Source organism: Paraburkholderia sp. D1E, from assembly GCF_052682275.1.
In genome coordinates, this window is record NZ_JBQYMB010000001.1 from 3,440,625 (window position 1) to 3,555,613 (window position 114,989).

Consider the following 114,989-nt stretch of genomic DNA (forward strand, 5'->3'; position numbering starts at 1 on the left):
CAATCTCGGCTCGGATGTCGAAGAAGCGGCGCGCGTCGCGGGCGCACGGCCGTTCCGTGTCGCGCTCGACGTCAGCCTGCCGATGACGCTGCCCGCCCTGCTGTTCGCCGGCGTGCTGGTGTTCTTCCTCGGCTTCGAAGTGTTCGGCCTGCCGCTCGTACTCGGTGACCCCGAAGGACACCTCGTGCTGGCGACGTATCTGTACAAGCTCACCAACAAGCTCGGCGTGCCCTCGTATCACCTGATGGCCGCGGTGGCCGTGTGCATCGTCGCGATCACGTTCCCGCTCGTGCTGCTGCAACGACGCTTGCTGAAGAGCGCGAACCGCTTCGTCACAGTCAAGGGTAAAGCGGGACGTCAGACCGTGCTGCCGCTCGGCGCATGGCGTTGGGTTGCGCTGGCGATCGTCGCGCTGTGGCTGCTACTCACCGTGTTCGTGCCGCTCTCCGGGATCACGCTGCGCGCGTTCGTCACCAACTGGGGCGAAGGCGTGAATCTGGCTGAAGTACTGACGCTCGCCAATTTCACCGAATTGTTCGAACAGGACAACCTGGTCCGCGCGATTCTCAATACGCTCGGCATCGGCGTGATCGGTGGCGCGCTTGCAGTGGGTTTCTATTCGCTGGTGGCATTCGCAGGCCATCGCCGCAACGACTGGGCCACACGCCTGCTCGACTACCTCGTGCTGCTGCCGCGCGCGGTGCCTGGCCTGCTCGCTGGTCTGGCGTTCCTGTGGATCTTCCTCTTCGTACCCGGCCTGAAGGAACTGAAGAACTCCATGTGGAGCATCTGGATTGCGTACACCGTCGTGTGGCTCGCGTACGGCATGCGCCTGATTCAAAGCGCACTGCTGCAAGTCGGCCCGGAACTCGAAGAAGCGGGACGCAGCGTCGGCGGCACGCGGGCGCGCGTCAGTCTCGACGTCACGCTGCCGCTCGTGCGCTTCGGCCTGCTCGCGGCATGGCTGCTGATCTTCATGATCTTCGAGCGCGAATACTCGACCGCTGTCTATCTGCTCTCGCCCGGCACGGAAGTGATCGGCGCGCTCCTGGTGTCGCTATGGGCGACCGGCGCGGTCGATCAGGTCGCGGCGCTTTCTGTCATCAACATCGCGATGGTCGGCGTCGGACTCGGCGTCGCCCTGCGTTTCGGAGTGAAATTGCATGGATAAGCTCTCGGTCGACAACCTGTTTCTCAGCTATGGCGACAACCCGATCCTGAAGGGCGTGTCGTTCGAACTGAATCCCGGTGAGGTGGTATGCCTGCTGGGCGCGTCGGGCAGCGGCAAAACCACCCTGCTGCGCGCAGTCGCGGGACTCGAACAGCCCTCTTCTGGCCGTATCGAACTGGACGGCAAGGTGTTCTTCGACGGCGCGTCTGAAGTCGATCTACCGGTAGAACAACGCTCGCTGGGTCTCGTGTTTCAGTCGTATGCGCTGTGGCCGCACCGCACTGTGGCGGAAAACGTCGGCTACGGATTGAAGTTGCGGCGCGTGTCCGGCGCCGAGCAAAAAAAACGTGTGCAGTCTGCACTCGACCAACTCGGCCTCGGTCATCTCGCCGCGCGCTATCCGTATCAGCTTTCCGGCGGTCAGCAACAACGTGTGGCGATTGCGCGGGCGCTGGTCTACAACCCGCCCGTCATTTTGCTCGACGAACCGCTGTCGAATCTCGATGCCAAGCTGCGTGAGGAAGCACGCGCCTGGTTGCGCGAACTGATTGTCTCGTTGGGCCTGTCTGCCTTGTGCGTCACACACGACCAGACCGAAGCGATGGCGATGTCCGACCGCATCCTGCTGTTGCGCAACGGCCGTATCGAACAGGAAGGCACGCCCGCCGAACTGTATGGCGCACCTCGCTCGCTCTATACCGCCGAATTCATGGGCAGCAATAACCGGATCGACGCGCGTGTAGCCGCGGTCGACGGCGAACGCGTGACGCTGACCGGCGATGGCTGGCAATTGCAAGCCCAGGCGCGCGAAACACTCACCACCGGCCAGAACGCGCAGGCCGTGATTCGCCTCGAGCGCGTGCAGGTCGCCGACGGTCCGGGCGCGAACCGCCTCGAGGCCGATCTCATCACGTCGATGTATCTCGGCGATCGCTGGGAATACCTGTTCCATTGCGGCGATCTGCGCCTGCGCGCCTTCGGCCATGTGCCGCGCGCGGCCGGCCGTCACTGGATCGAATTCCCCGCCAACGACTGCTGGGCGTTCGCACAGGCGAGCTAAAGCGAGTTGCATCGGGCCGATGGACCCCGCAGCACCCTATCCCCAACCGAAGTGAAAAAACCAAGCACAGGAGACTGTTGATGAAGTGGAGTATGACGAAGGCGACCCTCGGCGTAACGTGCGCCAGCCTCGCCGGATTTGCAGCAACGGCGCAGGCGCAATCGAGCGTGACCTTGTACGGAATCGTCGACGCGGGCGTCGAATACGTAAATCACGCGAGCAAGGACGGCGGCGCCACGCGTCTGGTCTCGGGTGGCAAGAACACCTCGCGCTGGGGCCTGCGTGGCGTCGAGGACCTCGGCGGTGGACTGAAGGCGGTCTTCCAGTTGGAGAGCGGCATCAACATTGCGAACGGTCAGTTCGATGACGGCCCCGGCGCCATCTTCGACCGCCGCGCCACGATCGGCCTGAAAAACCGTTTCGGACAGATCACGCTCGGCCGCAATTTCACGACCACCTACGACTACATGCTGCAGTTCGACCCGATGGGTTATGCACCGAACTACTCGTGGGCGACCTCATCCACCGCGACGGGCGGTCGTAAGGACGGTCTGTTCTCGCGCTCGGCCAACGCCGTGCGCTACGACGGCACGTTCTCCGGCTTCAAGTTCGGTGCGATGTACGGCTTCGGTAACGTGCCGGGCAGCATGAAGTCAAGTTCGAAATACGACTTCGGCCTGGGCTACGAGAACGGTCCGTTCGCCGTCGTCGCCACGTTCGACCGGCAGAACGGCGCCAATGACAGCGTGACGCCCGCGGATACCACCAACTACATTCAAGGCATTCACGCCGGCTTGAGCTACGACTTCGGCGCAGTGAAGGCGATGGCCGGGTACCGCAACTATCGGCGCACCTTCCACACCGCCGCACCGACGTTGCGTAGCGATATGTACTGGGTCGGCGGCCAATACGACGTGACGCCGTTCTTCTCGCTGTTTGCCGCGGTCTACCATCAGGACATCAAGGACGCGAGCGACGCCGATCCGACACTGTTCTCGCTGCGCGCGCAGTACGCATTGTCGAAGCGGACGGTGTTGTATATGGCAGGTGGTTACGCGATGGCCAGGCATGACAATGCGGTCAGCCTGTCGCGCGATCTGACCGGTGCGGCGGATACGCAAACGGGTGTCACGGCGGGGATTCAGCACCGGTTCTGAAGCGTCTGGAGCGGACAACGCATCTGAAGCGCCAAAGCGTCCAAAGTCCAAAGCAGAGCGATGCGCGACGCAGGTCAATCCTTCGTCGCGCATCGCTCGTTTGCTTTTGGATAGCGCCAGACAATCCGGTAGCCTAGAATGGATCAGACAAGCCGATAGTGAGGAATGTGATGTCACAAACAAGCCGTGATACCAGTAAGACGTTTCGCCAACGCCTGCTATGGTTCATTGGTTTGTGGCTCCTCGGTGTCACCGGAACGGCACTCCTCGTGCTCCCGTTTCATCTTCTAATTTCCGCAGCAATGCATCACTAGCGTCAAAACCTTCCCCGACGCTACGCGTGCGGACTCAATGTATCGCAGTCAGCGTTGCTCAAGCGTTTTGGGTAACTGTCCAAGTTGCCGGAACACCGATAGCCAATCCTCAAGATGCCAGGTTTTCGCAATCAGACTTCCGCTCATCTGGTGGAAAGAGTGAATCGCGAAACTAATGTGTTTGGAACTTGCATCAATGCCAAGCAGTTTCCCCGTTTGAGTGCCGCTGATCTCCGCGCGAACGCCTACTCGGTCTCCATGAATCAGCAAGTCGAGAATGGTGACTTTCATATCGGGAAGTGCGGCAGCGATGTCGGCGAACACCTGAATCATCTGGTCAGGTCCCGGAGCCGTCCCGGCGGGCTCTGGAATATATTCCCAATCAGGGGTGACGACCTTTCGTAACAACGTGACGCTTCTCTGCTCGATGGCGCGATAGAACTCTTCAATCGCTTGACGAGTTATATCTTCGCTGGGCGTTGCGGTCATGTTCGGTTACTCCTGAAGAATGCTCACAGCAAAGCCTGGACCAAACCATCCTGCACGCGTGCCGGCATCAACGTTGCTAGCCAGCATCCGAAGGGGTACGCGTCTGGTTTGTTCTGAAGTCTACATCGATGAGCATCTGCGCGCTTCGCGCTCGTAATCAGGCAAGGGGTCTGCGAAAAACGTGCCCGCCATAACCAAGCACGATATTGTCGACTTCAAACGGTGACGCCTCCTTCGCCTCGAGAATGAATGCAACGCTGCCGGAAGCCAGCTTGCTGGATATCGATGCGGTCAATTCGTTGTCAAGCGTGTCCTTGAGCGCATGCCCAGCCAATCCACCGCTTGCCCCTATCGTGAAGCCGGCTATCGCACCCGCTGGTCCGCCAAGCATCCCGATCAAACCGCCCGTCAGCGCGCCGATCACTGTCCCCCAGAACGGCCGCGTTTGCTTGTCGAGCAAGATCAGTTTGCCCGTTGCGTCCTTTTGAACCAGCACGCCGCTTTCGATTTTGAACCCCAGGTCTTTTTCCTCGAAATTCCTGAAATCCACACCGGCTCTCCCGGCGACGTCAACACTGTCGAAAACCGCGACAATCAACTGTTGTGCCATTTGATCGCTCCTCGTATCGCTAACGTTATCTATCAAAGATAGTGATTTTCGCAGCGTGCGCCATTTGTTTATTTCCGATTCATGGCATCGGTCGAAGTGGGCATCGATCTCCGCGCGCGCCCCGGCTAGAATTGCCGGCGTGCAATTGTTCAGCATCGTCACAATCAGCCGTATGCGAGGCGGCACCGGACGCTGTGTCTGAATCAGTACATGCAGATCGAAAGGCCGCACCTCGAATTCCGGCAGTATGCGAACCAGGCGGCCGTCTGCCAAAGCATCGGCGCACGCCGGCTCTTCGAGCACCCCGATGCCGGCACCCGAGAGAATCATTTCATACATGGGCCGCCAATGACTGGTCTTGATTGCGGTGCGGATCGGCACGCTTTCCACAGCGGTCACGCCGTGTCTGAGCGGCAGCTGGTCCGTGACGAACGTGCTCTGGACCCGAATGAATGGATGTTCGATCAGCTCTGACGGCTCGGCAATCGGACCGTGCTGGCTCAGATAGCCAGGCGCCGCAACGAGAACACGCCCAACCCGACCCAGTTGACGGGCAATGAAAGCCCCCTCCCCAAGCTGCCCAAGACGGAACGAAATGTCCACTCCCTCCGTCGCGAGGTCGACGATCCTGTCGTTCAGAACCAGTTCCAGATCCACCTGTGGATACGCTGCGTGTACCAGCGTCAACGCCTCCGGCACGACCGTCTCGCCAAAGCAGTGTGGTGCCGCGATGCGAATCGTTCCCCGCGCAACCTGCTCGTCCTTGGACACCTCGGCGACCGCCTGCTCCACAGCGTGCAGAATCCTCTTGCTACACGCGTAGAAGGTGACGCCTTCGGGTGTGCGATTGAAAGCACGTGCGCTACGGAGCAGGAGCCGGCAGCCGAGGTATTTCTCAAGTCGCTCGATACGCTCGCTTGCGGCCGGCTGCCCGATATTGAGGTCCCTTGCCGCGCCGGAAATGCTCCCACGCTCGACCACCCTGACATAGACGCGCATGGCTTCTAGCAGATTCACGGCATCCAATCTCCATTCGCAATGCAAATTAATTTGCAACGACTTTCTTACGGCGATAGCGAGGCCTGAAGGGAAAGGATCTTTTGGTCTACCGGCTAAGATGAGCCACTGGGAATGAGGAAAATCCGATCAGCGCCATCCGGCTAAACGGATGGTAACGACGTGATAGCAGAATAGGAAGCCTCCAGCGCCGATACGAAGTATCGAAAGCAAGGCAGGGATGTGCGACAAAACAGTGTCGAACTTTATCGCCGCACAGTCCCGCCGGAGCTTGCTTGACACGGAGTCGGCCGGCAAGCACGCGAAACTCAACCTGGCCGCCAATCCGGACTCGAATGCCCTATGCGAATTGACCTGGCGTCTCTGGGCAGTTTCCATAAATTGCCCGGGCGGTATAACATCTCCTGACATAGCGAACGCCAACAATGTCATGCGTATCTGCGCTTCCCCTAATGGCAGGCAACACGCTACGGGCGCCTGCCGCGTCCGCAGCAGCAAACGTGCTTCATGTCATTCGGGCGAAATATTTGCGCGTGCCTCTGGCAGATGATCACGAAGGCGGTCAGACATTCGTTCCCTTCCCGGAATCAGTAACGGTTTATCAATAATCAATCCGATGCCTAAAGAGACTCCAGACGCACCAGAATCGCAAGCCATCTGTAATGACATCACGCCCAGCGCGATCTTCATCGTCGCGACGGTCGCGCCCGGCAGCGACCCAGCCGAAAAAGTGCGTGCGTGGTGTGGCGATATTGCCGCCCTGGTGCGCTCGGTCGGCAGGCGCTCCCCTTCACGCCATCTGTCGTGCGTTGTCGGCTTCGGCTCCGAGGTGTGGGACACGTTGTTCGGCGCCCCGCGCCCGGCGGCCCTGCATCCGTTTCGCGAATTCGGTACGGGCGAGCGCCGTGCCGTAAGCACCCCCGGGGACATCCTGCTGCATATCCGCGCGGATCATATGGACCTTTGTTTCGAGCTCGCCACGCAACTGGTGGGGCGGCTCGGTGATGCGGTCACCGTGGTCGACGAAGTGCACGGCTTTCGCAACTTCGATCTGCGCAGCATGGTGGGCTTCGTCGACGGTACCGAGAATCCGTCGGGTCGCAAGGCCGTCGAGTCGACCCTCATCGGTGATGAGGATCCGGCGTTCGAGGCCGGCACCTATGTCATCGTGCAGAAGTATCTGCACGACATGACAGGCTGGAACGCACTATCCGTAGAGACCCAGGAGCGCATTATCGGCCGCACGAAACTGGCCGACATCGAGCTCGACGAGGCAGTCAAACCGTCGTGTTCGCACAGCGCGCTCACAACGATCACCGAGAACGGCGAGGAAGTAAAAATCCTCCGTGACAACATGCCATTCGGCCGCCCGGGTATGGGCGAGTTCGGCACCTACTTCATCGGTTATGCCCGTTCGCCCCAGCCGATCGAACTGATGATGGAGAACATGTTCGTCGGCCTGCCGCCGGGCAACTACGACCGGCTGCTCGACTACAGCCGCGCGGTCACAGGCAGCCTCTTCTTCGTCCCGTCGGCCACCTTGCTCGAAGCGCTTGCGGACAGCGATCCGCAAGCTGCTGCTGCCACTGAGCAACAGCCCGAACCGTCTTCGTCTGCCGAGCCGCGTCACGACGGCTCGCTAAATATTGGCTCTCTCAAGGGAATTTCTCAACATGAATAACTTGCATCGCGAGCTTGCCCCAATCTCCCGCGCCGCCTGGTCGCAGATTGAAGACGAAGTGGCTCGCACTTTCAAGCGCAGCGTCGCCGGCCGCCGTGTGGTTGACGTCAAGGGTCCTGGCGGGACAGAACTGTCCGGCGTCGGTACGGGGCACCAGATCGCGATCGCCGCGCCGCAGCAGGGCGTTGTGGCGAAACTGTCCGAGGTAAGGCGCCTCGTCCAGTTGACCGTGCCGTTCGAGCTGCAGCGCGACGCGATCGACAGCGTCGTGCGCGGCGCGAAAGATGCGGACTGGCAGCCCGCAAAAGAAGCGGCAAAGCAGCTCGCCTATGCCGAAGATCGTGCGATCTTCGATGGATATAAGGCAGCGGACATAGGTGGGATTCGCGAAGGCTCGTCGAATCCGCCGCTCGCGCTGCCGGCCGACGTCAGCGATTATCCGAACACGATTAGTAACGCGCTCGAACAACTGCGGCTTGCCGGCGTCGACGGGCCCTACTCCGTGCTACTCGGCGCCGACGCATACACGGCGCTCGGCGAGGCACGCGATCAGGGTTATCCGGTTATCGAGCACATCAAGCGGATCGTGAACGGCGACATCATCTGGGCACCCGCGCTCGCGGGCGGCAGCGTGGTGTCCACGCGGGGCGGCGACTTCGAGTTACACCTTGGCGAAGAGCTGTCGATCGGTTATGTGAGTCATACGGACACGGTAGTGCGTCTTTATCTACGCGAGACACTGACATTCCTGATGCTGACGAGTGAGGCATCGGTGTCGTTGAAGCAAGCAGAATAAGCGCCTGAATGGATATCCCGGTATCGGCCATCGCTGCGGGCTCAAGCCCGCAGCGATGGTTTTAGCAGTGCGGACACATTCCCGTCGGGAAGTACTTCAAAGCGACCGGCCACTTCACCGCAGTCGACTTGCACTCTTTCCAGAATTTCCGACGTGCACTTTCTTAGCATCGTCACAATCATCCGTACGCGTGGCGGCATCGGACGTTGCGCCTGGATCAGCAGATTGACATCGAAAGGCAGCACCGAGAATTCCGGCAGTATGCGAACCAGGCGGCCGTCTGCCAACGCATCGATGCAAGCCGGCTCTTCGAGCACCCCGATGCCGGCACCCGAGAGGATCATTTCATACATGGGCCGCCAATGACTGGTCTTGATTGCGGTACGGATCGGCGCGCTTTCCACGACGGTCGCACCGTGTCTGAGCGGCAACTGGTCCGTGCCGAACATGCCCTGGACCCGAATGAACGGGTGTTTGACCAGCTCAGACGGCTCGGTAATCGGACCGTGCTGGCTCAGATAGCCAGGCGCTGCAACGAGAACACGCCCAACCTGACCCAGTTGACGGGCAATGAAGGCCCCCTCCCCAAGCTGCCCAAGACGAAATGAAATGTCTACGCCCTCCGTCACAAGGTCGACGATCCTGTCGTTCAGGACCAGTTCCAGATCCAGTTGTGGATAGGTTGCACGCACCAGCGTCAACGCCTCCGGCACGATCGTCTCGCCAAAGCAATGGGGTGCCGCGATGCGAATCGTTCCCTTGAGATCCTGCCCGTCGTTCGACACTTCAGCGACCGCCTGTTCCACGGCGTGCAGAATCTTCTTGCTACGCTCGTAGAAGGTCACGCCTTCTGGCGTGCAATTGAAAGCGCGTGCGCTACGGAGCAGGAGCCGGCAGCCGAGGTATTTCTCAAGTCGCTCGATGCGCTCGCTTGCGGCCGGCTGCCCGATATTGAGGTCTCTTGCCGCGCCGGAAATACTCTCTCGTTCAACCACCCTGACGTAAATCCGCATGGCTTCTAGCAGATTCATAGTACCCACCCTCCCTTTGTACCGATTTCGCATGATTCGAACCCATCCTTACGCATCGAAACGCCCCGGCGTAGGGGCCTGGCAATGCGCATTCAATAGAAAACAGAGTAAGGCCGGGCCATCAGTCGCAGAGTGCACAAATCGGCCCGGCTCGGGTCAGTACAGTTCTGCTACGATCTCCGCACCAGGCGGCGGCATGACGGCGCGAGCGCGTGTAAGCCGGGGAGAGGCCAGTACAGCTTGCCGCAGCGAAACGCTAAGGGAATCGTCCGATGAATCTCTATGAGAAGCTTGCAGACGATATCGAGAAGCTGATCCGGCAAGGCGTGTACGGTCATGGCGAACGCCTTCCGTCGGTACGGCAGACCAGCCAGCAGCATCGGCTCAGCGTGACGACGGTCATCCGCGCCTATTTGCTGCTCGAAAGCCGTGGCTTGCTAACGGCCCGGCCTCAGTCGGGCTATTTCGTCAACTTCCGGGGAGACGGGGGTGAACGGAAAACGCTCGAGCTCCGGCCATCAAAACCGATCCCGATTTCGTCGCCGGTTGATGTCAGCCGATTGGTGCTTTCCACCTTGCGCTCGATCGGTGTCGACGACGCCGTACCGCTCGGTTCGCCCTATCCCGACCCCGGTCTGTTTCCGTTCGAAAAGCTCAACCGCTACGCGTATGACGCAGGACGAGGCAAGACGCGTTGGGGCGTGACAGACGCGCTCCCCCCAGGCAATGCGGCACTCGTGCGCCAGATTGCGCGTCGCTATCTTGAGAACGGCATGGCCGTCGATCCGAACGAGATCATCATCACGGTCGGCGCCACTGAAGCGATCAATCTGTGCCTTCAGGCAGTCGCGAAACCCGGCGACGTGATCGCTGTCGAGTCACCGACGTTCTACGCGATGCTCCATGCGATCGAACGGATGGGCATGAAAGCGATTGAGGTGTCGACTCATCCGGAGCACGGCATCGATATCGAGGCGCTTGCCGCGATTGTGGAGTCGCAGACCATCACGGCCTGTATGGTCATGCCGAATTTCCAGAATCCGCTAGGATTTCTGATGCCCGACGAACGCAAGCGCGAACTCGTGCAACGCCTGACGAAGTGGGACATCCCGGTCATCGAGAACGGTGTCTACAACGAGCTTCACTATGACAGCACGCACCCGAGCACATTGAAGTCCTTCGACACGAAGGGGCTCGTGCTTCACTGTGGTTCGTTCTCAAAGACCCTCACGGCCGCCTACCGGATTGGTTGGGCGCTGCCGGGCCGATATCGCGATCAGGTCGAGAAGCTCAAGTTCCTGAACACACTAACCTCTCCATCGATTCCGCAAATGGCGATTGCTGAATTCCTTGAGCGCGATGGTTACGAGCACCACCTGCGAAGGGTTCGGAGAACATATGCGCAGCAGGCCAATCTGATGAAGGCGACCGTCTCGCGTTTCTTTCCTGAAGGTACGCGCATGTCCAACCCGGCGGGCGGATACGTGCTGTGGATCGAACTGCCGGCCAAGGTCGACGCGATGCGACTTTATAACCTTGCTCTCGACCAGGGCATCACCATCGGACCGGGTTATATGTTCTCGGTCTCGGAGACGACCTATCGGAACTTCATCCGCCTCAATTACAGCAGTCCCTGGTCGAGCGAGATCGAACAGGCGGTGATTACCGTCGGCAAGCTCGTCGCGATGTGCGCCAGGTAGCGGCGCGCTGATACGCTGGCCAGGGCCTTAGCGCGCGTGGGGCACGGGTGAACTCCGCGCGGCTCGATCGGGATCTTCAGGGCAGCCTCAGCCCCCCGTAACGGGCGGAAAGAACGCGATTTCGCTGTCCTCGCGCACGACAAACGTGTCGGCGACCATCTCGTGGTTAACGGCTGTGCGGAGCGGCCTGCCTGCGCGCAGTGCCTCGGCCATCCGCTCGCCTCTCGATGCGAGCCTGACCCGCAGACAGTCGACCGGGAGTTCGGGCGCGTCAATGTCCACGATCTCCTGCGAGATGCCGAGTTGTTCACGAACGCTAGCGAAATATCGGATGGTGAGTTTCATTCGTCTGTCCCTTTTCCGGCGCGATGTGAGCGAATGGCGCATCAACCCCACCGCAGCATCGACTGCTCGTCGCGCGTCCTGGCTTCGACCCATCTAACCGCCCCGTCGCGCCGGATTTCTTTTTTCCAGAGCGGCGCATGGGCCTTCAGGAAGTCCATCAGGAATTCGCACGCGTCGAATGCCGCCCCACGATGCGGCGCGGCGACCACGACAAGCACCACCGCATCGCCAAGCGCGACACGGCCGGTCCGATGCACGATCTTCACCGCTTCCAGGCGCCATCGTGCGATTGCCTCTTCGACGATGCTGCCGAACGACTGTTCGGTCATCCCCGGGTAGTGTTCAAGCTCGAGCGCGACCACGTCGTCGAAATCGCCGCAATGACGCACCACGCCGAGGAAGTTCACGATGGCGCCCACGTTGGGATTGCGCGAGACCAGCATGATCTCCGCCTGGATATCGATTGGCTGGAGCTGCACACGCACGTCGAAGCCCGACGCAATGGCGGCCTCCAGAAACGCTGGATTGCTTGCACGCTCGTCGATATGCGGTGCGGCAGGCTGTGCGCGATCACTGGACGACGGCGTTGTCATAGCGGCTCTCCGGTCTGTGTCTGCTTCGCAAGGACTGGCCAGGCGTCAACCGCCGACCAGCGACATGCGGACTGTGGGATAGGCTTTCCCCGATCCTGACCTGCCCGGCATCGAGCGAAGCTCGGAGTAGCGGTCGTCGCGCTGGAGCCATCGGCTGCGGACGGCGCCGGCCAGTTGCTCGACTGAAGCGGTATCAGAGAGCCAGGGCCTGAGATCCGTGCCATGTGTGGCGAAAAGGCAGGAATAAAGTTGGCCGTCGGCTGATACGCGGGCCCGCGAGCACGACCCGCAGAACGGTTGCGATACGCTCGCGATGAAACCGACTTCGCCTGCCCCGTCGGCATGGCGATAATTGACGGCGGTGCCCGTCTGGTCGTGCACGACGACGGGTACCAGGGGAAACGCCGATTCGACGATGTCGCGCGTCTCGCGAGCCGTGATCACCTTCGTATCCGACCATCCGCCCGCGCCACCAACGTCCATATATTCAATGAAACGCACGGCGACGCCGGTGCCCTTGAACAGCCGCACGAGCGGCAGGATCTGGCTGTCGTTGACGCCTCGCTCGATCACCGCGTTGACCTTGATCGGCGCGAGTCCCACCGCGCGTGCCGCCTCGATCCCATCCAGGATCCGCGACACGGGCATGTCAACGTCACTCATCCGGCGGAATACCCCGTCGTCCACGGCGTCGAGGCTCACTGTCACGCGGCCTAGGCCGGCGTCGCGCAGGGAACGCGCCTTCGCGGCAAGCAAGGAGCCGTTTGTCGTCAACGCAAGCTCCATCGGTTTGCCGCTTCCGGTCGTCAGCTTCGCGAGCGATTCGATCAGGGATTCGAGCCCGCGCCGCAGGAGCGGCTCACCGCCGGTAATGCGTATCTTCTCCACCCCGAGCAGAGTGAACGCTTTCGCGAGCTTAAGGATCTGTTCGAACGACAGGCGTTCCGAAGACGGCAGGAACCGGTAGTCTGCACCGAAGGTGTCACGCGGCATGCAATACGTACAGCGGAAATTGCATTGATCGATGACGGACAGACGCAAATCCCGCAGTGGACGATTGAGCTTGTCGAGCGTGGTCGTGACAGCACCGGCGGACACACCGTGACGGGATGCTGTACCGGCGAGTATGGGCTGGTCGATGATGTTCACGATCTATCCGAAGGTGGGCAGCGTGCGGCGGCAAATGAGCAAGGGCATGACGGCAGTCGATCTGGCAGACCGGAAGCGCCGCCAGTCCGTCAATAACCTGCTGGCAGGATAGTGCGTCGGCCCTGCCTGCGGGACGCACAGTCTGTGTCGAATTTCAGGAGTACAGTTTGTGCGCCGTATCGAGTATCACGGCGGGGTGTCACGGCGGGCTGTCACAGCGCGGCTGGCGCGCGTAGTGCAGGGCCAGGCCCAGCCGGATGTGTCGAAGAGCGCCTCCTAGGTCAACTGGTACGGGCGCACCGGCACGACCTCGTCGGGAAGTTCACAGCCGCACAGTTCGAGCACCGATCGTTCGATGTTGCGGGTCATGGCGTCAAGCGCCAGCGCGTTCGGCGCGACCGTAAACGGCTCGGCGACTTCGCTGGCGATGGCTTCGAGCGCAATGAGCGTATAAGAAATGAAAACGCAAAGAAGCGGCGTGAAGAATTCCGTCGAATCGACAAGACCGAACGGCAGCAAAACGCAATACGCGTAGACGGTGCGGTGAAGCAACACGCTGTACGCAAATGGAATGGGCGTGGAGGCGATCCGTTCACATCCCCCAACGGTTCTTCCCAATTCGTTGATCTGCGCATCGAACATCCAGAGCTTGGTATCCGACATCAATGACCGCACTTGCAGCTCGGCAAAGTCGCGACGCATGTCATTGAGCAGCGCAGTCGGTTTGTAGCAGGTGTGCTGCAACGCCTCGGTTCGCGTGTGTCCGAGAAAGCGAACGAGATCGGGCGTCGGGTCGGTCCCACGCAGCTGGTGCTTCAGCGCGTACACCGACGCAATCAGTGTATGGGCCATTTGAACGTTGTGATCGCCCCGCGGCACGTAACACAGCATCTGCGACGTCAACGCACGCGCCGAGATGAGGATGCTGCCCCAGAGATGACGCGCCTCATTGAAGCGCTCGTAACTTGCGTTATTGCGGAACGCAAGGAAGATCGCAAGCGCCAGGCCAAACAAGGTGAACGGTGCCGTATTAAGCGGGATCTTCTCGCCGAAAATACGCCCTTGCGTCACCACAGCGAGACTGCTGACAGCGGCCATGAAAGCCAGCTGGGGAATAATCGACTGCAACACGGAACCGTTCCAGACAAACAGCAGGCGGAACCAGTTCTGCCCTGGCCTCACAATCATAATATGCTCTTGTAATGGTCTGACTGCGCCGTCACCCTCAGTGGTAACCGGCGTCCCCTTCCCGCACCTTGCCCCGGAACACGCGATACTGCATAGCGTTGTAGACGAGGATGACCGGCAGCACGATCACTGTTCCGACTAGCGCGAACAGCTGGCTCGAGTGGCTCGACGAGGCTTCCCAGATCGTCAGTGACGGCGGAACGATGTTCGGCCAGATGCTGATGAGCAAGCCGCTATAGCCTAGAAAGCACAGCGCGAGCGTGAGCAGGAACGGCGTCGCTTCGTGCTTCAATCGCAGCGTGCGGAAGATGCCCCACACACATGCAATGACAAGGATCGGCACCGGCAGGAACCAGCCGAGATTGCCGCTTCCGAACCAGCGATGCGCAACCGCCGGCAATCCGATCACCGTCCAGAGACTCACAATGACCATCACCCCGAGCAGGACGCTCACGAGCGGTCTCATCACCTCGCGCATCTTGCGCTGCAGTTCACCATCCGTCTTCAGGATGAGCCAACCGCAGCCGAGCGTCGCATACGTAAAAAGCACACCGATTCCGCAAAACAGGCTGAAAGGCGAGAGCCAGTCGAACGGACCGCCGGCGAAACGGCCATCGACGATCTTGATGCCCTGCAGCAGCGACCCCAGCACGATGCCCTGGCAGAGCCCCGCGAGCGCGGAGCCGCCCATGAAGGCGAGGTCCCACGCGTGCTGGGTCCTGACGGCCTTTGCACGCAGTTCGAAGGCCGCCCCGCGGAAGATCAGGCCCACGACCATCAGGATCAACGGAAGATAATTCGCTGGCAGGAGTGTCGAATAGACCACCGGAAACGCGCCGTAAAGCCCGGCGCCGCCGAGCACGAGGAACGTCTCGTTACCGTCCCAGACCGGCGCAATGGTATTGAGCATCACTTGCCGGTCGCCTTTCTCCTCGAAAAACGGAAACAGCAGGCCAATGCCGAGATCGAATCCGTCCAGCATCACGTAGATGAAAACGCCGAGTCCGATGATCGCGGCCCACACGACAGGGAGATCGATTTGCATGGTGTCACTCTCCTTCCAGTGCGTCCAACGGGCGATTCCGCAAGACCGGATGCCGCCGTGACTCGCGGTGCTCGATATGCTCCTCCGGTCCGCGTTTCATCATCTTCAGCATGTAATAGACGCCCATGCCAAACACCAGGAAATACACCAATACAAAGATCAGCAATGAAACGCCTGCTTGCTGGGCACTGATCGGCGAGAGGGAGTCCGCGGTACGCAGGACGCCGTAGACCGTCCAGGGTTGGCGGCCGACTTCTGTCGTGATCCACCCCGCCAGTAGCGCCACAATTCCAGAAGGCCCCATGCACAGGACGAAACCCTGATACCACCGCGTCTCGTAGAGGCGGCCACGCACTCTGAGCAGCAAGCCGAGCAGCGCCGTCAATAGCATCAACATGCCGAGACCCGCCATGATCCGGAAGGTCCAGAACACGATCGGCGAATACGGGCGGTCCTCGGGTGGAAACTCTTTCAGGCCGCGAATCTCGCCATCCCAACTATGGGTCAGGATCAGGCTGCCCAGATGCGGTATCTGGATCGTGTATCGCGTCACTTCCGCATTCATGTCGGGCAGGCCGACCAGGTTGAGTGCGGTGCCACCGTGCTCGGTTTCCCAGAGGCCCTCGATTGCCGCGATCTTGGCCGGCTGATATTTTCGCGTGTTGAGTCCGTGTGCGTCGCCAACGAAAATCTGTATCGGCGTCAGGAAAAGCAGGATCCACAGCGCCATCGAAAAACTACGCTTGACCGGTTTATCGCGCCGGCCCTGCAACAGATGCCACGCGCCGCAAGCGGCAACAATAAAGCCCGCGACGATGAATGCGGCAATGGTCATATGCGCGAGGCGATAGGGAAACGACGGGTTGAAAATCACTTTCATCCAGTCCACCGGCACGATCCGGCCATTCTCGATGGCGAATCCTTGCGGCGTCTGCATAAAGCTATTCGACGCGAGAATCCAGAACGTGGAAATGAGCGTGCCCGCCGCCACCATAAGCGTTGCGAAGAAGTGCGCACGTGGACTGACGCGTTGCCAGCCAAACAGCATAACGCCGAGAAAGCCGGCTTCGAGGAAGAACGCCGTCAGCACTTCATAGGTCAGGAGCGGCCCCGTGATATTGCCGGCAACGCTGGAAAATCCACTCCAGTTGGTGCCGAACTCGTAGGCCATCACCACACCCGAGATCACCCCCATTCCGAAGCCGACCGCGAAGATCTTCGACCAGAACAGAAACATCTCCTTGTAGGCAACGTCGCCAGTCAGCAGCCAGCGCCATTCCAGCACGGCGAGGAAGCTGGCCATGCCGATGCTGATCGCGGGGAAAACAATATGAAACGAAACCGTGAACGCAAATTGCAACCTGGCAAGGTGGAATGCATCGAAGATTTCCATGATTGTTCAATGGCTCCAGGCAATAAAAGGCGCGAGCGCGGCACTGCGCGCGTGAGATCACCGCCGGCTGGCGTCGCCCAAAGACGGTGTTCGTGCTCGACATCTTGTGATGTCTGTAGGCCGGACGCATGCGCCCAGCCTACAGACTAGCGCTCTCTGTCAAAATCAGACTACCGTTGAGCGGACCACACGAACCGGCGCGGATTTGTAGGAAGGCGTGCCGCTTTCCTTATCAATATAGTCGAGCGGCACCAGAACGTTTGCTTCCGGGTAATAAGCGCCCACCGAACCTGGCGCGATGTCATAGGCGATCGCCGTGATCTTCTCCAGCCGAAGTTGCCGGCCCGGTACGGCCGTCTCGATGTCGACCAGGTCCCCATGTTCGAGTCCGCATGCGGCAAGATCGGCCTCGTTCATGAACAGCACGTCACGCCGGCCGAACACACCTCGGTAACGATCGTCGAGAGCATAGATAGTCGTGTTGTACTGGTCGTGGCTGCGCAGCGTCACGAGACGCAGTATGTCGTCGCCCTCCACGTCCGCGTCTTCCTTCACACCGTGGTACACCGAGAACATCGCCTTGCCGGTCGGCGTCGGGAAAATGCGCTCAGTCGGCGGCAGCGGCATGCGGAAGCCGCCCGGCACGCGGATGCGTGCGTTGTAGCTCTCGAAGCCCGGAATCGTCTTTTCGATCAGGTCGCGGATCTTGTCGTAGTCGGCGACCAGCTCCATCCAGTTGACCTTGCTGTTCGGCAGCGTCGCATGGGCGAGGCCGGCCACAATGGCGGGTTCGGAGCGCAGGAACTCGGACGCGGGCGTGAGCTTGCCGGCCGACGCGTGGACCATCGACATCGAATCCTCAACGGTGATCGACTGGCCCATGCCGTTCTGCACGTCGAGTTCGGTGCGGCCGATCACCGGCAGGATGTACGTTTCCTTCGCAACCAGCAGGTGCGAGCGGTTGAGCTTGGTGCCGAGATGCACACTCAGATCAAGCGCCTTCATTGCCGGAAAGCACTGGTCCGAATCCGGCAGCGCGACCGCGAAATTTCCACCCAGGCAAATCAGCGCCTTCGACTTGCCCGCAATCATCGCCTGCATGGTCGCGACTGCGTCGTGGCCATGCTCCGCGGGTGGCGTGAAGCCGAAGACTTCCTCGATCTTCGCGAGGAATTCCGCTGACGGTTTCTCGGTGATGCCGACCGTGCGGTTGCCTTGCACGTTCGAGTGGCCGCGCAGCGGACAGATACCGCCGCCTTCTCTGCCCATGTTGCCGCGCATTAGCAGCAGGTCGCAGATCAGGCGCACGTTCGCGGTACCCTTGTTATGCTGCGTGACGCCCATTCCATATGTGATGATCGTCGACTTCGCCTTCGCGTACGCGTCGGCGACGTCCGCGAGCTCCTCACGGGTCAGGCCGCTTTCCGCCTCGATGTCTTCCCAGGAAGTGGCCTCGATATCCGCGACGAGCGCGTCAAGGCCTTCCGTGTAGGTGTCGATGAACTCGCGGTCGAGCACGTCGCCGCGCTCGGCGTCGAGCGCGAGTACCGCCTTGATCACGCCCTTGAGCGCGGCCGCGTCGCCGCCTGCTCTCACCTGATGATAGGTCGACGCGATCCGGGTTGAGCCGAACGTCGCCATCTGCAGCATGGACTGCGGATCCTGGAAGCGTTCCAACGCGCGCTCGCGAAGCGGATTGAACACGATGATCGGGACGCCGCGACGCGAGGCTTCCCACAGCGTGCCCATCATCCGCGGATGATTGGTGCCCGGGTTGTGGCCGATCGAGATGATCAGGTCGGTCTTCTCGAAGTCGTCGAGCGACACCGTGCCTTTGCCAATGCCGATCGATTGCGGCAAGCCGACGCTGGTCGGTTCGTGGCACATGTTCGAGCAATCCGGGAAATTGTTCGTGCCAAATTCCCGTGCGAACAGCTGATAGAGGTACGCGGCCTCATTAGATGCCCGGCCGGACGTATAGAAGTCGACCTGGTCGGGCGGCAAACCACGCAGGATCTCACCGATCCGGCCGAACGCCACCTCCCATTCGACGGCCCGGAACGTGTCCGTGTCGCGGTCATAGACGAGCGGATGCGTGAGCCGGCCCATGTCCTCCAGTTCGAAATCCGTTCGTTCCAGCAGTGACGACACCGTGTTGGCCGCGAAGAACTCCGGGCGTACCCGCTTGGTCGTTGCTTCCCAGGTGACCGCTTTGGCGCCGTTTTCGCAGAACTGGAACGTGGACTTGTGCTCCTTGTCGGGCCATGCACACCCAGGACAATCAAAACCGTCAGGCTGATTGGTCCGAAGCAACGTGAGTGGAGCCTTGATGCTCTCCATTTGTAGCCGGATGGCTTGCGATGTCGCTTTAAGCGCCCCCCAACCACCAGCGGGGCCGTCATATTCCCGGATACCGGGTACTTCGCGTCGATTAGTCATCTGTGACTCCATGAACTGCCCCAGGAGACCTGGAGACCGTCCTGCCTGGGGTTACGCCGCGTCGCGGCGTAAGGTTTGGATACGGCTCAGTCTAGTTGGGCTAATGCGCCGCGGAAGGTACAGATCGATCGATGGCGGACGTGCACAGTACAGGTACAACGAAACCAGCGCCTGTCCCGTTCAGGCAGGGAGGCGCCGTACAGCGTCGGCAACGACGCGGCGGCGCCTCCCAGCTTGCTGGGCACATCACTCCTTCGAGGCGGCGCTTTCGGTTGGCTCGGGGCTGCTGACCTCTTTGGACGGTTTCTTCTTCGCGCGTCCGTTACTCCCCTTCGCGCCCGTCACCTTGGACGTAGCCGGAGCCTCGCTCCTGCTGAACTTCACTTCGTCGCTTTCCTTGTCATAACTGACCTCAACGCTGTCGCCCGACTTCAAGGCGTCGCTGAGAATCTCCTTCGCAAGCCGCGTTTCCAGTTCCTGGCGAATCTGGCGCTTCAACTCGCGTGCACCGAACTCCGGCCGATAACCGGCGTCGGCAAGGTGATCAATCACCGATTCGTCTATCTTGAGGGTAATGTCCTGCGCGGCAGCGGTGCGCACGACCCGTTCGAGCTGGATCTGCACGATCGAGCGGATGTTGTCGCGCGAGAGCGCATGGAAGACGATGATCTCGTCGATCCGGTTCAGGAATTCGGGCCGGAAGTGGCTCTTGAGCACCCCCATCAATTCCTCGCGGATCGCTTTTTCAGGCAGGCGATCCGACTCGGGTTTTTCGAGGTTGTCCATGATGATCGATGCGCCGAGATTGCTCGTCGCAATGATGATCGTGTTGCTGAAATCCACGACACGGCCTTTGCCGTCGGTCAGCCGCCCGTCGTCAAACACCTGCAGCAGCACGTTGCTCACGTCGGGGTGCGCTTTCTCGATCTCATCAAGCAGGATCACGCTGTACGGGCGTCGCCGGACACGCTCGGTCAGTTGCCCGCCCTCGTCGTAACCGACGTAGCCCGGAGGCGCGCCGATCAGCCTTGCCACCGCGTGACGCTCCATGTATTCGGACATGTCGATACGGATAACCGCCTGCTCGTCGCCGAACACCGTTTCTGCCAGCGCCTTCGCGAGTTCTGTCTTGCCGACCCCCGTGGGTCCGAGGAACAGGAACGTCGCGATAGGCCGGTTCGCCTGGCCGAGTCCCGCACGCGACAGACGCACGGCATCGCTCACGGCAATCACCGCGTCGTCCTGGCCGACCACGCGCTCGCGCAGCTTCTTCTCCATATCCAGCAGCTTCTGGCGCTCTTCCTGCGTGAGCTCCGTGACAGGAATGCCGGTAAGACGCGACACCACTTCGGCGATTGACTGCACCGTCACTTCGAGCGTTTCCGAGCCGGTCTTGCGCTGCCATGCCTCCATCTGCTCGTCGAGTTTCTCCTGCTTCTCGCCAATACGTGCCTCGAAAGCCTTCGCCTCATCGAAGCGTTTGCGCGAGGACGCATAATCCTGCTCGCGCTTGAGCTGGGCAATTTCGGCTTCGAGCTCCTGGATGGCCGCGGGACGCGAGGTCGCGCCGATACGCACACGTGCCGCCGCCTGGTCGATCAGGTCGATGGCCTTGTCTGGCAAAAAGCGCGACGTAATGTAGCGATCTGAAAGTTCGGCGGCGGCAACGAACGCATCATCGGCGAAAGTCACCTGGTGGTGCGCCTCGAGTTTGTCGCGAAGGCCCCGCAGAATGACGATGGTCTGCTCGACCGTCGGCTCCGGCACCAACACCGGCTGGAAGCGCCGCTCCAGCGCCGCATCCTTTTCGATGTACTTCTGATACTCGTTGAGTGTCGTGGCGCCGATCAGACTGAGCTCGCCACGCGCGAGTGCGGGCTTGAGCACGTTCGCGATATCGAGGCCACCTTCGCCCCCGCCTTGTCCCGCGCCCACAATCGTGTGCAGTTCATCGATGAACAGGATCAGCTCGTCTTTCTTGGCCGTGACTTCATCGATCAACTGCTTTGCACGCTCTTCGAATTCGCCGCGATACTTCGCACCCGCCACCATCGAGTTGATGTTGACCTCGACGAGTCGCTTGCCGCGCAGCACTTCAGGCACGTCACCGTTAATGATGCGCTGCGCCAGCCCTTCGACGATCGCCGTCTTGCCGACACCGGGCTCGCCGATCAGCACGGGGTTGTTCTTCTTGCGCCGCGCGAGCACCTCGATCGTGCTTTCGATTTCCTGCGCCCGACCCAGCACGGGGTCGAGCTTGCCCTCACGCGCCATAGCCGTGAGGTCGCGTCCGAACTTGTCAAGGTTGGGCGTGCCGGTTGGCGTGTCGACGCGGCCGTCCTCCGCGCCTTTGCCCACGACTTTCACGACCTTCTGCCGCAACGCCTCCGGCGTCACGCCATATTTCTTCAGCAGGGTGCCAGCGATACTGTCCGGCACGGCTGCAAGCCCAATGAGCAGATGCTCCGGACCGACGTAGGAATGGCCCAGATCACGCGACGCCTGGAACGCATACTGGAACGCCTTTTTCAGACGAGGTGAGACGGTCATCTTATCGATCGCTGAGTCAGGATCGCCTGTTCCCTTTTTCGCATGCTGATCGATGTATGCCTTGATGTCCTCCGGCGAGAGCTTGAGCTCCTTCAGCAACGCCGCGCACACGTCAGTGTCCGCGAGCACGTATAGCAGGTGCTCGGTGTCGAGTTCGTTGCGACCCAGCTCGTGTGCCTTCTCCGCGGCGCGCTGCAACAACTCGAGCGTCTGCTCGCTGAAAGCATCGGTGGCATCGACCGATTCACGCGGCACCTCGGCGGCGAACCCACCGTCATCGTCATCGTCCTCTGCGCCATCTTCCATGCCGCCGCCGAAGAAGCGCGACAGGCCGCTGCCCCCCAACAGTGAATCGAATGGGTTCACCATGCTTTGGTGCCGCATTAATTGCCGATAATCGTAGTCGCAGATCGATAAAGATTTCCGCTCTCCGTTTTGCACAACGGTCACACGAGCGACAGCGGGACGGGCGTTACAGATTTCGCAGAGGGCTGGCATCGAGAATCACCTTTTCGGTTAAAGCATCCGGCTACTTGAAAGGTTATGGGACGCGTTCACGTGAGTTGCGAAGAATCGACAGGCTTCGGCAATATGTCATCTGGAGTCGCTGTTCAATGATCCGTTTGCCTGTTTCAATAGCCTGGGATCCGTGATAGCGATGACTCATCGAGCGCGGTTGATGTATCAGCGCGGAGCAACTGTTCGTGCCCGAGGAGCACTGTCTGAACAATACGGATTGGTTACAGCGTCGATATCGGCATGATTAGCATAACGAAACCCTAAATCCGCCTTTGGATTCTATGAGTGGCTCGTGAATAAGGAAATATTGGTTTTTCCGATGATAGGCATTGGCGCGACCTGCCAGGGGCGCCGGAAAACTTCAGGACGGTGCCAGGCTTTTTCAGACATCGCAGCGGGGTTTGAACGCCCTTATTTGCCGGTCTCACGACGGCTCTGCTCTGCAACGGTCAGGATCGCCTCCGGGGCGACTTCGAGCCGGGCCTTCGGTATCGGGTCACCGCTCGCATCGGAGAGACCGTAAGTACCTTCGTCGATCTTCTGCAGCGCACGCTCGATATCGCTGACGCGCTGGTCATTCACGTCGTGCAGCGCCTGGTTGACCTCATTCTGTTCCATTCCCTGCGCCTCGTCTTCGGACTCTTCTGCCTCGTCGCCATGCAGCTCCTCGGCCGTCCGCTCGCCCGCGATCGTGTTCTCTTCTCCGCCCAGCAATTGCTGGCGCAACGCCAGGAGTCGCTTGCGCTGCTGCGCGATGAACTCGTCACTCAACTTGAACGGTTGCTCCGACATGGTGCTCTCCCTCGCCGTGGCCGACATGTGATTTGTACAGTAGCAGTTCGTTGTCGGGGTCGCATGACAACCGCGTGAAGGTGCGACAGCCTGATAGTCGGACTGCCGCGCTCTATGCGCCATTGCTTAAAGTCATGCGCCCAATTCCTGAAATGCGTGGCCGTTGGCTTCGAGCCCTTTCAGGATATCTGGCGCCAACTCGCTCTGCCACACGTGGCCATCGAATTGCCACTCACTTGTGTCAACGAGGTCGGGAAGGCCCGCGCCCGTTCGCACATAGAGACCGAGTGTCGGTTTCTTCAGGTTGAGGTAGAAATCGAATTCCTGCTGCATGGCAACACCTCATGCGAGATACGGGGAATCAACTATCGTCAACGTTGTCCGCATAATGGTCGATAGCGACTTTGCACTCGTCCACAACGACCTGAAGGAAAGCGGGTTCATTTCTTTCAACCCACCGTTCCACATGGAGAAAGCGCGCCGTTCCGAGATCGGCGATGCGCTCCGGATCGGCGGTTGTGACATCGACTGTGGCGATCCCCCGGTTACCCTGCAGCGGCGAGATCGACGCGGCGATCAGAAACCGCCGATATGAAAGTTCGTTCTGTGCCATGAAACCTCCACCAACCGAAAAGTTTGAGCCTCGTGATTCGTTTGTACTCGAAGTCTATGAGCAAGTCATGTCCATGTGAACATGAGTTTTTCCGATGCTAGATATTGGTTGAATACGCCTACTGGTTTGCCATTTAACTTCAATATCCGCGTGTCGAACTGCTGAAGTTACGGCATGATGATGCTGGAAAAGAAGCTCGCACGCTGCATTGCGGGTGGATACCAATCCTGAACGCGGCAAAGGAGAGAACGATGCCCACACGCACTGTTTCTTACGGCGAATTCCAGATCGCCGTGCACCCTGAGCGCAACAAGCTCGGCGCCTGGATCGCGAATGTGAGTGTGAGTCACGGCGCCCGAACAGTCGTCGATATTCGTCCCATGACCGTTCAACCCGAGTGGCTAACCGAAGAAGAAGCGGTAAGAGACGGGGTCGAATGGGGACGCCGGTTCATCGATCGCGAGTTCAACACGCCGCAGTCCCGCTCCTGGGTTGCCGAGCGGTCCCACGCGGAAATCTGGTTCCGTGATGCCGAGGAATCGGGTGGCTCGGAAACCAGCGCGTACGCAATACATCGGCCCTGCAAGCCCACGATCCGTGACACAGCTCAGATTCACTGTGTGAAGGCCACATGACACCCAAGCCAGCCGATCAGTGTCGCCGCAGGTGCGCCTCGATTTCCCGGGCATTGAGCGTCGACAGATCTTCGCTGGTCTGCTCGAATATCAGTCGGCGGGTTTCCTCGCTGAGATCCGCTTTGACCATGCCGAGAAATTTCGGCTCGATGGCAAGTCTCAGCCGATTGTAGAGTTGATGGAGCCGCCCTGCCTCCAGATATTCGGCAACGCGCTTCGCGAATTTCTCGCGGTCCTTTTCGGTCAGCATCGTGCCGGTATATTCAGTGTTGATGAGACTGTCTTTTTCTTGCAAGTCGAGCTTGAGTCCTGGCGTCTGGAAAACACGCGCACGGCCTCCATCAGCCACAACAAGCCACGTCATTCCGATCATCATGCACCTCTAAGCAGGGATTTGTCTGCGTGTACGGCATCCGTTCTGACTGCTTGCCTTCGTCCTCGCCAAAAACCGCGACCGTCAACTGCAGCGTCAATGACCGCCCGTTGCCCGAACGGCTCTCACTCAAGATAGCAGTTCGGGTTCGCTACGCCCACGGTCGATTTACCGATTCATAGTATAGGTCTTAAAGTTCATGCCGAAGCCTCCCGCGCTTATCCGCAGCGGCTTTCGGCTTGACCGGCCGGCATGCATATCCCGTGCCCGAATTTCGGTGTACCGGGATCGATCAGCTTGGGAACGCGACAGTCAATGTCGCGACTGAGGTGGGAGTGGCGCCGTTGTCGATTGAGCAGACGGCGCCGCTATAGTCGAGTTGCAAACAGAACGTTCCAACTTGGGTCCAGCACGCAGCGTGCTGCGTCATGCCGTGCGCGGGGGCGCACGGCGCGCCGGTTAGAAATTGAAGTTGTCGATATTGCTCGCATCAAACGTGGTCGGCGGTCCGAGAATGATTTCGCCTTGCGGTCCGATCGTGCGCTTGCCAAGCTTGCCGGCATCAAACGATTCGCCTTCCTTGCCGGTGATCGTTCCCGAGGACAGTGCCGCTGCCGCATAAGCCGCCAGATAGCCGAGCTGATTCGGATCCCAGAGCTGGAACGCCTTGACCGTGCCGTTCTTGACGAACGCGCGCATCTGATTCGGCGTACCCAGTCCGGTCACCTGCACCTTGCCCTTGCTTGACGACGACGAGATATAGCGCGCCGCTGCAGCAATGCCAACGGTTGTAGGCGCGACGATCGCCTTCAGATTCGGATATGCCTGGAGCAAACCTTGCGTTTCGACGAACGACTTCTGGTCGTCGTCGTTGCCGTACGCGATCTTCACGAGCTTGATCTTCGAGTACTCGGGCTTCTTCAACTCCTCCTGCATCCACTTGATCCACGTATTCTGGTTCGTCGCGTTAGGCGTGGCCGACAGCACGGCAAACTCGCCCTCGCCGCCCATCAGCTTCGCGACCAGTTGAATCTGTCCCCGTCCGATGCCTTCCGCATTCGCCTGATTCACGAAGAGTTGGCGGCCTTCAGGCGCCGTGTCCGAGTCGAAAGTCACGACCTTGATGCCTTGCGACATCGCTTTCTTGAGATACGGCACGACCGCGTTCGCGTCGTTCGCCGCGATCACAATCGCGTCCTGCCGCTGCGTGATCAACGTGTTGATGTATTGCACTTGCGACGATGCGCCCGCATCCGACGGCCCCACCACCTTGCCCACGCCGTTGAATTCCTTGATCGCGGCCATGCCGCCGTCGTCGGCAATGACTTCATAGGGGTTGTTGATCTGCTTCGGCACGAAAGCAATCTTCAGACCGCTTTTCAGGCCGGCCGCGGACGCGGCGCAACTGATCGCGACTAAAGCAATGCAGAGCGCAGTCTTGCTGGTGTGACGTAAAGGATTGAACATAAGGCGTCTCCTGCTTTGTTGTTGGACGACATGCTGTCCGGGTTGTCGGTATTTGGTATTTAGTATTTCTTTTGGAGCCGGTTTAAAGAGAACGTCATAAAGAAGAAGCGGACTTCGCGATGAAACGCCGGTCACGCGCCGCCCGCCAGCGGGCAACCAGATTGGGAATCAGCACTGATGCCAGCAGCAGCACGCCGGTGACGATCGTTAGCGTTTCGCTCGATACATCATCGAGGGTCAGTGCATTTTTCAGCACGCCAATAATCAGCAGCGATAGCAGGACGCCGAACATCGAGCCGCGTCCGCCGAAAATACTCACGCCGCCGAACAGCACCGCCGCGATCACCGACAATTCGAAACCTTCGCCGTTATCGCCGCGTGCGCTGGTAAAGCGCAGCGTATAGACAATGCCTGCCAGCGCGCTCATCGCGCCGGACAGCACGAATAGGCGCAAGCGGATCTTCGCGACTTCGATACCGGAGAAAGCCGCGGCGGTGGGATTCGCGCCGATTGCGTAGAGGCTGCGGCCGAACGCGGTGGACTGCAGCAGCACGGTAAACAAAACCGCACCGACGATCACGATCACAAAGGGCAATGGAATGAACGTCGAGCCGACCGTATCCATGCCGAACGCCGTATAGCCTGCGGGAAAATCCGCGACCGCCTGATCGCCGAGCAGCACATACGCCAGGCCGCGAAACAGCGCCAGCGTGCCGATCGTGACCGCAAGTGACGGCAGATTGAGCTTCACGATCACGAGGCCATTCAGCAAGCCCGCCAGCGCACCGGCAATCAGTACCAGCACGATCACGACCGGCATCGGCAAGCCCATGTGCCACAGCACGCCCATCAACGCACTCGATGCACCCAGCACCGAAGCCACAGAAAGATCGATTTCCGCAGCGACGATAATCAGCGTCATGGGCAGCGCCATCAACGCGATCTCGGTCAGATCGGCGAGGATGTTGCTGACATTCGCACCGGTGAGAAACACCGGCGACAACAAGCGCCCGAGCACGAGCGACAGGGCCAGCACGATGACCAGCAACACTTCCCATTGCAACGGCGTTTCGCGTTTGCGCGTGAGCAGCGCGGAATCGGGTTTAGCCATGATCGCGTTTCCTCATCATGCGTTTGGCGACGGAGCGGGCCAGCAAGGTGTCGGCGGCAATCGCGGCGACGATCAGCGCGCCCTGGATCGCCTGCTCCCAGAATGGCGAGACGTGCAGCACGACAAGCGCGATGCTGATCACGCCCAGCACGAGCGCACCGAGCGTGGCGCCAAGAATGGTGCCCACACCTCCCGTGATCGCGACGCTGCCCACCACGGCGGCGGCAACGACCTGCAATTCGATGCCCTTCGCGGTGCTTGCGTCGACGGTGCCGAAGCGCGCGAGCCACAATGCGCCCGCGAAACCGGCAATCGCGCCGGACAACAGAAAACCCGCCATGACGCGACGTTCGACGTTCACGCCGGCAAGCCGTGCCGCCTCCGGATTCGAGCCGATCGCATAGTGTTCGCGTCCACCGCGAAACTGCTTCAGATAGACAGCCAGAGCGGCCAGCACAACGATCGCGATTAGCGCGAGCGTCGGTATGCCGAAGAATGTGCCGGTAGCAAGATGGGAAAACCCATCGGGCAAACTGGTCGCATTGATCTGGCCACCGTGTACCCACGCGTAGTCCGCGCCGCGAAAGATGTAGAGCGTGGAGAGTGTCGCCACCAGCGAGGGCACGCGTCCCACCGCAACGAGTAACGCATTGATGCCGCCCGCCACGAGACCGATTGCAAGCCCAGCCAGCAACGCGACAATCACCGGCATCTGCGGAAACGCAACGTACAGGCTGCCGACCGCATAGGCGCTGATGCCGACCGTCGACCCCACCGACAGATCGATGTGCCGCATCAGGATCACCACCGTCATGCCGGCTGTCAGCAAGCTGATAATCGACACATTGAGCAGGACGTCACGCAGGTTCTGCAGATTCAGAAACTGCGGCTTCGCGAGCCCTGTACCCACGATCAACAGAATCAGCACGACGAACAGCGTCGTTTCGCGGCTCTTCGCGATACTCGTGATGAAGCCGCCCGGCGCGCTGCCGGAACGCTTCGGCGTTGCGGCCTGAACGGGTGCGGGATGGGTTGGAGAATGGCGCATCATGCCGCGTGCCCCAACGGTGGAACCGGTTGGCCGAGCGCGGCGCCCATGATGCGTTCTTCGTCGGCTTCGGCGCGCGCTATATCCGCGCTGATACGCCCCTCGTGCATGACCAGTACGCGATCGGCCATGCCGAGCACTTCCGGCAGTTCGCTCGAGATCATCAGCACCGCCATGCCGTCGCGCACCAGTTCCGCGAGCGCGCCATACACTTCTGCCTTGGCACCGACGTCGATGCCGCGCGTGGGTTCGTCGATGATCAGGACCTTCGGGTTGGTGGCAAGCCACTTGCCCAACACGACCTTTTGCTGATTGCCGCCGGAAAGCGTGCCGACAGGCGCATGCGGATCACCCGCTTTGAGGCGCAAACGCGTGCCCCACTGATTGGCGAGTTGCGTTTCACTGCGTGTGGAAATCAGGCCATGTTTGACGAGACGTCCGAGCACCGTCATCGAGGCATTGCGCGCAATGCTCAACTCCAGTGCAAGCCCTTGCTGGCGACGATCCTCCGGCACCAGCGCAAGGCCGGCACGTACCGCTGCGGCCGGACTGCCGGCGGCAAGGCGCTTGCCGCCAATCGAAATTTCACCCGAGTCGAGTGGATCGATGCCGAAGATCGCGCGCGCCACTTCGCTGCGACCCGCGCCGACAAGACCCGCCAGCGCGACGATCTCGCCTGCGCGGACGTCGAAGGAAATGTCCTTGAATACGCCCACACGCGTCAGGCCACGCACCGACAGGCGCACTTCGCCCGGTGGCCGGTCGGCTTTCGGATAGAACGTCTCCAGGTCACGGCCCACCATCTTCGCGACGATGGATTCGGTGGTGAGATTGGCGGTGAGCCCGTCGAATACCTTTGCACCGTCGCGCATGATCGTCACGCGTTGCGTCAGCGTGAACACTTCATCGAGCCGGTGCGTGATGAACAGAATCGCCACATCACGCTCGCGCAGCTTGCGTACGATCGCAAACAGCCGCTCCACTTCGGGCAGCGACAAGGCGGCGGTCGGCTCGTCCATGATCAGCACGTTCGCGTTCAACGACAACGCCTTCGCAATTTCGATTACCTGCTGATCGGCAATCGACAAACCGCGCACCAGTTGATCCGCACGCAGATCGACCCCGAGCGAGGCCAGCAAACCATCCACCTCGCGGCGCATCGCGTCGTACTGAATGCGGCCAATCCGGTCGACCGGCTGCCGTCCCATGAAGATGTTCTCCGCGATCGAGAGATCGAAGAACAGCGTCGGCTCCTGATAGATCACCGCCAGACCCGCGTCGCGTGCCTCAGCAGGTGTCGCGAATCCGCGCGCCACACCGTCGACCAGCAGCGCGCCGGTATCCGGCTGATGCACGCCCGCGAGAATCTTCACGACCGTCGATTTGCCCGCGCCATTTTCGCCGAGCAACGCATGCACTTCGCCCGGCCACAACGCGAGATCGCCGTCGGATAACGCACGGACCCGGCCGAATGATTTGCTCGCGTGCCGTAATTCGAGTCTGGGCACAGCGGATGGGGATTGCGGCACTACGTGTCTCCTTCTTGTTCGATTTCGGGAATGCGTCGGCTGCGGTACGTCAGATACGATAAAAGTGCTCCGCGTTACGGCAAAACAGCGCCTCTTTTTCTGCAACGCTCGCGCCGTCGACGATCGACGCGTACGCACGCCACAAATCCTGGTAGGAGCCGAACAACCGATCGACCGGAAAGTTCGACGCGAACATCGCGCGCTCGACGCCGAACGCATCGATCGTTTCAAGCACGTAAGGCCGCAGGCTTTCAACGGTCCACTGGTGATCGAACATGGCGAGTCCGCTGATCTTCACCGCGACATTCCTGCAACCCGCGAGCGTTCGCATCCCTTCACGCCACGCGCGATAACCCGCGACGCTGCTGCGATCCACGAACATGCCCGCATGGTTGACGATAAAAATCGTATCGCCGTGCGCGCGCGCCAACGCAGCCGCCTCGTCCATCTGCGACGGATACAGTTGCAGATCGAACGACATGTCGTAACGGCGCAGCAACGCAAAATGTTCGCGCCACTGCGGCTCGCGCATGAAATGACGCCCCACGTAATCGAACAGCTTGTTCTCGTGCACGTTCAGGATCTGCCTGATGCCACGCATATTGGCGAACGACGCGTGCGCTTCAAGCATTTCCGGCGCGTTCGCCGCCGACAGATCCACGGCGGCGACAATCGCGTTCGGCATGCCGCGCGACGCCGGACGATCCGCAACGGATTGCAACCAGCGGGTTTCCTCAACCGGATTGGCCGGGTCGTGATTCGCTTCCACGTGAACCAGTTTCAGCACCTCAATATCGCCCGCTTCGCCGAGCAAATCGTCGAGCAGATAGTCGTGCTTCAGGTCGCGCGCGTCCCCCACGAACGACACGCCCGGGTTTTCCAGCCACGGATAGCAATGCGTCTTCAGATCCCACAGATGAATATGCGAATCGACAACCTGCATGCGATACCCTCCGCCCATTGGGCCTGGCAGTCAGCGACGTCAGCTAAGCGAATTCAGATGAAAGACCGGTTCGAGTGGCTGCTGAAACGGCATATGGTCTGGGGCCGTCTGCATGATGTCGGCCATGTAATCCCACCATTTGCGCATCACGTCGAGTTGCGGCAACGCATTCATCGTGTGATTCGTGGTGCGCGTCAGAATAGCGAAAAGGTGGTCCGTGCCCGCGTCGAAGAAGATCCGATAGTCGCGCACACCGGCGTGGTGCAATGCATCAACCAGCTCGGGCCAGATTTGCGCGTGACGTCGTTCGTATTCCTCGCGCATGCCGGGGTTGAGCACCATCCGGAAAGCGATTGTTTCCATTACGGCCTGTCTCCCGTCGTATCGGGGCGCTTTTCCGTCCAGGCGTAGAAGCGTTCTGATACGACTATAATTCCTGCGTCGATAGCATCTCAATCCGTTGTTGGGATTGGGCGATCCACAAACCGAATCGCACCGGAACCATGAGCCAACACTCAGCTGCAATCGCACTCGTCAATCGGCTCAAGTTCAAGCACCTCGCGCTGCTCGTCGCGCTCGACGACGCGCGCAATCTCCATCAAGCGGCCGAGGCGATCAACGTCGCGCAACCCAGCGCGAGCCGCATGCTCGGCGACATCGAGGAAGCTTTCGGCTTCCTGCTGTTCGAGCGCAACGCGCGCGGCATGACGCCCACACCGCTCGGCGTAGTCACGCTGGCCTATGCGCGGCGTGCACTTGCCGAGTTGACCCGTTTTGCCGAAGACCTCGACGTCAAACGCCGCGGCGGGCACGGACAGTTGACCGTCGGCGCCATCATGGGCGCTGCGCCCGATCTGCTGGCCATGGCCGTCGCCGCGCTGAAAACCGAAAGCCCTTTGCTCAACGTGCGGATTCTTGGCGAAACCAGCGACCAGGTCGTGCAATTGCTGCACCGCCGCGAAGTCGATCTGGCACTTGGACGCCTGACCAGTCCGTTGCAACACAACGATTTCAGTTTCGAGCCGCTCGCCCGCGAAACTTTGCTGCTGGTAGTGCGTTCGGTTCATCCGCTGGCGCAGCGCTCGCGCATCACATTGCGGGAGCTGATCGACTGGCCGTGGGTGGCGCAACCAGTTACCAGTCCGGCGCGCGTGCTGTTCGAAGAAGAACTCGCGCGAGCGGGACTTGCTACGCCCGTCAACCTGACCGAATGCGCGTCGATCTTCGCCACGCTGCAATTGCTCGAGAACTACGACGCGGTGGCGATGCTGCCCGAGTCGGTCGTGCGCGATCATGTGCGCGGCAAACTGCTGGTCGCGCTGCCGCTCGAAATCGGCAAGAGCCTCGCCGGCTTCGGCATTCTCACGCGCAAGGAAGAAGCCCTCGCCGAACCGGCGCTGCGCTTTATCGATTTGCTGCGCGGCTTCTCGCGCAAACTCGCACGCGACGATTCCGCCTCGGCCGTGACCGCGCCTGTGATCGTATCCGCACCGGTTCATTGACATCGGCATCGCGCGCTACTGCAAGTTGACGAACAGACCGCCGTCCACCAGCAGCGCGGCGCCTGTTACATAGCGCGCGCGATCGGAAGCAAGGAATACCACGCAATCGGCGACGTCCTCCGGGCGGCCCAGTCTGCCCAGTGGAATGCGCTTTTCGAAGTAAGCTTTCTTCGCCTCGTCGGCGAGATCTTCCGCGTTCAGATCGGTCGCGATCGTGCCGGGCATCACCGAATTGCAGCGAATGCCGTACGGCCCCAACGCAACCGCGCACGACTGCATCAGCGAATGCACACCCGCTTTGGTCGGCGTGTAGTGCGTCTGCATGCCGCCGCCTACCAAAGCGCTGATTGAGCTCGTCGCCACGATCGCGCCGCCCGTGCCCTGCGCTTTCATCTGCTGCGCGGCGGCTTGCGTGACATAGAACGCACCGTTCAGATTGACTGCCACCGTCGATTCCAATACCTCGGGCGGCATGTCGAGAAAGGCGTGAAACGGGCAGATACCGGCATTGCTCGCGAGCACGTCGACTTTACCGAAGGCCTCGATGGTTTGGCGAACCAGTTCCTGCCCGGTTTCGCGCGCGGCTACGTTGCCTTCGATCGCGATCACGCGCCGTCCCAACGCTTCGATTTCCGCGACCACTTCGGCGACGGCCGAACGGCGCCCATAAGTTGCGTCGTTATCGCCCCAGTAGTTGATCGCCACATCCGCACCTTCGGTTGCGCACGCAACCGCTATCGCTCGGCCAATGCCACGCGAACCGCCGGTGACGATCACAACCTTGTCCTTGAGCAACACGTCATTCTCCTGTTGGCTGGATCAATATGAAGTCTTGTAGATTGAGCCCGGATTCAACCCACCGTCAACGCGTGTTCAACGCACATTCAACGCACATTCAACGTGGATAGGGCCGCACCAGCGCGCATTCCGGATTGAGCCGCACGCCGAACCCCGGCGTGTCCGGCACCTTCATCCGTCCATTCACGGGGACCGGTTCATCGAGCAACAGCGGCGTAAACATCGGCACCACTTCATCCGCTTTCGGCGCCATCATCAGAAACTCGGCGAACGGCGAGTTGTGCCGCGTAACGACGAAGTGATAGCTATACACCGACGAACCGTGCGGCACCACCATCACATTGTGGGCATCGGCGAGCGCGGAGATCTTGATGAGTTCGGTAATGCCGCCACACCATCCCACATCCGGCTGAATCAGATCGCAGCACTGCATCTCCAGCAGCATGCGAAAACCCCAGCGTGTCGCTTCATGCTCGCCGGTCGACACCATCATGCCGCGCGGCACGTTGCGGCGCAGTTCGGCGTAACCCCAGTAGTCGTCCGGCGGGAGGCACTCTTCGATCCATTTCAGACCGTACTCGTGCGCCGCCTGCGCGAGCCGCGTGGCATACGGTACGTCGAGGCTCATCCAGCAGTCGTACATCAGCCAGAAGTCATCGCCGACACGGCTGCGCATCTCGGCAAGCTTCTCCAGATTCTTCTTGAGACCCGCCTCTCCTTCCGCAGGACCATGCTGCAAAGGCAATTTCCCGCCGATGAAACCCATCTCCTTCGCGAGGTCGGGACGCGCGCCAGTCGCGTAGAACACGAGTTCGTCGCGCACCGGGCCGCCCAATAGCTGGTACACCGGCTCCTTGCGGACTTTCGCGAGCAGATCCCACAACGCGAGATCGACGCCCGAGATCGTGTTCAGCACCACGCCTTTGCGGCCGTAGTACAGCGTCGAGAAATACATCTGATCCCACATCTTCTCAATGTCTGTAACGAGCTGCCCTTCGAGAAAACGCGCGAGATGTTTCTCGACGATGAACGCGCCGATCTCGCCGCCCGTTGTCACTGCAAAACCGACCGTGCCGTCACTCGCTTCGATCTCCACCACCAGCGTGCCGAGCACATTGATACCGAACGACTGGCGGCTCTGGCGATACTCCGGATAACGCGCCATCGGCGTAGAAATGTGATCGTCGATCCAGTGTCCGTCGGGTTGATCGTGATAATCCGCACCGCCACCGCGGACGATGAAGGCACGCACGTGCCGGATAGTAGGCATGGCCATAAAAAGGGCTCCGTTGTTGATGCGTCGAACATGCATCCGACAATGCGCCTAACGGGCGCGGTGCAGTAAGTGTTGGAAAGACCAGGTTGAATGTGCGCCGTCACGACGCAACAGCGTGCCGATCATCAGCGCTGCGAGCAGACTCGAGACGCCCAATACGATCAGCCCTGCCGAGGTCGACGAAAACGCCCGTTCCGCCGCGGTGCGCAAGCTCGGCGCAATAAATCCGCCGAGGCCGCCGAGTGAATTGATCAGCGCGATCCCACTTGCAGCCGCGGCGCCTGTGAGATAGCGCGTCGGGAATGTCCAGAACAGCGGTTGCGCCGCGATGAAACCGCTGGCCGCGCAGCACAGCGCGATCAAGCCGATCGACGGGTTGTGCGCGAGCCCTGAGGCGCCGATACCGAGGCCGGCAAGCACCAGCAGCGCGACCGCCCAGCGCCGGTGTCCACCCGTGCGATCCGCACGACGCGGCACGTACCACGTCACCGCCAGCGCACACAGCCATGGCAGCGCAGCGACGACGCCCACACGCAAGCCCACCGTCGTGCCAAGTAAAGCGGCCACTTGTTGCGGCAAATAGAAGATCACGCCGTAGACACTCATCTGAATCAGCAGATAAATCGCCGAAAGCAGCAACACACGGCGGTCGACCAGCGCAGCGAGAATGTGACGCGGCCCATGCGCCGACGCGGCGCGCGCATCGTCGTCGAGTGCGCTGCGCAAGGTACTGCGCTCCTGCGCATCGAGCCAGCGCGCGTCTTCAGGTCGGTTGTCGAGATACCAGAACGCCCATACACCAACTAACGAGGCCAACGTTCCTTCGATCAGAAACAGCCACTGCCAGCCGGCCAAACCCATCGCGCCATGCAATTCGAGCAAGGAACCCGACAACGGACTGCCGAAGATGAACGCCAGCGGCGCACCGAAATAGAACACGCCCACCGCTCGAGCTCGCGCCGCTTGCGGAAACCAATGGGTCAGGTAATAGATCACGCCGGGGAAGAAACCGGCTTCGGCGACACCGAGCAGAAAACGCAGTGAGTAGAAAGCCGTTGGCGTATGCGCAAGACACATCGCCGCCGAGACAAGCCCCCAGGTCACCATAATCCGGCACATCCACGCACGCGCGCCGACCTTGTGCAGCAGCAGATTGCTCGGTACCTCGAACAATGCATAGCCGATGAAGAACACGCCCGCGCCGAAGGCAAAAGCCGCATTAGACAAACCTGTATCGTGCTGCAACGCCTTCTGCGCGAAGCCGATGTTGGCGCGATCAAGGAACGCCAGCACATACATGAGCAGAAGAAACGGCAACAGCCGGCGCATGACCTTGCTGTTGATCGCCTCCAGTGACGCGGGCGAATGCGGACTCATGTCGTCTCCTTCGCAGAGCTTGCGGGTCGCGCTCTGCGTTTTTGCCTTTTTTGCACTGCTACCACTACGGCCTGGTTGAAGCTGCGACGACTCAATAAGTGGCGCGGCCGCCGGACAGGTCGAATACCGAGCCGGTGCTGAACGCGCAGTCTTCGGAAGAGAGCCAGAGAATCAGCGACGCCGCTTCTTCCGGCAAGAGGAACCGGTTCATTGGAATCTTCGAGAGCATGTAGTCGATATGCTCCTGCGACATCGAATCGAAGATCTCCGTTTTGGCCGCTGCGGGCGTGACCGCATTGACGAGGATGTTCTTCGTCGCAAGCTCTTTGCCGAGGGACTTGGTCAGGCCGATGAGCCCGGCTTTGGACGCGCTGTAGTGCGAGGCATTCGGATTGCCCTCCTTGCCGGCCACGGATGCGATATTGACGATCCGGCCGTAGCCCTGCTTGAGCATTTGTGGCACGACCGCGCGGCAGGTGAGATACGGGCCGATCAGATTCACGTCGATCACGCGGCGCCAGACCTCGGGGTCCAGCTCCCACGTCGGGCCGTTGCCGCCGGTGATGCCGGCGCAGTTGATCAGCACGTCGATCGCGCCATGGGCGGCGACGGTTTGTGTCACCGCCTGAACCACTGAGGCTTCCTGGGTGAGTTCGACCGTGACGGCCGTTACCTTGCCCAGTTCGCTGAGCTCGCGCTCGCTGCGCGCCAGGCGCTCGGCGTCGATGTCCCATAGGGCAACCGACGCGCCCGAGTTCAGTGCCCGCTGGGCCACCGCGTAACCAATGCCGCGCGCGCCGCCAGTAATGGCGACAACACGCCCCTCCAGATCGATTCGATTCATCGCTTTGCTCCTGTGGCAGACCCATGCGGCTTGCCTTTCAGTTGTTGTAGTTTCTGCTGTCCGTGCGGTCTCTGCATTCGTTCAGCAAATATACGAGCGGTGCGATACGCTAACAATCCGTGTATTGGAGAGGGTGATAACAAAAGTGGATCGGTAGGCGTGGCGCTTGATGGGCCTGTCCGTTAATCAGTACACGCCGGACACGCTATCGACTCCGTCGCCACGACCTGCTCACGCCGCCCAAAACTGGCAAGCGCGGCGAGCCCCAGCAGCGCCAAACCGCTGCCGAAAAGAAAGTCGGCGGAAATGCCGACATGGTCGACCACCACCCCGCCGATCAGCGACCCCAGCGCAATCGCCACCTGAATGATGCTGACGAACAGCGCCGAGCCCGCTTCCGGCGAATCCGGCGTAGCGCGTTGAATCCAGACGCTGAAACACAGCGGCAGCGCCCCGAACGAAATACCCCACGCGAGTACGAGCGCGGCGACGCCGATCGGCGATTGTTGCAACAGCGGCATGGCGAACAGCGCGAACATGAGCAGAGAAACCATCACGCCCACGGACGTTTTCAGGTTACGTGTCACCGTCGACGAAACGGCGAAGTTCGAGAAGAACCCAATCATGCCGAAGCCGAGCAGCAGCAAGGTAATCGTCGACATCGTCAAATTCGCGTTACGGAGCAGGAACGGCGTGATGTACGTGTACGAGGAGAAATGCGCGCCGAATACAAGCCCGACCATCAACATGCTCCTCCGTGGATGCGGGCGGCGCAGCAGCGTCACCAGATCGCGCATCCGCAATGCGGCTGTCGACGGCAAGGACGGCACGAAAACGAACTGAGCCACGAGCGCGATAGCAACGAGTACAGCCGTTGCCATAAACGACGCACGCCATGACGCAAAGCTGGCGATAAATGTGCCGAGCGGCACACCGATCACCGTCGCGCAGGTCACGCCGGTCAGGATCGTCGCCATAGCTTTGGCCGAATCCTTCGGCTTGACGAGGCGCCCCGATGCGGCCGTCGCCAGGGTCCAGAATCCGCCCAAGGCCGCACCGAGCAGCGCGCGTCCGAGCAGCATGGACAGAAAATCGGGCGCAAACGCTGAAATCAGATTCGACGCCAGCAGCAAGGCCGTGAGCAACAGAAATACGCGCCGGCGATCCATCCGTCCGGCCACCAGCATCAAACCGGGCGCGGAGATGGCGGCAATCACACCCGGCACAGTGACCATCAAGCCTGCGGTGCCAGGCAGCACGCCCAGATCCGCCGCTATGCGCGGCAGCAATCCGACGGGTAAAAACTCCGTGGTCACGAATGCAAACGCACCGATTGCAACGGCTACAACAGCGAGCCACGAACGCAGGGACGACGAGGCGCCATCGTCCGGCGAAGCAATGCTCGCCGGCAGATTATCTTCCATCAACATAGTATTGTTTGCGAGTAACTAAACAACGAGTGGGATTGGAGCAGTCATACCGGACTAATCAATTCACAAACCGCCAATCACAATTAAAAAAGCAGGCGCTATCTGCCTGCTTATGATTGCGGCCGGAAAACGAACCGGTGAAGACCTGAACGGAACACACCTTAACATCGTATTAAATCGCTCGCTGACCACTCCGTAAAAACGCAGTCGGGCGTGTGGGTATTTCGACAAGATTTCCGTGTGCGGATTGGTTAGAGGCGGTGCGTGCTGCTCCCCCACCGCCTCCTGAATCGCCGGTCTATTACTGACTTACTGACCAAAATAGATTCTGCATTGCGCTCCGGAAGAGCACGGCCGTTCCTGTCGGCCTCCCGCTTCCGTCGCGCCTGCGGCCGCCCCGCCATAGGAGACGTTCTGCACCGGTTGGGCAGCCGGCATCATGGTGCGCCCAGTTTCACCAAACGACATGTCGGTTGCGTCCTGCGCCGATTCATTCGCGTTCTGCTGCATCAGCGCCCGGCCCGACCCAGCGTCGTCCTGCTGACTGTCCAGTGCGCCAGCTGTATTCGGCACCAGAAAGAAAGCGGCGCTTACCAATGCCATCAATAAACGTAGTTTCATGTCCAGACTCCTCGAATCCGGCGCAGCAGCACTCATTCCCTTCAAAAAGAATTGATTCGCGAAAAACGTCATGTCGCCAAATCGAACTGACGGACGGGCGAATGCCTATGCGGGACTGCTGCGGCGAGTCACCGAACTAAACGAGTAAATAGTTGCCAAACCTGAAACCGATGTCCGGCGTGCACGCGCGGCTTACCGGAACCGGTCGCCACCAGGCTGGAAACGCAGAGTGTTGCTCCACAGTTCCGTTATAGGTCGGCCATCCAGGATTTCAATCCCGGCGGCGCAGGCTGTGCCAGCGGCGTCGGTTGCAGGCCGAGACTGTGTCAAAACGCGTAGCACTACGACTTAGCTAGAAAGTTGGCTTGTCAGAACGCTCTATACGGGCTTCGTGACCCTTCCCGAGGGGTCAAGCGACCCCATAAAACCTGGTGTTTTTGAGTTTTGACACAGCCTCGGCCGATCCGGGACGTGCGACAACAAAATCAGCCGGGCTGGCGCGTGCTTTACTCGAACAGTGCGCTATGATGCTGGAATAACGCACAAAATCAGCCCCGCGCGAGGCACCGGCGAGAGACGGAGCGTGGGCATGAGACCGGCCATCCGCAATCAGTGCATCATCATCAGTGTTCTTTCCATCGCAGCCGTAGGGCTTACCCAGCCGTACCTGCCGCGTGGCCGAGCGTTGAATATTCGCTGATTGGCGCGGCCAGCCGTTTAGGCGGCCTGGCCGGGCAAATGCAGTAACGCAATTTATGAGGCATCGTTTTTGACGCTGCTACCAGGATTTCCTTCGATCAATAACTTTACCGCGGGCGGACCCCATTTACGTGGGCTCAATGCTTTCGCGGTTTTCCCTCGCAATCTGTAATTGACAGAACACCGGACGCTTTAGAAGGACGAATATCTTATGGACGAAAGGAAGCGAGATAGCATGATTGCGTATCTCCGCCACCGCATGGAAGAGTTTGGTATCAAACCAGAAGACCTCGCCGCGGTGCTGGCGGCCGAACCGAAGAGGCAAACCGGCGAGCGCTACCGCAGCGCAACGGGAGATAGCTGGGACGGCCAGGGTGACATGCCCCAATGGCTTAAACAGGCAATTAGCGCAGGTCAATCAATCGACCACTTCGAATTGTCGGCCACCCCGGCACCTGCCCCGCAGCCGAGAAAACAGGTGGATTGGCTGAACGACCCGTTTGCGGGAAGTCCGCTCGCGCGCCCGAACAATCGCTAAGCCGGCAGGGTGTTAAACCGCTGGCGCACAGGCATAACCCCGCACTTTTCTGGTGGCAACAACAAGGTCTGACACGTTCGTCGACGCGGACGTGCTCGTGCCACTTATGCTGGCGAAGAGAAGTTGTGCGCCAACCGTTTGCATCCAGACGACTCGGCCCACCGTATATCCGGTCAGAGCAGCGTAATAACGCGTTGCATCCTGAGGGGACCGGTCATGAACAGAAAGTTGGTTTTTGCCGCTGCGGCGTTGTCGATTGCCTCCGCCAGCGTATTCGCGGCGGGTGAAACCGTCATGGTAGGCGGACAGGCGATGTACCCCAGCAAGGACATCGTCGACAACGCAGTCAATTCCGCGGATCACACCACGCTCGTCGCCGCGGTCAAAGCGGCGGGTCTCGTCGACACGCTCAAGAGTTCGGGCCCGTTCACCGTTTTCGCGCCGACCAACGAAGCGTTTGCGGCACTGCCAGCCGGCACGGTCGACACGCTTGTCAAACCTGAAAACAAAGCGATGCTCACCAGCATTCTCACCTATCACGTGCTCCCCGGCCGTTACGACTTTAACAAGCTGGACACGGCGATCAGGGCCGGCGGCGGCAAAGCGTCAATCAAGACCGTCAACGGCGAGATGCTCACCTTCACGGAAAACGGACCGCGCAATATTGTCGTCGCCGACGCAGCGGGCCACACCGCCGACATTTCCACCTACGACGTCTATCAAAGCAACGGCGTCATCATGGTGGTCGACAAAGTGCTGATGCCGAAGTAACGGGCCGCAACCCAAATGTCTGATGAGTTCGCAAGGAGAAATATCATGCGCAATTCCACGCTTAAAATCATGCTCGCGACCGCCGCTCTTTCAATGGCTTGCGGCGGGGTCTTCGCACAAGGTGGCGGCAACGGCCAGGGCGGCACCGGTGGGGGTAACGCGCACGGCGCCCCCACGGCAGGGATGACGTATCACGGCGACCCGGCGACGAGCCCGCTAGCCATGTGGCCCGGGAACCCGTCGAAAATGACGGATCCGAACGACACCGACACGCACTCGATGTCGTCCAACGACCCGATGACACCCCCGAAAACCGCACGGTGAAAACGCACCCCTGCGTTTCGCGCCTGACATTGCTCAGCCGGATGAAACGTCGGGGATGCTCACAACGCGTCGCTCACGCAAACCGGCGCCTCGACGCCCGCAGCCTCTCACGCCGCCGCGTACTGCGGCAAGTCGATGAATGTGCTGACCTGCCGGACGATCTGCCAGAACACCTTCTCAAACGAACGGACTCGCTCAGGCTCGAGCATTCCATCGGCGAGCGGATCAGCAAAGATTCAGCTACACGACGGGGGCGCTCCGGGAAAGAGCGGCGCATTTGCGACGAAGTCCGGCAGCGCAAAGCCGAATCTTTCAGTATGCTGTCAATCGCGCGAGCCGGCCTCTTCAAAACCGCAAGCCGTTCAGGAACTGAAACCAGAGTCCGCCCAGTACGCCGGCCGGATGGGCGTCGCCTGCATTTTCTTCACGCTTGCCTGCGTTACCGCGGTTGCCTGGCACGCCCCGATTGGCGGCATCGTCGTTGGCGGTAGCTGCCTGCGCCTGGGCTGAAGCTTCAGAGACATCCGCCGCTTTAGCGGCCACCTCGGCCGCAACCTCCGCCTTCTCGGCCTCGCGCCGCGACGCCTGCAATGCTGAGACACTATCGGCGATCTGCGCGGCCCGCCGCGCGTCGCATCGACGTCCTAGCAGCACGCCGAACAGCACATCGCGATTGTGGCCATCACCGGCGAAACGCATAGCGAGCGACACCATCTCGGCATAGGCCGCTTCGTCCGCGGCACGCGCCGCCGTCTCGCGTTCGGCTTGCGCCTTTTGCTGGCGTGCTCGCTGCGCCTCCCAGCCACGCATCTGCTCGGTATAGACCGCGTCATACACCTTGCGTTGTACGGCGTCGGAGAGGATCGCGTACGCGTCCTTGATTTCCTGGAAGGTCGCGCGCGCAACGTCTTCGGCGCCGTTGTTGCGATCTGGATGCCATTTCATCGCGGCCTTGCGGTAGGCCCGCTTGATTTCTTCTTCCGTGGCGTGCACGTGCACACCGAGCGTGTCATATAGGGTTGCCATCGCTTGCTCGACCTCGCCGGGAATCGCTTCGCGGACCATCGTAGCATGCGAAAAACGGCTTTATCGTGAAGCGGCAAGCGCTTACACCACTGAAAGAGCAGACAAAAAAAGGCCCCGCCACTGACGTAGCGAGGCCGAGTCCCATGTCAAGGAGATGTCATGGAGGAGACGAGTCGATCATAGCCGTGCGTCCGCGCGCTCCCAACCAATGGATCGCCATATGCTTATCCGGCGTGGCCTCAACTGCATTGCACAGGGCGGCGTATCGGCTTCGAAATGTCCGCCAGACAACCCACAATGCCGCGGATAACCGCGCGCGGTTATATCGTTAGAACAAAAAGTCGCTTCGCCCGGCTCGCAGCGGTCATTAAGATGACACTTCAAAGTCCGGTTCGCCCCGGTTCATCTCTCGCGCAGCCCCGCGCCAGCGTTCCGTGAGCCGCTACCGAAGGAGCATTTCGTTGACCAGTTTCGATCATCATCGCCGGCCGCTTGTCATCGGCATCGGCGGCACGACACGCGCGGCGTCGTCGACCGAGCGCGCGCTCGGCTTTGCGCTGCGTGGCGCGGAAGCCGCTGGCGCGAATACCCGCCTGTTTGGCGGAACTTTCCTGCATAGCCTGCCCCACTACGCGCCGGAAAACCCTCAACGCACCACCGAACAGCTCGAACTGATCGAAGCCGTGCGCCACGCGGACGCGCTCATCATCGCGACGCCCGGCTATCACGGCGGCGTCTCGGGCCTCGTCAAGAACGCGCTCGACACGCTCGAGGAACTGCGCGCCGATGAGCGGCCGTATCTGGATGGCCGCGCAGTCGGCTGCATCGTCACGGCTTATGGCTGGCAGGCTGCCGGTTCGGTGCTGACCTCGCTACGTTCGATCGTCCACGCGTTGCGCGGCTGGCCCACGCCGTTCGGCGCCGGGATCAACACGCTGGAAACGCGCTTCGACACCGTCGACACCTGCTCTGACACCAAGGTTGTCGATCAGCTCGCCACGGTCGGCCAGCAGGCCGCGCAATTCGCTTTGGCGTTCAACGCGCATCGCACGCCGACGGCCGCGCCGTTCGGCAATGCAGTCAAGGAAACTCAACCTGCCCGGTTGCTGCACGCGGTTTAAACGCGAACTGTCTGGCACCGTGGATCGCGGCTCGCGGTCCACGCACCCTCCCTACCGGCCGGTTTCATCGACGCGGCCCCTCTCCTCCCGCTCCAAACCGTGCGCCATACAACAGACCATCCGCCGACAAGGCCGGATAGTGTCTCCGTGCTCATCGCACTATGGTCCGATCCGGCCGCCTGAAGACCGTTCCCGAACCTCGCTGATTTGCTTACGACGAAAGATTGGTTCACCCGCTGCGCGGCGCGGCCTACGCTTGATCCTGCCCGCTCACTCACCGGTTGCCTGACGCACAGGGTTGCGTCCCGCGCGCCGGCTCCTTAGCAATACACGCGGGCACACCCTCACTGCCACGACCATGAATTCAAATATCCGCTACAAGGGCTACGAAGTCGCACCGGTTGCGCAACAGTTGCCTAACGGCCTGTTCGCCGCCAATCTGACCATCGAGAAAACCTCTGCAAGCCAGGGTCAAGCCTACTCGTTCGACGCACTCGATTACTTCTTCGACGAAGAACACGCACTCGCCTATGCGTTCCGTTGGGGACGCATGTGGATCGACAGCCGCAAGTAACGGCAGAAGGTCCATTCGATAGCGCTTGCAGAATCCATAGCGGCGCTCAAGCCGGTCAAACGCGCAGAACCGGAAGGTCCGTCGCCCTAAGAGCCGGCGACTGGCAACCCTGCCAACGAAAGTCACGTTGCCTAACGCGCCGCCGGTCTTTAAGCGGCTGTGCCAGAATAGGCGTCACTTCAGCTCAAGGGGACGCCGGCAATGACATGGACCGTTGATGAACAGTTGGCGCTGACCGCAACGGAAGCGGTCGCAGCGATCCAGTCCGGGCGCCTCAAAGCCGCCGACTATATGGCCACGCTGCTGGCGCGGGCGGCGGCGCTTTCAACCCTCAATGCGCTCACCACGCTCGACCTCGACGGCGCGCTGGCCGCCGCGCAGCGCATCGATGCGTTGCCGCCCGAAGCAAAAGCGCGCTTGCCGCTCGCCGGTCTACCCATCGTCGTGAAGGACAACATCAATACGGCCGGCTTGCAGACTTCGGCGGGCACGCCCGCTCTGGAAGGCTTCGTGCCGAAGACGAACGCACCTTCGGTACAACGGCTTCTGGACGCCGGTGCGATTGTGCTCGGCAAAGCCAACATGCACGAACTGGCGTTCGGCATCACCAGCACGAACCTCGCTTCCCACGCCGGCCCGGTGCGCAATCCGTATGACCCGTCGCTGATTCCAGGCGGGTCGTCGGGCGGCACCGCCGTCGCGATCGCCGCGCGCATCGTGCCCGCGGGTCTGGGCACCGACACCGGCGGCTCGACCCGCATTCCGGCCGCGTTAACCGGCATCGCGGGGTTTCGTCCCTCGGTCGGCAACGGCGGCGCCGAGCGGCGCTATCACGACCTGAATGCCGTCGTGCCGATCAGCCACACGCGCGATACCGTGGGTCCGATGGCGCGCACGGTCGCCGATATCGCGTTGCTCGACGGCGTGATTACCGGAACGGGACCGCTGCCCACGCTCGCGCTGAACGGCTTGCGTATCGGTTTGCCCGCGCCACTCTGGGAAGGCCTCGAAAGGGAGGTGGAAGAAGTCGCGCGCGCCGTCTTGCGGCGGCTCGAAGCTGCCGGCGTTATCTTCGTGCCCGTCGAAATGAGCGAACTGGAAACCTTGAACGGCCAGGTCGGTGGGCCGATCGCAATCCACGAACCGCGCGAAGACGTGCTCGCCTGGATCGTCGCCAACGATGCGCCGGTGAAGACCGTGGCTGACATGGCGGCCCGCATCGCGAGCCCTGACGTGCGCGCGATCTACGACGGCGTGCTCGCCGACGCTCGGCTCGCACTACGACGCAGCACTGAAACAATGGCGGCCGCGCTTGCAGCAGTATGTCGCCGCGACATTCGCGGATGAGCGTCTCGACGCGCTGCTGTTCCCGACCACGCGCCTCACCGCGGTGCCGATCGACGACCTGAACGGATCGTCGACAGTATCGATCGATGGCGCCGCGTCGATCGATACGATGGACGCGTTCCTGCGCAATACGGATCCAGCCAGTACGTCGGGTATTCCGGGCTTGTCGCTGGCGGCGGGGATGAGCGCGAGCGGCTTGCCGGTCGGCCTCGAACTGGATGGGCCGCTCGGCGAGGATCGGCGGTTGCTGGCGATCGGCGTCGCATTCGAGCAATTGCTCGGCGTGCTGCCGGCGCCGGTGCTTTGACGGCATGACGGTGCCGTCAAAGATGCTGTTGAAAACTCCGATAAAAAAGTGCCGATCCGCATGCCGATGACCGCGTCAAAACCAAGCCGCCTTCGGCGAACGCTTCTGCGAACCGTCGCCGCATTAGCGGTCGCCTTTGCCGCCTCCTCCTGCGCACGCCTTGCGGCAGTCGATCCGAACGCGCTCTGGAAAATCGTCGATCTGCGTTGCGTGCCGTCGCAACAGGCCACCGGCACGCCGGGACAATGCACGGTCGTGGACCTCGACAAACGCTATGTGATCCTCAAGGACATCGTCGGCCGCTCGCAGCATCTGCTGATTCCGACCGACCGTGTCACCGGCATAGAAAGCCCATTCGTGCTGGCGCCGAATGCACAGGACTACTGGGACGACGCATGGGCGTCGCGGCTTTACGTCGAAAAGTCCGTCAAGCGGTCCTTACCCGACAATCAACTCGGCATCGAAATCAATTCGCAATACCGCCGCTCGCAAAACCAGTTGCATATCCATATCGATTGCATGCGCAGCGACGTGAGCGATGCGCTCGCGCGTCACGCGAAGGACACGCCTGACGAATGGCGTTGGGACACGCTCAACGGACAGCGCTACCGGATCATGCGCGTCACCTCGCTCACGCAGGCGAACAATCCGTTTCGCATCGTCGCGCGTGACAATAGAGGTGTCGCGGCGATGGCTGTGCAAACCATTCTCGTGACCGGTGCGGGGCCGTCGGCGGAGAAGGACGGCTGGCTCGTCGTGAATAGCGGCCTGGATGCCGACAACGGCAGTGGCACAGCGGAAGGCTTGCTCGATCATGCTTGCCGTGTGGCGGACGGTGGTTGAGCGTCCTCCACCTTTGCACGATTTTGCAGATGCATTGCTGAACAAAATGGTTCTAGTCATGTGAATTGGTCCGTAGGATCAGTCTAAACCTGCATTCCGACCGATCCAGCCGATGGCGATTTACCTCGACGACACGCAACGCAAAGCACTCGCCCGGCAGGCGGCAAGCTTGACATGGCGCACCCAATGGCCAACGTGGCTGCTGATCGTCACGATCTATGGCGGATGGTTTGGCGTAGCGACGCATGCGCGCACGCTCGGGTTGCCATTGACCACCGCGCTGCTGGCACTGCTGGGCGCGTGGTACATGTCTCTGCAACACGAATTGCTGCACGGACATCCGACCCGCTCGCCGCTCTTCAACGCACTGCTGGGATTCGCGCCGTTCGCGGTGTGGTTTCCATATGGCATCTACCGTGATTCGCATCTTCAGCATCACGACGATCCGCATCTGACGCTTCCCCAGCGCGATCCTGAAAGCTACTTCGTCAGTCAGCATGTGTGGCAACGTGCGGGTTTTGCGATTCGCGCTCTGCTGACGTTTCGCAATACGTTCGCCGGACGCCTGTTAGTCGGGCCGGCTTTTGCCGTTGCGGCAACGGGCGCGAATGCGCTCGACAAGGTCAAACGCGGCGATTGGCGCGATGCGCCGATGTGGCTCGCGCATCTGGCCGCGTTAGCCGTGCTGACGGTGTGGCTTCAACGTGTGTGCGGAATGCCTGCTTGGGTCTTTATCGTCGGCGCGGGGTATGGGTCGTTGTCGTTGGGCTCGATCCGTTCGTTTCAGGAACATCGGGCGGAACAGGCGCACGAGCATCGTACTGTCATCAACGAAGCAGGATGGTTCTGGCGTCTGCTGTTCCTGAACAACAACTATCATCTGGTTCATCATGACTTGCCGCATGTGCCGTGGTTTGCACTTCGGGAGGTCTATGAAACGTCCCGCGAGCAATACATAGAACGCTCGGGAGGCTTTCTTGTACGGGGTTACAGCGAATGGTTGAGGCTTTACGCATTCGCTCTGGTTGCGCGTCCTGTGCACGGGGATCCGTCCGATTTCATCCAGAGAAATCCACCGGTTTCCACCAGTTTTGCGGATAAATTGCGGGTAAAACTCACGGTAGGTATCCGTCGAGTAGAACGCCATCAAGCTCACCCATCCACTACTGCTGAACGCCAAACCGCACGACAAGCCCTTTAAGCTCCGTGACCGCGACTCGATGTATCTGCGGGTTCCGGTCCTGGCTTCGAAGGTGTGGAATTTGATTACCGGCTGGATGGCAAGGATTGCAACTATACCCTTGGGCGATTCCCTGATCTGTCGATAAGCGACGCCCGCCAACGTCGCATCGATGCGGCCAGGTTCGTGGCGTGAAGAAAATGACAGTACGGGTGAACATACCTGGCTATACGCCGTTGAGGTCCCCGCTTCTCCTCGGTTGCTCCCTGTGCACGTATTAACCAGGAAGACATATGGCTTTCGCGCATTTATCTTTGAGAAGCCGACATAGTTCTGATCGCCAGAAAGGATGTTTCTACCTGCTTAACTATTATTAAAATTCCAGAAACTTTCGGGGGTTCAGGCAAGCGATCATTGACCGTTGATCCGGGAGTCAGGATGCCTGCGCTGGCCGTGATGAAATCGGGGCAAGGACGCAGGCAAAGGGCTGTCTGCCGCCATTGGCGCCGTCGAGGCGATTTTGATCGTCGCGCCGTCTGTGAGCCGGTCCATGCCGTCGGTGACGACCGTGTTACCGGCCGTAAGGCCCGACGTAATGACCGTGTTCATGCCGTCGCCCGCACCTGGCGTGACCTTACGCGCGGAGACCGTGTTGTTCGCGTTCACAAGGTAAACATAGTCGCCCCGCTCGTCGCTTTGTACGGCCGGGGCCGGCACCAGCACGGCGTGTTGCACCGTGTCTACCAGCAGCTTGATGTTGACGAACTCGTCCGGGTATAACGCCTCGTCGTCGTTGGCGAAACTCGCCCGTAAGTTCACCGTGCCTGTGGAAAAAGCCATCTGGTTGTCGACCGCATATAGGACGCCGGTGGCGATCTGTCTCGTGTTATCGCTGTTGTAAGCGGTGACGGACAGCTTCGCGCCGTTGTTCAGACGTTGCAATACAGGGGCGAGCGATACTTGGGGAACGGGGAACTCCAACGTGGTGGGCCTCATCAGACTTAACCGTGGCCTCATTCTGCTGGACGAGAAACTGCTGGTCGGTGAAGACCTGCTCTGCGATCGACTTGCGCAAGTTCAACCCGGCATAGCGCGCGAGGTCGGAGCGGGCCTGGGCAAGCCCCGCCTGGTCCCTCACGAGTTGAGCCTCAGCCTGCTGCTTGTTGATCTCATACTGGCTCGGATCGATCTGAGCGAGGAACTGGCCTTTCTGTACGTCCTGACCTTCGCGATAACCGACAGCGGTCAGATAACCGCTCAGTTGCGGCAGCACGGTGACGGTCGAGGTGGGCGTCACCGTGCCTGGTTCGCTGAGGACCACCGGCATCGAGCCGAGCTTCGCGTGCGCCACTGTCACGACTTGCGGCGGCATGCCACGCCTGCCTTTCTTCGCGCTGAGTAGATGCGTGAGCATGAGCGCGATCAGCGCCAGCAGAATCACCGCGGCCATGAATTTTCGAGAAAACATTGAACGCAGCGAGAATTATATGAATAGGTGTACAGAGCAACTATCACCGTGATGAAGCCAACTTCGACATGCTACCAATCGCTGACCTCAGTTTAATTACCAATATATTCCGAGCCGTTACGAACGCGCGTGGGCCGTCGGCGATGACGCGCAGCATCAGTCAACCCGGCTCCATTATTTGTCTCATGATACGACCCGGATTACTAACTTTGGATCACGAAAGGAAGGGTAAGTCGCTTGTGGCACATTGCCAACGCTTCGCGAAAAACATTGTGAGCTAATGACGACATCCGCCTGGTGCTGGTCAGCCAGCCGGATAGTAAGGGCAACGTCTCATGCGCACCTAAAGAGGATCCTGCTGTTCCAGCCGATCCGATTGCAGCGGACATTGCGTTATTCAAGCTTATTCCCGGAGAACCTGAAATGAAAAAGTCCCTTGTGACTCTGGCGCTGCTAGTTTCAGCTGTCAAAGTCGCTTACGCTCAAAACAGCATTACCTTGTACGGGATAATCGATGAATCGATCCAGTACACGCATAACGCTACGCCGACCGGCAGCAGTCAGGTGGGCCTCTATTCCGGCAACCTGTCGGGCAGTCGTTGGGGGCTGAAGGGCACAGAGGATCTGGGTGATGGGCTGAAGGCCATTTTCCAGCTGGAGGACGGTTTCAATATTAACAACGGCAAGATGGGTAGCTACAACGGCACGACGTCGGAGTTCGGTCGCCAAGCCTACGTCGGCCTGCAAAGCGATCGCTACGGCACCTTTACGGCTGGCCGCCAGTACGATCCGCTCGTGGACCAGGTCCAGGGCATGACCGAAGATAACTACTTCGGCAGCACGTTCGCAACCGCAGGCGACGTAGACAACTATGACAACAGCTCGCGTACCAACAATGCGCTGAAGTATGTGTCGCCGGTGTTCGGCGGTCTGCAAGTCGAAGGTCTTTATGCACTGGGTGGTGTCGCAGGACAAACCGGTTCCGGGCAGACGTGGTCGTTGGCGGCAGCGTACAACAACGGTCCGCTCGCGCTGTCGGCTGGCTACTTCGTGGCAGACAATGCGAGCACCACCGCCGCAACACGGACAGGCTGGTCGTCGACATCGGACGGCACGTTCGACGGTCCAGTCAACTCCGGCTACGACACGGCTAAGTCGATCAACATTGCGCGCGTAGCGGCCCAGTATGTTGCGGGCCCATATACGTTCGGTTTGAGCTACAGCAACTCGCAATATAAGGCTGACGCCCAATCGGCTTTCCTGAATACGGAAAAATATAACTCCGGACAGGCCTTCCTGAATTATCAGGCGACGCCGGCGTTGCTGTTGGGGCTGGGCTACAGCTACACGAGAGCGAGCGGCAACACGAGCGCCACGTATAACCAGATTTCGCTGGGTGCAGACTACAACCTGTCGAAGCGCACAGACGTCTACCTGGTCGGGGCATGGCAGCACGCCAGTGGCGATCAGTTGAACAGCGACGGCACCGTCAGCAACGCAGAGGCTTCTATCGGCTCATATGGTGTAGCAGGGACCAGCGCGCAAGAGATAGTCAGTTTCGGCATCCGTCATAAGTTCTAAAGGGACGCCCGGGTAACTGTCGACGACACACGTTGGCGTCGACGTTATCACCAATCGTCGAGATCCAGTGACATCTGTTTCTAGCTGACCTATGCACTACTCCTGCGTGCCAAACCGCACGACAAGCCCTTTAAGCTCCGTGACCGCGACTCGATGTATCTGCGGGTCTCTGTTGCGGGCACACACCGAAGAATTGGGATCAGTCATGGTTTCTATCACTCCGGCAGTGCTACGCCGAGGCTTGCCATCAGCCCCCCGTCAACCCTGAACTCCGCTCCGGTGCAAAAACTTGCGCGATCGCTGGCCAGAAAGGCAACGACCTCGGCCACTTCTTCTGGGCGCCCGATACGGCCCAGCGGTTGCGCCTTACCCCATTCCAGGAGGATTTCCTCCTCTCGCCCAGGGGCGGCGTTAGCAGCCGAAAAACGTGTCATCGGCGCATCGATACAGCCTGGGCAGACGGCATTCGCACGTATGCCCGAAGGGCCAAAATCGACTGCGAGAGAACGCGTTAAAGCCAGCATGCCACCCTTCGAAGTCGCATAGGCGGCGACCCGGGTCTGGTTGGCAAGCGCCTGTACTGAGGCGATATTGATGATCGAACCGCGTTGTAACCTGAGCATGTGTGGTAATGCGTGATGACATGTCAGATACGTTCCTCGAAGATTGACACCGATAACGTGGTCCCACTCGGCGGGCCCCATCGACGCAACAGTGCCATAGGGCTGAATCGCCGCGTTATTAACCAGAATGTCGATCGACCCCAGGAATGCTGCGGACTGTTCCATCGCCGTGGCAACCTGGTCCTCGATGCCAACATCGGCGGCGATAGCGACGACATTGAGTCCTTCGGTGCGTAACGTCGCCGCTGCCAGTTCCAGCACTTCGTGGTCCTCGCCCAACAATGCTACGGATCCACCGCGATGCGCAATCAACCGTGCACATGCCAGGCCGATACCGCGCCCGCCACCGGTTACGACCGCGCCCTTCCCTGTTAGCTCACCCATAACGCCTCCGTTTTCCTGCCCGCTACTATCCAGGTAACAGTAGATGGACGGACCATTAACTGTACATCGTCACGGATAAGGGGAGCGACAATAGTCCGTTTGCCGCGCCTTGATCGTCAGCCGGACAGACGAGGCGGCAGGCACGTGTGCCGACGGCCTCGGGCTGACTGCGATCATGGTGTCGCGGCTCGTCCGGGCGTGCTTCAGGATTTGCACGGTGGCATATCGAAATCGCACGAACCGGCGTACCGGGTAGAGGCAAGTTCGTGGCAAATGGGTCTATCTTTACAGTGCAGTCGACGGTGCTGGCAAGACCGTTGACTTCAGCCCCACACGCTGACTTCGATCACTCACGCCTTACATCCGGAAAGCGAAATTCTGTCCAGCGTTAACCGGACACCTGCGATTCAAGCCTTCTCCTGATCACCTCAATCAACGCGCGTACCTTTGCCGTCGGATAACGGGTAGGCGGAAATACCGCGTGTATGCCCTTGGGCTTGCCGGACCAATCAGGCAGCAGACGGACCAGCCGACGCGCCGCCACGTCTGCCGAGATCGAAAAATCAGTCAGCAATCCGAATCCGCCGCCCGCGAGCGTCGCCGCACGGGCTGCATCAGCCGCATTCACCAGCATCGCGTTTTCGCACCGTACGCTTTGTTTTGCGCCTTTCTCGCGCTGCAGATCCAGCGTCAACGGATGCGGCAAGACCGACAATGCGACATGCGGCATAGCAGCGAGAGCAGCCGGCGTCTTTGGCTTGCCCCACGTGTCAATGAATGCCGGACTCGCGACGACCCATTTGACGAAACCGCCAATTTTCACGACCCGATAGCCCGAGTCGGCAAGTTGTCCCAGACGGATCGCTACGTCAATGCCTTCCGCGATCAGATCCACATAGTGATCGTTGCAAACCAGTTCGATATCGAGCTCCGGATACGCGCTGCGCATCTCGACGAGCGCCGGCGCCACCACCAACGACCCATAATCAATCGGCGCACTCACGCGCAAGGTGCCTCGCAGCGGCGCCGATTCGCCCGACACGGCCGATAGCGCTTCCTCAGTCGCCTGCAATATCTTGCAACTTGCCTCGTAGAAGGTACGCCCGCTTTCGGTCACGCTGAGCCGCCTCGTCGTTCGGACCAGCAAGCCTGCGCCAATCTCGCGCTCGAGCCGCTGTAGATGCGTGCTGACCATCGTTTTCGTGAGTCCGAGACGCACCGCGGCCGCGGTAAAGGAGCCCGCTTCCACCACCGCAACGAAAATCGCAAGGCGGTTCAGATTGACATCCCGTATATCTGCCATTTTCCGATTGTCCATCTTCGATTGATTATGTTTTCTAGCTTAGCAGTCTTCCGCGCTACGCCACAGGACGGTAGGCTTGCCTCATTCCAGCCGACGGGTGTCGGCTTTCCCCGATTCAGGAGCTTTCAATGTCTGCCGCCAAACCCGCCCAGCCGATCCGCCTTCACACCACCCAGCTTTCGGGGCACGGGCATCGCGTTAAATTGTTCCTGACGTTACTCGATTTGCCACTTGAAGTGATCGAACTGGACATGCGTGCCGGTGACAATCGCCGCCCCGAATACCTGAAGCTCAACCCGTTCGGTCAGGTGCCGACGATCGAAGATGGCGACACGGTGCTGTTCGATTCCAATGCCATCCTTGTTTATCTGGCGAAACGCTATGGCGACCCGTCATGGCTACCGGAAGACGCTCCTGGCGCCGCCGCCGTGCAACGATGGCTTTCGCTCGCGGCCGGACAGATCGCTTATGGGCCATGCGCCGCGCGGCTGGTGACGGTATTCGGCGCGCCGCTCAATCTCGACACCGCACAGAAGATTGCCCTCAAGCTGTTCGACGTGCTCGATGCGGAACTTGCCAGCAAACCGTTCGCTGCAGGAGACCGCGTGAGCATTGCCGACATCGCCGCGCATACCTACATCGCCCATGCGCCGGAAGGCGGCGTATCGCTTGAACCGTACCCGAACATCCGGGCATGGCTTCGTCGTGTCGAAGCGCTGCCGCGCTTCATTACGATGCCGGCGACGAAAGCGGGACTGCTCGCCGACTAAGCGAAGACAAAACGCACGCAGCAACAACCCGAGTCCGCCATGTCTCAACACTCTTCCAGCACGCCGCGAGCCTGGGACGCCGCCGACTCGCCCTTTCACGCCGCCGAACGCATGGCGCAGCGGCATGCAGGCGTGAGCGAGGAGGCGGAGTCTAGCGGTCGTCGAGGCATTCGCCGCTACATGCCGGATCAGCATCGGCAGTTTTTCTCCGAGCAGCCGTTCATGGTATTCGGCGCTCTCGATGCAAACGGCCAGCCGTGGGCCACCCTCCGCGCGGCCGCGCCCGGGTTTGTGTCGTCGCCTGACGCGCGCACATTGCGGATCGACGGCGGTGTTTTACCGGGCGATCCACTGGCCGGCCGCTGGCAGCCCGGTATGATGATCGGCGGTTTGGGTCTGCAAGCGCAGACTCGCCGGCGCAATCGCGTCAACGGTGTCGTGTCGTCGGTAGATGGCGATACGGTGATGCTCGAGGTCATGCAAAGCTTCGGCAACTGCGCAAAGTATATTCAGAGCCGTACGCCGACATTCGTTGCGCGCGGCGAAACCAGCACGCGGACAGCCGTTGAGATAACGACCGAACTCAGCGAAGCGGACCGCGCATTACTGGCCAACGCGGATACTTTTTTTATCGCCAGCGCGAACGTCAGCGAAGAAGCCGGCCCAGCGCGCGGCGCCGATGTTTCGCATCGCGGCGGCATGCCGGGCTTCGTCCGCATTGATGACGCCACCACGCTGACAACACCCGATTTCAGCGGCAACCGTTTCTTCAACACTCTAGGCAATCTGCTCCACGATCCACGCGCGGGTTTGTTGTTCGTAGACTTTGCGAGCGGCGATCTGCTGTATATCGCCGCCCTCGCCGAGATCATCTGGGACGGCGCGGAACTGGCCGACTTTCCTCTGGCCGAGCGCGTTGTCCGCTTTCGTATTACGGAAGTGCGGCGCGGCCGCGAGGCGTTGCCGTTTCGCTGGTCTGACGTCGCCTATGCGCCGCAGTTTGTGATGCCCGCTTCAGTGGCCGATTCGCTGCCCGATTCCCTGTCGGCCTCACCGCTCGATTCCCTGCCCGCCCGACCATTCGAATCGCCATGGAAGAAGCTCAGGATCGTCGCCGTGCACGAAGAAACGCCCATGATCCGTTCGTTCTATTTTGAATCGATGGACGACAGGCCGTTGCCGGCGTACGAGCCCGGCCAGTACTTGCCAATCCGCGTGCCGGTCGACGGGTTGGACAAGCCGCTGACGCGCACCTATACGCTGTCTGAGGCGAGCAACCGGCAGCAATACCGGATCACCGTGAAGCGCGACGGGGTCGGCTCCGCGTGGCTGCACGAGCGCTTCGCCGCCGGCACGCAGGTCGAGGCCATGGCACCGCGAGGCACATTCACTTACGACTCAGCAAGTCCGCGCCCCGCCGTGTTCATTTCGGCAGGCATCGGCATCACGCCGATGATCACGATGCTGCATCACGCAATCGCAGCGCGCGAGTCGCATACGCAGCCCAAGCCGCTGCATTTCTTCCATGGTGCGCGAAGCGACGGCGAACGGCCGTTCAGTGCGCACTTGCGGGAACTTGCGGCGCGCCATCCCGCGGTCTCGATGCACCTGTTCGATAGCGCCGCCGATCCGGACATGCACGCGCCTTCCAGCATGTTGGCCGGTCGTGTAAGCGTGGCGGAAATCAAGCGCGCACTGCCTTTCGACGACTACGACTTTTATCTATGTGGTCCCTATTCGTTCATGCGTGAACTGTATGAAGGATTGCGCGGACTTAACGTCGCTGATAACAGAATCCGCTTCGAAACGTTCGGACCGGCGTCCGTCAAACGCTTGCCTGTGAACCCACCGGCGCTTACGCAAGACTCGGCGTCCACAAACGCATCGGAAAACGCTGAGGTCGGCATACCCGTCACGTTCGCGCGATCGCAACGCACCGTTCAATGGCTACCGAAGGACGGCACGCTACTTGAATTCGCGGAGGCTTGTGGCATCGCTGCACAGTCGAGTTGCCGCTCCGGAATGTGCGGCACATGCGCCACGCGCGTGTTGAACGGGCGCGTCGCTTACCAGGAAGCCACCGACGCACCGGTCGAAGCAGGCCACGCGCTCATCTGCATGGGACGACCGTTTGCCAATGAAGCCACAGCGCAGAACGGTCTGTCGCTAGAACTCTGAATGACGGGCCCGACATCCTGGCGCGTAATCCGACACCGTATGCTTCCACACGGATGAGTTCTGTTTCCGACCGGCAAGGTAAAGCCGGCGCCAGGCATTTTCAGACCAAATGCCGGTTTTCCCACATACCGAAAGCTTGCAGCCGATCATCCTGATTACTCACGCATGCGGCGGGAGGTTGCCATGTCGGTATATGTCGATGAAGGATTCAGGCCCTGTGTCACGGAATGCGCGACCGTCGCATTCCGGGTCTGCTTTGACGATCGGGTACAGATTTTCGAGGTCAGCGCCGAGGCACTCATGAGCTATTGCGGCGCGGCGAGCAAACGGCGCCGTGACCTCCTTGTCGCGTTCGAAGACGCGCAACTGGAGATATTGAAGGTGGTGGAGTGCAAATGGCCCTTCAGAGAGACCGAACCCGTGCGGTTGGGGCTCGACGAATTCCGAATGGTCAGACATTAGATATGCCAGAATTGCGTCCATGACCTGGATCGCCGCCCTGCCGATGTACAACGTGACGCCCGCGCTTGCCACCGCGTGGCGCGAGTGGCTGGACGACGTCTTGCGCATGGTGAAGCCGGCGTGTCGCATCGTCGAGCCGGACGAGGAACTGCATGCCTTCTGGCAACGCCCGAACGTACTGCTCTCGCAAACCTGCGGCTTTCCATTGATGCATGGTTTAAACGATCACGTTCAGTTGATCGCAACGCCGCGATTCGATGCCCCGGGCTGCGAAGGCGCGGATTATTCGAGCGTACTGGTCACGCGAGCGGACGCACCATTCGATTCGCTTGCGGCGTGCCGTGGCGCGCGTGCCGCCTACAATCAGGACGATTCGAATAGCGGCATGAACGTGTTTCGCCATGCGGTGGCGCCGCTTGCGCGCGAAGCAGCGTTTTTCAGCGTGGTCCTGCGCACCGGTTCGCATCTCGGATCGTTGCGGGCGGTGGCTGCGAATCGTGCGGACGTCGCCGCAATCGACTGCGTAACGTTCGCTTTTGTCTGCGATGAATTGCCGGAACTGGCGCAAAAGGTTCGCCAGATCGGCGTGACGGCAGCATCGCCAGGTTTGCCCTTGATCGCCTCAAACAACGTGCCGCCCGCGACGATCGAGTCGCTACGCGAGGCACTGAATGAAGCGTACCTTGCACAGCCCGAGCGCGCCAAACGCCTGCGTTTGAAGGGCTTTTCCGCATTGCCGCTTACCGACTACGAACGGATCGAGCACCTCGAAAGCGAAGCGCGCACCTTAGGCTACGCGCGCCTCGCTTAGGCATCGCGGTTACCCTACATCCAGCACCAGAAGTTGCGCCCCATCGGCAACCTGATCACCGACCGCATACAGCACTTCCGACACCGTGCCTGCCGCAGGTGCGCCGATCGTGTGCTCCATCTTCATCGCTTCCATCACGATCAGCGGCGTGCCCTTCTCCACCACCGTGCCCGGCTCAACCAGCACCGCGATCACCTTGCCCGGCATCGGCGCGGTCAACCGGCCTTCGCCGCCTTCAGCATCCGCGGCATGCGCGAGCAGGTTCTGCCACTCGAACGCCAGCGTCTCGCCGAGGCAGAACACGTGGAACGTATCGCCGTCGATGAAAACGCGCCCGGTTACCCGCGCATCGCCGATCGTCGCGCGGTATTCGTGCTGGCCTGTGCCGTTCGACCACGTGAAGTCCTCGCGCACGCCGTCGTGTTCGAGCGTTTGCGTGGCGCTGTCGCGTGCGAACGTGACGGTGAATGCACTTTCGTTGTCGCTGTTATCGCCGATATTGCGCCAGCCGAGCGTCTGCGTGTAGCCACTATTCAGCCGCCAGTGCGATAGTGCGTCCCACGGCGACGCTCCATGCGCGGCGCCACCTTCGCGCGTCAGCAACGCGGCGCAGGCGAGCGCCAACGCTTCCTTGAAGGGCTTCTTCACGGCCGCGAACAAGGCATCGTGATGACGTTCGATCAAACCCGTATCGAGATCGCCCGTCGCGAACGGCTCGCTCGTGACGATGCGTTGCAGGAACTCGACGTTGGTGTGCGGGCCGACCACTTCACAGGCACGCAGCGCGCGGTTCAGACGCGCGAGCGCCTCTTCACGCGTCGCACCGTGGACGATCAGCTTGGCAATCATCGGATCGTAGAACGGCGTGATGGTGTCGCCTTCGCGCACGCCGCTGTCGATGCGTACCGACGCTTTGCGGTCCGGCTCGCCGATGGAAAATTCGACGCCTTCGGGCATGCGCAAATGCTTGAGCGTGCCGGTGGACGGCAGGAAGCCACGCGCAGGATGCTCGGCGTAGATACGCGCCTCGATCGCATGGCCGTCGATTTTCAGCTGGTGCTGCGTGAGCGGCAGCGGTTCGTCGGCCGCGACGCGCAGTTGCCATTCCACCAGGTCCTGCCTCGTCACCATTTCCGTAACCGGATGCTCGACCTGCAGGCGCGTGTTCATCTCCATGAAGTAGAAGTCGCCCGTGCTGGTCATGATGAACTCGACCGTGCCGGCACCGACGTAATTCACCGCACGCGCGGCGGCCACTGCTGCTTCGCCCATCTCGCGCTTGATTTCCGGGGATAGCCCCGGTGCCGGCGCCTCTTCCAGCACCTTCTGGTGACGCCGCTGCACCGAGCAGTCGCGATCGAACAGGTACACCGCGCCGCCGTGACGGTCCGCGAACACCTGCACTTCCACGTGACGCGGCCGCATCAGATACTTTTCGATCAGCACGCGATCGTTGCCGAAACTGCTGGCCGCTTCGCGTTTGCACGACGCCAACGCCGCCGCGAAGTCTTCAGTACGCTCGACGACGCGCATACCCTTACCACCGCCACCCGCGCTCGCTTTCAGCAAGACCGGATAACCGATCGCATCGGCTTCGCGATGCAGCAACTGCGGATCCTGATCGTCGCCGTGATAACCCGGCACGAGCGGCACAGCGGCTGCATGCATCAGGGCCTTCGCGGCCGCCTTCGAGCCCATCGCGGCGATCGCTTCGACCGGCGGTCCGATGAATACGATGCCGGCCGCTTCGCAGGCATGCGCGAAGTCTTCGTTTTCCGACAGGAAGCCGTAGCCCGGATGCACGGCCTGTGCGCCGGTTGCGCGTGCGGCTTCGATGATGCGCTCGACGCGCAGGTAGCTTTCCGCTGCGGTCGATCCGCCGATATGCACCGCCTCGTCGCAGGCGGCCACGTGTTTCGCGTTGGCGTCCGCATCGGAATACACGGCCACGCTCGCGATGCCGAGCCGCTTGCAGGTCGCAGCGACGCGGCACGCAATCTCGCCGCGGTTGGCAATCAGGATCTTGTTGAACATGAGGTGTCTCGTTCCGTTCTCGGGCTGTTGTTCTGGTGAAGGCCGGCCTGCGCCTCGGAATAGGTGCCTTCGTGGCGCTTCAACTGCGCCAGGACGGCGTGCGTTTTTCGAGGAACGACGTGACGCCTTCACGGCCTTCCGCACCGGCTCGCGTGCGCGCGATGCGCGCGGCCGTATCCTCGATCATGGCCTCGTTCAACTCGTGCCCGGCGATGTCCTGCACGAGTTGCTTGCAGGCACGCACCGCTTGCGGACCGTTTGCGCAAAGCGTTTCAGCAATCTGCTGCACGGTAGCGTCGAGTTGCTCCATGCCCACCGCTTCGCTCACAAGGCCCAGGCGAAACGCCGTCGCGCAATCGAACTGCTCGGCGGTCATGAAGTAGCGGCGCGACGCCTGCTCGCCCAACGCACGGATCACGTACGGCGCAATGGTCGCCGGTATCAGACCGAGACGCGCTTCCGAAAGGCAAAAACGCGCGCTCTCCACCGCGACGACGATATCGCACGCCGAGATCAAACCCATGCCGCCCGCGTAGGCGTCGCCGCTTACACGCGCGATCACCGGCTTGTTGCAGCGATAGATCGACGACAGCATGTTCGCCAGCAGCATCGCGTCGGCACGGTTCTCGGCGTCCGAGTAACCGGCCATCTTCTTCATCCAGTTCAGATCAGCGCCCGCACAGAACGCTTTGCCGTTCGCGGCAAGCACGACCGCGCGCACGTCATCACGCGCGTTCAGTGCCGTGAAGGCCGAGGTCACCTCGGCGATCATCGTTTCGTTGAACGCGTTGCGCACGTCCGGCCGATTCAGCGTGACCGTGGCAATCTGACCAGAAAACGCGAGATTCAGCGTTTCGTATTGCATCGTTGCAGCTCCTGCGCGTAGCGCGCTGTCACATTCTGAACACGCCAAAACGCGTGTCTTCGATCGGTGCGTTCATCGTCGCCGAGAGGCCGAGACCGAGCACGTCGCGTGTCTGCGCCGGGTCGATCACTCCGTCGTCCCACAGACGCGCGCTCGCGTAGTACGGGTGCCCCTGATGTTCGTATTGCTCGCGGATCGGCTGCTTGAACGCCTCTTCCTCTTCCGCGCTCCACGAACCGCCCTTGCCTTCGATACCGTCGCGCTTGACCGTGGCCAGCACCGACGCCGCCTGCTCGCCGCCCATCACCGAGATGCGTGCATTCGGCCACATCCACAGGAAGCGCGGCGAATACGCGCGGCCGCACATGCCGTAGTTGCCGGCCCCGAACGAACCACCGATGATCACCGTGAATTTCGGCACTTTCGCCGTCGCCACGGCGGTCACCATCTTCGCGCCGTTACGTGCGATGCCTTCGTTTTCGTACTTGCGGCCCACCATGAAACCCGTGATGTTCTGCAGGAACACCAGCGGGATCTTGCGCTGACAGCACAGTTCGATGAAGTGCGCGCCCTTGAGCGCCGACTCCGAAAACAGAATACCGTTGTTCGCGATGATGCCGACCGGATGCCCCCAGATATGCGCGAAGCCGGTCACGAGCGTGGTGCCGTAGCGGGCCTTGAATTCGTCGAAAGCAGAATCGTCGACGATACGCGCGATCACCTCGCGGATATCGAACGGTTTACGCGTATCGACAGGGATCACACCGTACATGCTCTTCACGTCATAGCGCGGCGGCTTCGGTTCCTGCAACGCCACCGGCACCTGCTTCGTGCGATTCAGATTGCCGACGATGCTGCGCGCAATACCCAGCGCATGTGCGTCGTTCTGCGCGAGATGATCGACCACACCCGACAGACGTGTATGCACGTCGCCGCCGCCGAGGTCTTCGGCGCTTACCACTTCGCCGGTTGCGGCTTTGACGAGCGGCGGACCGCCCAGAAAAATCGTCCCTTGATTCTTGACGATGATCGACTCGTCGCTCATGGCGGGAACATAGGCGCCGCCTGCCGTACACGAGCCCATCACGACGGCGATTTGCGGAATGCCTGCCGCCGACAGATTCGCCTGGTTAAAGAAGATGCGGCCGAAGTGATCGCGATCGGGGAACACGTCATCCTGATTCGGCAGATTCGCACCGCCCGAGTCGACCAGGTAGACGCACGGCAAGTGGTTTTCGGCAGCGATTTCCTGCGCCCGCACGTGCTTTTTCACAGTGACGGGATAGTAGGTGCCACCTTTGACCGTCGCGTCGTTGCAGACGATCACGCACTCCTGCCCCGCGATCCGGCCGATGCCGGTGATGACGCCCGCGCCCGGCGCGTCGTCGTTGTACATGCCATTGGCGGCGAGTTGCGAGAACTCGAGAAACGGCGTGCCGGGATCGAGCAGTTTCTCGATACGCTCGCGCGGCAGCAGTTTGCCGCGGCCCGTGTGTTTGTCGCGTGCCGCCTGGCCGCCGCCCAGCGCAAGTTTCTCGATCTTCGCGCGAAGATCGGCGACCAGTACTTCGAGCGCCGCCGCATTGGTGCGGAAGTCGTCCGAGCGCGGATTCAGCTTTGATTCGATGATCGGCATTGCTTGCCTTCTCCTGTGTCGACCAGAGTTAGTGCTTTAGCACTTACTCTGGTCCCATGCAGAGCGCTCCGATCCCATGCAAGGTGGTTGCTATCGCCGCTTCTTGCAGGCCTGCAGGGACGCTGCGCTGGGTCGTGCGTTGTAGTGCACCATAGGCTGCAATGATCACGCGGTGGCTCCACAGTGATTCATTAAGCAGCGCGATGCGCGGTGCCGTAACTCAAGCCGTCTCAGCGAACAGTTCGCGGCCGATCAGCATGCGGCGGATTTCACTCGTGCCCGCGCCGATTTCATAGAGCTTCGCATCGCGCCACAGACGGCCCACCGGATACTCGTTGATATAGCCATTGCCGCCGAGGATCTGAATCGCCTCGCCAGCCATCCACGTCGCTTTTTCTGCGGTGTAGAGAATCACGCCCGCGCAGTCCTTCCGCACCTGGCGCACATGTCCGTTGCCGAGCGTGTCGAGTTGACGGCCCACTGCGTAGAGATACGCGCGACACGCTTGCAGCGTGGTGTACAGATCGGCGACTTTGCCTTGAATCAGCTGGAATTCGCCGATCGCCTGACCGAACTGTTTGCGGTCGTGGATATACGGCACGACTGCGTCCATGACCGCGACCATGATGCCGGTCGGGCCGCCGGCGAGCACGGCGCGTTCGTAATCGAGGCCGCTCATCAGCACCTTCACGCCGCCGTTCAACTGGCCGAGGATATTTTCTTCCGGCACTTCCACGTTCTCGAACACCAGTTCACCGGTGTGGGAGCCGCGCATACCGAGCTTGTCGAGCTTTTGCGCAACCGAGAAGCCCTTCATACCTTTCTCGACGATAAACGCGGTAATACCGCGCGAATTCGCTTCGAGATCGGTTTTTGCATAGACGACGAGCGTGTCGCAATCCGGGCCGTTGGTGATCCACATTTTCGTGCCGTTCAGCACATAGTGATCGCCCTTCTTGTCCGCGCGCAGCTTCATGCTGACGACGTCAGAACCCGCGTTCGGCTCGCTCATGGCGAGTGCGCCGATGTGCTCACCGGAAACGAGTTTGGGCAGATATTTTTCCTTTTGTGCTGCCGTGCCGTTGCGATGAATCTGGTTGACACACAGATTCGAGTGCGCGCCGTACGAGAGACCGACCGATGCCGACGCGCGCGAGATCTCTTCCATCGCGATCATGTGCGCCGTGTAGCCCATATTCGCGCCGCCGTACTCCTCCGAGACCGTCATGCCGAGCACGCCCAGGTCGCCGAATTTGCGCCACAGGTCCATAGGGAACTGGTCTGTACGATCGATTTCCGCGGCACGCGGAGCGATTTCTTTGGCAGCGAATCCCGCGATGCTGTCGCGCAGCATTTCGATTTCTTCGCCGAGCGGGAATTGCAAACCGGGCAGGTTACTCATTGCTGTGTCTCCAGAGTTCGTTGGCGGCCGGCCAGCCTGGGTAGGTGCCGGCTCGTCTGAGTGCGACTCAGCGGACGACGGCAGCCTTATGGGCCACCCTCATCGCTCCGCACGAGACGCGAAACGTTCAAGGCGCATTTCACGCTAGATTTACGTAAGCGTCAATAGGTATTTTTGAGTGTCACTCAGAAATGGTCAGACTCAGTCCAGACAGTTCTATAGCGTGATAGGATCGCCGTCATGGGGCTATCGGCCCGACAAAACTGAACTGGACTCATATGACGGTTGCCTTGAAGGCTGAGTTACCTGCCTCGCGCCGCCGGCCGGCCGGGCGCAAGTCGCAGCAGCGCGTGAAGGAGATATTGCAGGCGGGGCGCGACGTGTTCTCCGAAAAGGGCTATGAGCGCGCGACGACGGCGGAGATTGCGCAGCGCCTGGGCATTTCCGAGGCGACCGTGTTCAGCTATTTCCGCGGCAAGCGCGAGTTATGCGCGCGGGTGATCGGCGACTGGTACGACGAAATCATTGAGGCAATCGAGTCCGGTTTGCCGCGTGATGGCAACGTGCGCCAGCAATTTGCTTTTATTGTGCGCACGCATTTGCGCTTGATGCTGGTCAATGGCACTGACCTGTGTGCTTTGGTGTTGTCCGAGGGCCGGGCTCGGCATCATGAGCTGAGTGAGGCGCTGACGGAATTACAGCGGCGGTATACGGCTCCCTTGATGCGGGTGTTGGCGCAGGGCCAGGAGACTGGGCAGATTCGGGCCGATATGCCATTGAGGCTACTGCGGTCGATGGTGTTCGGACCGATGGAGCATGTGCTTTGGGATGCCACTTTGGCTAATCGGCACATTGATATTGACGCTACCGCGGATCAGTTGATCGATGTTTTGTGGGCTGCGCTTATGCCGCCGGATTTGGCGGTTAGTGCTTTGCAGCAGTTCAGGGCTGAGGTGGCTGAGGCTAACCGGCGGTTTGAAAAGGCTGCACGTGGTGATGGTGAATAGTGGTTTTTTTGCCTGCGCGGCGCTTTGTTTGCTGGTTTGCCTGTGGCGTTAGGCATTGCTTGTTTCGTTGCCTGCGCGGCGCTTGATGTTTGTGGTTTTATGGCGTTGGCCTTTCCTTGAATTCTTATTGGTCTATTAGCGTCGCCCCTGTGCGGGGCAGGCACCCACTTCTCTTTGCCGCCGCAAAGAGAAGTAGGCAAGAGAAAGCGGCTCACACCGCTAACTCTTAAGCGGGTCCCCTGGCTTGGAGGAGCCAGTGGTGCATCTGGAATCCATGCCCTCGCCCATTCTGCGTAAGTGACAAGGAAGTCATCAGCTCCCACTCCGCACTGCGTGCGTCGCGGATGGGTCTGCATGGGAAACCAGAGGCTTCGTTTGAACGTGGCGGAAGCCATCGGCTTCGCCTCTGCGAAACGCCCATGTATCCAAAAACAATCTCCATTCGCCAATCAAAGTATAAAACCACAAACCGAAAAAACACGGTTGCCATGCCGGTGGCGGTGGCGGTGGCGGTGGCGGTGGCGGTGGCGGTGGCGGTGGCGGTGGCGGTGGCGGTGGCGGTGGCGGTGGCGGTGGCGGGCTACGATACTGAGCGAAGCGCAGGTACGAACACGTAGTGATCGGTTCTATGAGGTGCGCTTCGGCGCGCGCAGCGCCGCCGGAAGTATGACGCCCTTGTCACTCACGCGGAGTGTGCGAGAGCACGGATTCCAGATGCACCACTACCGTGACTGCGCGAGGGACCCGCTTAAAAGCTAGCGGTGTGAGCTGCTTTCTTTTGCCTACTTTTCTTTGCAGCAGGCAAAGAAAAGTAGGTGCCTGCCCCGCACAGGGGCGACGCTAATAATCCAATATCAATTCAAGGAAAGGCCAAAACCACAAAAACACAGACAAGCGCCGCACAGGCAAAAAACCAACCACAAACAAATACGCTAATCTACCCCTCCCGGCGGAGCCCCAACGAGGATCAACGAGGACCAACAAAATGCCATCAGCAAAAACCGGACAAATCCGAATCGGCATAGGCGGCTGGACCTATGCCCCCTGGCGAGGCACCTTCTACCCAACAGACCTCACGCAAAGCCGTGAACTCGAGCACGCGAGCAAAAACCTCACCTCGATAGAAATCAATGGCACTTTCTACGGCTTGCAAAAACCGTCAAGCTACGAAAAGTGGTACCAGGAAACGCCGGAAGATTTCGTCTTCTCGCTAAAAGCCCCCCGCTACGCAACCAACAGAAAAGTCCTGGCAGACGCCGACGAAACCATCGAACGCTTCCTCGCCAGCGGCCTGCTCCTGCTAAAACAGAAACTAGGCCCAATCAACTGGCAATTCGCAACCACCAAAAAGTTCGACCCGGAAGACTTCGAGGCCTTCCTGAAACTGCTGCCCGCCAGCATAGAAGGCCAAAAACTACGACACGCAGTCGAAGTCCGCAACGACAGCTTCAAGACCCCCGAATTCATCGCACTAGCCAGAAAGTACAAAGTCGCCATCGTGCTGGCAGCCGACAGCGACTACCCGCAAATCGCCGACATCACCGCGCCATTCGTCTATGCCCGCATCATGGGTACAAGCGACAAGGAGGCTAAAGGTTATTCGCCCAAAGCCCTCGACGTCTGGGTCGAACGCACCCGCCAACTCGCCGCCGGCACGACACCGGACGACCTGGAAACATCAGCCGCAGCCCCCGCGAAAACCACAGCGCGCGACGTCTACCTCTACGTCATCAGCGGCTTCAAGGAACGCAATCCGGCCGCCGCCATGGCGCTGATCAAACGCCTCGAATAACGGTCATCCGGCCTGCACGCGCGAGTGTCATAATCCCGGCAGCCAACTGACGCACTGACGCACCAACACTCACACATTCAGGCCGTGAGACCACCCCAACACCCAAAGTCCGGGAGAATATTTTGAGCGCCATCGACAATCCTTTGCACGATCAGGAAGTCGGCTCGGCCGACGCCACCCAGGACACCACCCGCATCGACGACGTTCGTATCGGCGCGGTACGTCCGCTGATTTCGCCCGCCCTGCTGCAGGACGAGTTGCGTGTGCCGCCGTCGGTGCAGACGCTCGTCGAGAAAACCCGCGCGGAAATCGCCGACATTCTGCACGGCCGTGACGACCGGCTCGTGATGATCGTCGGTCCGTGTTCAATTCACGACCACGATCAGGCGATCGAATACGCACGCAAGCTCAAGGTCGCGGCACAGACCTACAAGGACGATCTGCTGATCGTCATGCGCGTTTACTTCGAAAAACCGCGCACCACGGTCGGCTGGAAAGGCTATATCAACGACCCACGTCTCGATGGCAGCTTCCGCATCAACGAAGGGTTGCGTCTCGCACGACAACTGCTGCTCGACATCAATGGTCTCGGCTTGCCCACGGCCACCGAATTTCTCGACTTGCTCAGCCCGCAGTACATCGCGGATCTGATCGCGTGGGGCGCTATCGGCGCGCGCACGACGGAGAGCCAGAGTCACCGGCAGCTTGCATCAGGGTTGAGCTGCCCGATCGGCTTCAAGAACGGCACGGACGGCGGCGTGCAAATCGCCGCGGACGCGATCGTTGCGGCACGCGCAAGTCACGCGTTCATGGGTATGACCAAGATGGGGATGGCTGCGATCTTCGAAACGCGTGGCAATGACGACGCGCACGTTATCTTGCGCGGCGGCAAGAAAGGGCCGAATTACGACAGTGCGTCAGTTGAAGCAACCTGCGCTGCACTCAAATCGGCTGGCCTGCGCGAACAGGTCATGATCGATTGTTCACACGCGAACTCAGGCAAATCGCATTTGCGTCAACTCGACGTGGTGCAGGATCTGGCGCAGCAACTCTCGCAGCGCGAGCGCCGCATTGTCGGCGTCATGCTTGAAAGTCATCTGGAAGAAGGCCGTCAGGATCTGAAGGCCGATGTGCCACTGCGTTACGGCGTATCGATTACGGACGCCTGCGTGAGCTGGGCGCAGACCGAACCGGTGCTGGAGACGCTGGCGGAGGCGACCCGGAAGCGACGCGCGGGCTGAACTCGCCAACGCGGCCTGCACGATCTCGCGCAACCAATAACCGTAACCGACGGCTGGGAGGCGAGCGTGCATGACGCAAACCAGAAGCAAAAAACCACGGCTATGCACCATAAGGCACCCTACACGCCGCACCAACCACCGATCTAACACCCTCACCGGGGTTGGGCAGCGCGTAGTTCCTCACACCCGATGCATCGGGCGCCGCACTGCTTTAGCAGCGCGCGTGGATGCTCCAGCGCAAGGCGCGTTGCATTACGACGCGTTGACAGCTTCCTTGAATGCCTTGCCGGCGGTGAACTTCACCGTCTTGGCAGCCGCGATCTGGATCTCGGCACCCGTCGAGGGATTGCGGCCCACGCGTGCTGCGCGCGCGCCGGTCGAGAAAGAACCGAAACCGACCAGTTGCACCGTATCGCCACCCACCACGGCTTTGGTCACCGCTTCGACGATAGCGTCGATGGTTTGGCCGGTGGCCGCTTTGCTTTCGCCCGTCGCTGCGGCGACTGCATCAATCAGTTCCTGTTTGTTCATAGCACTTCCCGTATGGTAATCATGGAACCGGCGCCACATCTGTTGCGCCGGGACCGACACACTAACGCATAGGCGCGTATTCACGCAAACCTTGGGTGTAAGCCTTGTATCACCCGCCCAGCGGCAATTTGACGATTTTTTGTCCCAAAGTGCCATAAGAATCGTGCGCTTACGTATTTCTCCCGCTTTACGGCTGCCCGTGGCGCATCACAATCCGTTGCAATTTCAGTGCTTTAGCGGTGGCAAAGCAGCTGGAGCCACGCTTTTTAACTATGTTATGGCAGACCACTAAGATTTGGCATTCAGTAGCGCGCCATGCTCAGCAATAAAAAATCCGGCAAGGATAAAACAATGAAAATTCTCCATATTGCAACATGGGCGACGCCCGCCTGGTCTTGCCCAGGCGAGGCAACGTGCAAATCTCGCACAAGCCGTGCACGGCACAAATGACCCGCAACCGACTCTCTCCCCGGGCGTATTTACCGCTCACTTGAACCCCCGCGCTCTATTTCCACCGAAACGCCCTCAAGGTCTCGCCCGCGCTGCCGATATACAAAGCTGCGTGTGCGGCGCAAACGTTACAAGGACGGGAATGGTTCGGTTACCCAGATTGAGGGAAGCGCTGTCGGTCGCGGAAGGCGATCCTGAACTCGTGCGCTCGCAACTCCAGGCATTCGGCCGCCAGATACCGCTGCTCTATTTCATTCTGCTGGTGAACACGCTCGCGGTCACCGTCACGCATCTGGGATCGGCGCCAGCATGGTTGTCCATCTACTTCCCGGGGATGCTCTGCACGCTGTGCATCGTCCGTTGCGTGCGCTGGTGGCGCGTCCGGCACCGGGTTCTGACGCACGACAAGGCCGTGCCCGAACTGCGCAAACTGATCCGGCTCGCAGGCATCTTCGGCGTCGCCTTCAGTACCTGGTCGCTCCTGCTGTTTCCCTACGGCACCGCCTATGAGCAGGCACAAGTCGCGTTTTACATGGCGACGACGCTGGTCGGCTGTGTGTTTTGCCTCATGCATCTGCGAGCGGCCGCCCTGCTCCTGCTCTCAATCGTCATCCTAAGCTTTTCGACGTTTCTGATTTCCACACGCTCTCCTGTCTTCATCGCGATGGCCGTCGACATGACGTTAGTCGGCGTCGCACTCGCCTTTATCATCGAACTGTATTACCGAAGTTTCGCCGGCGTGGTGCACGCGCAGCGCGAATTGCAGGTGAGCCAGCAGAAAACGCAAAGACTCAGCGACGACAACTTCCGGCTCGCAAGCATCGACAGCCTGACCGACCTGCCCAACCGGCGCAGCTTCTTCGCCTCGCTGCGCGCGCTATCGGAACAGGCGCTCAGCACGGGTGGCGGCTTCAATGTCGGATTGATCGATCTCGACGGCTTCAAACAGGTCAACGATATCTATGGGCACGCAAGCGGCGACCTCGTGCTGCAGGAAGTCGGCGTGCGACTGCTGGCGCTCGCCGAGCCCGGCATTTTCTTCGCGCGCCTCGGCGGCGACGAATTCGGCGTACTGGCCCAGCACAAACTTGCAAACGAGACGCTTGTCGAGTTGGGTGAGCGCATCTGCGAAACGCTCACCGAACCCTATCGGGTGGCCGGCAATGTCGCCGAACTGACAGGAACGATCGGCTGGGCAGCGTTTCCGGAAGCGGGCACAACCGTCCAGCAGGTTTTTGAACGCGCCGACGCTGCCTTGTACGTCGGCAAGGAAAGCCGCCGCGGCACGCCGGTGATCTTCTCGACGGAACATGAAACACGAATCCGGCGCTCGAGTCTCGTCGCCCAGGAACTCCGCCATGCGGACCTGGAGTCCGAACTGTTCCTCGAGTTTCAGCCAATTTACGATGTGCTCACGCAACGCACCATTGGCATGGAGGCACTCGGGCGATGGCACAACGAGCGGCTAGGCGCGGTCGGGCCGGAGGAATTCATTCGGATTGCAGAGCGTACCGATCTGATTCTGCGTGTCACCGAAGTTCTGCTGCGCAAAGCGCTCGCGGAAGTATCGCGCTGGCCGTCCGATCTCTACCTGTCGTTCAATCTCTCCGCGATTGATATTTCGACTTCGCCGCGCGCTCGCCGCCTGATCGATATCGTGCTGGACAGCGACGTACCGGCGCATCGCATGAACTTCGAGATCACGGAAACCGCGGTGACGCGCGATTTCGAGCAGGCCCACTGCTCGCTTACGATGATCAAGCAAGCCGGCTGCCACGTCTCACTCGACGATTTCGGCACCGGCTATTCGAGCCTCAGCTACGTGCATCGCCTGCCCTTCGATACGATCAAGATCGACCGCAGCTTCATGACCGACGTGGATTCCAATAGCGCGTCGAAGAAAATCGTCAAATCGGTGCTCGATCTGTGCAGAAATCTCGGGCTCGAATGTATCGTGGAAGGACTCGAAACGTCATCGCAGGCCGACGTTGTCACGGCGCTGGGCGCTCGCGCGATGCAGGGCTATCTGTTCGGCAGACCGATGCGCGCGAGCGCCGTCTCGACCTATTTGCAGACGACGTTCGGTCAAGGTCACGTCGTAGAGACATAGGCGCTCTGCTCCCCCGGCTCGCGCGGATCAGCAACGCACGCGCGAGACACGCGTGCACGACACGGCATGACTAGCGCGGCACAGCGCCGTATTCCAGCTTCGGATACCAATCGGTGCCGCGGCCGCCGGGCGTCATGTCGAGCACCGTCCAGAGCGGCATCACATCGGGGGCGCCACGTGGATCCTGGCCCGGGTCCGCTGTCGAAGGGCCCATTTCGGCGGCCCAGAAATGCCGCATCGTGTTGCCTGAACGCGTGAACACGTTGAACGCAGGATTATCGCCGCCGCCCGGATCTTCCGCGGCGTAGTCGCGGTTAAAAGTATTCCCGCCCGACGAATACAGCCGCAGATGCCGCCAGCCGCGCTCTTTTTTGAACGCCACCAGCCTGTCGATCGGCGAGCGGCCGATCACGGCAAATGCGACGCGCTGCAATATGTCGGGCATTTCACCGTCGTAAGCGCTCAGGAGCGAGGTGCACATCGGACAGGGTCGCGCGCGCTGCGGGCCGAACATCCAGTTGTAGGTAACAAGGGTGTCATGCGCGCCGAACATCTCCGACAGCGTCACCGGGCCTGCCTCGCCCTCGAAGCGATAGTCCTGCGGCACGGCACCGCCAGGCGGCAACGCACGGCGCTGCACGGCCACGCGTTCGATATGTCGGCGCAATTCGATTTCTTCGGCCAGCAGGTCGTTGCGCGCTCGGCGATATTCCACACTCTCGCCCGGAAACCGGCGAGGCGAGTCAGCCAGCAACCGGGCCGGTTTCAGCGTTTGTGCGGATGGGTCTACGTCAGTCATCAGCCACCTCCTCTTGCGATAAAAAGGATAAAGGGCACGATAGCGGCGCGATGCCGTGCGTCGCAACCGCAAACGCATTTTTCGCCCCTATATAGCCACGACGAACGGCGTGCCGGCAAATCGACAACGCCGGTGAATTTTTTTGCGGGCCGTCCTGCAAGGGCTTTCGAGCGATTCCGTTCGACATGCGGACGAGGCGTGGACAACCCTTAACGGCACATGGACACCCACGGACCACGATCGAAACCGCATTGCAAGGTATCCTTTCGCGAAACAGCATGCGCGCGCCAGCGCGCTATTGCACCGTCACGGTGCCCGCCGCGCCGCCCTTGGGGATGCACCATGCCGCTTCGTCTGCCACCTCTGCCCGCGCTTCGCTTCTTCGAGGCGGCCGGCAGGCATCAAAGTTTCAAGCTCGCCGCAGCGGAACTGAACGTCACGCCAAGCGCGATCAGTCACGGTATCGTCGGTCTGGAGCAGTCGCTCGGCGTCGAACTGTTCGTGCGCGAGCCACGCGGAATTTCGCTCACAGCGACGGGCGTCGATTATCTGTCGTACGTATCCGAAGCGTTTTCGCTGATCGCGATCGGCACGCAGCGGCTGCCGAACCACCGGGCGAATCGCCCGATCGCGCTGAGTTGCGCGCCCACGCTAGCCTCCCGGTGGCTGCTGCCGCGCCTCGCCGCCTTTCGCACGCGCTGGCCGCATGCGAACGTCACCGTCGATACCTCGCACCGTCAGGTCGGCTTTCCCGTCGACGGTTTCGATTTCGCCATTCGCCTGAGCCGCGCCCCGGTCGCTGGGACCGCCTGGACGCGTCTGTTCAGTGAACGCCTGGTGCCGGTGTGCAGCCCTGCTTACGTGGATAATCTGCGCGACGAACATGGCAACGTCGATCTGGGCCGCGCGACGCTCATTCACGTGAACTCGGCGAGCGAGGATTGGGAGGCATGGTTCGACGGGGTCGCCTTAGACGGGGTCGCCTTAGACGGGGTCGCCTTAGACGGGGTCGCCTTAGACGGTATCGAGTTGAACGACGGCTTGCGCGTCGACACAATCCAGCTTGCTTTCGAAGCCGCGAGCATGGGCCTCGGTGTCGCGCTCGGCAGACGGCCGCTGGTGGACCGCGATCTCGCGAGCGGTACGCTCGTCGAGGCCTGCCCACAAACGATCGCCTCCTCCACGGCCTATTGGCTGGTGTCCGCGCAAAACACGGAGAGCGCGGAGCATCGCCCGGAACTGTTCGACTTCAAACAGTGGCTGCTCAGCGAAGCCGCACCGTTCGACGACCCATCAGTTGCTGCCGACACGGGATCGCGCCGCCCCAACCACTGAACCGAGCAATTAGCCTACCGCCAACCTGAACAGGTGAGCCGCGCTCACCTGTCGTCAAAGTCTTTTCCTTTGCTGCTTCTGACGCTCGCTGCGACCATGGTGTCGAAGGAGATCAGAACCATGTCCACGACAAATAGCAAACGCTTCGCCTTCCCATTGAGTCAAACGACGCTCGTGATCCTCGCCGGCGCGCTGATTCTGAGCGCCGCCATGGGCATCCGGCAGACCTTCGGCCTCTTCATCGGGCCGTTCTCGTTCGACCGCGGCCTGCCCGTCACGCTGATCGCTTTCGCCATCGCGCTGCACAACCTGGTGTGGGGCTTCGCGCAACCATTCGCGGGCGCCGCCGCGGACCGCTATGGCTCGGCTCCGGTGGTCGCGTTCGGCGCGACAACCTTTGCAGCGGGTCTGGGCGTCGCCGCCGTAGCACCGTCGGGCCCGATGCTGATTGTCGGCATGGGGCTGCTAGTCGGCATCGGCGTGAGTTGCACGACGTTCGGCGTGGTGTTGCCGGCGGTCGGCCGCATCGCTTCTCCGGAAAAACGCAGTATGGCGATGGGTCTGGTCAGCGCAGGCGGCTCGGCAGGACAGGTATTGCTGATCCCACTCGTGCAGAGCATCCGGCTCAGCTCGGGCATCGCCACCTCGCTCTTTGTGCTGGCCTTCCTGATGCTGCTGGTCGCGCCGCTGGGCATCGTGCTCGACCGGCGTCAGAGTGTCGGCACGCGAGTCCAGGAACCGCCCGCCGCCCCGCTTCGCAAGGTACTCACTCAGGCGGTCCGGCATCGCGGATATCGACTCCTGACACTCGGCTTCTTCACGTGTGGATTTCAACTCGCGTTCATCTCCACCCATCTGCCTGAATATCTGACGCTCTGTCATATGCCTGTCGGGCTGGGCGCCACGGCGCTCGCGCTGATCGGCCTGTTCAACATGGCGGGCAGTTGGGGATGCGGCTGGCTCGGCGGCCGGTTCCGCCAGCACCATGTGCTCGGCTGGCTTTATCTGATTCGAAGCGTGACGATCGGCACCTTCTTCCTGCTGCCTAAGACCTCCACGTCGGTCGTCATCTTCGCGGCCATGATGGGGTTGACCTGGCTCGGAACCGTGCCGCTCACGAGCGGAGTCGTAGCAAAAGTGTTTGGCACGCGGCACCTCGGCAGTCTCTTTGGAGTCTGCTTTCTAAGCCACCAGATCGGCTCGTTTCTGGGCGCCTGGCTAGGCGGCCTGGTGTTCGATCTGACTGGTTCGTATTCGCTGCTGTGGGAAGCGACGGTCGCGTCCGGACTCATTGCCGCGATACTGCACTTCCCGATCGACGACGCCGCGGTCAGCACGCCAGCAATGCGCTCCGAGCCGGTGGGGACATGAGGGTGAACCTGTGAGCATGCGGACGGGCGTAGGTGCGTAGGTGCGTAGGTGCGTGGCAAGCATCCGCACGCACGCCCTAATCCACAGCAATTGCTCCAATGCTATTTTCGCGGCACGTCAGCCGCTGCTTTCGGCACGCGTCCCATCAGATAGAACTCGTCATTTGGACGCATTGAAATGACGTTGGCCATCCGGTTCGACAAACCGAAAAAAGCCGTGATGGCCGCGATATCCCACACGTCTTCATCGGAAAAGCCGTGCTCACGCAGCGTTTGAAAATCGGCATCGTCGACGGTCCCGGATTCGCGGCAGACTTTCAGCGCGAAGTCGAGCATCGCCTTCTGACGCGCCGTGATATCCGCCTTGCGATGATTGACGGCCACCTGATCCGCCAGCAACGGCGCCTTTTCGTAAATGCGCAGAATCGCGCCATGTGCGACGACGCAATACAGGCACTGATTCACTGCACTCGTGGCGACGACAATCATCTCGCGCTCGCCCTTGGTTAATCCGCCTTCTTTCAGCATCAACGCATCGTGGTACGCAAAAAAAGCGCGGAATTCGTCTGGCCGATGCGCCAGCGTCAGAAATACGTTCGGAACAAAACCGGCTTTCTCCTGCACTTCCAGAATGCGGGCGCTGATGTCGTCAGGCCACTCACCCGGCTCGGGCACGGGGTAGCGGCTGATCGGTTGAAGATTTGTCATGCGGTGTCTCCGTTGTATCTGTATGTGCACGACGATTGTAGCGAACTTCGACTCGCTGCCGTCCGGGTCAATCTGGCGCTTTGCTCCGAGCTGAACAGCCACCGGAATAGACTGCACAAGGGCACCGCGGCACGGTCAATCGCTCCATCCCTCGAATATTTGCAGGTACTCGGCCCGCCCCGCAGCGCCCTTTCGCCAACCTGTGCTTAAATCCACATTGGTACTGCTGTGTTCGTACCGGCTGGCTGAACGACCCGCACGGGCGGCGGCCACCCGGCAGGAACCGGCCATGCATGACGTGTTCGCAACGCACGCCGGCTAGGCGCCAACTGTTCCAAATCCTTTCATTGCATCAAGAGGAGCGTGGTTGTGTGGCATTTTCCGGTTGCTATTCCACCCTCGCTGGGTGTGTGGGCCGTGTTCATGAGCGTGCTCGTCACGCAACTCGGCCTGCCGATTCCGGCGGCGCCGATGCTGATCCTCGGCGGAACCATGGCCGCGATGGGACAAACCTCGTATGCCAGCGTCATTGGCGCCGCCGTCTGCGCAACGCTGCTGGCGGACTCGCTCTGGTTCTTCACCGGGCGAACGTACGGCCGGCGGTTGCTGAATCAACTGGTGCGCTTCTCGCTCTCGCTCGACACCACCGTGCGCGTCGCACGCAATACCTATGAACGATACGGCGCGCCGATTCTCACCGTCGCCAAGTTCCTGCCCGGCCTCGGTCTGATCTCCGCGCCCCTGCTCGGTACCACGCCAATCAACGTCGGCGTGTTTCTGCTGTGGGATTTTGTCGGCGCGGTGCTGTGGGCCGGCGTATGGGTGATAGGCGGCGCAGCACTGCATGATCAGATCGTGCAGCTCGTTCTGCTCGTGCGCCACAACGGCGGCACGATTTTCGACGCGTTCGCGGCGATCTTCGTTGCCGTGCTCCTCTATCGCTACGTGCGCCGCTGGCAGTTTCGCCGCTGGCTCGCGCATGTACGCATTTCGCCGGACCAGCTCGATGAACTGATGAAGTCCAATGAGCCGCCGCTGATCCTCGATGCGCGGCCGCACAGCATCCGCGCGAAAGAATCGCACCGGATTGCGGGTGCGCAGTTGCTGGATCTCGATTCACCCGAGCCACTGCATCCCGAGTTGCTGAAACGGCCGATTGTCGTCTACTGCGTGTGTCCCAACGAAGCAACGGCCAAGCGGATTGTCACCCAGTTGCATCGGAAGAATATCCATCACGTAAAAGCGCTTAAGGGCGGCCTCGACGCGTGGGAAAAACGCGGCTATGCGGTCGAGCCGCTGCCGCCCGACTTCGAGACGGCGATGGCCCATATGTCGGAAGACGAGGGCAATGAAGGCGAATACACCGTACGGGCGAGATTGGCGAAGTGACTTCGCGCGCCACCGCCTGGCGCGGAGGAAAAAGCTTGCAGCCTTTGCTTCGTTAGCGCTGCAAGCCGCACGAGCACCTGATCAGATCTTCGCCGTAAACGTCAAACCGAAGACGCGCGGGTCACCGTACAACACCGGATACGCGCCATAAGACGGTAACAGCTCCAGCTTTTTATAGACCTTGTTGGTCAGGTTCGTCACGTAGCCGGTCAGAATGTATTTCTGATTCGACGACACGTACGATACGTGCGCATTCATCACCGTATAGCCTGCCTGCCACAGCTGCGGCACGGTTTGACGCGTCGCGCTGAAATACTCGGTGCTGCGATAGTTGATATCGCCACCGACTGCAATCGAGCCCACCTGCAGCGGCACGCGGTATTCACCGCCAACATCGATCGTGGTGTGTGGCGAGCGTGCGAACGAATTGCCCACTGCGGTCGGCACATTGGCAAACTCGGTAAAGCGTGTGTTCAACAGACCGAGGTTGGCGAACAGATAGAGGCTGTTGAGCGGCTGCGCCTTCAATTCAAGTTCGAAACCATCGGCACGCCCCTGCCCTGCGTTCGACAATGTGGACACCGGTGCACCGCCTAACGGATTTGGCGCGAGAGCGAAGACCTGAATGTCGCGGTAGTCGTAATGGAAGACGCTCGCGTTGGCGGTCAGGCGCTTGTCGAACCATTCGCTCTTGATGCCGGCTTCGTAGTCGGTCAGATATTCAGGCGTAACCGTCGACACGGTGCTTTGCGTATAGGCACTGCCGTTGTAGCCGCCCGAACGGAAGCCGCGTGCATAGCGGATATAAGCCCGCACGTTATTGCTGATCGCGTATTCGGGCGTCAGATCCCACGTCGGCGCACGCCACGTGTTGGTCTGATTCTGCCGCGCGCTCACCGCGAGCGGCGACGTGATCGACGACGGATCCCACCAGTTGCTCACATCGCTGAACGAAACGGGACCGCTATTCTGCAAACCGGTCAGATTGATCGTCTTGCGTTCGATCGTATAGCGCAGGCCGCCGGTCAGGTTGAAGCGATCGGTAAAGCGATACTTCACGCTGCCGAACACCGCGGCGCTTTGCGTGTGCTGGGTCAGTTCGGTCAGGTGGTAATAGGTGGCCGCCGGACCACCCGGTGCGTCCGGCAAGCCGCCACCAGCCCCCTCTTCGCTCAGTTCCTCCGTGAAAAAGTGTGCCCCTGCGATCCAGCTCAGCCGGTCATTCTGCGGCGACTCGAGACGAAACTCCTGCGAGAACTGATGCGACGAAAGCGTATCGTGCGAACGCGCCGCGTCGTAGGGCGAGTAGTCTTCATCGTCCTGGTACCAGCGGTTCAAACCTTCCAGCGCGGTAATCGAGGTCAGCGTCAGCGCGCTGTTGATATGCCAGTGCGCGGTCAGCGAGCCACCATAAGAAGCAATATGATCGCTCGACGGCGCATTCAACGAGACCGTGCCCGGATCGCTTGAGCCAACGAAGCCAAACTGGTTCGAGCCGTTAGCGGCGGCCCCCTGTGCGTGCCATGGGTCACCACCGCCGGTGTAATTCCGGCCGTGGACGTTCAGCAGGAAATCTGAATTCGAGGTCGGCACCGCAAGTAACTGGAAGCGCACCGCGTTGTCGTGAAAACCGCCGAAGCGGCCGCCCGCCTCCGTGTTGGTGTAAAAACTGTCGCCGTTCTCGTGATACACCGAAATGCGGGCCGCCAGCACGTCGTTGCTGCCGATCGGACCGCCGATCGCGGCTTCGGCAAGCCGGCTGTTGTACTGGCCGAAGCCCACCTTCCCATAGCCGTCCACGTCGAACGTCGGCTTCTTCGAGGTCAGGCTGACCGCACCGCCGATCGTATTCTTGCCCCACAGTGTGCCCTGCGGCCCGCGCAGCACCTGAATATTGTCGAGGTCGAAGAGCGGAAAGCCCTGGCCGAACACGCTGTTGATATAAACGTCGTCGAAGTAGACGCCGATCGGGCTCAGCGACAGATCCGACGGATCGTTGCTGCCGACGCCGCGCAGGAACCAGCGGGGCCGTTCACGTCCTTCGGTGGACTGCGCCGTGAAGTTCGGCACGTACTTGGTGATGTCGTTGACGACTCGCAATTCGTTGTTCTTGATGCTGTCGCCGCTCAACGCGGTGACGGCGACCGGCACTTCCTGAATGCTTTCCTTGCGTCGGCGCGCGGTGACCGTGACCGCTCCCAGATTCGTGTCGGGTGCGGCCTTGCTCGCGCTTTTCGCCTTCGGCTTTGCCTGTACCGCCGCACCGGCCGCGTCGGCTGAAGCATCGTTTGCCGCGTTATCCGCAGCCCATGCCGGCGACATCAGCACACCACCAGCAAGCACTCCCCCGAGCGCAACGACGAGTGTTTTTCTCTTGAACATTGACTTCGCTATCCTTATTCAATTGTTGTTTGATTGCGCCCGCAACCGAGTGTTTTCCTTCGTGCGCGAGCGATGCGGCACGCATGGAGTGCTCTATTGCAAGTCGGATGCCAGGCGAAGCGGTCTGTCACACAAGGGTTGCGTGAACGAAGCGAGTGGTAATTGCTGCTGGCGCACCCGTGAAGTGGTGTTGGGGTGTTGCATGTGCAGCACCCCAACTCAGGGACGGCTACTGATCGGGAAAATTCGCGCGAATGATCCGCAAGGTTCGCTCTGTGAGAGCGTGATGCCACCTTCGAGATGGGCAACTTGAACGCGGCGAGGCGACCGCGATCAGAACGATTCGACACCTTCCATCACGATGCCGAATCTGTTTTTCAGATTAAATCGCTACCGGGCTCACCGGTTCAAATCAGATAGCGAGGCGACGTAACGATGTGATTGCGCGAGCGCGCGTGGATCGATCCACGCGTGAATATCGAAATCCGCCGGCAGAAAGTCCCATTCCACCAGGAAGCCTTTGAAATCGTCGAGCGCGGCGATCGACGTGTCGTCGAGATCCGTACGCAAGCGTTGATGCACGTCGTCGCCATAAGCGAGACGCAACCAGTCGTCGCCCGAACCCGTTTCGCGGCCCAGATAACCGAGCACTTCCTGCTTGTGCTCGCGCGCCCAGCCGTCCACGTCGATCACGCGCGCCAGAAACCGGCTGACGATCTCCGGATGATTCTCGAGTGTGGCCGCATTGACCGTCAACGGCCGTGGCGAGCCGTTGTTGATGCGAACCTTCGGCTCTGGATGAAAGCCGATGTCGACGATGATCCGCGCGCCGATCAGGTAAGCACTCTCCAACCCGAGCGATCCCTTCACATAAATCGCATCGACTTCACCTCGCACCAGCGCCGCGATTTCCGCCGAATAAAGACGACGACTGCTCACACTGCCCGGATTGCTGAAGGTCGCCGCGGGCAGCGCGCCGCCATCCGCACGCTCGCGCACGCCGGCCGCCGCGATGTCGACCAGTTCGACATCGCGCGCGGACAAACCCTCGAGCTCCAGCACGCTGACAAAACCGCGCAGCGCCGCCGCGCGGAAAATATCGATCCGCTCGCCCGCGCGCTTCGGCAGGCCAACGCGGCGTCCACGCAAGTCTTTCGCCGTGCGGATGCCGGAGTCAGGCAGCGCAACAATTGCTTGCGCTTCGTCGACCCACGTCAGCGCGATCACGCGAGTATCGGCTCCGGCGGAACGCGCCCACAACGCCGGGATACTGCCGCCCTGGCGAAACGAATTGTTCAGCGTGTGATCAATATGCGAGGCACGCTGCGCCGCATGCTGCGTTTCCTGTAGCGAGCGCACGGTGATGCCATCGCGCGCGAATTCGTCGTCGAGCCAGCCGAGATGCGCGGCAATGCCGAGCGGTGTCGGCACCGGGCAGCGCGTGTACCAGATCGACTGGATGTTGTCTGAAACCGAAGTGCTCATGAATTGGTCCGGTAAGGAGTTCGCGGGGTCGCGGGGTCATGCAACGACCGTGATTAGCCGTTGTTGGCCGTCAGCACCGATAGCCTGCTGATGCCGGCGTGCTCGATCGCCGCCATCAGCCTGGCCACCGTGCCGTAAGGCACGCCCTCGTCGGCCTGCAGGTTGAGCGCGACGTCCGGGTTGTTCGCCTTGAGCGCCGACAGCTCAGCGCCGATCAGGCGCAGATCGGTGGGCCGCTTGTCGAGGTACACCACGCCCTTCGCGTCCACACTGACGGTCACGGCGGGCTTCTGATCAGCGGGCGCCGTAGCGACCGTTCTGGGCAGATTCACGTGCACCGCGTTGTTGAGCAGCGGCGCGGTGACGATGAACGCAACCAGCAGCACCAGCATCACGTCGACGAGCGGCGTGATGTTGATTTCGCTCAGCACGTCATCGTTATCGGAAGAGGATGAGAAAGCCATTATGCGAACGCCTCGTTGACGGTCTTCAGGCTCGGTTGCGCACGCGCTGCCGTGCCCTGCACACGGAATCCGGCCTTCTGCGCGAGCGTGACGAAATCGGTTGCGAAACCGTCGAGGTCAGCGGAGGCCGCTTTCACGCGGCGCACGAAGAAGTTGTAGGCAAGCACCGCCGGCACTGCGACCGCGATGCCGACGCCCGTCGCTACCAGCGCTTCGCCGATAGGCCCAGCCACCACGTCGATGCTGGCCGACGCGCTGTGCGTGATCGCCGTCAGTGCGTGAATGATGCCGAACACGGTGCCGAACAGGCCGACAAACGGCGCAGTGCTGCCGATCGAGGCCAGCACCGCGAGACCTGCTTCGAGGCGGCGGCGCTCGTTCTGGATCTGCTGGCGCAGGTGGCGCTCCAGCAGATCGTGGCGGCTCCAGCTATGTTCGAGATCCTGACCATTGCCTTCGTCGGCGCGTTGCAAGGTCTCGAATCCGGTCGCGGCGACGCGGCCCACCGGGCTCACGCCGGGTTCCAGCGTGGCTGCCGCGTGGAAACTGCTGGCCGCCCAGAACTGCTTCGCAAAGCGCCGGCTCTGCACGCTCGCGCGCACGCTTTGCACGGCCTTGACGAGAATAAGCGTCCACGTCACCACCGAGAAAATCCCCAGTAGCCAGAGTGCGCCCTGCACGATGAAAGTCGTTGAAATGCCATTCATGATGATTGATTCCTTTTTGGTGCGATATACGGTTCGAAATTGGTTCGAAATCCAGATCCGGTGTTGAACAGAAAGCGCGCGATTCGTCCGTCATGCGGACAGCACGCGTCAGCCCAGCTTGAATTCGATAGGCACGTTGACCCAGCCGTCGACCGCTTCGTCTCCCCGTTTGGCCGGCACGAAACTCCAGCGCCGGACCGCGGCCACCGCGGCGTCGTCGAGCATCTTGCGGCCGCTGCTGGTCCTGATATCGACCGAGTCAGGTTTGCCACTTGGCAGTACATGCACGCGCAGCAGCACGCGCCCTTCCCACCCCTGGTCCTGCGCGATCGGCGGATAGTCGGGCGCCGGGTTGTGCAGATACGCGGCGTTGCCGATCGGCGCGGTTTCAGCCGCCGGTGGCGCGGCGGGCGCCGGTGCGACTGGTGCCGGGGTATGCGCGACAGCGGTGTCGGCCGGTGTCGTCGCTTGCGGCGGCGGGGCCACGAGCGGCGTGAGTGCAGGCGAAGGCTTCGGCGCCAGGGCACGCGTCAGCGGGCGTGGCGGCTGCGCTTGCTGTTTGACCGGCTGCGGCGTGGGCGGCGGCGCCTGCCTGGCTTGCGGCAGCGGAACCGGCGGCCGCGTCAGCTCCACCGTCATCGGCAGGGGTTTGGGCGGCACGACAGGCACGCGTGATTCCACGCGTCCATGACTCGCCACCAGCATGAATCCCGTGTGCAACGCGAGGATCAACAACGCGGCAGCGCCGATCTCACCCCATGTCCTGCGCGTCGCTCGGACCTCATGCTCCGCCGCAGGCGCGCGCTGCGTCAGCGGCTGCGGCGGCAGTGGCGCAAACGCAGGCACGTTCGAACGGCGCACCGCCGAGCCGCTCCAGCGCGCCGCATGACGCCGCGCCTGCGTACCCGCACTCTCCATTGTCAGAAACGTCACGCTTCACTCCTTACTGGTTTGCGCGTCGCGCGAGGACGCTCCACACTAGGCGACCCATGCGCGGCGATATTTCGATACCTCGGTGTACGGCTGCGGCTCGATCCATGCGCGCGCATCGAAGTCGTGCTCGAGGAAACCCCATTCGAACAGGAAGTCCTTGAACGCAACGAGACCGTCGATCGAGGTCTGCGCGAGATTGGTTTCCAGATGCCGGTGCACTTCGCTGCCATACGCATAGCGCACCCACTCGTTGGACGAACGAGTCTCACGGCCGATATAGGCAACGGTCTCGGCCGCATGCTTCGTCGCCCAGTCTCCGGCCGCCACCACCACCGATACGAACCGGCTGACCAGATCGGGGCGTTCGTCGATGAGTGCCTGATCGACCGTCAACGTGCGCGGCGTGCCGTTGCCGATGCGCACCAGCGGATCGGGATGCGCGCCCAGATCGATCACCACGTGCGCGTCGATCAGATGTACGGTTTCCAGTCCGGCCACGCCCTTCACGAAGATCGCATCGACATCGCCACGCACTAGCGCCGCCACTTCAAGACCGTATTCATGCGGCCCACGAAACGGCGATTCATTGCCGGGCGCCACCCCAAGCTTGCCGATCGCAATCCGCGCTTCACCAGCGTCGCGCGCCGGCTCCGGTAGATCGACCCATTGCGCGTCGCTATGCCCGAGGCCTTCAAGTTCGAGCGCAGTAAGAAAACCTTTGAGCGCAGCAGCGCGCCAGAAGTCAATGCTGATTGCGTGCTGCGGCAGACCCAGACGCCGTCCGCGCAGATCGCGCGAATGACGAATGCCACTGCGCGGCAGGGTAACAATCGCCTGGAATTCATTGGTCCACGAGAGGCCGACGACCCGCGTCGCCGCGCCTCGCGAACGCGCCCACAGCGCCGGGATATTGCCGCCCTGGCGAAACGACGACGGCAGGCTGTGATCGAAATGCGACTCGCGTTTGGCAGGCTCGCGGGTCTCCTGCAGCGATTTCAGGGTGATGCCATCCGGTCCGAACTCCTCGTCGAACCAGCCGCGGTGAACGGCTATGCCGAGCGCGGTCGGCACGGGACAGCGGGTGTACCACAGTGCAGTGGACGTCGCGGCTTGCGCAACGGTTGTACTCATCGTTGGATTCCTTGCTTGTTGGTGTACGCGGGCTTGATCGCCGATGCGTTAAGGATCGCCGTTGGCTTAGGCGAACGCGACTCGCAGCGCCGCCGCGGTCCTGCGCGCATCGATCGCCCCCGCTACCAGCGGCAGGACCTCCTCGCCGACGCGGTACGCTTCTTCCAGATGCGGGTTGCTCGCCAGAATGAAGGTTGATACGCCGATGCCCACGTACTCGGCGAGCCGCTCCGCGACCTGCTCGTGGCTGCCCACGATCACGCAGCCCGGGCCGCCGCGAATCTTCGACATGCCGGCCCACAGGTTCGGCCCCACGATCAGATCGTCGAAATGCTGGGTGTTGCCCTGATGCAGCGCGAACTGCCGCTTCGCGCCAACCGACTCCGAATCGCCGACGCCAACCGTGCGCCGCGCGCCACCCAGTTGCGTCGAGTCGCTGACGGTGGCGAACATCTGCCGCAGTTCGGCCCATGCCTGTTCTTCCGTTTCGCGCGCGAGGATGTCGATGCGCATGCCGAAGCGCAGATCGCGCTCGGCGTTTTGCGCGTCGAGCGCCTGGCGCGCGCGGTCGATCACCTCCTTCTGTTTGGCAAGCGGCTCGCCCCAACTCAGATGTACGTCACCGTGTTTCGCGGCCACCGCCATCGCGGCATCGCTGGCGCCAGCCAGATAAATACGCGGCACAGGTTGGCTGGAGAGCGGCGCGACCAGGCCACCTGCTTCGACCTGATAGAAGCGGCCCTTGTGCGTGTAGGGCTCACCGGCGGAATAACCCTTCACCACGTCGAGAAATTCATCGGTGCGCGCGTAACGGCTGTCGTGATCGATAAAGTCGCCATACGCGCGCTGGTCCGCCCCGCCACCGCCCGTCACGATGTTCCACTCCACACGGCCGCGGCTGATCCGCTGCAGGCTGGCCGCCATTTGCGCCGCATACGCCGGATGCATGAACCATGGCTGCATGGCGATCAGCAAACGCAGATTGCGGGTCTCGCGCGCGAGCGCCGCAGCCACCACCCACGGCTCCTCAGTAAAGCGGAAGATCGGAATCAACGCGCCGTGAAAGCCGACCAGATCCGCTGCGCGCGCCACCTGGGACAGATAGTCGATATAGCCAAAATCGTCGCTATCCGTTTTCGGCGCGACGCGCGAGGCCGTCTGGTTATTCCACTCGCCACGGGTGTGCCGGTCGTGGGCGCGTCTGCCATCGCCGTGCATCGGCAAGCGCCACAGAAATTCGACAGCCATTGATCTGTTCTCCTTGGTGTTAGCGTCGGGCCGGCCACGCGATGACGCGTGCCGTAACCGGTTCGGCACATCTCTAAGCACGGCCTATGCCAATGGCAATAAAGAGGCCTTCGATCGGCACGCGATGCGCGATGGCCGCAAGCGTTGCGGGCGCTTCGGCTTGCGTCGATCCGGGCGCGGGCAGCCTGCGCGCAAGCTGCTGCATCAACACCCCTCGTGTTGCTGGCGCAACACCGCTTCGGACAACTGCTGCTGGAGCAACACTCGCACGCGCGCCCCTCACCAATCGGCACGGCCTGCATCGGTATGCGCAGCCGAGCCGCATGTCTGCTAAAGGCTGCTCACAGCAATCGCGCGCGCCTGGCCTGGAATTTGCATTTATCAGTCCGCGCCGCCGCTACCGCTTATCGCGCGTCAGCCGGCGGGCAGGACGAACCTCAACATGGAAAACGCACATGACAGACAGGCCCGATTCGTCATCGGACAAACAGCATCCCTTCTGGTACGCACGCTCACCGGTGCCGACGCCGCTCGGCATCGCCGTGCATCTCGGCTGGCTCAACGGCGAGTTGTCGGCCGATGGCGTGGCGATCCGCTCGCTGCGCGACTCGGCAGGACACGACGCGTCGTCGATCAGCGATCACACGTTGGCGATGTCGTTTCGTCAGGGCGGCAGCATTCCGGCGATGTGGGCGCGCTCGCATCGGGCCGATACGCGCGTGATCGGTCTATCCTGGGTCGATGAATCGCAGTTGATCCTGACGCTGCCGGGCTCGGGCATTCAGTCGGTCAAGCAACTGCGTAGCCGGCGCATCGCGATCCCGCGCCGCTCAACTGACCGCATCGATATCTTTCGCGCCTCCGCGCTGCGCGGCTTCGTCAATGCACTAAGTCTGGAAGGCATGACGACGCGCGATGTCGAATTGATCGATGTAGAAGCACGCACGCTGCAGGCAGTCGGCGACGATCCCGCCACGGAACTCTTCACCTTGCCGCTCGGTCTGTCGAGCCGCGCGCTCTATGCCGCCGAAGCGAGCGCCTTGCTGCGCGGCACGGTGGATGCGATCTACGTGAAGGGGTCGGTCGGGCTGGAAGTGGCGCAACTGATCGGCGCGCAAGTCGTGATCGATATCGGCTTTCATCCTGAGCCGCATATTCGCAACAACAACGGCACGCCGCGCCCGCTCACGGTGAATGCGGAAGTGCTCGCCAATCATCCGGACATCGTCGCCGGCTTTCTGAAGCTCGTGGTGGCCGCAGGCGACTGGGCGCGCACGCATCCCGACGAAACCGCGCAGTACGTATCGCACGAAACCGCATCGGCGGTCGAGTGGGTTCATGCGGCCTATGGCGGCAACCTGCATCATCATCTCGGCGTGAACCTCGAAGCGGAATCGGTCGCCGCGCTCGACGACTTCAAAAACTTCCTGTTCGAGTGGGGATTCCTCGAAGCCGATTTCGAGATCGCCGACTGGATCGATCCACGCCCGATGGCCGATGCGCTGCACTCCACACTTAAGCGCCGTGCGTGAACGAACGCACTGCTCGAACCACGCCGCCCGGCTTCCACCATTACGTTCAAGGTCTGATCCGCATATCATGAAACGCTCATCTGCTTTCTCCCTGTTGCTGCGGCGCGCGTTCATCGCATGGTCGATGACGGTGCCGCTCACGGCCGCCGCGTTGCTGGGCCCCTCCGTGGCGCGCGCCGACGATGCGCCGAAAGTCGTGCGGATCGCCGTGGTCGCTTATTCAAACGGCGGCAAAACGCAATATGCGGGCGCCTCCGCTTTAATCGACGCCGACAAGTCGCTGGAACAGGCGTTAGCCGCGCGCCATATCAAGCTGCAATGGGTGCCGGTCTCGACCGCTGCGGTCGGTACGCTGGTCAACGAGGCCTTCACGAATCACAGCATCGACTTCGCAGGCTACGGCGACCTGCCCTCGGTCGTCGTCAACGCGTCCGGCACGCGTACCAGACTCATCGTGCCGGGTGGTGTGGGCAGCAACACTTATCTGGTCGTGCCGGCCAATTCGACGGCGAAGTCGATCGTCGATCTGAAAGGCAAGCGGATTGCGCTCAATCGCGGCCGTCCGTGGGAAGTGACGTTCGGCAAACTGCTGGCGGCCAACGGTCTGAAACTGTCCGACTTCAAGATCTATAACCTCGATCCGCAAGCCGGTGCCGCCGCCGTCGCCGCGGGCCGGGTCGATGGATTCTTTACGCTCTCGGACGCTTACCCACTCGTGGACAAGCAGGTCGGCAAGATCATCTGGTCGACCAAGGAAGCACCCGACGCGTGGAAGATGCGCGCGGAGTTGTGGGCCTCCGACGATTTCGTGCGTCAGTACCCCGACATCACGCAACTGGTCGCGACCGCTTATGTACGTGCGGCCTACTGGATTTCGCAACCGCAGAACCGCGATGCCTACATCAAGATTCTCAGCGCTTCGGGCCAACCTGAAAACGTAGTGCGGCGCGAGTATGACGACGAGAAGCTACCGTGGAAAGACCAATGGACGCCGCTTTTTACGCCGTCGCTCAGCGCACATTACCGCGACGTGTCGGCGTATAGCCAGCAGGCCAAACTCACGTCCGGCGGTGTGGACGTCAATAGCCTGCTCGCGCCGCAGTTCGTCAACAATGCGTTGAAGGAGCTCAAGCTTGAACGCTACTGGGATGCGAGCGCCACGACGAATGTCGCAAACCATTGATACGGTGGCGGGTGCCGCGACATCCGCCCCACCCGCACCCGTCACTCAGGCAAGAGCGAGCACCGCCGCGCGCGCGCGTGCTTTCGCGCGCCGCGCTTCCTCGCTGCTGTGGTGGGTCTCGCCCGCGATGCTGTTCCTGCTCTGGTGGTATGTGAGCGCGCAACACTGGTTCGCGCCGCAACTCCTCGTGCCACCGCACAAGGTCTATGAGACCTTCAGCACGCTCGCGGCCGGCGGCGACCTGCAGGACAACCTGCTGATCACCTTGCGTCGTCTGGCAACCGGCTTCGTATGGGGCGCCTTGCCCGGCATCGCGTGCGGCACACTGCTCGCCGTGAACCGCGTTTTCTCAGACTACGTGCGCCCGCTTTTCGACATCCTGCGACAGGTCCCGACGCTGACGCTGATACCCATACTGATTCTGCTCATCGGTATCGACGAACCGCTCAAGGTGGTGGTGGTCGCCAAGGCGGTGTTCTTTCCAGTCGCACTTGCCACCTACGGGGGGGTGCAAGGCGTGCCGCGCGATCTGGTCGAAATGGGCCGCCACTATGGGCTTGGCCGCGCTGAGTTGTTGCGCGACGTGCTGTTGCCCTCGGCCTTTCCGTCGCTGCTCACGGGTGTCCGCATCGCAATTGCGCGTTCCTGGCTCGCGCTCGTCGCGGTCGAGTTGCTGAGCGCCGATAGCGGCATCGGCGAAATGATGGAGATGGCGCGGCAGATGCTGCGTATCGACATTGTGATGGTCGACGTGATCGCGATCGGTTTGATCGGCTTCGCGCTCGATCAGAGCATCGCACTCGTGCAGCGCCGCGTGTTGCGCTGGCAAACGCCCAACCGTTGAACCCTCTTTCTTCTAGAACGCCTTCCATGATCGCCCTGCACGCAACGTCCCCCCTGCGCCGACGGGCCCGCGGTTTCGTCCTGCCGCTCGCCTTACTCGGACTCTGGCAATTCGCCGCCTATCGCGATGCCGTGCATCAATATGCGTTCGTGCCGATCGAACAGGTGGCGAGTGCCGCAATCGAACTTCTCAGAAGCGGTGAATTGTTCGTCGACCTCGGTGCGAGTCTGCGCCGCACGACGTTCGGTCTCGGTACCGGCGTGATCGCCGGCGTCGCGGTAGGCGCATTGACCGCGTTATCGCGCAGCGCCGAGAAGCTGGTGCACCCATTATTTCAGGCCTTGCGTCACGTACCGCTGCTCGGGCTGATTCCATTAATCAGTCTCTGGTGCGGCACGGGCGAGTTCGCGAAGGTGTTCATCGTCTTCCTCGCCGCCTTCTATCCGATGGTGACGAGCAGCTTCGACGGACTGCGCCGTATCGATCGACGTTACTTCGAATTAGCACAGTCGTATGAGTTGACGCGGGCTGGCTGGCTGCGCGACGTGCTGATTCCAGGCGCGTTACCGGACGTGTTCGCCGGCATCCTGCAAGCGGTGCCGTTTGCATGGATTACGGCTACGAGTAGTGAACTGTTATTCAACGCCGGAGCAGGCGTCGGCAATCTGATGCAGACCGCGCAGGCCGGCGCGCGTGTCGATGTGTTGCTGGTATGCGTGATCGGCGTCACCGTACTGGCAGTGGCGATGGGCATGCTGTGCGAGCGCGTCGCGCAACGCTTGCTGCGCTGGCGCGATCACGCCTGACGGCGGTCGCCGGCTTCGCCCGTTTCAGTTGCGTCCGGTTCGCCGGCGTCGCGCAGCTTGAGGATGCCGAGTTGCGCGAGCCGGGCACGCACGATGTTGCGCGACAGATCGAGCAGGCGTGAAGTGCGAAGCTGATTATTCTCGGAGAATTCGAAGGTGCTGCGATAGACCGTGTCTTCGATATGCTGCCAGAGCCTGGGCGTGCCGAGCTCCAGCAGATCGACGATTGCCTCGCGCAAGGCGTCGGTCGCTTCCGCGGTATCACGCGGACGGCGCGACGGGTTGGCCGCTGCCGCTGCCACAGGTGCGTCCGCAGCCTGTGCGTGAGGCGCCAGAGAAAGCGCGGAAAACTGCAAATCGCCGGCGTCGATGAAACCGCCGCTGCTCACCAGCAGCGCGTGATGAATCACATTCTCCAGCTCGCGAATATTGCCCGGCCATGAGTGAGCATGCAGCCGTTCGAGCGCGGCATCCGTCAGCGCGGGTGGCGTGATCCGTAGACGCTTCGCGTAGCTCTCGAGAAAGTGCTGGATCAGCGGCCCAATGTCGCCCGGTCGCTCGCGCAGTGGCAACAGGCTCAGTTTGACGACGTTCAGGCGGTAGTACAGATCTTCCCGAAAGTGCCCGGCCCGTACCGCGGCTTCGAGGTTCACATTGGTCGCGGTGACCAGGCGCACGTCAATTTTGACAGTCTTGCGCGAACCGACCGGCACCACCTCGCGTTCCTGCAGCACGCGCAGCAGCTTGACCTGCGCCGCAAGCGGCAAGTCCCCCACTTCGTCGAGAAACAGCGTGCCGCGATTGGCCGATTCGAACCAGCCGGGCTGGCTGCTGATCGCGCCCGTGAACGCGCCGCGTTCGTGACCGAACAGTTCACTCTCGATCAGCGTCTCCGAGAATGCACCGCAATTCACCGCGACAAACGGCCCGTCACGGCGTTCACTCAGCGAATGCACGAGCCGTGCGATTAGCTCCTTGCCGGTGCCGCTCTCGCCAGTGACAAGCACGGTGGCATCGCTCGGCGCGACCAGATGGATGCGTTCGAGCAACACCAGCGACTTGGGATCGTCGAAAGTCAGGGCTTTCGCACGAATCGTGATGGCGTGCGAAGCGGGATCGGGAAAACTGAAGACAGCCATTGATCGACCAGCAAGGAATCCAAAGGAAGCCTCGACGATATCAAGCCGGCCGTGCGCTGCGAACCAATACATCGAGCTAACAGTATGACGGAACCGGCAATACCGTTGCCAGGCTGCGTCGATGCGAAAAGCGGCACGGCTAACTGCGCCATGCCGCTCAACGTCGCTCGTTGTCGCTAGCGCCCTGGGTCAGGCGAGGCCAGTCATTTTCCACTGCTGTTCGAGCACGCCCGGGCCGAACTCCTTCGAGCCGCCGAGCGACTCCGCAAGCGCCTGGAAGTACGCGCCCTCTTCGAGGATCAGGATGTACTGCGAGACGTCGAGGATGTTCTTGCCCCAGAAGGTCGCGCCGCCGTTCGCCTCGAGAATCGCCGGAATGTTCGGATCGCGCCGGATCGTGTCGACGATGAAACGCGGCTCGCCCGGCCGGCGGTCGATATAGATCGGAATTTCACGCGCCTTCGTATAACGCTGCGCCGGCGCGTACAGAATCGGCAACGGACGGTGCGCACTCGCCCACGCGCCGAGATACGGACCATGCACGTGAATCACCACGTCGACTTCCGGCGCTTCCTGGAACACACCCGCATAGCGAGGGCCATGGCCGGACGCCTTCGGATCGCCATGGATCACCTTGCCGTCGAACGACACCACGACCGCCTGAACCTCCTGCGATTGCGCCCACGGCGTAGGCGCCGACACGGCGACGACGAGGTCTGTGCCAGGCACACGCTGATACGCCTGGAAGGTGTTGGTAGCCGATAACGTGCGGGTTTCCTTGAGGACGCGCGTGGCTTGCGCGAATTCGCGCCGGATGCGTTCGACGAACGCGACCAGTTCGCCGCTTTCCAGCGTCTGCGTGACTGACATGTTGAGTCCTTTGATGAGAGAGGGATCGATGCGAGGGGTATTTAGCAGCAAGTGTGCCAATCGGCGCGTCACACGCAGACCCTTGTTCGGCGGCTTCGTCGCCGCTCCCCGCGCATGGACGCCCACGTTCGACCCAGGTGATTTTGCTGCTGGACCAACAGCGCAGCATCAGCGGTTGTTGCGCACGACGCAAAGCAGGCGTGTGCGCACATCACACCGCAGCACCGTTGCACCCCGATGCGAGCGGGGTTTCGCCAACCGCGCACGGCGATGGTTCAAAACTTGCGTTGAAGGCCGCCCGGGTTCGACGGACTCACGTCGGCAGGCGTCGCGTGGCCCGCACTTTTCTCACCATCGTTCAAGGCGTCAACATGAAAACAGAAAATAACCGAGCGCCGAAGTGGCACGCGTCGGCTCGCGTCAAATTCGGCGCACGGTTTGCCGCAAGCCTCGCCGCATTGCTCGCGTTCAGCACGGCCTTCGCCACCGGCGCGAGAGCACCAGCGCCCGATCCGCTGCAAGGCGACGGCCGTGTGTCCGCGTTCTACACGTGGGACGATGAGATTCCCGCACACCCCGGCGAACTGCTGCGCTCCGAGAGACTGCCGTCTACACTCGGCCTCGCCAACGCCGGCCAGCAACTGCGCCTGCTATACAGTTCGACCGATGGCATCGACGGCACAACGCCGATCGCAGTATCGGGTGCACTGTTCCTACCCAAAGGCCAGCCGCCGCAAGGCGGATGGCCGATCGTCGCGTGGGGGCACGGCACCTTCGGCATGGCCGATATCTGCGCGCCCTCGTGGTTCGGACGCTCCTATCGCGACGTGCGCTATCTGAATGCGTGGCTCCAGCAAGGCTTCGCGGTGGTGGCGACCGACTATCAGGGACTCGGCACGCCCGGACCCAACCCGCAGCTGAACAATCGTTCGAATAGCTACACGATGCTCGACAGCGTGCGCGCCGTGTTGCACAACGTACCTGGACTCGCCAACCAGGTTGTGCTGGTCGGGCAATCTCAAGGCGGTTCCGCCGTATTCGCCGCCGCCGGCTACGCGAGCACGTACGCGCCCGAACTGGATATCCGTGGCACGGTCGCGACGGGCGTCATTTACAACGCACCGAAGCACACCCTGGCAACACTTGCGCCGTTCAAAACCGCTTACAGACGTGATCCCAATCGGATCGATGCAACACTCGCGTACCAGTTCTATTCAGTGCTGTCGGCGCAGCAGATCGACCCTGGGCTGAAGGCTTCCGACATCCTCAGCGATTCCGCGCTGCCGATTCTCGAACAATCGCGCATCAGTTGCCTCGCGTCGCTCGAGGACGACGCAGCGCTCGCCGGTCTGACCACTGCGAACACCGTGAAGCCGGGCGCCAACGCTCGTTTGCAGGCCTGGTGGGACGCGTATCTGAAGTTTCCGACTCTGAAGATCAAGTCGCCGGTGTTCATCGGCATCGGTGCGGACGACGGCCTTGCTCCTCTGGAGCCTCTCCCTCGCAAAAGACGCCTGCGCGGCGGGTACCACGGTCGAGGCGCATCTTTACGCGGATCGCGAACATAACGGCACGGTCAACACGTCGCTGGAGGATTCGATACCTTTTGTCAGGAAAGTGCTGGCGGGTCAGCCGGTTACGCCAGTGTGCTCGCCAGTCGAGCAGGATCCGAAGCTCTAACGCAGCGCGGCGGGTTTTTGAGGCGGCTTACGGTTTGCGCTGAACGATTGACGGTCACAAAAAATCGCTTGCGCATCCCCACCAATGTGTGCACCATGCATATATGCACGTTGCACACATTGAGGCACCCCTATGACGCAGCGCACAGAGAACCTGCTTGGCGTGCTCGCCCTGCTGATCACGGACGAGATGAACGCGCAGCCTGCCATGGCCGCACTCGCGGGCCCCACCGCCCGCGCCATGCTCAACGCGGTCGGTCAATATCCCGATTCATCCATTGAAGTATTGCGCGAAGCAGTCGATCTTTCGCATCCGGCCGCGGTTCGCGCCGTCGCGGGCCTGGTGGAGGCCGGTCTCGTCGAAAAAAAATCAGGTGCCGACAAACGTTCCGTCGCGCTTGCCTTGAGCGCTTCGGGCAAGCGTGAAGCCAAACGCCTGCAAACGGCACGCGACCGGATGCTCCAACGCATCGCCGGGCAGCTCGACGAGCGCGAGCGCGATGTGCTTGAAAACCTGCTGATCAAGATCCTGTGGAACGAGACCCGCAATCCGGCGCACGCCATGCAACTGTGCCGCCTCTGCGACGACGGTCCCTGCCTGAAAGCCGGCTGCCCGGTCGAATGCCGCGAACAGGGGCTGCCCATGCCCGCGCGGAGCAGCACATGAATGCTGCCGCGCCGGTGCGTTGGCCGGCGATCGCCGCGCTGACCGCGGTCTCGGCGCTTTCGCAGATCGGCCAGTTCGGCATCGGCTTCATGGTGCTGCCTGTGTGGCTGGCCCATCATGGTCTCGACGCACCGCGCGCCGGTCTCTTCTCCGCTTCGCAATGGACCGGCATGCTGGCCGGCTTGTTGATCGCGCCGTGGCTGGTGGACCGTATCGGTGCGAAGCGCGCGGTGTCGCTCGGTCTCGCCGCGACGATTGTCGCGTTCGCCACGATGAACGCGCTGTGGTGGCCGTTGTGGCTCGTGCCCGGCCTGTTGACCGGGTTCGGCATCGGCCTGCGCTGGATCGCCAATGAAACGTGGCTCTATCGACTTGTACCGGCTGAATCGAGCGGACGTGTAGTGGGCGTGCACGAAGCACTGATCGCTACCGCCGGCGTAATCGGCCCGGCATTGGCGGTGTGGTGCGCAGTCGACGGACGCATTACCTTCACGGCCGGCGCGGCCTTCACGTTTGCGGCAGCCCTTCCGCTATGGCTGACCGCATCGGACGATGGGCAGCCTGCTGTTAAGCCAGCACAGCCCATGCGAAAAGGCCGGGCTGAGAAAAGCGCCCCAATCGGCCCATTGGTGAGCCTTGGCATGGTCGTCGTCGCGGCAGGCGGCATTGGCGATGGCGCGCTCTACGGGCTCTTTCCGCTATTTGCCGACGCCCACGGCCTCAATACCACGCAGACGGCTACGCTACTCACGTTATTCGGTGTCGGTGGGATGCTGTTGCAGTTTCCGGTTGGCTGGTTCGCCGATCGCGCAGGCCTCGCCGCCACGGTCATCGTCTGCGCCGCCCTCAGCACAGTGGCGATCTGCGGTTTCGCGTTCGCCGCGCCTGCCTCATGGCTTGCTGGCGCCAGTGCACTGCTGCTGGGTGGCATGAATAGCGCATACATCACGCTCGGCATGGTCGCGGCGGCGTGCAGCGATAAGGCAGCACTCACGCGCAACATGCGGCTCGTGTCGCTTACCTTCACCGCGAGTTCGATCGTGGGGCCGCTCATCGCCGGTTTCGCCATGAAGGCACGCGGGAGCGACATGCTGATGTGGCAGTTGGCGATCATGAGCGGCGCGCTCGTTGCCTACACGCTCGGCTTACGCGAAGGCCGGCGTCAGCCCGATCGATCATCGTCGATGGGCTGAGCCTGGCTTGAGCCGGTTGCGTCTCAAGCCGATTAAAAGTGCCTAGCGTTCAGCCACTTTCCGCTGCCGCCAAAGACACAACAGATCGCACGCGATATGCGCGGCCGCAATCGCCGTGATCTCGCTCTGGTCATAAGCGGGCGCCACTTCCACCACGTCCGCGCCCACCAGATTCAGCGCACTGAGCCCGCGCACGATGGCCAGCCCCTGTGCCGACGACAAACCGCCCGCCACCGGCGTACCCGTGCCCGGTGCGAACGCCGGATCGAGACAGTCGATATCGAAGGTCAGATACGCGGGCCGCTCGCCGACAATCAACGTGATCCGCTCCACCGCCGCTCGCGTGCCATGTTCGTGAACCCACGCGGCATCGAGGATATTGATCCCCATAAAATCGTCGTTCCACGTGCGAATGCCGACTTGCACCGAGGTTTTCGGATCGATCAGACCGTCCTTCACCGCCTTGTAGAACATCGAACCGTGATTCAGGCTGTCTGGGCTGTCATCGGCCCAGGTATCGCAGTGGGCGTCGAAATGGATCAGCGAAAGCGGCTTGCCATACTTCTCCGCATGCGCAATCAGCAGCGGATACGTAATGTAGTGATCGCCACCCAGCGTCAGCATCTTCGCGTCCGAACGCAGGATCGTGCGCGCATGCTCGACGATCGATTCCTTGATCGTCATGGGATTGTGCGCGTCGAACCAGCAGTCGCCGTAGTCGGTCACGGCGAGATCGTCGAACGGATTGAAGCCCCACGGATAGGGATGCAACTCCGACAATTGCACGCTCGCCGCGCGCACCGCCGCGGGGCCGAGACGCGCGCCCGAACGGAACGTAGTGGCCAGATCGAGCGGCACGCCGGAGACCACGACATCGACGCCGTCGAGTTCACGGGTGTACTTGCGACGCATGAACGACAGCACACCCCCATAGGTGTTTTCGATCGACGAGCCATAAAGCGATGAACGGCGAATCGCGCCATCGCCGTAAACGAGTTCAGTCATGGATGACCTGATACCTGATAAACATGCCGGCGCCGCATGCAGGGCTTCCTGGTGATACATGCGGCGTCCGGCTTCGGATTCATTGGGAACGCGGCAGTGCCTGTCAGGCGCGCTGCCGCGCTGGCTTGCGAATCCTTTAGCGCAGCCGCACCAGCGTGGACTTCAGCTCGGTGTACTTCTCCAACGCGTGCAACGACTTGTCGCGGCCGTTGCCCGATTGCTTGTAACCGCCGAATGGGAAATTCATATCGCCGCCTTCGTCGTAACAATTGACCCATACGGTGCCCGCGCGCAGCTTGCGCGACACTTCATGCGCGGTGGTGAGGTTCGACGTCCACACGGCGGCAGCAAGGCCGTATTCGCTGTCATTAGCGATCCTGATCGCTTCTTCAACCGTATCGAACGTAATCACCGACAACACCGGCCCGAAGATTTCCTCACGCGCGACCTTCGCACCGGTAGCCGGAATCTCGAAGATGGTCGGTTCGATATAGAAGCCGCCGGTCTCCTGCTTGACACGCGCCCCCCCCAGCAACAGCTTCGCTTCGGCGCGGCCCGCTTCGATATAACCAAGCACGCGTTCGAGCTGCACGTTATCGACGATTGCGCCCATCGAGGTTTGCGGATCGAGCGGATTGCCCGGCGTATAGCTGCGCGCGGCGGCGATCAGCTTGTCGAGGAACACCTCCTTGATGTCGCGATGCACGAGCAGGCGCGAGCCAGCGGTGCACATTTCGCCCATGTTGTAGAAGATCGCGCCGGCCGCCGCATTGGCCGCCCGGTCGAGGTCGGGGCAATCGGGCATCACGATGTTGGGCGACTTACCGCCGAGTTCGAGCCACACGCGCTTCAGATTCGACTGGCCGGCGTATTGCATGATCAGCTTGCCGACGTTGGTCGAGCCGGTGAAGGCGAGACAGTCCACGTCCTGATGCAGCGCCAGCAGCTTGCCCGGTTCGCCCGCCCCCGGCACCACGTTGAACACGCCGGCGGGGATGCCCGCATCCAGCGCGAGTTGCGCGAGGCGAATCGCGGTGAGTGGCGACTTCTCCGAGGGCTTGAGCACAACGCTGTTACCCGCCGCGAGCGCCGGGCCGAACTTCCATGAGGCCATCAGGATCGGGAAATTCCACGGCACCACCGCGGCAACCACGCCGATCGGCTCACGCGTCACGAGACCCACCAGATGATGATCGGCCGGCGCGACTTCGCCGCCGATCTTGTCGATGGCTTCAGCGAACCACTCGACGCAATAGGCCGCGCCCGGCACATCCACCGAGGTGGTATCCGCGATCGGCTTACCTGCGTCCAGTGTTTCGAGCAGCGCCAGTTCGTCCATGTGCTCGCGGATCGATGCGGCCCAGCGCAATAGAATCGCCTTGCGTTTGCGGGGATTGAGGCCGGACCATACACCTGCGTCGAACGCGCGGCGTGCGGCAGCCACGGCGGCGTCGACATCCGCCGCGCCGCTGTCGGCAACCTTGGCAAGCAGCTTGCCGTCGATCGGGCTCAGGCAGTCGAACGTGCGCCCGCCTGCCGCGTCACGGTATTCACCATCGATAAACGCGCGGCCTTCGATTGAAAGCGTAGCGGCTTTGTCTTGCCAGAAAGCGAGAGATTTCTTGTCCATCAGGATGCCTCAATGTTATGCGCTCGACGCACGCCCGCATCGACTTCAGCCGGCTTGGAACTGCGTCGCGGCGCGTTGGCGCGGAGTCTTTAGAACGTGGGCGGCGAATTGGCCGACACGATCTCGCAGAGATGCTCCGCGCTGGGATTGCGAAAACGATGCGGTAGACGGCTTTCGAAGTAGTAGCTGTCACCGGGGTCCAGCAGCCATGTGATGCCTTCCACCGTCAGTTCGATCTGACCGCTGACCACCACCCCGCCCTCGTGCCCCTCGTGTTCCAGCATCTCCGGCCCCGTATCCGACAGAGGCTGATAAACCTCGCGCAGAATGCCCATGTTGCGGTCTTTGATGCTGGAGCCCGCGAGATAGAACTCGATCGACTCATTGCCGAGATTCGGCATGTCGGCGCGACGCGACACGACAGAGCGCTCCACTTCGACTTCAAAAGTGAAGAATTCGGCGAGACTCATGGGTATGCATTCAAGCAGTTTCTTCAGCGAGCCGACCGACGGGCTCACGCGGTTCTGTTCGATCAGCGAGATCGTGCCGTTGGTCACGCCCGCCCGCTTCGCCAGCTCACGCTGAGACAGGCCGTTCTTCTTACGGATGTATTGCAGGCGGGTCGCTACTTCTAAGGACATCGCTAGGTTCTCTGACATTGGAAACGATCGGGGCGCGTGGATCGGGCAACGTGTGCCCGCGAGTGTTGAATATTCTAATCACTTTAATCGTTGCGCCGCTGGGGAAAACCCTGAAAGGATTCCGAAATATGACGTGCGCAACGAATGTTCCCACGGACAGGGATTCCGGCGACACCCCCGGGAAAGCCCTGATAAATCTTTTATAAAAATGATTTGACGGCATTATTGGCTCGTATACGATGGTTCTCAGGCGATCGTCATGCCGACGTCACGAAGCACAAAAGTGTGTTTTTTGACGCAGCGAACCCAGTTCGCATCGGTCAGAGGCGATCAACCCAGCGTGATGTTTCTTTAAACGCCCTGTGCGTTTTTCGAGCAAGCGTTCAATACTTTCAACGTCGCTAGTCGAGTGTAATCGTGAGAGTCCGAGGCCCTTTGGTGAGATGGAATCGAAGTCAGGCGAGTTGTCCTCGCGCTGACGGCGCCATCGCCGACGGCAGCAACGGCAGCCTTGCGTTCCGCCGCTTCCTGTCCGTCTTCACGATCCTTTCCCGCCGTTCAGTTCGACGTCACAACTCCATCTCCGCGCGCGCCTTCATTGCCGTGCGCACGGACGAAGTCGCCTCGTTGCTGCCGTAGCGCCTCCCCCTTTTTACCGTTCGATTCGTCCGTTTGCGTGATCGCGCTCTCCTGAGCCATGCGTTCGTGCATGTGCGGTGCCGTCTACCGCTTGTGCACATCATGTACTTCATGCACTTCACGCGGATCAGATTAATTGCGCACCGCAATGGATCGAATCGAACGGCCTACCTGATTACCACGCGCGGCGCGTTCAGTTGACGACGACCGCCTGCACTACCCCGGTGGTCTGACGCCTTGCGTCCGGCCGCGGAATCGTGCCGCGCTGTGTTTAACGTTGTTCGTGCCGCGTCCCGCGGGGAACACACACGTCTATCTGTTATGCGAAACAAACCTCTCGTCGGCATCAGCGCCGACAGAACGATGATGGGAGTCCACCCGTCGCACGTCACCGGCGAGAAGTACATCGCCGCGATCGTGGACGGCTCACAGGCGCTGGCCATGTTGCTGCCGGCGCTCGGCGAGCGTCAGTCCACCGAGGACGTGCTGGCCACCGTCGACGGCTTACTGTTTACCGGCAGCTATTCGAATGTCGAGCCGCACCGTTACGGCGGCCAGCCCAGCGCGCCGGGCACGCTGCACGACGCCGCACGCGATGCGACGACGCTGCCGCTCCTGCGTGCGGCGATCGCAGCAGGCGTGCCCGTGCTGGCGGTATGCCGGGGCTTCCAGGAAATGAACGTGGTGTTCGGCGGGACGTTGCATCAAAGCGTTCACGCGGTGGCCGGCTTGAACGACCATCGCGAGAACAAGGAAGACGACCTCGACATGCAATACGCACCGTCGCATTCGATCACGCTGACGCAGGGCGGCTTGTTGCAGCGCCTCGCGGGCGGCACGAATGAAGCGCGTGTGAATTCATTGCACGGTCAGGGCGTCGAGCGGTTAGGCGTGGGTCTGGTGGCAGAAGCCACCGCGCCGGACGGATTGATCGAAGCGGTGAGCGTGAAAGATGCGCGTGCCTTCGCGCTGGGTGTGCAGTGGCACCCGGAATGGAAGCATGCCAACGACGCGCTTTCCACCGCGATCTTCCGTGCCTTCGGCGACGCCTGCCGCGATCGAATGCGCACCAAGGCCGGCTATGGCGCGGCATCCGCCGCTGCCACGCATGCCTGAGCCGGTCGCGCACCAAAACTGAGAGAATAACCATGCATGAAATCGACGAATTTCTGAAAAAGAACCGCGTCACCGAAATCGAAGCGATCATTCCGGATATGGCCGGGATCGCACGCGGCAAGATCATTCCGCGCAGCAAGTTCGAATCCGGCGAGTCCATGCGCTTGCCGCAGGCGGTGATGATCCAGACCGTCACAGGGGACTATCCGGAAGACGGCACGCTCACCGGCGTCACCGACCCGGACATGGTGTGCGTTCCTGACGCCAGCACCATCCGCATGATTCCTTGGGCCGTCGATCCGACCGCCCAGGTGATTCACGATTGCGTTCACTTCGACGGCACGCCCGTCGCGATCTCGCCGCGCCGTGTGCTGCGCCGCGTGCTCGAACTCTATAAGGCCAAAGGCTGGAAGCCGGTTATCGCGCCCGAGCTCGAGTTCTATCTGGTCGACATGAACAAGGACCCGGATCTGCCGCTGCAGCCGCCGATCGGCCGTACGGGTCGTCCGGAGACGGGTCGCCAGGCGTATTCGATCGAAGCGGTCAACGAATTCGATCCGCTCTTCGAAGACATCTATGAATACTGCGAGGTGCAGGAACTGGAAGTCGATACGCTGATTCACGAAGTCGGCGCCGCGCAGATGGAAATCAACTTCATGCACGGCGATCCGCTCAAGCTCGCCGACAGCGTGTTCCTGTTCAAGCGCACGGTGCGTGAAGCCGCGCTGCGTCACAAGATGTACGCGACTTTCATGGCCAAGCCGATGGAAGGCGAACCGGGCTCGGCGATGCACATGCACCAGAGCCTCGTGGACGAAGAAACCGGCCAGAACCTGTTCACCGGTCCGGACGGCAAGCCGACTTCGATGTTCACTGGCTATATCGCCGGCCTGCAGAAATACACGCCGGCGCTGATGCCGATCTTCGCGCCATACATCAACTCGTATCGCCGCCTGTCGCGCTTCATGGCTGCGCCGATCAACGTGGCATGGGGTTACGACAACCGCACGGTGGGTTTCCGGATTCCGCATTCGGGCCCGGCTGCGCGTCGTATCGAAAACCGTATTCCGGGCGTGGACTGCAATCCGTATCTGGCGATTGCCGCGACGCTGGCCGCAGGCTATCTCGGCATGACGCAAAAGCTCGAAGCCACCGAGCCGCTGATCAGCGACGGTTACGAGTTGCCGTACCAGTTGCCGCGCAACCTCGAAGAGGGTTTGACGCTGATGGGCGCTTGCGAACCGATCGCCGAAGTACTCGGCGAGAAATTCGTCAAGGCCTACCTCGCACTGAAAGAAACCGAATATGAAGCGTTTTTCCGCGTAATCAGTTCGTGGGAACGCCGGCATTTGCTGCTGCACGTTTAAGGCCGGATGTAAGGCCTTTGTTAATGACGTCGCTCGCAAACGCATAAAAACTGGAGGCAGTATGAGCTACAGAACAGAAGAAGTCGCTTACGTGCAACCGGCGCAACCCAGCGCCGCCGCAAGCGTACAAGCCACGCATCAACGCAGCACCGCCGAATATCGCGCGCTCGACGCCGCGCACCATATCCATCCGTTTTCGGATATGGGTTCGCTCAATCGCGCCGGCAGCCGCGTGATCGTCAAAGCGCAAGGCGTGTACCTGTGGGATTCGGAAGGCAACAAGATCATCGACGGTATGGCCGGGTTGTGGTGCGTGAACGTCGGTTATGGCCGCAAGGAACTGGCCGACGCAGCATATCGGCAAATGCAGGAACTGCCCTTCTACAACACCTTCTTCAAAACGACGCATCCGCCAGTGATCGAGTTGTCGGCCTTGCTCGCGGAGCTGGCGCCGGAACCGTTCAATCACTTCTTCTATTGCAACAGCGGTTCGGAAGGCAACGACACCGTACTGCGTATCGTCCATCAATACTGGGCGACGCAAAACAAACATTCGAAGAAGTTCGTCATCTCGCGCAAGAACGGTTATCACGGTTCGACGATCGCAGGCGGCACGCTGGGCGGCATGGGCTACATGCATGAACAGATGCCCTCGAAGGTCGAGAACATCGTGCATATCGACCAGCCGTATTTCTTCGGTGAAGCAGAAGGCAATCTGACGCCGGAAGAATTCGCACTGGCCCGTGCGCAGCAACTCGAAGCGAAGATTCTCGAAATCGGTGCGGACAACGTGGCCGCGTTTATCGGTGAGCCTTTCCAGGGCGCGGGCGGCGTGATCTTCCCGGCTTCGACGTACTGGCCGGAAATCCAGCGCATCTGCCGCAAATACGACATCCTGCTGGTCGCCGACGAAGTCATCGGCGGCTTCGGCCGGACCGGCGAATGGTTCGCGCATCAGCACTTCGGTTTCGAGCCGGATCTGATCACGCTGGCCAAGGGCCTGACGAGCGGCTATGTGCCGATGGGCGCCGTCGGCCTGCATGATCGCGTGGCCAAAGCGATCATCGAGCACGGCGACTTCAATCACGGTCTCACCTACTCCGGGCATCCGGTGGCCGCGGCTGTGGCGCTCGCCAATCTGAAGCTGCTACGCGACGAGAAGATCGTCGAGCGCGTCAAGACCGACACGGGTCCGTACTTCCAGAAGAAGTTGCGCGACACCTTCGCCAATCACCCGATCGTTGGCGAAATCTCCGGGGCGGGCCTGGTAGCCGGTCTGCAACTCGCAGAAAACCCGAAAACGCGCAAGCGTTTCGCCAATGGCGGTGACGTCGGCACGATCTGCCGCGACTTCTGCTTCAACGGCAACCTGATCATGCGCGCCACCGGCGACCGGATGCTGCTGTCGCCGCCGCTCGTGATCAACAAGCTGGAAATTGACGAGATCGTTTCGAAGGCGAAGTACGCCATCGACGCGACCGCACAACAACTCGGAATTTCGTAACGGCAGTTCGTTCCGGCATGAGCACACCCACGATACGCGCTCATGCCGGTTCTCCACATCAAGGGAAAAAACCATGAGCGTTTGTCATCTTCGTCATGCGGTCGCGGGGGCCGCGCTTCTCGCCTTCGCGGGTTTTGCGGCGTTGTCGGTTACGCCGGCCCTTGCGGCCGACACGGAACTGAATGTCTACAACTGGTCAGACTACATCGCGAAGGACACGATTTCGAACTTCGAGAAGCAGGACGGCATTCATGTCAAGTACGACAACTACGATAGCGACGATACCTTGCAGGCCAAACTGCTTGCGGGCAGTTCCGGCTACGATATCGTCGTGCCGACGTCGAACTACATGGCCAAGCAGATTCAGGCCGGCGTATACATGAAGCTCGACAAATCGAAGCTGCCGAACCTGGCAAACCTCGACCCTGTGCTGATGAAGATGATCGCTGACGCGGATCCGGGCAACCAGTACGGAGTGCCTTGGGCATACGGTACAGACGGTATCGGTTACAACGTGCAAGCCGTACAGAAGGCACTCGGTGCGAATGCACCGGTGGATAGCTGGGCGCTCGTGCTCGACCCCGCTAATCTGTCGAAGCTGAAAGGCTGCGGTGTATCGTTCCTCGACCAGGCCGTCGACGTATTCGCCGCCACGCTGCAATACATGCATAAAGATCCGAACAGCACCAACCCCGCCGACTATCAGGCCGCTTTCGAAGTGCTGAAGAAAGTCCGCCCGTATATCACCCAATTCAATTCGTCCGGCTACATCAACGACCTCGCCAACAACGACGTTTGCGTCGCGGTGGGATGGTCGGGCGACGTCGGCATCGCAAGCCGCCGCACCGAAGAAGCCAAGCGTTCGTATCAGATCAAGTTCTCGAACGTGAAGGAAGGTGGCCTGTTGTGGTTCGACGTGATGGTGATCCCGAAAGATGCACCGCATCCTGAAGCCGCACTGAAGTGGATCAACTACATCTCGGATCCGAAGGTCAACGCTGCAATCACCAATGAAGTGTTCTATCCGACTGCGAACAAGGCCGCGCGCCAGTTCGTCACGCCGGCGGTCTCGCAGGATAAGACCGTTTATCCGGGAGACGACGTGCTGAGCAAAATGACGCTGATGAAGCCGATGCCGACCGACATCCTGCGCCTGGAAAATCGTCTTTGGGCGCAGCTTAAAACCGGCCATTAATTAAGCCAAACTAAAAACTTTCGATCTCGCGCTCAGGGATCGCTCGAACCCTGAGCGCATGAATGGCAGTAACTGTAGTCAGCCTGCGCGCTTTAAGAGTCCCATCTGCGCGCAGTCCCATGTTTTCCGATCGCAGCGCATCTTGCGAGCCGCTTCCCGCGACTCGTATGGAGACACTTGCGCTCGCGATCCGCAAGGAATGGTTACATCATGAACTCGACGACCTTAAATAGCGCGGCCGGCGCCGCCCAGATGGCCCGCCCCGCACCGACGACAAAATCGAAACAGGACGAATTCGTCCGCATCGAAAATGTCGTGAAGAAATTCGGCGACAGCGTCGCTGTCGATAACGTCAATCTGAGCATCGCGAAGAACGAACTGTTCGCGCTGCTCGGCAGCTCCGGCTGTGGCAAATCCACCCTTCTGCGCATGCTCGCAGGGCTCGAGTCGGTGAGCTCCGGGCGCATCTTCGTCGACGGCGAGGATCTCGCCGCGATGCCGCCGTACAAGCGGCCCGTCAACATGATGTTCCAGTCGTATGCGCTGTTCCCGCATATGAGCGTCGAAGCGAACATCGCCTTCGGCCTCAAACAGGAAGGCACGCCGAAGAATGAGATCAGGGAACGCGTCGCCGACGCGCTGCATCTCGTACAGATGAGCAAATACGCACAGCGCAAACCGCACCAGCTCTCCGGCGGCCAGCAGCAGCGTGTGGCGCTGGCCCGCTCGCTCGTCAAGCGCCCCAAGCTGCTGCTGCTCGACGAACCGATGTCGGCGCTCGACAAGAAGATCCGCCAGAAGACCCAGCTCGAACTGGTGAACATCATCGAGAAGGTCGACGTGACCTGCGTGATGGTCACGCACGATCAGGAAGAAGCCATGACGATGGCCGGGCGCCTCGCCGTGATGAGCGAAGGGCGCATCGTGCAGATCGGCTCGCCCAGCCAGGTGTACGAGTTTCCGAACAGCCGCTTCTCGGCCGAGTTCATCGGCTCGACCAACCTGTTCGAAGGCACCGTGGTCGCGGATGAACCCGACCACATCTTCGTCGAAAGCGAAGACCTCGAAACGAACATCTACGTGAGCCATGGCATTACCGGCCCGCTCGGCATGCCGGTGGGCATCTCGGTGCGTCCGGAACGCGTGAAGGTCTCGCTCGAGAAGCCTGCCACGCCGCACAACTGGGCGCGCGGCGTGGTCTCGGATGTCGCCTACATGGGCAGCTATTCGCTGTATCACGTGCGCCTGCCGAGCGGCAAGACGGTCGTCTCGAATCTCTCCAGCTCGCACCTGATGAGCGAAGGTGCGCCGTCCTATAACGACGACGTGTTCGTCTACTGGTCGCCGGCTAGCGGCGTGGTGCTGACACAATGAGCCATCCCACACTCTCCTCCCCCGCGCCGTCCGGCAGCCGTTTGCTCGGCTCACTGAAAAAACGCCTCGCGATGCTGGTGCCGTCGGGCCGCACGACCGTGATCGGTGTGCCGTTCCTGTGGCTCTTCGTGTTCTTCGCGTTGCCGTTCGTGCTGGTGCTGAAGATCAGCTTCGCCGATCTGCGTCTGGGCATTCCGCCGTACACGGATCTCGTGACGGTCAAGGACGGCATGGTGCACTTCGCGATGCAGCTCGGGCACTACGCGTTCCTGCTGCAGGACGATCTGTACGTCGCGACCTACATCAGCTCGCTGAAAATGGCGGCGGTCTCGACCTTCTTCTGCCTGCTGATCGGCTATCCGGTTGCGTACTACATCGCACGCTCGGAACCGGCCCGGCGCAACCTGCTGATGATGGGCGTGATGCTGCCGTTCTGGACGTCGTTCCTGATCCGCGTCTACGCATGGATCGGCATCCTGAAGGACGACGGCCTGCTCAACCATACGCTGATGGCGATCGGCATGATTCATTCGCCGTTGCGGCTCTACCACACGGATATTGGCGTCTATATCGGCATGGTCTATTCGTACCTGCCGTTCATGGTGATGCCGCTTTATGCGCACCTGGTGAAGATGGATCTGACGCTGCTCGAAGCGGCCTACGACCTCGGTTGCAAACCCTGGGCGGCGTTCACGCGCATCACCTTGCCGCTGTCGAAGAACGGCATCATCGCCGGCAGTCTACTGGTGTTCATTCCGGCGGTGGGCGAGTACGTGATTCCTGAACTGCTCGGCGGCGCCGACACGCTGATGATCGGACGCGTGATGTGGGATGAATTCTTCAACGATATGGACTGGCCGATGGCATCCGCTGTCACCGTCGCGATGGTTCTACTGCTGCTCGTGCCGATGGCCGTGTTCCAGTACTACCAGGTCAAGGAACTGGAGGGCGCGAAATGATCAAGCCTAATAAAACGCTGTCCACGAGTGTGCTGACTGTCGGGTTTCTGTTTCTGTATATCCCGATCATCAGCCTGGTGGTGTATTCATTCAACGAGTCGAAGCTCGTCACGGTCTGGTCCGGCTTCTCGCTGAAGTGGTACGGCGCGCTGCTGCAGGACGACGAACTGCTCAGTGCGGCCTGGCTGTCGCTGAAAATCGGTCTCATGACCGCGTTTGCCTCCGTCGTGATCGGCACCTGGGCCGGGTTCGTGCTGGCCCGCTTCGGACGCTTTCGCGGCTTCACGCTGTTCGCCGGCATGATCAACGCGCCGCTCGTGATTCCTGAAGTGATTCAGGGCATCTCGCTGCTGCTGCTGTTCGTCGCGCTCGAACAGATGCTCGGCTGGCCGAAGGGCCGCGGCCTCTTCACGATCTGGATCGGCCACGTGATGCTGTGCGTTTCGTACGTAGCGATCATCGTGCAATCGCGTATCAAGGAGATGAACAGGTCGCTCGAGGAAGCCGCACTCGATCTCGGCGCCACGCCTTTCAAGGTGTTCTTCCTGATCACCCTGCCGCTGATCTCGCAGGCGCTCATGTCCGGCTGGCTGCTGTCGTTCACGCTGTCTTTCGACGATCTCGTGCTCTCCGCGTTCCTGTCTGGCCCCGGCTCGACCACGTTGCCACTCGTCGTGTTCTCGCGGGTGCGCCTCGGTCTGAATCCGGAAATGAATGCGCTCGCCACGATCTTCATCACCACGGTGACGATCGGTGTGATCGCTGTGAACCGCTGGATGCAGGTGCGTGAGCGCAGGCGCGATCGCGACATGCAGATGGCCTTCGCACTCGCCGAGGCCGCCGACCCCTTGCCGTTAGCACCACAACAAGCCGCCGTACGGAAGTCACTCGATACAGCACGCGCATAAGAAGTCCTTTTGCAATACGACCAATAAGGAGAATTTGCATGAGAAAGAAGCTCATCTGTCTGTTGGTGGCGGGGAGTTTGCCAGGCTTTGCCATGGCGGACGCCACCAGCGACCAGATCAAGGCGCTCCAGGCCCAGCTCAACGCACTGCAGAAAGAGGTGAAGCAGTTGCGCTCCGAGGTGGCGACCAAACCGAAAGCGGCCGCGGCTGCTGTCGCACCGGCCCCGGCGCCGGCCGTCGCGGAAGCGCCGGTGGACATCTCGTCGCCGGACTACGGCAAGGCCCGCGCGTCGCTGAGCAACGATCAGGTCGATTCGATGAAGCAGCAGCTCGCCAACCAGCAGCTGAAGGTCGATTCGCTGGTGGACGCGCAGAATACCGGTCCGCTCGCGGGTCTGTCGGTGACAGGCTATATCGATCCGACCTTCATGTATAACCGCGCGGCAAGCAGCGGGTCGTTCCTGTTCGCGAATCACGAAAGTAGCTACAACTACTTCAACAGTACGTTCGGCGATCTGTACCTCGACATCAAGAAGACCTTCGGTGTTGGCCCGATGGCGCCGTCGGCCGAGATCACCCTGATGCCGAACCGCGGCAACGGCATTACGCTGTTGCAGAACGAGCACGGCGAGATCGGCAACAACATTCTGAACACGGCCGTCGTGACCATTCCGATGACGGCGACGACGACCTTCGTAGCCGGTTTGATGCCGAGCTTCGGCGGCTATGAAGTGCAGCAGTCGAACCAGATGCTGACGCTCACGCACAACCTGCTGTATGACTTCTCCGATCCGGGCAGCTATGTCGGCGTCGGCCTGAACTACACGGGCGACGGCAGCAACTGGGCGTGGAAGTTCATGCTGGGCAACGAACAGTACCGCACGTACGGTTCGGTGGTGCAGACCGGCACCAACGCGCTGGGCGACCCGATCACGAGCAGCAACAAGATCCCGACCTTCACGGCCCGGGTCGACTATACGTGGTCGAGTGCGCTGGATGTGGGCGGCTCGTTCAATATCGGTCGTCAGACGCTCTCGGCCTCCACGCAGAACGTGAACGGCAATACAGTCCCGGTGTATGGTGTGGGCGGTGGCGCATCGAGCGCCTTCGGCACGTTCTTCTTCGGCGAAGCGGACCTGGCCTACACCCAGGCTGACGTTCAGTACAACGCCGAAGTCGACTACGGTCAGCAGCAGAACGCCGCGTTCAACGGTGGCCAGGCGCAGTGGTACGGCCTGTCGCTGCTCGCGCACCGCAAGTTCTCGCTGCCGGTGGTGGGGCGTATGGGCGCGACGGCACGCTATGACGTACTGGTCGACAGCAAGAACGGCGGCGGCGGTGGTGGCGTGGCGTTGAATTCGAACGGCATGGACACGGCGGACGGCTTCGGTATCGGCGCGGACTGCCTCGCCAATTCCAAGGCGGGCGGCGGCGTTGGCTTCGAGTGCAAGGGTGCGATCCACCAGGATGTGTCGCTCGACGTGCTGTTCTATCCGACCCAGCAGATTACGGTGAAGGTCGAATATCGCCACGACTGGGCCAACAAGCAGGTGTTCCTGAAGAACGACGGTTCGTACGGCAAGTCCAACGACATCCTCGCGACTCAGTTCATCTACTCGTTCTAATTCGTACCGCCTCATCGCGTGGCCCGGCTTGATTGCGGGCCACGCGCCAAGGTCTCTTCTGCATGCTCTGCCTATGCTCCGATTCTCGAACCAGCCTCACATTACCTCGTATTACGCAGCAACCGCTAATGACACCACCCGCCATCCGCCGCTCGAAGAAACACTTAACGTCGACGTCTGTGTGATCGGTGCGGGACTCACCGGTATCTCGACTGCGTTGAATCTCGCCGAACGCGGCCATTCCGTCGCGGTGCTCGAAGCATCAAAAGTCGGATGGGCCGCGAGTGGCCGCAATGGTGGCCAGTTGATCGGCGGCTTTGCCTGCGATATCGATACATTCGCGAAGTTCATGCCCGCGGATGACGTGAAGCGTGTTTGGGACATGGGGCTCGAAACCCTGGATATCGTCAAGGAGCGCGTCGCGAAACATCAGATCGACTGCGACCTGACTATCGGTTATCTGACCGCGGCGAACAAACCACGCGATACGGACGCGCTGCAAAAATGGCGCGACGAGGCGCAAAAACGCTTCGGTTACGACCGCTTCACTTATGTCGATGCCGATGGCGTCGGCGACTATGTTCAATCGCAGCGCTACCTCGGCGGATTGTTCGATGCGGACAGCGGCCATCTGCATCCGTTAAACTACACGCTCGGTCTGGCGCGCGCGGCGCGCGCCGCCGGCGTGCAGATTTTCGAAGACAGTTGCGTCACCGCGTTGCGCCAGGAAAACGGCCGCCATGTGGCGGAAACCGCGCGCGGCAAGGTGAATGCGCAATTCGTCGTGCTCGCCTGCAATACCTATCTCGGCGAACTCGCCCCGGATGTCGCCAGCAAAATCATGCCGGTCGGCACCTACGTGATCGCCACCGAACCGCTCGACCCCGATCGCGCCGAAGCACTGATGCCGGCGAAAGCGGCCGTGTGCGACAGCCGCTTTGTACTCGATTATTTCCGCCCCGCTCCCGACAACCGCCTGTTGTGGGGCGGCAAAGTCAGCTATTCCAAACTCGCGCCGCGCAACCTCGGTGAAGCGATGCGCCACGATATGCTGAAGACCTTCCCGCAGCTCGACGATGTCAAAATCGACTATGCGTGGGGCGGTTTCGTCGACATCACGATGAATCGCGCGCCGCATTTCGGCCGGCTGTCGCCTACAGTGTATTTCGCGCAGGGATTCTCCGGCCACGGCGTGAACACCACCGGGCTCGCGGGCAAACTGATCGCCGAGGCGATCGACGGCCAGGCGTCACGCTTCGATCTGTTCGGCAAGATTCGTCACCGCAATTTTCCTGGCGGCGCTACACTGCGCACCCCTGCCCTCGTACTTGCGATGGCCTGGTATCGAATGAAGGACCTGCTTTGATGAATGCTCCGACTCCTGGTTTTAATACTCTCGACCGCCGCGCCGATGCGCTGATCGCCAACTCCTACTACGAGGCGAGCGCCGCGCGTCCGCTTACAGACGATCCGATGCTCGACGGCACGCTGGAGGCCGATGTCTGTGTGATCGGGGCGGGCTTCTCCGGTTTGTCGGTGGCGCTGGAATGCCGGGCACGTGGATTGTCGGTGGTGGTGCTCGATGCGCATCGTCCGGGTTGGGGCGCATCGGGCCGCAACGGTGGACAAACGCTGGTGGGTTTCGCGAAAGACGAGGTCATCGAACGGCAACTCGGGCTCGACGGTGCACGTGCCGCATGGGCCATGTCGGTAGAGGGCGTAGCCCTGGTGCGCGAGCGCATCGAACGCTACGGCATCGATTGCGATTTCACCTCCGGTTATCTGACGGTAGCGACTAAACCGAAGCGTGTGCCGGATCTGCGTTCGTGGATGGAATCGGCGTCGCAACGCTGGGGTTATACGAAGCTCGCGTGGCTCGATACCGACGAAGTGCGTTCACGCATCGCTTCGAAACGCTATCTGGCGGGTGTCTACGATCCGTTTTCCGGCCATCTGCATCCGCTCAAATATTGCCTTGGCCTCGCCGACGCAGCACGTCGCGAAGGTGCTCAACTGTTCGCGCATTCGCCGGTGATCGAAGTCGTGCGCGGCGCGCGACCTGTCGTGCGTACCGCTAGCGGCGAAGTGCGCTGCCGGTTCGTCGCGGCATGTGGCAATGCGACGATCGGCGACGTGTTGCCCGCGCCGGTGGCCGCGCGCATCGCGCCGATTGCATCGTATATCGTCGCCACGGAGCCGCTCGGTCAAGCACGTGCCGATGCGTTGGTCAAAGGACGCGAGGCTATTTGCGACAACAACTTCTTCCTTGATTACTTCCGCTTGTCGGCTGATCATCGCGTGCTGTTCGGCGGCCGGGCGAGTTCGACCGGCGCGTCGCCCGTGCAGCTCGGCGAAGAGATTCGCAAGCGCATGATCGACGTGTTTCCGCAACTCGGCGATGTGCGAATCGACTATGCGTGGGGCGGCTTCGTCGACGTGACGCGTAATCGCGCGCCCGATTTTGGCTCAATCGATCCGAATTACTTCTACGTGCAGGGCTTTTCCGGGCACGGCGTGGCGTTGACCGGGATTGCAGGTCGCGTCATTGCAAAGGCCATGGCCGGTGAGACGGCTGCCTTCGATCTGTTCGCGCAGTTGCGGCATGCACGCTTTCCGGGCGGACCCGCTTTGCGTGGGCCGGCGCTTGAACTCGGGATGATGTATCACCGGATTCTGGAGTTGTTCTAGGCCGGTGTTTTAGTTTCCCCTCGCTCCCGGCCCACTCGCCGGGACCTTCCCTTCCCCGCCTTCGTCCCGCTCATTCCCCCTTCAAACTTGCTGGTACATCTGCGTGCGATCCTGGCGTTTACCCGAAAAACACATTATGTCGACTATTTATCGATAAATTATCGTGTTAGATTTCGTCGCCCGAGCGTCGTTGCAACCCGGCGCAACTTGCCACCCGTACCCGTGTGCAACCGGCGTGCGCCAGGCATCCGGAATGGCGCGCACAACGGCAAAAACAACGACATAGCAGCGACACAGGAGAACAGGATGTGGGTTTTGATTGGCGTGCCGATCGTCGTACTCGGCTTTGCATTGCGCTTCAACGCGCTACTCGTGGTGACGATCGCAGGGATCGCCACGGGTGTGGCCGGCGGCTTGCAACCGGTGGAGATCGTCAGCGCTTTCGGCAAAGCGTTCGCCGATAACCGCTACATGGGCCTGATCTGGCTGACGTTGCCCGTGATCGCGCTGCTCGAACGCAACGGCCTGAAAGAACAGGCCAAACACCTGATTTCACGTTTGCACGCCGCCACCACGGGCCGCGTGCTGATGCTGTATTTCGTGATTCGCCAGATCACCGCCGCGCTTGGACTGACGTCGCTCGGCGGTCATGCGCAGATGGTGCGCCCGCTGATCGCGCCGATGGCCGAGGCGGCCGCCGCGAACCGCTACGGCGAATTACCCGATGCAGTGCGTCAGCAGATTCGCGCGAATGCGTCGGCGGTCGACAACATTGCGGTGTTCTTCGGCGAAGACATTTTCATCGCGATCCAGTCGATCCTGTTGATCAAAGGTTTCCTTGAACAGAACGGCATCATGGTCGAACCCCTGCACATTTCAGTGTGGGCGATTCCCACGGCGGTGGCAGCACTCATGATTCATGTCGTGCGCCTGATGCTGCTCGACCGCAATCTGTCGCACAAGATGAATACGTTGGGAATCGAACGGGCACAGGGACAAGGACGAGGTATCGCACGATGATGATCAAGCTCGAATCCCTCTACGTGCTGGCCGGTTTGATGTTTGCCGCGTTCGCGCTCTTCAATCTGCAAGACCGCTCGAATCCGCGCCGCATCGTCAACTTTCTGTTCTGGGGCATCTATGCGATCACCTTCATGTTCGGCGGAGAATTGCCGCATTTCGTGACCGGTTGCCTCGCCATCGCACTCGCCTTGATCGCCGGCTCCGGCAAGCTCGGCAAAGGCAAAGCAGACAGCAATAGTGAAGCGGCCGCCACGCGCCGCGAAGCCAACGCACAACGCTTCGGCAACACGCTTTTTATACCGGCGTTGCTAATTCCGATCATCACCTTGCTCGGCACCCTGACACTGAAATACGTACCGTTCGTTGAACCGAAGAACGTCACGCTGATTTCGCTCGTGCTGGGTACGCTAGTCGCATTCGGCGCAGCACTTTTCATGTTGCGCGACTCGCCAGTGCACGCGTTAAAAGATGCGCGGCACACCATGGATACCGTGGGTTGGGCCGCCATTCTGCCGCAGATGCTGGCCGCCCTCGGCGCGTTGTTTGCGATTGCCGGCGTGGGCCACGTGGTAGCGGATCTCGTGAAAACGTGGATTCCAGTCGACTCCGCTTTCGCGGTGGTCGCGGCTTACACATTCGGCATGGCAATCTTCACGATGATCATGGGTAACGCCTTCGCCGCCTTTCCGGTGATGACAGCCGGTATTGGCTTGCCATTGATCGTGCATCAATTCCACGGCAACCCGGCAATCCTTGGCGCAATCGGCATGCTGTGCGGCTTCTGCGGCACTTTGATGACCCCAATGGCCGCCAACTTCAATATCGTGCCGGCCGCGCTGCTGGAACTGAAAGACCAGAACGGCGTGATCAAGGCACAGTGGCCGACTGCTTTACTATTGCTGGTCGTCAATACCATACTGCTGTATCTGTTCGTATTCCGCTTTTGAGGAGGCGCCGATGACTGTTCAACTCACCCCCGAATTCGCTTCCAGATTCGCCAATCTTGCGCTCGCCCATCTCACGCGTGAGTATCCGAACAAGCTGACTCACTCGCTCGCCGGTCCGCAAGATGTACAGGGCCCGCGTGCATTGCATCCGATTTTTTATGGCAGCTACGATTGGCATTCCTGCGTGCATGGCTACTGGCTGATCCTGCATCTGCTCGAACGTTTTCCCGATCTGCCTGAAGCGGCGCGCATCGTCGCGGTGGTCGACGAGCATTTCACCGAAGCGAATGTGGCCGGCGAGCTTGCGTATCTCGATCTGCCGCACAACCGCGGTTTCGAGCGCCCGTATGGGTGGGCATGGCTGCTCGCGTTGAGCGCACAACTCCATTCGCTGAAGCTATCAGAAGCCGCGCGCTGGTCCAGGATTCTTGCGCCGCTGACCGAAGCCTTTGTCGATCGCTTCGAGGAATTTCTGCCGAAGGCGACCTACCCGTTGCGCGTCGGCACGCACTTCAACATGGCGTTCGCGCTTGCGCTCACGCTCGATTTCGCGCGGCAAACTTCGCGTGAATCACTTGAAGCACTACTGGTGAATACGGCTGAGCGCTGGTTTCTGAACGATGTTGCCTGTCAGGTATGGGAGCCCGCCGGCGACGAGTTCTTGTCGCCTTCGCTGATGGAAGCGGAATTGATGCGGCGCGTGTTGCCGCCCGCGCAATTCGTCGAATGGTTCCGGCGCTTTCTGCCGGATCTCGGCGCGAAAAAGGCCGCCACGCTGTTCGAACCCGTCACCGTGACCGATCGTACCGATGGCAAGATTGCCCACCTGGATGGTCTGAATCTGAGCCGCGCATGGTGTCAGCGGTCGCTAGCGCGCGCGCTGCCCGCCGGCGACTTGCGCCGCACCGTGCTGTTCGATTCGGCCGAGCGTCATCTTCAGAGCGCCCTGCCGCACGTGGCCGGCGACTATATGGGTGAACACTGGCTGGGCACGTTTGCCACGCTCGCTCTGGAAGCGTGAACGATGGGCTGACAGGGACCTCATTGAAGGCAAAAACGGCGCCGCAAGCATGAAACGGTTTTGGCAAACTACCGATTCGCGCCGCGAGCGCCGTTTTCTTTTGCCGCGTGATTCAAGAGCCGCCTGTTGCAGCACGGCCTCCCAATCCACCGGCTCCGTGCATTACTGGCCGGTCAGCTTTTTAGGCTTCGGCGGCGCCTGAACCTTGTTGTACTGAAACTCGGGTGTCGCCTTCAAGGCATCCTTGGTCGCGCCAGCCAGATAGAAATTTCCAGAACGAATATCCAGTGCGGCGACCGGCACCGCTACGTCATGCGACGCCACGCCCAGAAATCCACCGGCGGAGACGATTGCTGCGGACAACGAGCCATCGGGAGCAACCACCAGATCGCGGATCGAACCGATCTTTTCGTTCTGGTCGTTATAAACGGCCTTGCCGAGAATGCTCTTCTTCACACTCCAGCCGCTCAGCAGCGCATTCGACTGCTCGACCGTGACGCTCAGGGGTTGTGTGCCGGCGACTTGCGCCTGCGCACCAAAGCTGGTTGCAGCTACCGCGACCACAACAACGAGTTTGCTCAAAGTCATATCGTTTACTCCGTTCTTGGTAGACTTGACCGGCGCATGGCCTGCACCGAAAGAATCGCTGCAAAACGATCATACAGACTACGCGGCGCGTCTGCATCCAGCCCGCCATCCGCGAGGACCCGCCTCTCTGCAACCCTACCGTCCCGCGGCGGCATCGCTGCTGTATCAGCTGCGCGCCAACCCGGTTGCGATCGCGCCTATACCGCCACGATAACAACCGCATAACGGTAAAATCGAGCCAGGCGATGACGCCCGTTTAGAGGTGGAAGTTTGACTGAGCTTGAACAGGGTTTCATTTTGACCCGACATTGGCGGGACACGCCCGCCGGCACGGAAGTGGATTTCTGGCTGGCAACAGAGGGCGGGCCCCGTCACATCCGCCTGCGCCCTCAGCCTTCGGTGGCTTTCATTCCGGCCGAACACCGCGAGCGCGCCGAAACGATCCTGCGCCGGGAAGCGCCGCTCGATCTGCGCCCGCTCGACCTGTGCGACTTCCAGCATCGGCCGGTGATGGGGCTTTACTGCCCGCAGTACCGGCAATTGACGGGCTTCGAGAAACGCCTGAAGCAAGGCGGCGTCGATGTCTACGAGGCCGACATTTTTCCGCCCGAGCGCTACATGATGGAGCGGTTCATCACCGCGCCGGTGTGGTTCGGCGGCGATCCGCAGCATGGCGGCCCGCTTCTGAACAGTGAGTTGAAGCCGGCTACGAACTATCGGCCGCCATTGAAACTGGTGTCGCTCGATATCGAAACCAGCGCGCACGCCGAGCTTTATTCCATCGCGCTCGAAGGTTGCGGACAGCGTCAGGTGTATATGCTGGGGCCGCCGAACGGCGACGCCAGCGGTGTCGATTTCAACCTCGAATACTGCGAAACCCGCGCACAGTTGCTCGAAAAACTGAACACGTG

Annotated in this window: 103 protein-coding genes and 2 pseudogenes (2 of these 105 cut by a window edge); 52 read left to right on the forward strand and 53 right to left on the reverse strand. The window is 61.0% G+C overall.

Going from position 1 to position 114,989, the window contains the following annotated elements; genetic code table 11:
• The 3 genes from ACUN0E_RS15470 to ACUN0E_RS15480 form a co-directional block, all read left to right on the forward strand.
• Positions 1-1,171: the 3' portion of an ABC transporter permease gene (locus tag ACUN0E_RS15470; protein ID WP_445567151.1), read on the forward strand. The gene continues 599 nt to the left of window position 1, outside the view; the window shows 1,171 of its 1,770 coding nt (coding positions 600-1,770); its start codon lies beyond the left edge, outside the window; the stop codon is at positions 1,169-1,171.
• Complete coding sequence (locus ACUN0E_RS15475) at positions 1,164-2,231, forward strand: ABC transporter ATP-binding protein (RefSeq protein ID WP_445567152.1); 1,068 nt, start codon at positions 1,164-1,166, stop codon at positions 2,229-2,231. Before ACUN0E_RS15470 ends, ACUN0E_RS15475 begins: the two co-directional genes overlap by 8 nt.
• Positions 2,232-2,311: 80 nt before the next feature.
• Complete coding sequence (locus tag ACUN0E_RS15480; RefSeq protein WP_445567153.1) at positions 2,312-3,388, forward strand: porin; 1,077 nt, start codon at positions 2,312-2,314, stop codon at positions 3,386-3,388.
• 362 nt (positions 3,389-3,750) lie between these two features.
• On the opposite strand, the gene ACUN0E_RS15485 is transcribed toward ACUN0E_RS15480, so the two are convergent.
• Together ACUN0E_RS15485 and ACUN0E_RS15490 are read right to left on the reverse strand one after the other, a co-directional pair.
• A complete protein-coding gene (locus ACUN0E_RS15485; RefSeq protein ID WP_445567154.1) occupies positions 3,751-4,191 on the reverse strand; it encodes an ester cyclase in 441 nt (146 codons plus the stop codon).
• A gap of 724 nt (positions 4,192-4,915) precedes the next feature.
• A pseudogene (locus ACUN0E_RS15490) lies at positions 4,916-5,818 on the reverse strand (LysR family transcriptional regulator); the annotation flags it as partial.
• A 616-nt stretch (positions 5,819-6,434) separates the two neighbouring features.
• Here ACUN0E_RS15490 and ACUN0E_RS15495 point away from each other — a divergent pair.
• Positions 6,435-7,499: a Dyp-type peroxidase gene (locus ACUN0E_RS15495; protein WP_445567155.1), complete on the forward strand. Its 1,065-nt coding sequence runs from the start codon at positions 6,435-6,437 to the stop codon at positions 7,497-7,499.
• A complete protein-coding gene (locus ACUN0E_RS15500) occupies positions 7,492-8,295 on the forward strand; it encodes a family 1 encapsulin nanocompartment shell protein (RefSeq protein WP_445567156.1) in 804 nt (267 codons plus the stop codon). Before ACUN0E_RS15495 ends, ACUN0E_RS15500 begins: the two co-directional genes overlap by 8 nt.
• Before the next feature lie 41 nt (positions 8,296-8,336).
• Here the strand turns inward: ACUN0E_RS15500 and ACUN0E_RS15505 are convergent, their stop codons facing one another.
• Complete coding sequence (locus tag ACUN0E_RS15505; protein ID WP_445567157.1) at positions 8,337-9,326, reverse strand: LysR family transcriptional regulator; 990 nt, start codon at positions 9,324-9,326, stop codon at positions 8,337-8,339.
• Between the two features lie 272 nt (positions 9,327-9,598).
• Between ACUN0E_RS15505 and ACUN0E_RS15510 the strand changes: the two genes are divergently transcribed.
• Positions 9,599-11,026 (forward strand): aminotransferase-like domain-containing protein, encoded by a 1,428-nt coding sequence (locus ACUN0E_RS15510; protein ID WP_408510051.1) that lies wholly within the window; start codon positions 9,599-9,601, stop codon positions 11,024-11,026.
• An 87-nt stretch (positions 11,027-11,113) separates the two neighbouring features.
• Here the strand turns inward: ACUN0E_RS15510 and ACUN0E_RS15515 are convergent, their stop codons facing one another.
• Genes ACUN0E_RS15515 through moaA form a run of 3 tightly spaced genes read right to left on the reverse strand, consistent with a single transcriptional unit; the run spans position 11,114 to position 13,113 of the window.
• A complete protein-coding gene (locus ACUN0E_RS15515; RefSeq protein ID WP_445567158.1) occupies positions 11,114-11,371 on the reverse strand; it encodes a MoaD/ThiS family protein in 258 nt (85 codons plus the stop codon).
• 41 nt (positions 11,372-11,412) lie between these two features.
• Complete coding sequence (locus ACUN0E_RS15520; protein WP_445567159.1) at positions 11,413-11,964, reverse strand: molybdenum cofactor biosynthesis protein MoaE; 552 nt, start codon at positions 11,962-11,964, stop codon at positions 11,413-11,415.
• A 45-nt stretch (positions 11,965-12,009) separates the two neighbouring features.
• The gene (moaA, locus tag ACUN0E_RS15525) at positions 12,010-13,113 is read right to left on the reverse strand and encodes a GTP 3',8-cyclase MoaA (protein ID WP_445567160.1); all 1,104 of its coding nucleotides are present in this window, start codon (positions 13,111-13,113) and stop codon (positions 12,010-12,012) included.
• Here moaA and ACUN0E_RS15530 point away from each other — a divergent pair.
• Positions 13,103-13,225, forward strand: a complete 123-nt coding sequence (locus ACUN0E_RS15530; RefSeq protein WP_408226852.1) for a hypothetical protein — start codon at positions 13,103-13,105, stop codon at positions 13,223-13,225. The genes moaA and ACUN0E_RS15530 overlap by 11 nt on opposite strands.
• A 164-nt stretch (positions 13,226-13,389) precedes the next feature.
• Here the strand turns inward: ACUN0E_RS15530 and ACUN0E_RS15535 are convergent, their stop codons facing one another.
• The 8 genes from ACUN0E_RS15535 to ACUN0E_RS15570 all read right to left on the reverse strand — a co-directional run bounded on the left by ACUN0E_RS15535 (position 13,390) and on the right by ACUN0E_RS15570 (position 23,652).
• Positions 13,390-14,301, reverse strand: coding sequence for a bestrophin family protein (locus tag ACUN0E_RS15535; protein WP_445567161.1), 912 nt, complete (start codon positions 14,299-14,301; stop codon positions 13,390-13,392).
• 37 nt (positions 14,302-14,338) lie between these two features.
• Entirely contained in the window at positions 14,339-15,346 is a 1,008-nt protein-coding gene (gene cydB / locus ACUN0E_RS15540; protein ID WP_408226846.1) for a cytochrome d ubiquinol oxidase subunit II, read from the reverse strand.
• 4 nt (positions 15,347-15,350) lie between these two features.
• On the reverse strand, positions 15,351-16,739 hold the full coding sequence (locus ACUN0E_RS15545) for a cytochrome ubiquinol oxidase subunit I (protein WP_408389906.1): 1,389 nt from the start codon (positions 16,737-16,739) through the stop codon (positions 15,351-15,353).
• Between the two features lie 165 nt (positions 16,740-16,904).
• A complete protein-coding gene (locus ACUN0E_RS15550) occupies positions 16,905-19,178 on the reverse strand; it encodes an FdhF/YdeP family oxidoreductase (protein ID WP_445567162.1) in 2,274 nt (757 codons plus the stop codon).
• A 246-nt stretch (positions 19,179-19,424) separates the two neighbouring features.
• Complete coding sequence (locus ACUN0E_RS15555; RefSeq protein ID WP_445567163.1) at positions 19,425-22,226, reverse strand: AAA family ATPase; 2,802 nt, start codon at positions 22,224-22,226, stop codon at positions 19,425-19,427.
• 432 nt (positions 22,227-22,658) lie between these two features.
• Positions 22,659-23,039, reverse strand: coding sequence for a TraR/DksA family transcriptional regulator (locus tag ACUN0E_RS15560; RefSeq protein ID WP_445567164.1), 381 nt, complete (start codon positions 23,037-23,039; stop codon positions 22,659-22,661).
• Positions 23,040-23,171: 132 nt separating this feature from the next.
• Positions 23,172-23,372, reverse strand: coding sequence for a hypothetical protein (locus ACUN0E_RS15565; protein WP_408226831.1), 201 nt, complete (start codon positions 23,370-23,372; stop codon positions 23,172-23,174).
• A gap of 28 nt (positions 23,373-23,400) precedes the next feature.
• Positions 23,401-23,652 carry a hypothetical protein gene (locus tag ACUN0E_RS15570; RefSeq protein ID WP_445567165.1) on the reverse strand — a complete coding sequence of 84 codons (252 nt, stop codon included), beginning with the start codon at positions 23,650-23,652 and terminating at the stop codon, positions 23,401-23,403.
• 251 nt (positions 23,653-23,903) lie between these two features.
• Here ACUN0E_RS15570 and ACUN0E_RS15575 point away from each other — a divergent pair, with 251 nt between their 5' ends.
• Complete coding sequence (locus ACUN0E_RS15575) at positions 23,904-24,287, forward strand: DUF6566 family protein (protein ID WP_445567166.1); 384 nt, start codon at positions 23,904-23,906, stop codon at positions 24,285-24,287.
• 16 nt (positions 24,288-24,303) lie between these two features.
• On the opposite strand, the gene ACUN0E_RS15580 is transcribed toward ACUN0E_RS15575, so the two are convergent.
• The 7 genes from ACUN0E_RS15580 to rhaM form a co-directional block, all read right to left on the reverse strand.
• Complete coding sequence (locus tag ACUN0E_RS15580) at positions 24,304-24,663, reverse strand: host attachment protein (RefSeq protein WP_408226822.1); 360 nt, start codon at positions 24,661-24,663, stop codon at positions 24,304-24,306.
• 456 nt (positions 24,664-25,119) lie between these two features.
• The gene (rhaS, locus tag ACUN0E_RS15585; RefSeq protein ID WP_408226819.1) at positions 25,120-26,127 is read right to left on the reverse strand and encodes a rhamnose ABC transporter substrate-binding protein; all 1,008 of its coding nucleotides are present in this window, start codon (positions 26,125-26,127) and stop codon (positions 25,120-25,122) included.
• Between the two features lie 94 nt (positions 26,128-26,221).
• Positions 26,222-27,238 (reverse strand): ABC transporter permease, encoded by a 1,017-nt coding sequence (locus tag ACUN0E_RS15590; protein ID WP_445567167.1) that lies wholly within the window; start codon positions 27,236-27,238, stop codon positions 26,222-26,224.
• A complete protein-coding gene (locus ACUN0E_RS15595) occupies positions 27,231-28,289 on the reverse strand; it encodes an ABC transporter permease (RefSeq protein ID WP_445567168.1) in 1,059 nt (352 codons plus the stop codon). Before ACUN0E_RS15595 ends, ACUN0E_RS15590 begins: the two co-directional genes overlap by 8 nt.
• Positions 28,286-29,815, reverse strand: a complete 1,530-nt coding sequence (locus tag ACUN0E_RS15600; RefSeq protein ID WP_445567169.1) for a sugar ABC transporter ATP-binding protein — start codon at positions 29,813-29,815, stop codon at positions 28,286-28,288. Before ACUN0E_RS15600 ends, ACUN0E_RS15595 begins: the two co-directional genes overlap by 4 nt.
• 49 nt (positions 29,816-29,864) lie before the next feature.
• Positions 29,865-30,758 carry an amidohydrolase family protein gene (locus tag ACUN0E_RS15605; protein WP_445567170.1) on the reverse strand — a complete coding sequence of 298 codons (894 nt, stop codon included), beginning with the start codon at positions 30,756-30,758 and terminating at the stop codon, positions 29,865-29,867.
• Positions 30,759-30,797: 39 nt separating this feature from the next.
• Positions 30,798-31,121, reverse strand: coding sequence for an L-rhamnose mutarotase (rhaM, locus tag ACUN0E_RS15610; RefSeq protein WP_445567171.1), 324 nt, complete (start codon positions 31,119-31,121; stop codon positions 30,798-30,800).
• Between the two features lie 140 nt (positions 31,122-31,261).
• On the opposite strand from rhaM, the gene ACUN0E_RS15615 reads away from it, so the two are divergent.
• Positions 31,262-32,260 carry a LysR family transcriptional regulator gene (locus tag ACUN0E_RS15615; RefSeq protein ID WP_408226801.1) on the forward strand — a complete coding sequence of 333 codons (999 nt, stop codon included), beginning with the start codon at positions 31,262-31,264 and terminating at the stop codon, positions 32,258-32,260.
• 15 nt (positions 32,261-32,275) lie between these two features.
• On the opposite strand, the gene ACUN0E_RS15620 is transcribed toward ACUN0E_RS15615, so the two are convergent.
• The 6 genes from ACUN0E_RS15620 to ACUN0E_RS15645 all read right to left on the reverse strand — a co-directional run bounded on the left by ACUN0E_RS15620 (position 32,276) and on the right by ACUN0E_RS15645 (position 38,606).
• On the reverse strand, positions 32,276-33,058 hold the full coding sequence (locus ACUN0E_RS15620; protein ID WP_408226798.1) for an SDR family NAD(P)-dependent oxidoreductase: 783 nt from the start codon (positions 33,056-33,058) through the stop codon (positions 32,276-32,278).
• Positions 33,059-33,155: 97 nt separating this feature from the next.
• Positions 33,156-34,334, reverse strand: a complete 1,179-nt coding sequence (rhmD, locus tag ACUN0E_RS15625) for an L-rhamnonate dehydratase (protein WP_054035971.1) — start codon at positions 34,332-34,334, stop codon at positions 33,156-33,158.
• A gap of 48 nt (positions 34,335-34,382) precedes the next feature.
• Positions 34,383-35,711: an MFS transporter gene (locus tag ACUN0E_RS15630; protein ID WP_445567172.1), complete on the reverse strand. Its 1,329-nt coding sequence runs from the start codon at positions 35,709-35,711 to the stop codon at positions 34,383-34,385.
• Positions 35,712-35,802: 91 nt separating this feature from the next.
• Entirely contained in the window at positions 35,803-36,555 is a 753-nt protein-coding gene (locus ACUN0E_RS15635) for an SDR family NAD(P)-dependent oxidoreductase (RefSeq protein WP_445567173.1), read from the reverse strand.
• Positions 36,556-36,737: 182 nt separating this feature from the next.
• Positions 36,738-37,985 (reverse strand): MFS transporter, encoded by a 1,248-nt coding sequence (locus ACUN0E_RS15640; RefSeq protein WP_445567174.1) that lies wholly within the window; start codon positions 37,983-37,985, stop codon positions 36,738-36,740.
• A 309-nt stretch (positions 37,986-38,294) separates the two neighbouring features.
• A complete protein-coding gene (locus ACUN0E_RS15645) occupies positions 38,295-38,606 on the reverse strand; it encodes a hypothetical protein (protein WP_445570448.1) in 312 nt (103 codons plus the stop codon).
• 910 nt (positions 38,607-39,516) lie between these two features.
• Here ACUN0E_RS15645 and ACUN0E_RS15650 point away from each other — a divergent pair.
• From ACUN0E_RS15650 to ACUN0E_RS15660, 3 genes are all read left to right on the forward strand, one after another.
• Entirely contained in the window at positions 39,517-39,843 is a 327-nt protein-coding gene (locus ACUN0E_RS15650) for an H-NS histone family protein (RefSeq protein WP_408226716.1), read from the forward strand.
• Positions 39,844-40,059: 216 nt separating this feature from the next.
• Entirely contained in the window at positions 40,060-40,614 is a 555-nt protein-coding gene (locus ACUN0E_RS15655; RefSeq protein WP_408226713.1) for a fasciclin domain-containing protein, read from the forward strand.
• 45 nt (positions 40,615-40,659) lie between these two features.
• On the forward strand, positions 40,660-40,938 hold the full coding sequence (locus ACUN0E_RS15660; protein WP_408337636.1) for a hypothetical protein: 279 nt from the start codon (positions 40,660-40,662) through the stop codon (positions 40,936-40,938).
• 345 nt (positions 40,939-41,283) lie between these two features.
• Here the strand turns inward: ACUN0E_RS15660 and ACUN0E_RS15665 are convergent, their stop codons facing one another.
• Positions 41,284-41,964 (reverse strand): J domain-containing protein, encoded by a 681-nt coding sequence (locus ACUN0E_RS15665; RefSeq protein ID WP_445567175.1) that lies wholly within the window; start codon positions 41,962-41,964, stop codon positions 41,284-41,286.
• Between the two features lie 461 nt (positions 41,965-42,425).
• Between ACUN0E_RS15665 and ACUN0E_RS15670 the strand changes: the two genes are divergently transcribed.
• The 5 genes and pseudogenes from ACUN0E_RS15670 (at position 42,426) to ACUN0E_RS15690 (ending at position 47,357) form a co-directional block, all read left to right on the forward strand.
• A complete protein-coding gene (locus tag ACUN0E_RS15670) occupies positions 42,426-43,085 on the forward strand; it encodes an NADPH-dependent FMN reductase (protein WP_445567176.1) in 660 nt (219 codons plus the stop codon).
• 358 nt (positions 43,086-43,443) lie between these two features.
• Entirely contained in the window at positions 43,444-43,659 is a 216-nt protein-coding gene (locus tag ACUN0E_RS15675; protein WP_408226701.1) for a transcriptional regulator, read from the forward strand.
• Between the two features lie 201 nt (positions 43,660-43,860).
• A pseudogene (gene iaaH, locus ACUN0E_RS15680) lies at positions 43,861-45,313 on the forward strand (indoleacetamide hydrolase).
• A 66-nt stretch (positions 45,314-45,379) separates the two neighbouring features.
• Positions 45,380-46,156 carry a CDP-diacylglycerol diphosphatase gene (locus ACUN0E_RS15685; protein ID WP_445567177.1) on the forward strand — a complete coding sequence of 259 codons (777 nt, stop codon included), beginning with the start codon at positions 45,380-45,382 and terminating at the stop codon, positions 46,154-46,156.
• A gap of 112 nt (positions 46,157-46,268) precedes the next feature.
• Positions 46,269-47,357, forward strand: coding sequence for a fatty acid desaturase (locus ACUN0E_RS15690; protein ID WP_445567178.1), 1,089 nt, complete (start codon positions 46,269-46,271; stop codon positions 47,355-47,357).
• Between the two features lie 390 nt (positions 47,358-47,747).
• Here the strand turns inward: ACUN0E_RS15690 and ACUN0E_RS15695 are convergent, their stop codons facing one another.
• Positions 47,748-48,278: an efflux RND transporter periplasmic adaptor subunit gene (locus ACUN0E_RS15695; RefSeq protein ID WP_445567179.1), complete on the reverse strand. Its 531-nt coding sequence runs from the start codon at positions 48,276-48,278 to the stop codon at positions 47,748-47,750.
• The gene (locus tag ACUN0E_RS15700; RefSeq protein WP_445567180.1) at positions 48,223-48,786 is read right to left on the reverse strand and encodes a hypothetical protein; all 564 of its coding nucleotides are present in this window, start codon (positions 48,784-48,786) and stop codon (positions 48,223-48,225) included. Before ACUN0E_RS15700 ends, ACUN0E_RS15695 begins: the two co-directional genes overlap by 56 nt.
• A 441-nt stretch (positions 48,787-49,227) precedes the next feature.
• Here ACUN0E_RS15700 and ACUN0E_RS15705 point away from each other — a divergent pair, with 441 nt between their 5' ends.
• Positions 49,228-50,385 (forward strand): porin, encoded by a 1,158-nt coding sequence (locus tag ACUN0E_RS15705; RefSeq protein ID WP_445567181.1) that lies wholly within the window; start codon positions 49,228-49,230, stop codon positions 50,383-50,385.
• 215 nt (positions 50,386-50,600) lie between these two features.
• Here the strand turns inward: ACUN0E_RS15705 and ACUN0E_RS15710 are convergent, their stop codons facing one another.
• Positions 50,601-51,392: an SDR family NAD(P)-dependent oxidoreductase gene (locus ACUN0E_RS15710; protein WP_445567182.1), complete on the reverse strand. Its 792-nt coding sequence runs from the start codon at positions 51,390-51,392 to the stop codon at positions 50,601-50,603.
• A gap of 388 nt (positions 51,393-51,780) precedes the next feature.
• Entirely contained in the window at positions 51,781-52,695 is a 915-nt protein-coding gene (locus ACUN0E_RS15715) for a LysR family transcriptional regulator (RefSeq protein ID WP_445567183.1), read from the reverse strand.
• Between the two features lie 128 nt (positions 52,696-52,823).
• On the opposite strand from ACUN0E_RS15715, the gene ACUN0E_RS15720 reads away from it, so the two are divergent.
• The 4 genes from ACUN0E_RS15720 (at position 52,824) to ACUN0E_RS15735 (ending at position 56,916) form a co-directional block, all read left to right on the forward strand.
• A complete protein-coding gene (locus ACUN0E_RS15720; RefSeq protein ID WP_445567184.1) occupies positions 52,824-53,465 on the forward strand; it encodes a glutathione S-transferase family protein in 642 nt (213 codons plus the stop codon).
• A gap of 39 nt (positions 53,466-53,504) precedes the next feature.
• Complete coding sequence (locus ACUN0E_RS15725; protein WP_445567185.1) at positions 53,505-55,643, forward strand: pyridoxamine 5'-phosphate oxidase family protein; 2,139 nt, start codon at positions 53,505-53,507, stop codon at positions 55,641-55,643.
• 183 nt (positions 55,644-55,826) lie between these two features.
• On the forward strand, positions 55,827-56,105 hold the full coding sequence (locus tag ACUN0E_RS15730; protein ID WP_408226615.1) for a hypothetical protein: 279 nt from the start codon (positions 55,827-55,829) through the stop codon (positions 56,103-56,105).
• A 19-nt stretch (positions 56,106-56,124) separates the two neighbouring features.
• The gene (locus ACUN0E_RS15735) at positions 56,125-56,916 is read left to right on the forward strand and encodes a phosphate/phosphite/phosphonate ABC transporter substrate-binding protein (RefSeq protein WP_445567186.1); all 792 of its coding nucleotides are present in this window, start codon (positions 56,125-56,127) and stop codon (positions 56,914-56,916) included.
• A gap of 9 nt (positions 56,917-56,925) precedes the next feature.
• On the opposite strand, the gene ACUN0E_RS15740 is transcribed toward ACUN0E_RS15735, so the two are convergent.
• The 4 genes from ACUN0E_RS15740 to ACUN0E_RS15755 all read right to left on the reverse strand — a co-directional run bounded on the left by ACUN0E_RS15740 (position 56,926) and on the right by ACUN0E_RS15755 (position 62,853).
• Positions 56,926-58,950 (reverse strand): acetyl/propionyl/methylcrotonyl-CoA carboxylase subunit alpha, encoded by a 2,025-nt coding sequence (locus ACUN0E_RS15740; RefSeq protein ID WP_445567187.1) that lies wholly within the window; start codon positions 58,948-58,950, stop codon positions 56,926-56,928.
• Between the two features lie 79 nt (positions 58,951-59,029).
• A complete protein-coding gene (locus ACUN0E_RS15745) occupies positions 59,030-59,815 on the reverse strand; it encodes an enoyl-CoA hydratase/isomerase family protein (RefSeq protein WP_445567188.1) in 786 nt (261 codons plus the stop codon).
• A gap of 28 nt (positions 59,816-59,843) precedes the next feature.
• Positions 59,844-61,451, reverse strand: a complete 1,608-nt coding sequence (locus ACUN0E_RS15750) for a carboxyl transferase domain-containing protein (protein ID WP_408337608.1) — start codon at positions 61,449-61,451, stop codon at positions 59,844-59,846.
• Positions 61,452-61,671: 220 nt separating this feature from the next.
• The gene (locus tag ACUN0E_RS15755) at positions 61,672-62,853 is read right to left on the reverse strand and encodes an isovaleryl-CoA dehydrogenase (protein ID WP_445567189.1); all 1,182 of its coding nucleotides are present in this window, start codon (positions 62,851-62,853) and stop codon (positions 61,672-61,674) included.
• Positions 62,854-63,131: 278 nt separating this feature from the next.
• Here ACUN0E_RS15755 and ACUN0E_RS15760 point away from each other — a divergent pair, with 278 nt between their 5' ends.
• The 4 genes from ACUN0E_RS15760 (at position 63,132) to ACUN0E_RS15775 (ending at position 66,893) form a co-directional block, all read left to right on the forward strand.
• Complete coding sequence (locus ACUN0E_RS15760; protein WP_445567190.1) at positions 63,132-63,860, forward strand: TetR/AcrR family transcriptional regulator; 729 nt, start codon at positions 63,132-63,134, stop codon at positions 63,858-63,860.
• 419 nt (positions 63,861-64,279) lie between these two features.
• Positions 64,280-64,477, forward strand: coding sequence for a hypothetical protein (locus ACUN0E_RS15765; protein ID WP_445567191.1), 198 nt, complete (start codon positions 64,280-64,282; stop codon positions 64,475-64,477).
• Positions 64,478-64,845: 368 nt separating this feature from the next.
• Positions 64,846-65,652, forward strand: coding sequence for a DUF72 domain-containing protein (locus ACUN0E_RS15770; RefSeq protein ID WP_445567192.1), 807 nt, complete (start codon positions 64,846-64,848; stop codon positions 65,650-65,652).
• A 122-nt stretch (positions 65,653-65,774) separates the two neighbouring features.
• Positions 65,775-66,893 carry a 3-deoxy-7-phosphoheptulonate synthase gene (locus ACUN0E_RS15775; RefSeq protein ID WP_445567193.1) on the forward strand — a complete coding sequence of 373 codons (1,119 nt, stop codon included), beginning with the start codon at positions 65,775-65,777 and terminating at the stop codon, positions 66,891-66,893.
• 252 nt (positions 66,894-67,145) lie between these two features.
• On the opposite strand, the gene ACUN0E_RS15780 is transcribed toward ACUN0E_RS15775, so the two are convergent.
• Complete coding sequence (locus ACUN0E_RS15780; protein ID WP_006049832.1) at positions 67,146-67,424, reverse strand: HU family DNA-binding protein; 279 nt, start codon at positions 67,422-67,424, stop codon at positions 67,146-67,148.
• Positions 67,425-68,016: 592 nt separating this feature from the next.
• On the opposite strand from ACUN0E_RS15780, the gene ACUN0E_RS15785 reads away from it, so the two are divergent.
• Positions 68,017-69,984, forward strand: coding sequence for a putative bifunctional diguanylate cyclase/phosphodiesterase (locus ACUN0E_RS15785; RefSeq protein WP_445567194.1), 1,968 nt, complete (start codon positions 68,017-68,019; stop codon positions 69,982-69,984).
• Between the two features lie 70 nt (positions 69,985-70,054).
• On the opposite strand, the gene ACUN0E_RS15790 is transcribed toward ACUN0E_RS15785, so the two are convergent.
• Positions 70,055-70,783: a DUF899 family protein gene (locus tag ACUN0E_RS15790; protein ID WP_445567195.1), complete on the reverse strand. Its 729-nt coding sequence runs from the start codon at positions 70,781-70,783 to the stop codon at positions 70,055-70,057.
• A 342-nt stretch (positions 70,784-71,125) separates the two neighbouring features.
• Here ACUN0E_RS15790 and ACUN0E_RS15795 point away from each other — a divergent pair, with 342 nt between their 5' ends.
• Together ACUN0E_RS15795 and ACUN0E_RS15800 are read left to right on the forward strand one after the other, a co-directional pair.
• The gene (locus ACUN0E_RS15795; protein ID WP_408226581.1) at positions 71,126-72,118 is read left to right on the forward strand and encodes a LysR substrate-binding domain-containing protein; all 993 of its coding nucleotides are present in this window, start codon (positions 71,126-71,128) and stop codon (positions 72,116-72,118) included.
• 120 nt (positions 72,119-72,238) lie between these two features.
• Positions 72,239-73,489, forward strand: coding sequence for an MFS transporter (locus tag ACUN0E_RS15800; protein ID WP_408337596.1), 1,251 nt, complete (start codon positions 72,239-72,241; stop codon positions 73,487-73,489).
• A 101-nt stretch (positions 73,490-73,590) separates the two neighbouring features.
• On the opposite strand, the gene ACUN0E_RS15805 is transcribed toward ACUN0E_RS15800, so the two are convergent.
• Complete coding sequence (locus tag ACUN0E_RS15805) at positions 73,591-74,196, reverse strand: peroxidase-related enzyme (RefSeq protein ID WP_408337594.1); 606 nt, start codon at positions 74,194-74,196, stop codon at positions 73,591-73,593.
• Between the two features lie 369 nt (positions 74,197-74,565).
• Between ACUN0E_RS15805 and ACUN0E_RS15810 the strand changes: the two genes are divergently transcribed.
• On the forward strand, positions 74,566-75,585 hold the full coding sequence (locus ACUN0E_RS15810; protein WP_408337592.1) for a VTT domain-containing protein: 1,020 nt from the start codon (positions 74,566-74,568) through the stop codon (positions 75,583-75,585).
• An 81-nt stretch (positions 75,586-75,666) separates the two neighbouring features.
• Here the strand turns inward: ACUN0E_RS15810 and ACUN0E_RS15815 are convergent, their stop codons facing one another.
• The 8 genes from ACUN0E_RS15815 to ACUN0E_RS15850 form a co-directional block, all read right to left on the reverse strand.
• The gene (locus ACUN0E_RS15815) at positions 75,667-77,967 is read right to left on the reverse strand and encodes a TonB-dependent receptor (protein ID WP_445567196.1); all 2,301 of its coding nucleotides are present in this window, start codon (positions 77,965-77,967) and stop codon (positions 75,667-75,669) included.
• Positions 77,968-78,366: 399 nt separating this feature from the next.
• Entirely contained in the window at positions 78,367-79,452 is a 1,086-nt protein-coding gene (locus ACUN0E_RS15820; protein ID WP_445567197.1) for an ABC transporter substrate-binding protein, read from the reverse strand.
• A gap of 53 nt (positions 79,453-79,505) precedes the next feature.
• Entirely contained in the window at positions 79,506-79,916 is a 411-nt protein-coding gene (locus ACUN0E_RS15825) for an ExbD/TolR family protein (RefSeq protein ID WP_408337586.1), read from the reverse strand.
• Positions 79,916-80,623 carry a MotA/TolQ/ExbB proton channel family protein gene (locus ACUN0E_RS15830; RefSeq protein WP_408226560.1) on the reverse strand — a complete coding sequence of 236 codons (708 nt, stop codon included), beginning with the start codon at positions 80,621-80,623 and terminating at the stop codon, positions 79,916-79,918. The genes ACUN0E_RS15825 and ACUN0E_RS15830 overlap by 1 nt, the downstream gene beginning before the upstream one ends.
• Positions 80,624-80,731: 108 nt before the next feature.
• Positions 80,732-81,556: an energy transducer TonB gene (locus tag ACUN0E_RS15835; protein WP_408337584.1), complete on the reverse strand. Its 825-nt coding sequence runs from the start codon at positions 81,554-81,556 to the stop codon at positions 80,732-80,734.
• Between the two features lie 45 nt (positions 81,557-81,601).
• A complete protein-coding gene (locus ACUN0E_RS15840; protein WP_408226554.1) occupies positions 81,602-82,687 on the reverse strand; it encodes an ABC transporter substrate-binding protein in 1,086 nt (361 codons plus the stop codon).
• Between the two features lie 66 nt (positions 82,688-82,753).
• Positions 82,754-83,935, reverse strand: a complete 1,182-nt coding sequence (locus ACUN0E_RS15845) for an LLM class flavin-dependent oxidoreductase (protein ID WP_445567198.1) — start codon at positions 83,933-83,935, stop codon at positions 82,754-82,756.
• A 73-nt stretch (positions 83,936-84,008) separates the two neighbouring features.
• Complete coding sequence (locus ACUN0E_RS15850; protein ID WP_408389815.1) at positions 84,009-84,140, reverse strand: hypothetical protein; 132 nt, start codon at positions 84,138-84,140, stop codon at positions 84,009-84,011.
• Positions 84,141-84,390: 250 nt separating this feature from the next.
• Between ACUN0E_RS15850 and ACUN0E_RS15855 the strand changes: the two genes are divergently transcribed.
• The 4 genes from ACUN0E_RS15855 to ACUN0E_RS15870 all read left to right on the forward strand — a co-directional run bounded on the left by ACUN0E_RS15855 (position 84,391) and on the right by ACUN0E_RS15870 (position 88,300).
• On the forward strand, positions 84,391-85,467 hold the full coding sequence (locus tag ACUN0E_RS15855; protein ID WP_445567199.1) for an ABC transporter substrate-binding protein: 1,077 nt from the start codon (positions 84,391-84,393) through the stop codon (positions 85,465-85,467).
• 67 nt (positions 85,468-85,534) lie between these two features.
• Positions 85,535-86,650: an ABC transporter substrate-binding protein gene (locus ACUN0E_RS15860; protein WP_445567200.1), complete on the forward strand. Its 1,116-nt coding sequence runs from the start codon at positions 85,535-85,537 to the stop codon at positions 86,648-86,650.
• Positions 86,634-87,494 carry an ABC transporter permease gene (locus ACUN0E_RS15865; RefSeq protein WP_445567201.1) on the forward strand — a complete coding sequence of 287 codons (861 nt, stop codon included), beginning with the start codon at positions 86,634-86,636 and terminating at the stop codon, positions 87,492-87,494. The genes ACUN0E_RS15860 and ACUN0E_RS15865 overlap by 17 nt, the downstream gene beginning before the upstream one ends.
• Positions 87,495-87,520: 26 nt before the next feature.
• On the forward strand, positions 87,521-88,300 hold the full coding sequence (locus tag ACUN0E_RS15870; protein ID WP_445567202.1) for an ABC transporter permease: 780 nt from the start codon (positions 87,521-87,523) through the stop codon (positions 88,298-88,300).
• Here the strand turns inward: ACUN0E_RS15870 and ACUN0E_RS15875 are convergent.
• The gene (locus ACUN0E_RS15875) at positions 88,291-89,439 is read right to left on the reverse strand and encodes a sigma-54 interaction domain-containing protein (protein WP_445567203.1); all 1,149 of its coding nucleotides are present in this window, start codon (positions 89,437-89,439) and stop codon (positions 88,291-88,293) included. The two genes, ACUN0E_RS15870 and ACUN0E_RS15875, sit on opposite strands and share 10 nt — an antisense overlap.
• Before the next feature lie 189 nt (positions 89,440-89,628).
• On the reverse strand, positions 89,629-90,309 hold the full coding sequence (locus tag ACUN0E_RS15880) for a class II aldolase/adducin family protein (RefSeq protein WP_074287085.1): 681 nt from the start codon (positions 90,307-90,309) through the stop codon (positions 89,629-89,631).
• Between the two features lie 371 nt (positions 90,310-90,680).
• Here ACUN0E_RS15880 and ACUN0E_RS15885 point away from each other — a divergent pair, with 371 nt between their 5' ends.
• The 3 genes from ACUN0E_RS15885 to ACUN0E_RS15895 all read left to right on the forward strand — a co-directional run bounded on the left by ACUN0E_RS15885 (position 90,681) and on the right by ACUN0E_RS15895 (position 93,848).
• Positions 90,681-91,877 carry an alpha/beta hydrolase gene (locus ACUN0E_RS15885; protein WP_445567204.1) on the forward strand — a complete coding sequence of 399 codons (1,197 nt, stop codon included), beginning with the start codon at positions 90,681-90,683 and terminating at the stop codon, positions 91,875-91,877.
• A gap of 244 nt (positions 91,878-92,121) precedes the next feature.
• The gene (locus tag ACUN0E_RS15890) at positions 92,122-92,655 is read left to right on the forward strand and encodes a MarR family winged helix-turn-helix transcriptional regulator (RefSeq protein ID WP_408226527.1); all 534 of its coding nucleotides are present in this window, start codon (positions 92,122-92,124) and stop codon (positions 92,653-92,655) included.
• Positions 92,652-93,848, forward strand: a complete 1,197-nt coding sequence (locus ACUN0E_RS15895) for an MFS transporter (RefSeq protein ID WP_445567205.1) — start codon at positions 92,652-92,654, stop codon at positions 93,846-93,848. Before ACUN0E_RS15890 ends, ACUN0E_RS15895 begins: the two co-directional genes overlap by 4 nt.
• Positions 93,849-93,890: 42 nt before the next feature.
• On the opposite strand, the gene speB is transcribed toward ACUN0E_RS15895, so the two are convergent.
• From speB to ACUN0E_RS15910, 3 genes are all read right to left on the reverse strand, one after another.
• The gene (gene speB, locus ACUN0E_RS15900; protein ID WP_445567206.1) at positions 93,891-94,853 is read right to left on the reverse strand and encodes an agmatinase; all 963 of its coding nucleotides are present in this window, start codon (positions 94,851-94,853) and stop codon (positions 93,891-93,893) included.
• Positions 94,854-94,989: 136 nt separating this feature from the next.
• Positions 94,990-96,483, reverse strand: coding sequence for an aldehyde dehydrogenase (locus tag ACUN0E_RS15905; protein ID WP_408337566.1), 1,494 nt, complete (start codon positions 96,481-96,483; stop codon positions 94,990-94,992).
• Positions 96,484-96,572: 89 nt separating this feature from the next.
• Positions 96,573-97,124 carry a cupin domain-containing protein gene (locus ACUN0E_RS15910; RefSeq protein ID WP_408226515.1) on the reverse strand — a complete coding sequence of 184 codons (552 nt, stop codon included), beginning with the start codon at positions 97,122-97,124 and terminating at the stop codon, positions 96,573-96,575.
• Positions 97,125-97,541: 417 nt separating this feature from the next.
• Here ACUN0E_RS15910 and ACUN0E_RS15915 point away from each other — a divergent pair, with 417 nt between their 5' ends.
• The 14 genes from ACUN0E_RS15915 to ACUN0E_RS15980 all read left to right on the forward strand — a co-directional run bounded on the left by ACUN0E_RS15915 (position 97,542) and on the right by ACUN0E_RS15980 (position 113,490).
• The gene (locus ACUN0E_RS15915) at positions 97,542-97,763 is read left to right on the forward strand and encodes a hypothetical protein (protein ID WP_171983793.1); all 222 of its coding nucleotides are present in this window, start codon (positions 97,542-97,544) and stop codon (positions 97,761-97,763) included.
• A 321-nt stretch (positions 97,764-98,084) separates the two neighbouring features.
• Entirely contained in the window at positions 98,085-98,879 is a 795-nt protein-coding gene (locus ACUN0E_RS15920) for a gamma-glutamyl-gamma-aminobutyrate hydrolase family protein (protein WP_408226512.1), read from the forward strand.
• Positions 98,880-98,911: 32 nt separating this feature from the next.
• Positions 98,912-100,246, forward strand: a complete 1,335-nt coding sequence (locus ACUN0E_RS15925; RefSeq protein WP_445567207.1) for a glutamine synthetase family protein — start codon at positions 98,912-98,914, stop codon at positions 100,244-100,246.
• A 61-nt stretch (positions 100,247-100,307) separates the two neighbouring features.
• Entirely contained in the window at positions 100,308-101,750 is a 1,443-nt protein-coding gene (locus tag ACUN0E_RS15930; RefSeq protein WP_408341235.1) for an aspartate aminotransferase family protein, read from the forward strand.
• 73 nt (positions 101,751-101,823) lie between these two features.
• Positions 101,824-102,945: a polyamine ABC transporter substrate-binding protein gene (locus ACUN0E_RS15935; protein WP_408242387.1), complete on the forward strand. Its 1,122-nt coding sequence runs from the start codon at positions 101,824-101,826 to the stop codon at positions 102,943-102,945.
• 210 nt (positions 102,946-103,155) lie between these two features.
• The gene (locus ACUN0E_RS15940) at positions 103,156-104,319 is read left to right on the forward strand and encodes an ABC transporter ATP-binding protein (RefSeq protein ID WP_445567208.1); all 1,164 of its coding nucleotides are present in this window, start codon (positions 103,156-103,158) and stop codon (positions 104,317-104,319) included.
• Positions 104,316-105,278, forward strand: a complete 963-nt coding sequence (locus ACUN0E_RS15945) for an ABC transporter permease subunit (protein WP_445567209.1) — start codon at positions 104,316-104,318, stop codon at positions 105,276-105,278. Before ACUN0E_RS15940 ends, ACUN0E_RS15945 begins: the two co-directional genes overlap by 4 nt.
• Positions 105,275-106,186 carry an ABC transporter permease subunit gene (locus tag ACUN0E_RS15950; protein ID WP_408242354.1) on the forward strand — a complete coding sequence of 304 codons (912 nt, stop codon included), beginning with the start codon at positions 105,275-105,277 and terminating at the stop codon, positions 106,184-106,186. The genes ACUN0E_RS15945 and ACUN0E_RS15950 overlap by 4 nt, the downstream gene beginning before the upstream one ends.
• Before the next feature lie 38 nt (positions 106,187-106,224).
• Positions 106,225-107,811 (forward strand): DUF3138 family protein, encoded by a 1,587-nt coding sequence (locus ACUN0E_RS15955; protein ID WP_408511259.1) that lies wholly within the window; start codon positions 106,225-106,227, stop codon positions 107,809-107,811.
• Positions 107,812-107,884: 73 nt separating this feature from the next.
• Positions 107,885-109,177: an NAD(P)/FAD-dependent oxidoreductase gene (locus ACUN0E_RS15960; RefSeq protein ID WP_445567210.1), complete on the forward strand. Its 1,293-nt coding sequence runs from the start codon at positions 107,885-107,887 to the stop codon at positions 109,175-109,177.
• Complete coding sequence (locus ACUN0E_RS15965) at positions 109,177-110,499, forward strand: NAD(P)/FAD-dependent oxidoreductase (protein ID WP_408387631.1); 1,323 nt, start codon at positions 109,177-109,179, stop codon at positions 110,497-110,499. Before ACUN0E_RS15960 ends, ACUN0E_RS15965 begins: the two co-directional genes overlap by 1 nt.
• Positions 110,500-110,805: 306 nt before the next feature.
• Positions 110,806-111,519 carry a DUF969 domain-containing protein gene (locus ACUN0E_RS15970; protein ID WP_445567211.1) on the forward strand — a complete coding sequence of 238 codons (714 nt, stop codon included), beginning with the start codon at positions 110,806-110,808 and terminating at the stop codon, positions 111,517-111,519.
• Positions 111,519-112,469 carry a DUF979 domain-containing protein gene (locus tag ACUN0E_RS15975; RefSeq protein WP_408229926.1) on the forward strand — a complete coding sequence of 317 codons (951 nt, stop codon included), beginning with the start codon at positions 111,519-111,521 and terminating at the stop codon, positions 112,467-112,469. The genes ACUN0E_RS15970 and ACUN0E_RS15975 overlap by 1 nt, the downstream gene beginning before the upstream one ends.
• A 10-nt stretch (positions 112,470-112,479) precedes the next feature.
• On the forward strand, positions 112,480-113,490 hold the full coding sequence (locus tag ACUN0E_RS15980; RefSeq protein ID WP_445567212.1) for a DUF2891 domain-containing protein: 1,011 nt from the start codon (positions 112,480-112,482) through the stop codon (positions 113,488-113,490).
• A 162-nt stretch (positions 113,491-113,652) separates the two neighbouring features.
• On the opposite strand, the gene ACUN0E_RS15985 is transcribed toward ACUN0E_RS15980, so the two are convergent.
• Positions 113,653-114,078: a PRC-barrel domain-containing protein gene (locus tag ACUN0E_RS15985; RefSeq protein WP_201084283.1), complete on the reverse strand. Its 426-nt coding sequence runs from the start codon at positions 114,076-114,078 to the stop codon at positions 113,653-113,655.
• A 270-nt stretch (positions 114,079-114,348) separates the two neighbouring features.
• On the opposite strand from ACUN0E_RS15985, the gene ACUN0E_RS15990 reads away from it, so the two are divergent.
• On the forward strand, positions 114,349-114,989 hold the 5' portion of the coding sequence (locus tag ACUN0E_RS15990; RefSeq protein ID WP_445567213.1) for a DNA polymerase II. It continues 1,726 nt past the right edge of the window; the window shows 641 of its 2,367 coding nt (coding positions 1-641); it begins with the start codon at positions 114,349-114,351; its stop codon lies off the right edge, out of view.

Excerpts from the sequence above, each read along its gene's own strand:
- ACUN0E_RS15555 (WP_445567163.1), bottom strand. The coding sequence starts at position 22,226 with ATGCCAGCCCTCTGCGAAATCTGTAACGCCCGTCCCGCTGTCGCTCGT.
- ACUN0E_RS15830 (WP_408226560.1), bottom strand. The coding sequence starts at position 80,623 with ATGAATGGCATTTCAACGACTTTCATCGTGCAGGGCGCACTCTGGCTA.
- ACUN0E_RS15960 (WP_445567210.1), top strand. The coding sequence starts at position 107,885 with ATGCTCCGATTCTCGAACCAGCCTCACATTACCTCGTATTACGCAGCA.
- ACUN0E_RS15930 (WP_408341235.1), top strand. The coding sequence starts at position 100,308 with ATGAGCTACAGAACAGAAGAAGTCGCTTACGTGCAACCGGCGCAACCC.
- ACUN0E_RS15880 (WP_074287085.1), bottom strand. The coding sequence starts at position 90,309 with ATGTCAGTCACGCAGACGCTGGAAAGCGGCGAACTGGTCGCGTTCGTC.
- ACUN0E_RS15595 (WP_445567168.1), bottom strand. The coding sequence starts at position 28,289 with ATGATGCGCCATTCTCCAACCCATCCCGCACCCGTTCAGGCCGCAACG.
- ACUN0E_RS15605 (WP_445567170.1), bottom strand. The coding sequence starts at position 30,758 with ATGCAGGTTGTCGATTCGCATATTCATCTGTGGGATCTGAAGACGCAT.
- ACUN0E_RS15760 (WP_445567190.1), top strand. The coding sequence starts at position 63,132 with ATGACGGTTGCCTTGAAGGCTGAGTTACCTGCCTCGCGCCGCCGGCCG.
- ACUN0E_RS15485 (WP_445567154.1), bottom strand. The coding sequence starts at position 4,191 with ATGACCGCAACGCCCAGCGAAGATATAACTCGTCAAGCGATTGAAGAG.
- ACUN0E_RS15950 (WP_408242354.1), top strand. The coding sequence starts at position 105,275 with ATGATCAAGCCTAATAAAACGCTGTCCACGAGTGTGCTGACTGTCGGG.
- ACUN0E_RS15565 (WP_408226831.1), bottom strand. The coding sequence starts at position 23,372 with ATGCAGCAGGAATTCGATTTCTACCTCAACCTGAAGAAACCGACACTC.
- ACUN0E_RS15765 (WP_445567191.1), top strand. The coding sequence starts at position 64,280 with ATGTATCCAAAAACAATCTCCATTCGCCAATCAAAGTATAAAACCACA.
- ACUN0E_RS15515 (WP_445567158.1), bottom strand. The coding sequence starts at position 11,371 with ATGAAACTCACCATCCGATATTTCGCTAGCGTTCGTGAACAACTCGGC.
- ACUN0E_RS15500 (WP_445567156.1), top strand. The coding sequence starts at position 7,492 with ATGAATAACTTGCATCGCGAGCTTGCCCCAATCTCCCGCGCCGCCTGG.
- ACUN0E_RS15645 (WP_445570448.1), bottom strand. The coding sequence starts at position 38,606 with ATGAAACTACGTTTATTGATGGCATTGGTAAGCGCCGCTTTCTTTCTG.
- ACUN0E_RS15740 (WP_445567187.1), bottom strand. The coding sequence starts at position 58,950 with ATGTTCAACAAGATCCTGATTGCCAACCGCGGCGAGATTGCGTGCCGC.
- ACUN0E_RS15735 (WP_445567186.1), top strand. The coding sequence starts at position 56,125 with ATGACCTGGATCGCCGCCCTGCCGATGTACAACGTGACGCCCGCGCTT.
- ACUN0E_RS15745 (WP_445567188.1), bottom strand. The coding sequence starts at position 59,815 with ATGCAATACGAAACGCTGAATCTCGCGTTTTCTGGTCAGATTGCCACG.
- cydB (WP_408226846.1), bottom strand. The coding sequence starts at position 15,346 with ATGCAAATCGATCTCCCTGTCGTGTGGGCCGCGATCATCGGACTCGGC.
- ACUN0E_RS15580 (WP_408226822.1), bottom strand. The coding sequence starts at position 24,663 with ATGATGATCGGAATGACGTGGCTTGTTGTGGCTGATGGAGGCCGTGCG.
- ACUN0E_RS15550 (WP_445567162.1), bottom strand. The coding sequence starts at position 19,178 with ATGACTAATCGACGCGAAGTACCCGGTATCCGGGAATATGACGGCCCC.
- ACUN0E_RS15955 (WP_408511259.1), top strand. The coding sequence starts at position 106,225 with ATGAGAAAGAAGCTCATCTGTCTGTTGGTGGCGGGGAGTTTGCCAGGC.
- ACUN0E_RS15520 (WP_445567159.1), bottom strand. The coding sequence starts at position 11,964 with ATGACAACGCCGTCGTCCAGTGATCGCGCACAGCCTGCCGCACCGCAT.
- ACUN0E_RS15635 (WP_445567173.1), bottom strand. The coding sequence starts at position 36,555 with ATGAATCGAATCGATCTGGAGGGGCGTGTTGTCGCCATTACTGGCGGC.
- ACUN0E_RS15785 (WP_445567194.1), top strand. The coding sequence starts at position 68,017 with ATGGTTCGGTTACCCAGATTGAGGGAAGCGCTGTCGGTCGCGGAAGGC.
- ACUN0E_RS15970 (WP_445567211.1), top strand. The coding sequence starts at position 110,806 with ATGTGGGTTTTGATTGGCGTGCCGATCGTCGTACTCGGCTTTGCATTG.
- ACUN0E_RS15865 (WP_445567201.1), top strand. The coding sequence starts at position 86,634 with ATGTCGCAAACCATTGATACGGTGGCGGGTGCCGCGACATCCGCCCCA.
- ACUN0E_RS15840 (WP_408226554.1), bottom strand. The coding sequence starts at position 82,687 with ATGAGTACAACCGTTGCGCAAGCCGCGACGTCCACTGCACTGTGGTAC.
- ACUN0E_RS15660 (WP_408337636.1), top strand. The coding sequence starts at position 40,660 with ATGCGCAATTCCACGCTTAAAATCATGCTCGCGACCGCCGCTCTTTCA.
- ACUN0E_RS15905 (WP_408337566.1), bottom strand. The coding sequence starts at position 96,483 with ATGGACAAGAAATCTCTCGCTTTCTGGCAAGACAAAGCCGCTACGCTT.
- ACUN0E_RS15685 (WP_445567177.1), top strand. The coding sequence starts at position 45,380 with ATGACCGCGTCAAAACCAAGCCGCCTTCGGCGAACGCTTCTGCGAACC.
- rhaM (WP_445567171.1), bottom strand. The coding sequence starts at position 31,121 with ATGGAAACAATCGCTTTCCGGATGGTGCTCAACCCCGGCATGCGCGAG.
- ACUN0E_RS15790 (WP_445567195.1), bottom strand. The coding sequence starts at position 70,783 with ATGACTGACGTAGACCCATCCGCACAAACGCTGAAACCGGCCCGGTTG.
- ACUN0E_RS15885 (WP_445567204.1), top strand. The coding sequence starts at position 90,681 with ATGAAAACAGAAAATAACCGAGCGCCGAAGTGGCACGCGTCGGCTCGC.
- ACUN0E_RS15770 (WP_445567192.1), top strand. The coding sequence starts at position 64,846 with ATGCCATCAGCAAAAACCGGACAAATCCGAATCGGCATAGGCGGCTGG.
- ACUN0E_RS15800 (WP_408337596.1), top strand. The coding sequence starts at position 72,239 with ATGTCCACGACAAATAGCAAACGCTTCGCCTTCCCATTGAGTCAAACG.
- ACUN0E_RS15560 (WP_445567164.1), bottom strand. The coding sequence starts at position 23,039 with ATGTCGGAGCAACCGTTCAAGTTGAGTGACGAGTTCATCGCGCAGCAG.
- ACUN0E_RS15890 (WP_408226527.1), top strand. The coding sequence starts at position 92,122 with ATGACGCAGCGCACAGAGAACCTGCTTGGCGTGCTCGCCCTGCTGATC.
- ACUN0E_RS15875 (WP_445567203.1), bottom strand. The coding sequence starts at position 89,439 with ATGGCTGTCTTCAGTTTTCCCGATCCCGCTTCGCACGCCATCACGATT.
- rhmD (WP_054035971.1), bottom strand. The coding sequence starts at position 34,334 with ATGGCCATGCCTACTATCCGGCACGTGCGTGCCTTCATCGTCCGCGGT.
- ACUN0E_RS15575 (WP_445567166.1), top strand. The coding sequence starts at position 23,904 with ATGCCCACACGCACTGTTTCTTACGGCGAATTCCAGATCGCCGTGCAC.
- ACUN0E_RS15700 (WP_445567180.1), bottom strand. The coding sequence starts at position 48,786 with ATGGCCGCGGTGATTCTGCTGGCGCTGATCGCGCTCATGCTCACGCAT.
- ACUN0E_RS15535 (WP_445567161.1), bottom strand. The coding sequence starts at position 14,301 with ATGATTGTGAGGCCAGGGCAGAACTGGTTCCGCCTGCTGTTTGTCTGG.
- ACUN0E_RS15935 (WP_408242387.1), top strand. The coding sequence starts at position 101,824 with ATGAGCGTTTGTCATCTTCGTCATGCGGTCGCGGGGGCCGCGCTTCTC.
- ACUN0E_RS15690 (WP_445567178.1), top strand. The coding sequence starts at position 46,269 with ATGGCGATTTACCTCGACGACACGCAACGCAAAGCACTCGCCCGGCAG.
- ACUN0E_RS15965 (WP_408387631.1), top strand. The coding sequence starts at position 109,177 with ATGAATGCTCCGACTCCTGGTTTTAATACTCTCGACCGCCGCGCCGAT.
- ACUN0E_RS15475 (WP_445567152.1), top strand. The coding sequence starts at position 1,164 with ATGGATAAGCTCTCGGTCGACAACCTGTTTCTCAGCTATGGCGACAAC.
- ACUN0E_RS15855 (WP_445567199.1), top strand. The coding sequence starts at position 84,391 with ATGACAGACAGGCCCGATTCGTCATCGGACAAACAGCATCCCTTCTGG.
- ACUN0E_RS15940 (WP_445567208.1), top strand. The coding sequence starts at position 103,156 with ATGAACTCGACGACCTTAAATAGCGCGGCCGGCGCCGCCCAGATGGCC.
- ACUN0E_RS15720 (WP_445567184.1), top strand. The coding sequence starts at position 52,824 with ATGTCTGCCGCCAAACCCGCCCAGCCGATCCGCCTTCACACCACCCAG.
- ACUN0E_RS15805 (WP_408337594.1), bottom strand. The coding sequence starts at position 74,196 with ATGACAAATCTTCAACCGATCAGCCGCTACCCCGTGCCCGAGCCGGGT.
- ACUN0E_RS15710 (WP_445567182.1), bottom strand. The coding sequence starts at position 51,392 with ATGGGTGAGCTAACAGGGAAGGGCGCGGTCGTAACCGGTGGCGGGCGC.
- rhaS (WP_408226819.1), bottom strand. The coding sequence starts at position 26,127 with ATGTTCAATCCTTTACGTCACACCAGCAAGACTGCGCTCTGCATTGCT.
- ACUN0E_RS15850 (WP_408389815.1), bottom strand. The coding sequence starts at position 84,140 with ATGCAGCAGCTTGCGCGCAGGCTGCCCGCGCCCGGATCGACGCAAGCC.
- ACUN0E_RS15910 (WP_408226515.1), bottom strand. The coding sequence starts at position 97,124 with ATGTCCTTAGAAGTAGCGACCCGCCTGCAATACATCCGTAAGAAGAAC.
- ACUN0E_RS15505 (WP_445567157.1), bottom strand. The coding sequence starts at position 9,326 with ATGAATCTGCTAGAAGCCATGCGGATTTACGTCAGGGTGGTTGAACGA.
- ACUN0E_RS15725 (WP_445567185.1), top strand. The coding sequence starts at position 53,505 with ATGTCTCAACACTCTTCCAGCACGCCGCGAGCCTGGGACGCCGCCGAC.
- ACUN0E_RS15820 (WP_445567197.1), bottom strand. The coding sequence starts at position 79,452 with ATGAGCACTTCGGTTTCAGACAACATCCAGTCGATCTGGTACACGCGC.
- speB (WP_445567206.1), bottom strand. The coding sequence starts at position 94,853 with ATGACTGAACTCGTTTACGGCGATGGCGCGATTCGCCGTTCATCGCTT.
- ACUN0E_RS15985 (WP_201084283.1), bottom strand. The coding sequence starts at position 114,078 with ATGACTTTGAGCAAACTCGTTGTTGTGGTCGCGGTAGCTGCAACCAGC.
- ACUN0E_RS15640 (WP_445567174.1), bottom strand. The coding sequence starts at position 37,985 with ATGTTGATGGAAGATAATCTGCCGGCGAGCATTGCTTCGCCGGACGAT.
- ACUN0E_RS15495 (WP_445567155.1), top strand. The coding sequence starts at position 6,435 with ATGCCTAAAGAGACTCCAGACGCACCAGAATCGCAAGCCATCTGTAAT.
- ACUN0E_RS15590 (WP_445567167.1), bottom strand. The coding sequence starts at position 27,238 with ATGGCTAAACCCGATTCCGCGCTGCTCACGCGCAAACGCGAAACGCCG.
- ACUN0E_RS15920 (WP_408226512.1), top strand. The coding sequence starts at position 98,085 with ATGCGAAACAAACCTCTCGTCGGCATCAGCGCCGACAGAACGATGATG.
- ACUN0E_RS15715 (WP_445567183.1), bottom strand. The coding sequence starts at position 52,695 with ATGGCAGATATACGGGATGTCAATCTGAACCGCCTTGCGATTTTCGTT.
- ACUN0E_RS15665 (WP_445567175.1), bottom strand. The coding sequence starts at position 41,964 with ATGGCAACCCTATATGACACGCTCGGTGTGCACGTGCACGCCACGGAA.
- ACUN0E_RS15630 (WP_445567172.1), bottom strand. The coding sequence starts at position 35,711 with ATGAGTCCGCATTCGCCCGCGTCACTGGAGGCGATCAACAGCAAGGTC.
- ACUN0E_RS15755 (WP_445567189.1), bottom strand. The coding sequence starts at position 62,853 with ATGAGTAACCTGCCCGGTTTGCAATTCCCGCTCGGCGAAGAAATCGAA.
- ACUN0E_RS15825 (WP_408337586.1), bottom strand. The coding sequence starts at position 79,916 with ATGGCTTTCTCATCCTCTTCCGATAACGATGACGTGCTGAGCGAAATC.
- ACUN0E_RS15845 (WP_445567198.1), bottom strand. The coding sequence starts at position 83,935 with ATGGCTGTCGAATTTCTGTGGCGCTTGCCGATGCACGGCGATGGCAGA.
- ACUN0E_RS15545 (WP_408389906.1), bottom strand. The coding sequence starts at position 16,739 with ATGGAAATCTTCGATGCATTCCACCTTGCCAGGTTGCAATTTGCGTTC.
- ACUN0E_RS15675 (WP_408226701.1), top strand. The coding sequence starts at position 43,444 with ATGAATTCAAATATCCGCTACAAGGGCTACGAAGTCGCACCGGTTGCG.
- ACUN0E_RS15650 (WP_408226716.1), top strand. The coding sequence starts at position 39,517 with ATGGACGAAAGGAAGCGAGATAGCATGATTGCGTATCTCCGCCACCGC.
- ACUN0E_RS15860 (WP_445567200.1), top strand. The coding sequence starts at position 85,535 with ATGAAACGCTCATCTGCTTTCTCCCTGTTGCTGCGGCGCGCGTTCATC.
- ACUN0E_RS15530 (WP_408226852.1), top strand. The coding sequence starts at position 13,103 with ATGATGTTCACGATCTATCCGAAGGTGGGCAGCGTGCGGCGGCAAATG.
- ACUN0E_RS15705 (WP_445567181.1), top strand. The coding sequence starts at position 49,228 with ATGAAAAAGTCCCTTGTGACTCTGGCGCTGCTAGTTTCAGCTGTCAAA.
- ACUN0E_RS15870 (WP_445567202.1), top strand. The coding sequence starts at position 87,521 with ATGATCGCCCTGCACGCAACGTCCCCCCTGCGCCGACGGGCCCGCGGT.
- ACUN0E_RS15510 (WP_408510051.1), top strand. The coding sequence starts at position 9,599 with ATGAATCTCTATGAGAAGCTTGCAGACGATATCGAGAAGCTGATCCGG.
- ACUN0E_RS15895 (WP_445567205.1), top strand. The coding sequence starts at position 92,652 with ATGAATGCTGCCGCGCCGGTGCGTTGGCCGGCGATCGCCGCGCTGACC.
- ACUN0E_RS15615 (WP_408226801.1), top strand. The coding sequence starts at position 31,262 with ATGAGCCAACACTCAGCTGCAATCGCACTCGTCAATCGGCTCAAGTTC.
- ACUN0E_RS15980 (WP_445567212.1), top strand. The coding sequence starts at position 112,480 with ATGACTGTTCAACTCACCCCCGAATTCGCTTCCAGATTCGCCAATCTT.
- ACUN0E_RS15730 (WP_408226615.1), top strand. The coding sequence starts at position 55,827 with ATGTCGGTATATGTCGATGAAGGATTCAGGCCCTGTGTCACGGAATGC.
- ACUN0E_RS15945 (WP_445567209.1), top strand. The coding sequence starts at position 104,316 with ATGAGCCATCCCACACTCTCCTCCCCCGCGCCGTCCGGCAGCCGTTTG.
- ACUN0E_RS15480 (WP_445567153.1), top strand. The coding sequence starts at position 2,312 with ATGAAGTGGAGTATGACGAAGGCGACCCTCGGCGTAACGTGCGCCAGC.
- ACUN0E_RS15570 (WP_445567165.1), bottom strand. The coding sequence starts at position 23,652 with ATGGCACAGAACGAACTTTCATATCGGCGGTTTCTGATCGCCGCGTCG.
- ACUN0E_RS15655 (WP_408226713.1), top strand. The coding sequence starts at position 40,060 with ATGAACAGAAAGTTGGTTTTTGCCGCTGCGGCGTTGTCGATTGCCTCC.
- ACUN0E_RS15925 (WP_445567207.1), top strand. The coding sequence starts at position 98,912 with ATGCATGAAATCGACGAATTTCTGAAAAAGAACCGCGTCACCGAAATC.
- ACUN0E_RS15815 (WP_445567196.1), bottom strand. The coding sequence starts at position 77,967 with ATGTTCAAGAGAAAAACACTCGTCGTTGCGCTCGGGGGAGTGCTTGCT.
- ACUN0E_RS15975 (WP_408229926.1), top strand. The coding sequence starts at position 111,519 with ATGATCAAGCTCGAATCCCTCTACGTGCTGGCCGGTTTGATGTTTGCC.
- ACUN0E_RS15780 (WP_006049832.1), bottom strand. The coding sequence starts at position 67,424 with ATGAACAAACAGGAACTGATTGATGCAGTCGCCGCAGCGACGGGCGAA.
- ACUN0E_RS15750 (WP_408337608.1), bottom strand. The coding sequence starts at position 61,451 with ATGCCGATCATCGAATCAAAGCTGAATCCGCGCTCGGACGACTTCCGC.
- ACUN0E_RS15795 (WP_408226581.1), top strand. The coding sequence starts at position 71,126 with ATGCCGCTTCGTCTGCCACCTCTGCCCGCGCTTCGCTTCTTCGAGGCG.